Below are 115,343 nucleotides of genomic sequence, written 5' to 3'. Positions count from 1 at the left end.
GAGCATTTCAATCACGCCCTCATTGGCGCCCCCATGAAGCGGCCCCTTCAGCGTGCCGATGGCCGCGGTGATGGCGGAATACATGTCCGAAAGCGTGGCGATGCAGACGCGCGCCGCAAAGGTGGAGGCATTCATGCCGTGGTCTGCGTGCAGAATGTAGGCTACCTCCAGAATATGGGCTTCATACTGATCCGGTTCCTCACCCTTCAGCAACCACAGGAAATGTTCCGCCTCGCTCAGGTCCTCCCGAACGGGGGGAAGCTCCAGACCCTGGCACAAACGGTAGTAATACGCCACCATCACGGGAACCTTGGCTATGAGGCTGAGGCCTATTTCCTTCAACTGCCCGGCATCCTTCGTCCGGTCGTCATACATGCCGAGCATGGAAACAGCCGTCCGGAGGGCGGACATGGGCCGGGCGGACTTGGTGGCCGTTTTGAAGAAATCCAGAATGGGCTGGGGCAGGTCGCGGTCGGAACGGAGGCGTTTCTTGATGCCCTCCAATTCCTCACGGTTGGGAAGACGCTTGTTGAGAAGCAGATAAACCACTTCTTCAAAACAGCACATCTCCACCAGATCATCGATATCGTAGCCCAGATACAACAGACGCCCTTCCTCGCCGCGCACGTCACTCAAAGCGGATTCATTGGCGATGATTCCTTTTAAACCTTTGGGATATGCGAGGCGCTCGGAAAAAGTGTCATTGCTCATGTTAAAAAATGCTACTGGTGGTGAATATTACCGGTTAAAAGTCTAACAATCTTCCAAAAAGTCAAACCTTAATTACGCCTTCACGGCCCATGCGGGACGTTTGGCGCGGGTGATGTGCGGAGCCCTCACATACAGCGGTTCCGCCGGACTTTCCAGAAGTTCTTCTCTGCGGGCCTCCGCCAGGGACAGCCACGCGGCCCCGAGCGCCTCTGCAGAAGGATACACGGGGACAATCCCCGACATTTCCCGGGCGGCCAGATGTTCCGCCGTTTCCGTGGAAAAAACGGGCACGCCTTTTCCCATGCACTCCGCCACGCTGACGCGGGCCTGCTCTGCAGGAAGCACTGCCGGCACATCCGTCAGAACGCCGTTTTCCAGCCTCCCCCACGTCCAGCCGCCACGCCGGGCATCTGACATTACGCAGGCCTCACCATGATGCAGACCAAGTCCGTTCCAGGAGGAAAAAGCCGCCACGCGGGAACCGTGCACCAGGGAAAGGCCGTCCGCCACGGCCAGCGCTACGCGGATTCCGCCGTAAGCGCCCGGACCGGAACCTACCACGATTTCCTTCAAACGCCGCCCTTCCAAAGCATCCAGAACCTGCCGCACCGCCTTGAAAATAGCGGAGGAATGGTTGCGCTCCGCTCTCCATGCCGCCTGGCACAGCAGACTTTCCCCGCTCCAAGCCGCAACGGAAGACTGCACACAGGAAGTTTCCAGAACCAGCAGGACATCTTGCATGCGGCGGATTATACAGGAACAGCCGGCGTGGATAAAACATTTTTTCCTCCGGTTTCCGGAAGAGGCAAATTTGGTTCGCATTTCTCCTCAAGTCCCTTTATGCTGGTTCCAGACCTCACACCGCATGCCCAAGGCCCCCAGACACACACCGCCGCACCAGGACTGGCGCCGGTATGCAGAAACCGCCCGGAAACCAAGATCCGCGGCAAGCCTCGGCGACATGATGCGGCAATGCAACCGGGACGCCTGGGACAAAACTTACCGCGCCCAGGTATCCTCCGAATACTGGGAGGACGAATGCCAGGAATTTTCCTTCATGGATCTCCCGCGCAGAACCCGGTTCATCAGGCATGCCGTAGCCACCCTTATCCTGCTTCCGCTGGCCCTGATCACGGCCATGTCCCTGTGCGACCAGCTGACCCATGCCTCCGGCAGCCTCAATATCCTCTTCTCCATTCCCGTATGGTACGCCCTGATGGGCGCTGCCGTGTGGGTGGTGCTGGGCAGCAGCAGGCTGTTCACATCCTCCCTGCTGTACCTGTACGTATTGGGGCATGAACTGACGCACGCTCTGGCGGTCATTTGCAGCCGCGGTTCCATCCATGCTTTCAAAGCGGATCTGGACGGAGGTTACATCCAGACGGATAAAAACAACATCTTTATCTCCCTTTCCCCCTACTTCCTTCCTCTCTGGGCCATGCTGTGGGGATTGGTATGGGGCGTAACGTACCTCTTCTGGCCTACAGTCACCTGCCAGGCCCTTCTTTACTCCGGCCTGGGCTTCTGGTGGTGCTTCCACCTGTTCTGGACGGCATGGATCATTCCCAAGGACCAGCCGGACCTGGCGGACAACGGCACCTTCTTCTCCCTGATTCTCGTATATTTTGCCAATCTTCTTCTCTTCCTGGCGCTCCTGCGCCTGTTCAACGCCGTAAGCCTTCACCGCTTTCTGGCGGATTGCATCCACAATGCGGAAAAATTGTGGGACGTTCTCAGGGACCTCGCCATGCTGGCTGCCGGGCTGTTCCTGTAAAAAATATTCTTTTCCTTACACGGAATGATGAACGGCAGAAGGGGAAAAGGAATCCAACCTTTCAACAGAAAGGAGTTTCCATGCGCACCACACACTTGATCATTCTGACAATGGCCGCAGTTTCCCTGATGGGCTGCAATCCCAAGGAAACTGTAAACGCCCTCACTTCCGACCAGAACGTTACCCAGAAGATGGCCGTAAGATTCGCGGAAAATATGGTTGGCCTGCCACGCGCTCTGGTCGTTTCAGATGCCAGAAAAGCGGCTCCGGGCGACAAAGTCACCGTCAAGGGAGCGGTGATCGGAGATGACCCCGTCTTTTCAAAAAACATTGCTTCCTTCACCATCGGAGACCCGGCTCAGCTCCTGGTCAATATGAAGGAGAAGGGAGTCTGGGCCGCCGGTACGGTACCGGTAGAAATACGGAAAAATAACACGATGACCGTCCAGTTCGTGGATGAACAGGGGCAGCCCATCAAGCACTCCGCCAAAGGTGTGAACGGGCTGAAAGAACAAGACGCCGTCATCATTACCGGAACCATTGATCCCCACTCCACTCCGGAACATCCGGTGCTGAACATTGAAAGCATCGTGATTGAGTAACCCCTTCTGTGCCAAACCCTGATTCATGTCAAACGGTTCAGGCGTTTTGCGCCTGAACCGTTTTTCATATCAGAATGCGCGCATGGGATTTGATCCAGCATCATTGGGAATGATAACACTGGCCGCTACTTCAGCGGCAGCAGGTGCGGCATCCGCGTCTGCACAGAAAAAAAGCGCGGAAGCCACCAGACAGGCGGCGGACGCAAATGCCGCCACCCTCAGAAACGAGGCAGACCTCCAAAAACAGACAGGGATGGAAAATGCCAAACGCATGCAGCAGGACGCTGCGCGCCAAATGGGAGAAGCCCGACTGGACGCCGCCCAATCCTCCCTGCTCCGGGAAGGCTCCGTTCCACTCAGGGAACAGGCTTTGGCGACGCGTCTGCAAACCAGGATTCAGGATGAAGCGGCGGAAGCCATGAGGAACGCCCAATCCCTGTACAACCGCGCCAACACGGAGCAATACATGGGCCGCTCCAATGCGAGAGCCCAGAAAACCTCAGCAATGGGCACCCTGCTCTCCGGATTCGCCCAGGGAGGAAATACCCTCCTCAAATGGTGAAGTGCCTCACAAGGCACCTCCATTCAAACGAAGACAGCCGGAAATTCAGCCGCAACCGCGGAAGCTTCTTAACGCCCCCCCTGCCGGGCTGCCCCGGAAGAGCAGCCTCCCAAAACAGCCTTACCTGACACGTCCTTGCCTGTCTTCCTCACATCACGGGTCATAAGGCCAGCACACTTCCGCTTACCCGCGCCTCCAGGGCAAGCAATTCCCGTTTCGCATCAAGCCCCCCGCCATAACCTGTCAGTTTCTGATTGCTGCCAATAACGCGGTGGCAGGGCACGAAAATGGAGATGGGGTTGGTGGCATTAGCGGACGCTACAGCCCGGACAGCCCTCGGATGATGAATGCGGCGCGCCAGCTCTGCATAAGAAATGGTGGAACCGTAAGGAACTTTCATCAGTTCATGCCAGACTGAGTTTTGAAATTCCGATCCGGTAAATACAATGGGTATATCAAAGTCTCTGCGTTCCCCCTGGAAATATTCACGGAGCTGGCTTACCGCCTGTTCAATAACCTCGGAAGTTCCTTCTTCATATTCAGCGTTGAGATGCCGGCAAATGCGGCGGTCTATCGTGCCGCGGCGTTTTTCCTTTGCCCAGTCGCAAATGCAAAGATTGCCGCCATATGAGCCAATCATCATTTCTCCAACGGGCGACAGATAACGGATTATTTTAATTGCCTCCATCTTCTTGTCCTTGTTATTGCATAACGCTCTTTCATCCATCCCCTGTACGGCTGGGAAACATTGCTCCATGCCTGCCTGTTCATGTCCCGAAGCACAATGTTCCGCCCCAAAGGCTCTTCTCCGGCAGCCTTTAGCACATTTCCTTGCTATCTGCAATCTTTCTTCCGCATTTGCTTTTTGTTTCCAATCGGACATGAATCCCAAGTTATTCGCCCTCTCCGGCCGGACACCGATAATCCGGATACCTGCTTTTCCCTTGAATCATTCCCCATTCAATCAACCATGACGATACCTCGCACAAGAGAGGCAAAATCCCTGCGTTTTTAATGCTGATGCAAGGCCCTGAATAATATTGGGTGGCGTCCCCGGCAGGAATCGAACCTGCATCTAGTCTTTAGGAGAGACCCGTTCTATCCATTGAACTACGGGGACCGGACATGGCCCGTGCATGACAATAAACGGGAAGGCCTCCGCGCTCAAGCAAAAAGCAGGAGGAGTATGCCATGCATCGTGATTTTGAACAGTATTCACCAGGATAATTTTTACGGATTTCTGAAACTTCCCGTTTCCCCGCCTTTCTCCGCGCATCCCTGGCCGAATACGGCCATTGTTCCGATTACCTGCCGGAAGCGGCCCAGAATAATGAAATAACCGTCTTCCGCTGGCCCCTCGGGGCCGGAAGGCGCCGCCACTCCCGCAGAGAGTCATTTCCGCTGAATCTTGTCGCCAAAAAACAACGGAAAGAAAACAATCCTCCAGAAAGCTCCGTCCAGATGAGCCAATGATGAAAAAACAGAGAAGAACAGAACCCCTGCATGAGAGAATATCCTCCGGAACAGCATCCCCCCCTGGAAAGGGGAACAGGCCATACAAAAATCTTGAGAAGGGGGCGGAAGGGCCGTAGCGTTGCCGTATCATTCCCGCCATGCTCAATTTCGTTTACGATAACAAAACCACTCTTATTTTCGGAAAAGGCACCCACCATGAAACGGGAACCCTTCTCAAGCCGTTAGGCAAAAAAATCCTGCTTCATTACGGTAGCGGCAGCATCAGACGTTCCGGTCTTTACGATGCCGTCACGGCGTCCTTAAAAGCCGCCGGCGTGGAGTATGAAGAACTGGGAGGCGTCCAGGCAAACCCTACGCTGCCCCTGGTGTATGAAGGCATCCGCCTCTGCCGGGAACACGGCCTGGGCCTCGTGCTGGCCGTGGGAGGAGGCAGCGTGATTGACTCCGCCAAAGCGATTGCGCTGGGCGTTCCCCATGAAGGGGACGTATGGGAACTATACCTTTCCAAAAAACAGCCTCAGTCCGACCCTCTGCCCGTCGCAACCGTGCTGACCATTCCCGCCGCGGGCAGCGAGAGCAGCCCGAATACGGTCATCACCAATGAAGAGACCAGAAGAAAACTGGGGTACGGTTCCCCCAAACTGCGCCCCGTATTCAGCATTATCAACCCGGAATTGTTCTTTACGCTCCCGCACCGCCAGATGGCCAATGGCGTCAGCGACATGATGAGCCACATTTTTGAGCGCTATTTCACCAGAACCCTGCATACGGACCTTTCCGACAGCCTTTGTGAGGCCACCCTGCGCACCATCATGAAAAACGCCCGCATCCTGAACGGGAACCTGAATGATTACAACGCCTGGGCGGAAATCGCGTTTTCCGGCAACATCGCCCACAACAACCTGTTGGGGGTAGGCCGCGAACAGGACTGGGGCTGCCACGCCATGGAACACGAATTGAGCGCACTGTACCATGTGGACCACGGCGCAGGCCTGGCCGTCGTCACCCCGGCCTGGATGAAGTATGTTTCCCCCAAACACCAGGAAATATTCGTGCAGTTCGCCGTCAATGTGATGGGAGTGGAAGGTTCCTTCCGGGAACCGTCAGCCATCATCCGGGAAGGTATTTCCCGCCTGGAACGTTTTTACCGGGAATTAGGGCTTCCGACGACTATGGAAGAACTGAACATCCTTCCCGGGGATTTCCCCCTGATGGCGGAACAGGCCGTCAGTGTGCGCGGCCCCGTCGGCGGACTGGAAAAGCTGGATGTCCGGGACATCCAGGCCATCTACCGACTGGGTTGCAGTAATCTGCAGCACGCATGACGAAAGGGGAAAAACGTCTGATCATGGAATACCCCTTCCCTCACTCCCGGCCTTGTTGACAGCGTTAAGACAATCTCCCTTTTCCCGCAGCCTACTTGCAACTTGCCAAAGATTTTACCTGGGAGTAGCATGGCAGAATGAACAGATTCTTTTCCGCTCTTTTTCTGGCGGCAGGATTGCTGGCCTCCGGAATGCCGTCCCCGGCGGACGCATCCACCCCTCCGCAACAACATGCCCTTGCGGAGGGTAAAAATTCCCCTGTTTCCCCGCAGCAAAGGAAGCAAGCTGTTGAAAACCTTGAAAAGCTTCTGGGCAAAAGGCTGTTCAAGAAAGCGGCGGAACAAGCCCTGAAACAACTCCATGAATATGACGACCAATACAGCGGGACAGATCTGCTTCTTTATTACCAGGCTCTTACCCGTCTCAATGCCCTGGATGATTCCATCAATCTGGATTCCATTCTGCAGGAACAGATGAAGCGCCACGGCGCCAATCCCCATTTCCTGAGGGACGCCGCACTCCTGTACCAGAGTGCCTGCCATACGTTCAAACTGGTGGACGGCGCCTATATCCGCGGCGCCGGGCCATGGGATGGAGAATATTCCGGAGAAGCAAGGGACCGTGTGGAAGCCCTGCGGTGCCTTGTCAAAGCCATGCAGCTTGCGGAGAAGGGCAACAACATGAAACTTCTGGGACAACTGCGCTTCATCACGGCACAGGCGTTGCCGGTTAAAGGAAACCGCTACGCTCCCCTTTCCGCCTTCCAGTCTTACGCAGCCCTGGGGAACCTGACCAACCTGAAGGAATTGCCGGATTACGTCTCCAGAGAGGAAGCATCCCCTTTTCGAAACGTCGCCACCGTTCCCGTCATGGTCAATGCCGGAACAGGAAAGCCGGAAGTTATTTTTTACCATGCTTCTTCCTCCTGGGAAACAGCTAAAAACGACGGGGAACGCATGCGCTGGCTGCTGGACGCCGCCATTCAGGCGAATCCGGAACTGGCCAACCAGGTCAATTATTTCACCGCCTCCTGGTGCCGCCGGCTGTTTTCTTATGCCAATACGGCGCCGGACCAGGAATTCGTGTACGGCCCCGGCAACGCGGGCATGGTGGCGGGCATCAACCCGGCGGAATTAAAAACGGACCAGACCATCGTTAAAACCGACCGGACGGGCAACGGTAAATTCCTGCTCACCAACCTTCCCCCGGATTATAATTTCATCCGGATTGCTTCCGCCGTCCGAATAACGCCGGAGCCGGATTACTACGTTAACGCCGCCAATCTGGCAGCGGACGAGTTCCTGGCCCGCAACCAAAGGCCCGCTGCCGCGCAGTTTTTAGGAAAAATCCTTCAAACCTGGAACGCACAATCCTGGAACAAAAAGGACAAGGAGGAATTTCTGGACGTGGCGGACAATCTGAAAAAACGCATCGCCTCCATCACGGAACCCAACGGAACATTTGATACGGATAAAAGAACGCTGCTGGCGGGAGAACCGGTGACTGTTTCCTTCTCCTACCGCAACGCTTCCCGGGCCTGCGTAGCGGTCCGCCCCGTGGATATGAAACGGTGGCAGGAAGAACGCATGGACAAGGTCCAAACCTCCAAAACGCTGGGAAAAGCTTACAAAGACAGGTATTCCAACCTGGGGAACCTGCTTTTCAGCCTGTTGCATGACTCATCCTATGCCCGCTATCTGGGGGAGGAAATCAAGGGGGATGAGATAACCCTGACTCCCGGGAACCGGCACCTGAACCACATCGCTCACATTCCCGTACCCACCCGCAAACCCGGCTGGTACCTGCTCACCGTCACACTGGAAAACGGCTACCGGTTCCATCGCTTTCTCACTCTGTCAGACATGGTGCTGGTACGCCGTTCCGTTCCGGAAGGCAATCTCTGGTTCCTGGCGGACGCCAGAACGGGAATGCCCGTGGAAGGAGGCAGCCTGCGGCTCCTCCGCTACCGGCAGGATAAAACGCTCCAAAAACGCCAGGTAAAGGGAATCACGGACAAGGACGGAGCCATGATAGAAACAATCCCTCACCGCCATTCCAGCGCCCCTCCCTACAACATGTTCCTGGGCATCGTTTCCAAGGGGGACAGTTATGTGCTGGCGGGAATATCTGACTACGGCTGGGAATCCGGCAATTACCTCATGGATACGGCCAACAAGGCCTCCGACTCCTATTCCTGCTTTTTCCTGGAAAGCCAGCCCGTGTACCGCCCCGGACAGACGGCCCGTTTCAAAGGCGTCCTCTTCCGCCCGGACATCGCGAATCCCGGAACAAAAGACTGCGCCGGGAAAAAACTGACGCTGACCATTGCCTCTCCAACAGGGGATGAGAGCATTTTCCCTCCAAAGACCGTCACGACGGATTCCACAGGCAGCTTTGAACTGGAACTGCTCATTCCCGCGGACGCCCCGCTGGGCCAGTATGGGGCCAAGCTGAAACTGCATGACTCCGCAGATCCGGATTTCCGGCTGTATGCCCCCCTTTTCCGGATGGAAGAGTATAAAAAGCCGGAATTCTCCGTCAGAATGGATGCCCCCGCCAAACCTATCCGGCTGGGACAACCCATTCCCGTCGCCATTCAGGCGGATTATTACGCGGGCGGCCCCGTAAACGGGGGGAAGGCAACCATCACCATCACCCGGACGCTGGGGGCGAACATCTGGACGCCTTACTGGAAATGGAGCTGGCTGTACGACAGGTCTTTCAGCCCGTACTACATTCCCTTTTTCCCGGATGCGCCTCTGACCGTCCTGGAAAAGACGGTGCCGCTGGACAAGGACGGAAAAGCATCCGTAGAATTACCCACGGCGCAGGATGCCCGGGATTTCCCCTCCAGCAACGTCACCTACCGCGTTTCCGTCAGCGTGACGGACGCCTCCCTGCGGGAAGTTTCCGCTTCCGGACAAGTCATTGCCACTTTCCGTCCGTTTAATATCTTCACCACCCTGAACCGCGGCTATGCCCCCGCCGGAACGCCGGTCCAGGCATCCATTACCGCAGCCACGGCGGATGGCGCCAAAATTGCCCATGCCAGGGGAACCTGCGTCCTGCAGCATATCCGTGCGGACGGCAGACGGGAAACGCTGGAAACCTGGGATATCGCCACCAGGAAAGATGGGGAAGCCTCCCTGTCCTTCCAGACCGGGGAATCCGGCCTGTATGCCCTTTCCACAACCCTGGAGGACGGGCACGGCAACAAGGTGGAAGAATCCTTCCAGTTTCTTTCCTACGGCAAGGGCAAACAGAATCCTTTTAAAATCAATCCTCTTTCCATCCATCCGGACAAAAAGGAATACGCTCCGGGAGATACGGCCAGGCTGCTCGTCACCTCTGACTATCCGGACGCCCGCGTCTGGACCTTCCTGCGCAACTCCTGGAAAAACGAATCCCGCCGTCTGGTTTCCCTGGACCGGCAGACAGCCCTTGTGGAATGCCGCCTGACCCGGGAAGATATGCCCAATATGGGAGTCAACGCCTTCACCGTCAGAAACGGAGAACTTCATGAGGCTTCCGCCGAACTTCTGATTCCGCCCGCCGGACAGCTTCTGGCTCCTTCCGTAGTGCCGGGCAAATCCCAATACCGGCCCGGTGAACAAGGCAACGTCACCATTCAGGTCAAGGGGCCTGACGGCAAACCCGTCAGTAACGGCATCGTCGCCCTGGCCGTTTATGACAAGGCTCTGGAATACATCGCACGCCCCAATATTACGGACATCTCCAAAACCGTATGGGGCAGACTGAACGAAACTGGCTTCCTCAGCCTGAAAAAAATGACGGCTTCCGGCACGCAGCAGGATCGCGGTCCGGGACAGCCCTCTTTCCAATCCCTGCTCTACAGAAATTACGGACCTATGGCGAGAAAGGCCAAAGGGACCGTTAACGGCTTTGCGGAGGCAGTGTTCGATTCCGGTGCTGATGCTGCCGCAAGCCGCGCATTGGCTACAGGAGCGGCCGCCCCCGCCGCCGTTCCGGTCATGGCCATGGCCGCGGACAAAGAAAGTGCAGAAAGCGAGTCCCTTGCAAACGGACAGGGAAATGCGGACGCGCAGGAAAACGGTTCCCCGCACATTCAACTGCGCACCAATTTTGCGGACTGCATCAAGTGGTGCGGCACGCTCAAAACGGATGAAGAAGGAAACGTTGCCGTACCCGTGGAAATGCCGGACAACCTGACCACATGGAAGGCCTCAGCCTGGGTCATCACCCCCGGATTGCAGGTTGGGCAGGCTTCCGCGGAATTCCTGACCACGAAGGACTTCATGGTCAGCATGCAGGCCCCGCGCTTCTTTGTGGAAAAAGACATCGTGATGCTCAGCGCCCTGGTCCGCAACCGGACGGGAAAGGCTGTCCGCGCCCGCGTTTCCATTTCCCTGAAAGACGGGTGCCTGGAACTTCTCCCGGCTGACGATCCGGCCGTGAAGGGGCTTTCCGCAGATACGGATAATTCCGCCGTGCGGGAAGTGGACGTTCCTGCCCAGGGGCAGGCAGTCGTCAACTGGTGGGCTGCCGCCGTCAGGGAGGGAACCGCCGCCGTCGCCATGGAAGCATCGGCTGGCTCTACCGGAGACGCCATGCAGATGAACTTCCCCGTACTGGTGCACGGCATGAAGCAGCTCCATGCGGAAAGCGCCGCAGTGCTCTCCGGAGAACAGGAAAAGACACTTTCCATTTCCCTGCCGCAGCAGCGGCGCAGGGAGGAAAGCGAACTGGTCGTCAAGGTCTCCCCCAGCATCGCCCTCAGCATGGTGGAGGCCCTGCCCTATCTGGCGGAATACCCCTATGGCTGCGTGGAACAGACGCTCAACCGCTTCCTCCCCGCCCTCGTCGTGACGGACACGCTCAAGCAGCTCGGCCTGAATCCCGGAGCGGCGCTGAAAAGCCATCGCAGCCTGAATCCCCGGGACATCAGGAACAAGGCCTTCCATGACAGCGTCATGAAAAAACTGGAACGCAACCCCGTTTATGATGAAGCCGCGCTGAAAAAGATGGCTGCTAGGGGAATCTCCTCCCTCCGGGAAAAACAGCTCTCCAACGGCTCCTGGGGATGGTTCGGAGGGGCGGAAGAGGGAGATCCCGTCATGACGGCCCACGTGGCTCACGGCCTGAAAATTGCTTCAAACACGGTCAACGTGCCGGAAGGCATGCTTTCCGGCGCTGTCCGCTGGCTGAAAAACTATCAGGAACGCCAGACAGCTCTTCTTGAACAAGGAGACAAATTCCGGAAACTGGAACAACTGCCGGACGGACCTGAAAAGAAGGAAGCCCTCCGCAAACTGGGGAATTACCGCCTGACGGCCTCCGCGACGGATACCCTGGTCTACTCCGTCCTGGCGGAATGCGGCGTGAAAAACCTGCCTATGGAACGCTACCTGTTCCGTGACAGGCTGGAACTTCCCGTCATCAGCCAGATTCAACTGGCGGAAATCCTGCTGGACGCCCACCGCATGGACGACTTCAACAAGGTAATGCCTGTCATCTCCCAATTCCTCCAGCAGGACGATTCCCTGCAAACCGCCTGGCTACGCCTTCCCAATGCAGGATACTGGTGGCGCTGGTACGGCAGCAGCGCAGCCACGCAGGCGGCCTACCTGAAACTGATGTCCAAGAGCGCCCCCGGCAATCCCGTCACGGCGCGCCTGGCAAAATGGCTGCTCGACAACCGCGCCAACGGTTCCTACTGGGACTCCACCAAGGATACGGCGGATTGCCTGGAAGCCCTGTCCGCCTACCTCCTTCAGACCAGGGAAGGCATGGAGGACATGGAAGCGGAAATCCTTTATGACGGCGTTCCGGTTAAAACGGTTTCCTGCACGAAGGAAACCCTGTTCACCTTTGACAATGCTTTCCGCATGAGCGGGAAAGCCCTGGCGGACGGCAGCCACGTCATCACCATCCGCAGGAAAAAAGGCAGCGGGAACATCTATGCCAATTCCACGCTCAGCTACTTCTCCCTGGAAGACCCCATTCCCGCCGCTGGCAATGCCGTCACCGTGGAACGCTCCTATTACCGCATCCGGAAGGAAACGGTGAAAAACGGCTCCGTGAAGGACACCCAGACGGATGCAGGAGAGCTCGTCTCCCAGGGCAGAGACCTGACACGGCGCACGCTGTTGAAAAACGGGGACGTCATCGCCAGCGGCGACATCATTGAAGTGGTGATGACCGTGAAAACGAAGAACGACGTGGAATACCTCATGCTCCAGGATCCCAAGCCCGCAGGCTGCGAATCCCGGGAAACCGCCAGTGGCTACGCCCGGCTGGGAACCGTCTTCGGCTACAGGGAAATAGGGGATGAAGAAATATGCCTCTTCCTTTCCTCCCTGCCCATGGGCCAATACCAGATCAGCCACCGCCTGCGCGCGGAACGTCCGGGACGCTTCAGCGCCCTTCCGGCCGTCATTGAGGCCATGTACGCCCCGGAACTCCGCGGCAACAGCAGGGAACATAAAATCGGCATTTCCATGCCTGTTGAACAGAATAATGACCAGCCGCAGTAGCACTGGGCAAAAACGCCACGATCAACACGTATCCGAAAAAAGGCAGATATTATATAGTTAATATTCTTGTCGAACAAATAAGAAAAGAAAAACAAAAAGGAAATCATCGGTAGAAGTGATGATCATAAAATTGAATCTTGCAACTACGAATAGCAAAATCAACTGTCGCAAAATTTCCCATACTAATTATATTTTTCTTTGTCTTTAATAAAGAAGTCTCAATTCTTCAGTTCCGCTTTCCTCAATTGCAGAAACGATCAATAACCTTTGCAATCTCTTTATTATTTACATCTGATACCTCATATTCGGATAAAAAATAACAATAATTTTACATAATTACAAAATATCATAATTTAATTTTTGTTATTAAAAAATCATTAGTTAAATTATGTTATAGAAGATAATTTCGTATCTTTACAGCCAAAATTCTGAACTATGGACTTATTTTTCAATAATAATGTGACTGAAGGCTACAAAAACCATAGCCAAATAGCAAGAAGACTAACCGAAGATTGGGTAGAACGCAATATGTTTTGCCCTATTTGTGGACACTCTGTATTGAATCATTACCAAAACAACAAACCTGTTGCCGACTTCTATTGTTGTTGCTGCCATTCGGACTTTGAACTAAAAAGTCTTAAAAGTTCCAATAAAATATTAAGCAAAAAGATAAATGATGGAGCCTATGACACGATGATTAGCCGGATAAAATCATATAACAATCCAAACTTCTTTTTTATGAACTATGCAGATGGAGCGGTAAACAACCTTTGGCTAATTCCTAACCATTTCTTTATTCCTGCTATTATTGAAAAACGTCCTCCTCTCTCAGCAAATGCAAAAAGAGCGGGATGGACAGGCTGCAATATCCTTTTGAGTGAAATACCAGAAAGTGGAAAAATACAAATCATCAAAAACTCTATTGTAATTGAGAAAGAAGAAATTCTTGCAAAATACAAACGTACAAAATCACTCTTAACAAAAAACCTTGATAGTCGAGGATGGCTTATGGATGTTCTTGCCTGCGTTGAAAGACTCCCCAACAAAGACTTTACACTTAATGAAATGTATTTATTTACTGAAGAACTTCAAGCAAAACATCCTGTAAATACTTTCATTCAACCTAAGATACGTCAACAACTACAGCGTTTACGCGACAAAGGGTATATAGAATTCTTAGATAGAGGACACTATCGAAAATTGTAAGCATAATTAACCTTTTCGTAGAACAAATAAGAAACGCCTTGAGTCACTCAAAAACAGAGTAAAGAGAGTCAGAATAACGAGTTCTTCCAAATGCTCCGGATAGACACGTTTCCCCTGTATTCCAGCTCCTTCCCGCACTAAAAACTCTTGCAATCCGCTTGCGGAAGCGGAGAATGTGCGACCCGCCGCGCAGCGGGCCGCACCATGCCATCAGAAGCGCTGAAAGGACATATCGCGATGGGAGCGGCGGCCGTCATCTGGGGCCTCATGTCTCCCGTCAGTAAACTGGTCATGCAGCAGGGAGAAGTAAGTTCCGCCTCTCTCGCCACATTCCGCCTGCTGGGAGCGGCCCTCCTGTTCTGGCTGGCCTCCGCTTTCGTGCCAAGGGAACCCATAAAGAGGAAGCATCGGCTGCCTCTGTTTTACGCCTCCCTGTTCGGAATCATTTTCAACCAGATGGCCTTCACGGTGGGCGTAGGGTTCACTTCCCCGGCGGATGCGGCCATCATCACCACCATTACACCGGTATTGACCATGATTCTGGCGGCGTTCGTCCTCCGGGAAATGGTCACGGGGAAAAAAATCATCGGGGTCTGCGCCAGCGCCATCGGAGCCATGCTGCTGGTTTCCGGCAGCGGCGCGCATGCGGCGGCCCTACCGGGAGACAACAACCTGCTGGGGGACATTCTCTGCCTGGCTTCCCAGTGCAGCGTAGCCGTTTACTTTGTTTTTTTTAAGAACCTGATTGGCAGATACTCTCCCGTCACCCTGCTGAAATGGATGTTTACGTATGCCGCAGCCGCCTGCCTCCCCTTCACCTTCCGGGAAGTGGGTTCCATCCATTATTCCGCTCTGCCCGTACAAACATGGCTGGGCATTGCCTATGTGGTGGCTCTGGCTACTTTTGTCAGCTATATCTGCCTGTCTTTCGCCCAGCAGAGGCTGAAACCCACCGCCGTCAGCATGTACAATTACTGCCAGCCGGTGATCGCATCATCCGTAGCGGTGATGTGGGGCATGGACCACTTCGGATGGATGAAAGTCCTCTCCGTCCTGCTGGTATTCACAGGTGTGCTTCTGGTCACCGGAACCAGGGGAAAACGGGCCGTCCAGGAACAATAAACATGCCATTCCTCCGAATTTCCGCCTCCACGCCCTGCCGGAAAGGCAAAATAATTCCTCTCTTCGCCGTCAACATGCGGCCCAATGCCGGCTCACCTCACGGCATGCCATGCGCCGCCCCGGCAATAATGAAAAAAATAGATGGGAAATCCCGCCATCCTGATGTAGCATTCCCAGGTAATTTTCCGCTTTCCCCCTTTCCGGGGAATCCTGCTTCCCTGCCATGAACCGATTCTTTCTATCCTGGGACAAACCGGCCTGCCGTGCTGTAGCGGAACGCCTGCTTTCCCTGGGAAATGGCTTCCACCGGCATCTGGTGCTGGTTCCCACACGGGAATCCGGAAGGCAGCTGAGGGAATACCTTGCCTCCATTTCCCGTACACAGGCCATCTTTGCTCCCCAAGTCATTCCGGCAGACCAGTTCCCCCGGATGGAAGAAAAGGAAGAAACGGCGTCCGCTCCGGAAGAACTGGCCGGGTGGCTCCTGGCCCTGGGGAAAACGCCTCACCGCCTTTATCCCCGCCTGTTTCCACGCACCATGCCGGAGGATTTTTCCAGCATGCTGGAAATGGCCGGCAGCCTGCAAAACCTGAGGCACGCCATGGCGAACCAGGGCGTCTCCTGCATCATGGCCCACCATGCCTGTGCGGGCAGAGACGAACGCTGGAAGGACATGGAAAGGCTGGAGGGACAATGCACGCAACAACTGGAAAGCTGGAAGCTTGAAGACAGGACCGCCATGAAGGCGGAAGCCCCGCCCCGGCTGCTGAATTCCCTGAGGGAAACAGGTGGAAACATTATTCTGGCCTGCACAGCGGAGGTGCCGCCCCCCCTGCGCCATGCCCTCCAGCATGCGGAAAGAAATGGCGTACCCGTCCAGATATGGATACATGCGCCGGAAGAAGAAGCCGCCTCCTTTGATTCCTGGGGATGCCCTCTGCCGGAAGAGTGGTCCCGGCGCCCCATCCCAATCCGCGACGGTCAAATCAGAATTGCGGCCAACCCGGCGCGGCTGGCTGAAGAAACGTGCCGCATCATCGCCCGCACAGCGGAAGGAGGAACGCCGGACATCGCCCTGGGCGTTTGCGATCCTGACATGAACGTCGCCCTGGACGCAGCTCTGCGCCAATACGGCTGGGGCCTCCACAATCCGGAAGGGAAGCCTTTTGCCGGAAGCGGCGTCATGGACCTGCTCCGCAACCTTCGGCGGGCGCTGGAAGAAAAGGGGACGGCGCGCCCCGTCTATTCCCTGGCGCGCTCCTCCCTGCTCTGCGCCTCCCTGGGAATAAAAGGCCAGCAGGGTTGCTGCGCCGCGCTGGACAAAATCCAGCAGAAATTCCTTCCGGAAACGGAAGAATACCTGCTTTCCAGGCTGAAAGAGGCTTATCCCGGCGCCTTTCCTTCCATCCAGGCCATTCTGGAATGGCGGAACCGGATGGCGGAACCGGGAATGCTGGGGGAACGGCTGATGGAATGGTTCCCGGCTTTGGCAACCATCTATGGCCCGGAGACGGAAGCCATGGAAATGTTCCATTCCTGCCTTTCCGGGCTCATGCGTCTGCAACAGCGCTCCACCGCGTTTTCCAGCCCGGAGACGGCTCTCCTGCTCCTGATGAAATGCCTCCAGCCGCTGCGTGTCAGAAACAGGAGAAAAGCTCATGCGGCGCTGGATTCCCTGGGCTGGATGGAAGTTCACTTCCGCCCGGAAAGAAACCTCATTCTCACGGGACTAAACGAAGGGACCGTACCGGAAGGAGGCGTTTCCGACCAGTTTATGCCGGAGGAACTGCGGGAAACCCTGGGCATTGATTCCTTTAACCGGAAAAAAGCCCGGGACAGTTTTCTGCTGACCGCCCTGCTCCATTCCCGCGAACGGGAAGGCAGTCTCACCATCCTTCTCTCCCGGACCAGCAGCAGGAACGATCCTCTGACCCCTTCCTCCCTGCTCATGCGCTGCCCGGAGGCGGAGCTGCCGCACCGCGTAGAACGGCTTTTCCAGGAAATCAGCGATGTGCCCGCTCCCCTGCCCTACCAGCGCGGAAACTGGCATCTTCAACCCGCGGAAGGCTGGAAGACCGCTGCGGACATCGGCGCGATGGCGCCCGGCTACAAAAACCCGTGGAAGGAAAAAGGGCTGGCCTTCTCCCCCTCCGTCCTCAAAAGGTTCCTGGCCTGCCCCATGCGCTTCTGGATGCGGGAGGCGCTGCACATGAATGAGGAAGAATTCCTGCCGGACAAAGAGGACATGGCCGTCAACGAGCTGGGCACCATGCTGCACGACGTGCTGGAATGTTTCTGCCGGGAACACGCCGTCCTGAAAGACGGCATGAACGCAGCCTCCTTTCAGAACGCTATCACGGAAATACTGGAACAAACCTTCCGGAAACAATACGGCCCCTCCCCCCTCATGCCCCTGCTGCTGCAAAAACGCTCCATGGAACAGAGGCTTTCCGTTTACGCCGTTCAGCATTTGCAGGCCCTTCAGGAAGGATGGTCCTGCATTGCCTTTGAGCACCAGGTAGAAAACTGGATACTGGGCGGCTTCCCCATGAAATTCCGCATTGACCGCATTGACCGCCATGCGGACGGGCACATACGGGTCATTGACTACAAAACGGGAGCGGCCTCCTCCTGTGAAAAAAAGCATCTGGACCCGCTCGGACGGCCGGACGCCCTGCCCCTGCTTTCCCCAGCCCTGCATCCCTACACCAAACGCCTGAAAAACGGGAAACTGGCGCACGCGCGCTGGAAAGACCTGCAGCTACCCGTTTATGTGCTGTGGGCCTCGGAAACCTACGGGGGCCATCCCTCTGCGGCTTATTACGCCCTTCCCGCCAATCCCATGGACATCGGAATCTCCTCCTGGGACACCCTCCACGACACCATGCCCGGGTATGAGGAATGCGCGCTGGACAGCGCCTGTTCCTGGACGGTGGAGCTGATGAAACTTCTTCATGAAGGACGCGGTCTCATCACTGCGGAGGAACTGGGCTGGACACCGCCCTCTTATGACGTATTCAAGGACCTGATGACTTCCCGGAGGGAAAGCCTGCAGGATCTGCTGGGCCTCCGCCTCACCCCCCACCTTCCTTTTTAAGATGCCGCCCCTGACCAACATGCTGATCTCCGCTTCCGCCGGAACGGGAAAAACCTACCAGCTCTCCCTGCGTTTCCTGGGGTTGCTGGCGCTGAACAGCGGCAACCACCCCGAACGCCTCATCGCCATTACGTTCACCCGAAAAGCGGCGGGAGAATTCAAGGACCGCATTCTGACAGACCTGGCCGCGGGGGCCACGGATGAGGCAGGCGCGGCGCGGCTGAAAGAACGGCTCTGGGCGGTTATCAAGGGAACGGACGGGGAGCCCGGTCTCTGGCCCGGCGCTCCGGAGGCATGGAAGGAGGAAAATCTGCATCGGGAACGCTTCCTCCATTTACTGCACATCCTGGTACAGAATTTGGCGCGACTCAACCTCTGCACCATTGACAGCCTGTTTGCCCAAATTGCCTCCGCCAGCACCTTTGAGCTGGGAGTCAGCGGCTTCAGTATGATTGACCCCACGGCGGAGAAACTGGCGCGCCGTGAAGCCCTGCTCTCCCTGTACCGGGAATGCTCCGTAAACAAAGAGCGAAGGAAGGATTTTGAAGACGCTTTCCTTTCCGGGGCGGATTCTGACGCGGAAGCCGCAGACGCGGAGAAATCCATGATGCGCCGCCTGGGCACCTATCACGAACTTTTTCTGGATGTGCCGGATGCCGGGATGTGGGGAAACCCCGTCACGCTGGGCTTCACACCGGAGGAGCTGGCGCCTCCCGTCTCTCTGGAACAATTTGATTCCGTCCTTCATTCCCTGATTTTCCAGGTTCAGCAAACTCCTGCGTCGGAAGGGAAAAACGGCGTAAAAAACAAAGAACTGTTCCTGCGCTTCCTGAACGGATTTTCCCAATACGCCAGGCTGGGCCGCGTGCGATTCCGTACAGAGGGTGGTTCCGCCTGGGCTATTACCGTGGAAGAGGCGCGGGAAAAATTCCGGGATTTCTGGACGCCTGCTCTGGAAGAACTCATCCAAAGCTGGCTTCGCATGGAAACCCTGCACACGCTGCGCCGAACCCGCGCCACGCACGGGCTGATGCTCCTGTTTGAGAACAAATATTCCTCCCTGGTCCGCAACAGGGGGAGATTCCTGTTCCACGACGTTACGCGCATGCTGGGAGGGGGCACCATGACGCCGGAACTCAAACGGGACCTGCAATACCGCATGTACTGCCGTTATGACCATTGGATGCTGGATGAATTCCAGGATACGTCCCAGCCCCAATGGCACGTCATCAAGCCTTTTCTGGATGATCTGGCGGAATCCAAGACTGGAAATGAAGGCAGCATTTTCGTGGTGGGGGACATCAAGCAGAGCGTGTACCAATGGCGCGGCGGAGACCCGGAGCTTTTCCGCTCCGTTTCTTCACAGCTTCAACTGGAACAACGCGGCATGTCCACTTCCTACCGTTCTGTCCAGCCAGTGCTGGACCTGGTCAACGATATTTGCGACTATGCCCGGACAGCGCCCGGGTGCGAACCCGCCGCCCTGGAACAGTGGGGAGAATATCCGGCGCACCGGTGCGCCCCTCATCTGGAAGACCGTCCCGGCACCTCCCAAATCTGGCAGGCGCCCAAGGCGGAAAACGTCTCCGCCAACGACCAGGTATGCCAGGCGGCGGCCGATATTCTGGAGCGTACAGGGGCCCTGCGCCGCGGCCTGGAAACAGCGATACTGGTCAGTACGAAAAACCAGGCTCTTGTCATCAAGGGCTGGCTGACGGACCACGGCATCCCCGCAGAAGTATGTGACGACGTTCCAGTAGGTGTGGACTCTCCGCTGGGAAAAAACCTGCTGTACTTCTTCCGCTGGCTGCTGATGCCGGGAGACCCCTTTGTCGTCGGCCTGCTCACCCACTCCCCTCTCCGGCCCCTCATCACGCAGGGAGGCCCGGAAAGCATGGGGTGGAAGGAATGGCGCCTCCTGCTGGAACGGGACGGTTACGCCGCCGTCATGGAGGAACTGGAACAGCGCCTGCTCCGGGGAGGGACGGAACTGACGGACTTCCACCGCGACCGCCTGGCCGTCTGGCAGAATGAGGCGGAACAGGTGGACGAACAGGGCGTTTCCCTGGATGAATGGATCAGGCGCATGGAAGACCTGACCCGCCGGGAAGACCCCGCCGCGGGAATTGTCCGAATCATGACCATCCACAAATCCAAAGGGCTGGGATTTGACATCGTCATCCTGCCCCAGATCGGCAGGGATACACCTTTTGCGGACGGAAGGCATCTGACCCATTTTATCAAAAAAAACGGGGAGGGCGGTGTGGAAGGCATTGTCCTGGCCCCCTCCCGGCATGTCTATATGAATATCCCGCAATTCCGGGAACTTTACGGGGAATGGCGCGCCCGGCAGCAATTCGACGGATTCTGCAAGCTGTATGTGGCGCTTACCCGGGCCAAGCGGGCTACCTACGTTATCCTCCCGTACCGGGAAGACAAGGAAGAAACGGAGGCAGATTCCATGTGGAAAGTAGTCCGTTCCTCTATCCGGCCCCTCAACCGGGGAACGGAAGACATACTTCCGGAATCCGGAGCGTCATGCCTGTACTCCCGCGGTCTTGACGGGTGGTATGAGGAATTCCCGGAAAGCATACAAAAACGCGCGGAGAAAAACGCGCTGGAATGGCCTCCGCAAAAACCGTTGGCCAGAGAACGGATATCCCCTTCCGGCCTGTCGGAGGAAGCCTCCCCGCTCCAGGGAGAAAAACACGCGGGCGCAGGGAAAGCCGCCGCGCTTGGTTCCGCCGTCCACGCCGTGTTTGAACGGATTACCCGCTGGGATGATGAAAACAAACCGGCGTGGGCTCTCCACCCTGCCACGGAGGCGGAACGCATCGTAGCGGAGTGCATGGAAATCCCATCCATCCGCGAACTTTTCACGCCTCCGGAAACGGCGCGCATCATGAAGGAACAGCGTATTGAAGCCATTGACGGGAATAACTGGATTTCCGGCATCATTGACAGGCTGATTCTTGATGGAGACGGCGCCCGCATCGTGGACTTCAAGACGGACCATGCCGATACCCCTGAGCAACTGCGCGAGCACCATGCAAACCAATTGAACGCTTACGCCCGCATCGTATCCAGAATCACCGGAATACCGCTGGAGCGCATTACGCGCACTATCGTCTCCACCTGCTTGAAGGAAACCGTCCCCATTCAATAACCCCCTCTTCCCGGACAAGTCCGTTTTCCCGCTTTTTCCCGCGCCTCATTCCAATTCCGGCTTTTCTCCGGAATGGGGCAGGCAGTGTTCCGGCCAACAGGTCGGGATAGAAACGACCTGCTGTATAGACAGGGAAAGGAAAAACGCCAAATAAAAAAACCGCTCCGCGTGAATTACGGAGCGGCGTTGATAACAAAGGTCTGTTCTTTCCGGTCAGTCCCTGCGGCGGCGCAGGAACAGGGCAGCAGCGCCCAGCAGGCTCAATGCTGCCGTAGCGGGTTCCGGCACCTGCGTCAGGGAAAGGTAATTAAGGGCTGTAAGGCCGTACCCCTTGCTCCCATCCCCCTGAATCGTAAGGGTAAGCGTCCCGTCTTCCCCTACCACGACATTCTCTACCGTAGCATAAAGCCCTTTATTAGCAGTAGCGCTGGAAGTGGAAGCGTTCGCCGGAGTAAGGACTCCGGAATTATCGCCCGTCACGGAAGAAATTTCGGCCCAGTTCCCGCTGGCGTCTGTGCCGAAGCTTGTCCAGACGGCATTGGAAGCATCGGCGTTTCCGATCGTCCAGGTTTGACCGGCAAATGCATCCTTGCCTGTGAAACCTCCAAAGATGGACAAGGAATACTCCCCGGCGGCAAGACCGCTGAACGTTACAGTGAAAGAGCCGGACCCGTCGGCCGTCTGCGTTAAAAGACCGTCACGAAAAGTGTCCCCCAAGCTGAAAGGCATGCTGCCGTTGAAAGGATTTTTCCAATCGGCTTCTTCCTCAACTGTCTTGGTGGTGGTATGGCCATTATCCCCTACAGGCCATTCTGCCGTACTCCATGCCAAAGAAACGCTTCCCGGCATGCTGCCCAAAGCGGCGGAGGCACTATCATAATTCATATTGAGCACGCCGTCCGTCGTGGCGTCACTGCGTCCGAAATCAATTTGCACCGTTGCCGCCTCTACGGCAAGCAAGGTACTTGAGATTAAAGCTAAAGACAACAAGGATTTCTTCATGGCAAAACGAAGTAAACCGAATTAACAATCCGGTGTCAATGGCAAATCATGAAAATTTAATCATGTATTACGTTTATTTTTTTGGGATAAATCATCTTCCATCAATATGATAGAAATATATAACATATTTAATATGAATAAAATATGTTTTTATTAAGACAACTTGGCATTCATCGGATTGTTAATCCGCGGACATTTGCCCGCATTCAAATAAAAAACGGAAAGGATTTGTAAAACGGCCAGAATAAAGCAGTCACGGTTCCGGAACAGCCACCCGGATGCTTTCAATCCCCAAATACCGGGCTACGGAACGATTGATAAATTCATCCGGATCCCCGCTGCTCATACGCCACATAACGGAAACATAAGGGGCCAAAGGAACGGAATCATAAGGAGGAACCGTAATGTTTTTCTTGCCTTGTTCCAATTCATGGCGGATGAACATTTTCCGTTCCTCGCACTGGCGGTGGATACGGGGAAAAGCATCCAGATATCCGGAGCATACCCACAGGGCCGGACCAGCCGCCGCCAGCAGCACGCAGAATGGGAGCCACCGCCTTCGCACGGCATCCATCCATACCCCGTACAATCCCAGAATTCCCGTCATCATCAATACCGTGGCGGAAAACATGGCGTGCCATGCCGGAATCACGCGTACAAAAAAGCTGATTGCCATGGCATGAGCCACCAGAATAAACAGCAGGGAGACGCACATACGCCGCCCGGCCTTCCCCCGCCAGACGTTTATCCCCGCTTCCACAGTCAGCAGGATCAGAGCGGCAGCGGCAACGGCCAGCAAAATTTTAGGAATCGGCATGAATTCATAAAAGGCGTTTACCAATTCCGGAATGGCGCTGAAACGCTCCCCCCAGGAATGGAGAACGGCTGCGCCGCCCGCCGTCTCCGAATGAAGGCGGGCCGCATTGCCCGGAGCCAGCAGAAGAAAGGCCCCTCCCAGCGCATGGAATCCCCAGCCAATGAAAAACCAGCAAGGGAGAACCATTCCCCGGCAGCGGGCGTAAAACCAGTACACGAACAGCATGCCCAGGGAAGCGGGAATCTGGTTCTCATTCGTCATGCCGGCGGCAAAAGCCATGCCGCCTATCCAGAGCCAGGAAAAAGGAGTGTCCCTAATCCGGGAAGTTCCAGCCCATAAGGAGCGATACAGGCACAGGAAACCCAGCCAGATGGCGGCCGACCAGGCGTAATTGGTCCCTCCGGACAGCCAGAACATCGTGATCCCCGGCCTGGATGAAGACGTAAGCAAAAGAAGCGCTCCCACGGTAAACAGCAGCACATCCCGCCAGTTTCCGGAATTGACCCTTCTTCCCCGCGCCAGAAAAAACATCATCAACGCCAGGGAAAGGAGCACGCAGGGATTGAGGGCCAGAAAAAGCCATTTTCCCGCCGTAGCTGTAAAAATAGCGAGGAACTCTCCCAGCCGGGGATTCCAGTGCATGTATGACCACCAGCACCGCTCCAGCACGGGCTGAAAAGCAAGGCGGTGGTCCGCCCCGAACACGGAATGCATGAAGCTGTCCCCAGTGAAAGGAGTCCACCAGGTAAGCAGCATGGCATACACAAGAAACGCCAGCACCACCGCCCGGAACAGGAAACGCGCCGCCAGTGACTGCTTCATGGAACAGACCGGGATAAAAAACGCCGTCCGCAACTAATCCGCGACGGCCTTGAATACCGGGGTGGGCAGCTTGTCCGGCTTCTTGCCAAAGAAATCCCCCACATCCTTGAATGTCACAAACAGGAAGAACCCCATCAGCAGGAACACAAAGCCGAACTGGACGAATTCCAGAACTTTTACATTCAGGGGACGCCGGAAAACCAATTCAATGGCATTCATGACCACATGGCCGCCATCCACTACCGGAAGAGGCAGAATATTCAGAACCGCCAGGTTCACGTTCAACACCACGGAAAACCACAGGGCCAGCTTCCACCCTTCCTCCAGAGAGAACATCTTGTAAAACTGATTGGCAATTCCCACAGGTCCGGAAAGATGCTCCACGCCCACGCTGCTGCCGGGAGCCACCACCTTCGCCAGGGTATCCCCCATCCATTTCAGACTCTGCTTGATCTGCGCCCACGGAGAAGGATGGACGGTAACGTCTCGGCCCACGGAACTCAGGTCCCAGCTCACGCCCAGAATAGGCTGGGCCCCCTTGAGCAGGGAACCGTCCGCACCATTGTGCCAATTCTCCGGAAGCTTCCCCTGGATATTCACCTGCCTTGCAACCCCGGCCCTGTCCGTCACATCCAGCAAGAGCGGTTCATTCTTCTTCAGCAGAACATCCAGTGCGGCAGGGTTCCAGAGGCGTTCTCCATTGGCACCCACAACCTTATCGCCCGGGTTCAATCCGGCCAGTGCGGCAGGAGAATTGGGAATCACTTCCCCAATCACGCAGGGCATGGCCTGCATCAACCCCACCTGACGCATGCCGGAGCGCTGCCACCAGGACGTTTCCGGAATCCGGAATCCGCAGGAAATTTCCATCTCTCCTTCATGTCCAGGTCTCTGCACCGTAAAAACCACCCGGTCATGCTCGCCCAGCATGATCAATTCCCGCACGCCTTCCATATTGCCCGCCCACTTGTCCACAGGATGGCCGTCCACTTTCACAATCTTGTCGCCGGGAAGAATGCCGGCCTGAGCCGCAGGGCTGTCCGGAGCAACAAAACCGACCGTAGTCACGCCCATCTCCACATCCGGCTTGCCCACCATCCAGACGGCCACGGCAAACAACACAGCCAGCAGAAAAGAAGCGGCAGGCCCAGCGGCGGCCACGATAATCTTGTCCAAGGGAGTAACCGGCTTCAAATCCTTGGGAAGCTCCGCACGTCCTTCAATGGCCTCCATAGGAGCCATCTGCGGCAGGGATACAAAACCTCCGGCCGGAATCCACCCCAGCCCCCACTGCACGCCGTTAACCGTTTTTTTCCAGATGGGACGGCCAAACCAGATTTGAAATCTGTCCACATACAGACCACGCCAGCGGGCAGCGAAAAAATGACCAAGTTCATGAATAAAAATCATGAAGTTAAACAACATCACCACGCCGAAAATAATGGCGATAGTGGCAAGGACGGAAAGAATGCTATCCATGGTAGTTTTTGCCGTCCAAGTTACCACGGGACTCTCCGGTGAACAAGCTTCAAAGATGTCCTAATGACAAAGTGGATGCTGATATTCCAAATGGATTTCAAAAGGTGCCTGACAGCCCAGAAAACAGCCTTTACCTTCCGGGAATTCTGAAGCCGCAAGTAAAAGACCGCGTCCCCTTTTTTCGAGCGGCGCCTCTGGGAGAGGCGGCATCATCCCGGCCCGGAACCTGGACGAATAAAAGCGCCTTTTTTACCAGGAGAAAAACCGGCGGGGCATCAAACGCCGCAGCCCGCTTTTCTGTCCGAATCCCCTGAACAGCCTTTGCAATAAATGCCTCCGGAATTGGAAGCAATGATTAAAGAGCCATTGTGTTCTTAACAAAAATGCGCACTGGCGGAAACAGGATTTTTCCCAGTCGGCATGGGAAAACCGACGCTGCAATAAGAGAAACTGGCTGGCACACTAAATGATGAACGTGCGAACACCTGCTCCATAAGTCATTTACAGGAAAATGCCAACGGCCGAAACTGCCATGTCCGGACATGAAAACAGCCTCCGGAAAATTATTTCCGGAGGCTGTCGGTTAACGTTTACTGAACAGATGGAAACTCCCGCACATTCAGGCGCGGAGAGCGGCGCCATCCTTGGCTTCAATGGCCTTCTTCGCTTGAGCGAAGATAACGTCAAAAGCCTTTTCGTCAGAGACGGCCAAATCGGCAAGAACCTTGCGGTCCAAATCAATATTGGCGGCTTTCAAGCCTTCCATAAAGCGGGAATAGGTCAGACCGCGGTCGCGGACGGCAGCGGAAATACGGGCGATCCAAAGACGGCGGAATTGTCCCTTCCGACGCTTGCGGTCGCGGTATTCATACTGCCAAGCCTTGTAAACAGCATCCTTGGCGTAGCGGAAGAGTTTGCTGCGGAAACCGCGGAAACCCTTGGCACGCAAGAGAATGCGCTTACGACGCTTGCGAGAGGCCGGTCCATTAGTGGCACGTGGCATAGCTTATTTCTATTTCTATCTTGAACAGACTGTTCTTCCTCACCTCCCTGCAGTCTCGCCTGTTCTTATCTTCCCATCGGAAGAAGGCTGCATGAAGGCCCCCCGTTCAGCGGGGGGAAAGCTCGGCATTAGTCGAGCGTTTCCGCGGTTTAGGCGAAAGGCAGGTTCTGCTTGACTGCCCAGACTTGCGTCTCGTCCACCAGAGCCACCTTGCCAAGCTGGCGCTTGCGCTTGCTGGACTTCTTCTGGAGGATGTGGCGCTTGCCCTGTTTACGGCGCAGTACCTTGCCCGTGCCGGTTACCTTGAAACGCTTGGCGACTGCCTTGCGGGTTTTATTGATACCACCTTTGCGGGTCATGGTGGAAGGAGATTACAGGCTTTTTCCAAATACGCAAGTATTTTTTATGCAAATCTTTTCTTCAGACGATGGCAAATGGGCCCCTCCTGACCATCATTGCCCGGCGCCTTTGACGCAGCCGGCTGCATCAAGAAATAAAATGGGGAACATAACCGGCAAAGGATGATCAGACAGCTACTGCTGCCAGCCTGGGAATCCTCTGTCATCCGCCATACCCTTTGCCACTTCGGCAAGTGCTTATCATGAGAAATTTTTATATATAAGAAAAGACTGGAACAAAGAACTCTTCATATACTCCCCCATCGGCGTAAGGCCTTCTTAGAATATTTCACGTTGACAGCAGACTCCGGTCCGGAACACTGACGTCACATCAGCAGAATTCTTTAAGCAATTAACTGTTAAACCCAATATCCAAATCACCGTCAAATGACGGCCAAGAATAAGATGGACAAATATCACGAAAAAACAGCATGCCATCCTACCAGAAAGCTCATCCCCAATTCATCACGCCGGATATTATCCCCTGCCTTTTCCATATTCTCCGCGCATCTGCCTGATTTCATCCCGAATCAAGGCGGCGCGTTCAAATTCCAAATGGGAAGCAGCCTCCTTCATTTCCGTCTCCAGCCTGGCAATGCGCTCTTCCAGACCATACCCGGCTTCATCCTCCGCTACGCGGAAGGACTCTTCATCATCCTCTGCGTACAACTTCAACTGCCCCTGTTCGGAACGGCTCACCGTCTGGGGGACAATACCGTGTTCCCGGTTGTATTTTTCCTGAATACCCCGACGGTAATCCGTCAGCTCAACCAGCCGTTTGATGGAATCCGTCATCACATCCGCAAACAAGACGCACTCTCCATTCAAATGCCGCGCGGCGCGGCCCGCCGTCTGCACCAGGGATGTCTCATTGCGCAAAAACCCCTCCTTGTCCGCATCCAGAATGCACACCAGGGAAACCTCCGGCAAATCCAGCCCTTCCCTAAGCAGGTTAATGCCTACCAGAACGTCTATCTTCCTGGCTCTCAAAGCACGTAAAATCTCCACACGCTCAATCGCATCCACATCCGCGTGAATGTAGGACACCTTCAATCCTACCCCTTTCAGGTACTCCGTCAAATCTTCCGCCGTCTTCTTGGTCAGCGTCGTGACCAGCACGCGTTCATTTTTGGCAACGCGTTCATTGCACATGGCGATCGTCTCGTCAATCTGCCCTTTCAATGGACGGATGGTAATCTTCGGCTCCAGCAGCCCGGTAGGCCGGATAATCTGCTCTACAATCAGGGGTGTAGAACGCCTGGTTGGGTCAAATTTTTCTACCGGTTCCGTGGATGGGCTGGGAGCAACGCGAATGTCCTTGGGAGAGGTAAACAAAATTCCTTTGAACCCTTCCGGAGCCTTTTCTCCGGATCTGGCGGCACGGCGCACGGGAATATACGTCTTATTATCCGCACGGCAATTTACCAGTTCAAATGGCCCCGGAGTAGCGGAAGCATACACAATCTGGTTCTGCCTTTCCATAAACTCATGGAATTTCAAAGGCCTGTTATCCAGAGCGCTGGGCAGGCGGAACCCATGCTCCACCAGAATATTTTTGCGGCTTCGGTCCCCCTCGTACATGCCTCCCAGCTGCGGCACCGCCACATGACTTTCATCAATCAGGGTCAATGAATCCTTGGGAAAGAAATCCAGCAGGGTGGATGGGGCGCTTCCGGGCAGGCGGCCGGACAAATGGCGGGAATAATTTTCAATCCCCTTGCAGAAACCCAGCTCTTCAATCAGTTCCAAATCATAATCCGTGCGCAATTTAAGCCGCTGCGCTTCCAGCAGGCGCCCATGCTTCTCAAACCAGCCTACGCGGTCCTCCAGCTCTTCCCGGATAGCCTTTAACGCCGCCGCCCGTTTCTCCGGAGCGGCCACATACTGCTTGGCCGGGAAAAAAGTGTAGCTCCCAAGCCGTTCCCTCACACGCCCGGTGGCGGAGTCAATCAAAGAAACCCGTTCCACCTCGTCGCCGAAAAACTCTACGCGGATTGCTTCACCTTCCGAATAAGCGGGAAACACCTCCACCACCTCACCGCGCACGCGGAACGTGCCGCGGGTAAAATCAAAATCCTGCCGCTCGAACAGGCGTTCCACCAGATGCTTCAAAAACACGTCCCGGTCCATGACATCCCCCTCGCGCATGCGCAGCGTCAGGTTCCTGTAATCCTCCGGAGTGGACAGGCCGTAAATGCAGGAAACGGATGCCACCACAATCACATCCCTCCGTGTCATCAGGGAATTCATGGCATTCAGGCTCAGGCGGTCCAACTCGTCATTAATGGCGGAATCCTTTTCAATGTAGGTGTCGGAACTGGCGATATACGCCTCCGGCTGGTAATAATCGAAATAGGAAACGTAGTAATCCACCGCGTTATTCGGGAAAAAACTCTTCAGCTCCGAATGAAGCTGTGCGGCAAGCGTCTTGTTGTGGGAAATCACCAGCGTGGGCCTGTTCATCCGGGCAATCAAATTCGCCATGGTGAATGTCTTGCCGCTCCCGGTCACTCCCAGGAGCCCCTGGTGCTTGTTACCCGCCTCCAGAGACTTGAGCAGTTTGCCGATGGCCTGCTCCTGGTCTCCGGAAGGCTTGAAGGAGGAATTCAACTCAAAAGACGACATACGCAATGCCGTCAGTATATTGCTCCCGCCCCGCCGGGCTAGGACAATGTTTGACAATTTTCCCCTCCTGACCCAGTATATGCGGCATGTACATTCCCACACAGGAAGAACGGTATGCAAAAAAAGGGGTTGTTTCCCTCATCCTGTGCGTTGTAGTCCCTTCCTGCCTGTATGTCTCTCTTCTGTCCAAGCAGCTGATGATGGTACGCGGGCATGAATGGGAAGCTGTCATGAAACTCTTTCTGGCATTCACCTACCCGCTGGCGGCCCTCTTCGCCATGACGGGCATTCCGTTCTTCTGGTGGTCTGTGGGCATCTCTCTGGCGGTTCATGCCGGCATCGTCGCCTGGCTGAAAACAACGCCTCTCCTGTCCCCTAAAAAAGCCGTCTGCATCGCCCTGTGCCTGGGGATGCTGGACTTTCTGTTCGTGAAACTATTTCCTTTTCCGGCACAAATCATGGGATAAGCCTGCCCGGGAAAATATTTGGGATATTCCATCCTCCGGTTCAGGACTGCTTTAACTGGCTCGAGAATTTTCTTAATTTCACGCCTCGTTGTTTGGCATCAGTATCGCCCTCCTCATACGCGAAACACTGCGCCCCGTAACCATCACCGGCGGCCAACACCGGCTTGGGATAAAACTTTCCTTTCTCCAGAACCTCCTTCACAGAATCAGCTACCAAGGATTTTCCATCCTTTACCGGCAGACAAACCAGGACGTATTCAATGCCCCCCCCTTCTAATCCGGAGTAAATGTGCCTTTGGGGAACCAGACATCCGCCCATGAATGGAAAATGCCGCCAGAAAGCAGACACCCAACAGGTCAGCTAACTTTCCTATGGGTTTCTCACCACAGGTGCTTCCCACAAGCGCGTCAAAGGTAAAAACTCCTGTTTAATCTTGAACGCCAGAGCCTGGTATGGCAGAGTGCGTCCGCCCGTTCGTTGCGCCTGTGGCGAAATTGGTAGACGCGCCAGACTTAGGATCTGGTGCCGAAAGGCGTACAGGTTCGAGTCCTGCCAGGCGCACCATTTCACAATATAGGCATATCATTAACAGTGATTACCTATATTTCTTGAGGAAAGGGGCAATGAATGCCGTCCCCAGTCCAACCAGGGCAATCAGGGAGAAAGACCACCGGAGGGAGGAAGCATGGGCAATATGACCAATGACCGGCGGCCCCATCAGGAACCCCAGAAAGCCGATGGTAGAAACGGAAGCCAGCGCCATGCTGGGAATCATTTTCCGGGATTTCCCGGCCATGCTGTAGCAGAGCGGGACAATGGAAGAGGTGCCAAAACCCACCAGCAGAAAGCCCAGCGTGGCGGACCACAGCATCGGGAACAGGACGGAGACGAGCAATCCGGAGGCAATAAGGATGCCGCTGGCGCGCAGAACCCGCACAGGCCCGAAGCGCATCACCAGGCGGTCTGCCGTAAAACGCCCCAGGGCCATGGTGCTCATGAATGCCACGTATCCCATCTGCACCAGCCCCGGACCGGGTTTTACCACGCTTTCAAAGTACACGCCGCTCCAGTCAAACATGGTTCCTTCGCTCACCATGCTTCCGAAGGCGATCAGCCCGATGACCAGTACATAAGCATCCATGCTCCGGAACATGCCGCCTCCCTGGGAGGAGGAACGCCGGGCATCCCTCGGCAGAAGAGAGGGGGAAAAAACGGCCAGAATAATCATGCATATCAGGAAAATGGCGATGAAATGCGTTTCCGCAGAAATATGCCAGTCCACCATGGCAGCTCCCAGCAAAGCTCCGAAAAAACCCGCCAGGCTCCATAAACCGTGGAACCGGGCCATGATGCTGCACTGGTACAGCCGTTCCACTCCCACTCCCTGCGTATTGACGGATATATTCGTCAGATTTGCGGCTACCCCAAAGAAAAATAACCCGGCCGCCAGTTCCCAGAAAGACCCCGCCATACCCAGGCATACAAGCACGGCAGGATAAAAGACGGATGCCGCCATCAGTATTTTCCGGCTGCCGCAACGGCCAACCAGGTAACCGGATAGCGCCATGGCGGACATCTGCCCCACCGGGACGGCAAAGAGAACGGACCCCAAGTCGGCATCGTTCAACCCCAATGCACTTTTGATGTCCGGGATGCGGGATGCCCAACTGGCGAACACCAAACCCTGAAGAAAATAAAAGGTACTGACCGACAGACGATAAACACCTTGCGTCGTTTTAGGAAGAGGCATATTCATGATGAATTTCCTGATCGCGCAAACGCTATCCCTATTCCACTCTTCTGGCAAGAGAAATCATCTTTTGTACAATATGATTTTACATGCAAACAGGCATCCGGAAAAAGGACAGGATTTACGGATATTTCTCCCCCGCCATTTTCCAAGGCAATTTTTCTTTCACATAAAAAACGCCGTATTCCTCATGGAACACGGCGTTGGTAAAAGGGAACAAAAACGGTCAACGGGGATCGTGGTGCCAGTTCAGGGCACCCTTGCCCAGCGCATACAGGTAGGCCACCAGCAAAATGCCAATGAAAATGCACATGGCCGTGAACGATTCCGGATTCATCATAATATAGTCCCGGAAATTGACGGCCCAAGGATAGAGGAATACCACTTCCAAGTCAAAAATGACAAAGAGCATGGCCACCATATAGAATTTTACAGAGAACATGGGGGCGCCTTCCCCCATGGGAATCATCCCGCATTCGTAGGGAATGTCCGCCGGTTTACGCACGGAAGAACGCTTGCCCATCAAGATACTGAGCAACAAGATCATGCCGGCCAGCCCCAAGGCGGCCGCCACCTGCACGAGCACTGAAAAAAATTCCTGATTCATGACGTCTGGCACGGGTGTACCACAGACATTGCGGAAAAGCAAAACTAAAAAGGGCAACAGCTTTCATGCTGACGGGAGGGACGGTAAAATTCCGTCTCCCGCCCTGTCAAATAGTACAAAGGCAACAGTCCCTTCCATGGGGACGCCCGGCATTTCATATCCCTGGGACTTCCTTTCTGCGGGGCTCTGTCTTCCAGGGCATCTTACGGCAAACGTCTGTTTATCACAAAACTCCGCTATCCGGTTTTAACACGCAGAATCCAGGCAGGATGCAGCCTTCCACTTCAGCATTCGGCAATGAACCGGCAACAACAGCAGCCGGCAATGGCCCAGCCATCAGAAAGCTCTCCCCTCACGGAAAGCGTACAGGAATCCCCTTCATTGCCGGGAATAACGGACTCACGCCCCCATCAAATGGGAAATCCACCTTCCGGCCGCTTCCATCAGAATAATACACCCCGCCAATATTCCGAAAAAAATTCCCGCCAATTTAAGCAGCAGAAAGCCCATTCCCAGAAAAACACCGCCAATGCAAGCGAACACGGCCATCGCCAGCATATTAAAAAAATCTGACAATAACATCAACATAACCCTGATTTTATTCCATTACCCGGCAATTAGAGACGGGGTTTCCTGCAATTCCCGGCCCTTCCCTGCGGAGAATGGGCGTCCAACATCTTTCCAAGCACCTGCATCACTCCGTTTTCCTCATTGGACGGCGCCTCAAATGCGGCCATGGAACGGATTTCCGGCACGGCATTCGCCATGGCATAACTGAAACGCGCCTGCCGCATCATTGGAGCGTCATTCATCTGATCCCCGAAAACCATCGTTTCCTCCGAAGAAATTCCCAGTTTCCTCTGAATCAATTCCAGAGCGGCCCCCTTATTGGCCCCTTTCCGGCTGATATCCATCCATTTCTCTCCGGAGACAGCCACCTGGAAGCCATGTTCCAAATGCTTCAGCCGGGGATAACTGTTTTCCCCGGCTCCCAGGAAGTCATATACTGCTATTTTCAAAAGTTTGTCTCCCCGCACGTCCAGCAGGTCCCCCACTTCTTGACAGCGTGTGTAATATTTGCGGGCCTCCCGGACGAATTCCGGCTGTTTGTCCTCAATATATGCGGAATCCCGCCCTGCGAGGACGATGCAGGTTCCTTCAATGCACCTGATCCCGGCAATCAAACCGGCTACCGTTTCATGATCCATGTCCAGAAGCAGCCATTCTTTTCTACCCGCCGCCGCATAAGCGCCATTCTCGGCAATAAACAGCATCCGGTCCGCCACGGGGGCAAAGGTCCGGAGCAATCCGTCATACTGGCGGCCGCTTGCTGCCGCAAAACGAATGCCGCGAAGCTCAAGTTCCCTAAACAAGGGAAAAAACGCAGGGTCCAATTCACCTTTTCCATTAAGCAGCGTCCCATCCATATCGGACGCAATAAGTTTGACGGAATCCATAACGCTGCCAGAATCATCGTTTATCCTTACTTCCAGGGCAAGAGCGGCTTCAGACAGCATGGAGCGGACAGCGAAAGGAAAGACCAGGAGGCCAGCAGCAAGGATACAGTTCTCTCCATCATTTTACGGGAGAATCTCCATTTCTTCCATAAGTTTCAGCTTCCTTCATTCTACCGTGAGTGCAGCAGCGGCAAATGCAAATAATTTGAAACCATCCGCACATCCGCAATATTTAGCGTATCACACCGAATTGCAAATTCGGATACAATTCAAATAATTGGAGTTAAATGATCCACGCCATAAACTCCATAATTTTTGTGAAGTCCGGCCCATGACACCATATTTTCCGTTTCCTTCGTAATTCTCTTTATCCACGAGCTTTTTTCCCAGATGAAGAGGAAAAAATTCTCCTCCGAATTTGCAATCCGCCACCCGAATTCCCACATGGTTTGCCCCGGGCATTCTTTGCTCATACTATTTTTTCATTGCCCGGAGTTATGGATTCCTGCATCATGGCCTTTCGCAGTACCCCTGCTTATGATACACATGACTTTAAGAAAGAAAACTCTCTGGTTTCTTGGAGCTTTGAGCTTTTTTGCCTCTCTTGCCGCGGCTTTCGCTGTTTTCTGGCTGAACAGGAATGATTCTTCTCCCGCGGAATGGAATTTCAACCCTATCTGGACAAAAGCGGAAAAAGAACAAATTCTGACCGCAGCGAATTTCACAGCCCATCGAAGCCCGGAACGTTTCATTTACCGCGGGCTTTCCCTCAATTCACGCCATATTGACTGGCACATGTTTTCCGAGGTTTCCATGCGCCAATATATGAAGGACGAAATCAGGGAACGGCTTCAGATGATACGGGACACGGCGGAAAGCGCAGACGGACGCTGCATCACTCCATCCCATGAAACCCTGCTGCATCTCGCCGCCGGGCTCGGAGAAGTGCAGTTGCTGAACCGCCTTTTACAGCGCCATGCGGACCCGAACGTTCAGATCATCCTGCCGCAACAGGCCTTTCCCTCCATTCCGGACTCCGAACAGGGAAATACCCCCCTGACTTACGCCTGCCAGCCAGGCATGGACGACTCCACGCCCCTGCCGGTGCATAACAGGCTCTCCTGCCTTAATCTCCTGATTCAGTACGGTGCGGATGTGAATAAACCGGGGCCGCTGGGCTGGCCGCCCCTCGTCATCACCTGTGTGGCCGGTATTGGAGGAGCACCCTATGAGGAAGCGGCCCTGTTTCTTCTGAAATGCGGTGCGGATATTTCCCTCCAGCCTGAATTGAAAGGTAAAAAAACAAGTCTGCTCACATGGGCCACGGCCGCCGGATACCCCCTGCTGGTCCGCAAGCTTTGCGAAGCCGGGTACGATCCCAATTTCCGCGGGGAAATGGCCCCGCCCCTTCTTTCCCTGAACCTGAACACTCCGAACGCCGCACTGCAAATTGCACATATTCTGCTGGAATACGGAGCGGACGTGAATGCGGCCATGCCCGCGTCCACCACCCTGCCGGAAACCGCGGGAGACACGGCCCTGCTGAACCTGTGCCGCCAGCTGGCTTTCATTGATGTGTCCTGCCTCCCTCAAATCAGGGATCTGGTCAATCTCTTCATCAAAGAGGGAGCTGACGTCAACCATCAAAACGCCGCCGGAGAAACTCCCCTCATGGCATGCTGCCGAGGCATGCTGCTGGGAGACGATTCCCTGGACCGGCTGAAACTGGGTATTGCGCGTCTTCTGCTGGACCACCACGCAAACCCATCCCTGAAAGACAAATACGGACGCACAGCCCTCCAGAGGATAGGCAACCGGTCAAACGAACATCTCCAGATGGTGCTGAAATACCTGCCGGAATTAAGCGCTCCGCCGCTTCCGAAGAAGGAAAACCATTGAATCCCGCCGCTCCTTACTTCACCCGGGCATTCACCGTATCCAGCAGAATGCCGGCATCCGGTTGGGACCCGGTGCTGATGAAATGGATATAACTGGCTCCATTGGGGGACTTATTAGCCATTTTCAACGTTCCGGCCTTCTTTCCGTCCAGAGACACCACGGCCTGCCCACCCTGCCAAAGAAGGGAAATTTCATGCCACGCGCCGGGCGTGAAAGGCACTTTTTTCATCCCCAGCAACAGATGGGGCGCAGGTTTCAGCCTGATCGGGAAGGTAAACAGGGCATAATCCTTCGTAGTGGAATCACAGGCATTAAACAGCCGGTCCGTCAGAGAGACCTGAAGGCCGGAATCATCCGCCTGCTCCCCGTCCACTACACGGAAGCGGAATTTGACCAGCCCCGTGGTCCCGTTCGGAAAGTTCCAGGTAGCTCCGCCGTTCCGGTAATCCACATTGGATTTTTCATTGACCAGTTCGGGATCATCCAGACGCTTGATTTGCAACACCTTCTTCGTGCCCCCGGACGGATCCTGAACCAACTCGGCGGAAGGCTTGCGGTTATAACTGCAATGGCCTTTTTTCTGGGGGATATAAGTGTGAATGGTCCACTGGGAATCCAAATCTTTCCCCGTCTGCGTGGCACGCGTCTTGGCCCCTACCCAGCGGCGGTCCACAATAACCAGGCGGCGGTGGTTTTTATGCTGCCCCAGGGAAATAAGGATGCGGTTTTTGTCCAGCTGCACCATTTCGCTCTGATGTTTGCCGCGGTCTTCCGGACCATCCAGCGTAGCATAGCCGGGATGGTTGCGGTGTTCGTCCAGGATAATCTCCCGGAACCCGTACCAGGTTTTGCCCTCGTCCCCGGACATAGCAATGTGGTGGGAATCACGGTTGGTGAATACATCCTCCCACGTTCCGTTGCCAGCTGTGGCGTTTTCAGGCAGAGCCATTGTATTCGTCCACAGGGAAACGATAGTTCCGTCATCCAGGCGTCCCAACGTGTTCATGGTCAGGGTGCCGAAAAAGCGGGAAGGCTCCGGTTTGCTCCACGTTTCCCCGTAATCCTTGGAAAAAGCCTGCCACGCCTGGTCCTGGGAGGTGCGGGCAAGCGCCCACAACGTACCGTCTTTCATTTCCAAAACCGTGGCTTCCACGGCATTGTTGAACCATCTGACGCCCTGGTGGGGGGGCCTGGCTTCATGTCTGGGGGAAGTAACACCGTTCCTGGATACATGCCAGGTCAGCCCCCCGTCATCGGAAATATGGAACTTGGTGCCGCCGCCCATGTTGTGGAACGGCACGATCACCCTGCGGCCCTTGTTCACAAAAACGGGGGTTCGCATGATGCCGCCCAGTTTTTTCAGGTTTTTCCTCTTTTCCGGGTCTTTCCAGTCTTCTTCCAGTTTGCCGTCATTCGTGACGGCAAGCCACTTGCCGTCCAGCCCACCCCTGGAAAGAAATACAAAGCCCCCGATAGGCTGCACACGAATGAATTCCCTGGTCAGAGGGTTGCGCACAATAGCTGGAGATTCTTTGGGAATGCCACCGTAGTTGGGAGGGTAGCCAGCCGGAGCGGCCTTCATTTCCCATGTTTTTCCGTTATCCCTGCTGACCAGGTAATCCGGTTCCTTGCGGGTACCGGAATAATGGCGTATTTCACGGGAGTCCACACGGATAAGGCCGCGCCCCGCATCAGCCGGCGGAGTGGCGACAACTTCAGGTTCCGGAACGGGTGCGGCCTTCTGTTGGGCATAACAGCAACAAAAGGAACCGGTCAACAATGCAAACAACAGGTTTTTCATAAACTAAATATCAAAGGCCGTATATTTTCCTCAACCGGGGCTTTCCCTTCAAGCAAAATCCTACCTTCCATCAGAAGACGATCATCAGGAATGCTTTCCCGCCTGCTTCCCTCCCCGGTATTTTGCATCAATCTTTTTCAGGAGTACGGCCAGTTCCTTTTCCAAAACCTCGTACCCCCTGGCATTGGGATGCACCACATCCTTCATGAATTCATTCTGCGGAGAAGCACCATCTGCGGAAAGAAGCGCCTTTCCCGGATCGGCAAAGAAAATGTCCTTTCCGTTATGCAGTTCCACCAACAGTCTGTTCGTCTGCTTCACCGGTTCCGCCAGGTTTTTCTCCTTCCGTGGGAGAACGCCCAGCAACAGGATTTTGGAAGAGGGGCACTTCCGGCGCACTAGGCGGACAAATGCCCTGATATTGTCCGCACATGCCTGCGGCGTATCCTTGCGGTGCCCCAGATTATTGGTCCCCAGCAACACAATGATGACCCGCGGAGAAATGCCGTCCAGCTCCCCGTTTTGGACACGGTAATAGGCATTATCCACATAATCAAATCCAAAGCCCATATTCGTCGCTGCATGCGGACCGAATAATTTCTCCCAGGACCCCGATCCCGTATTTTTTCCGTCCCCGGAAGGCTCCCCTCCCCAATGGTGGGTAATGCTGTCCCCTATCATCACGTATTCAGGCTTGACGGCCCGGTTTCTTTTTTTAACGGCTTCATGCCGGGCATTCCAATCATACGGGTCCCGCTGATGGGGCTCCGGCTTCAGGGTAGCGGGCAACGCGGAGGCCGGAATGGAAGGCGCAGAAAATGCCAGACTGGAACTCCCCAGCAATATGGCGAGCATGTAGGAGAGGAAATTCATAATCAAAAAGTAAAACCGGTTTTCAGTTTAAGCAAATTCTGCCGTGCATCAAGATCGCAGGCGTCACTTCCTCCGGCAGAGTAAAAAAGACCACTGCCCGTCCGGCAAATCCTGCCGCAACCACGGCCAGGCGAGCACCGTGTCCGGCCTCTTCCAAGGCGCGCTCCATTTCATCCATCCCCCGGCCTCTCCCGGAACAGGAACGCCCTCCCCCGTATTCATCTACCGGGGAGCGGGCAGCTTGCCGTACTTGTCGTCCATTTTCTTCAGCAATACGCTCAACGACTTCCCCAGTATGTCGTACCCCCTGGCACTGGGATGCAGCCCATCCTCCAGCAGCCCGGGTTTTGGGGACACTCCGTCCTCCCCCAGGAATTCCTCGCCGGGATTGGCGAAAAACACGCTGTTTCCGTCAGCCAGGCCGGATATCATTTTATTGGTTTCCCTAATCAGGGGAGCCAGCTTTTTTTCCTCCCTGGGGAGAATGCCCAGCAACAGGATTTTGGAAGAGGGGCACTTCCGGCGCGCCAGGCTCACAAAAGCCTTGAGATTGTCTGCGCAGGCCCGGGGAGCATCCTTCCGCCCGCCAAGATTATTGGTTCCCAGCAGCACGATGATGACCCGCGGAGAAATGCCGTCCAGCTCTCCCAGCTGCAAGCGGTAATAGGCATTATCCACGTAATCGGAACCAAACCCCATATTGGTTACCGCATGGGAAGAAAACAGGCTATGCCAGGCGGTTTTTCCTGTTCCGAGAGCCCTGTTGTCCCCGGAAGGCTCGCCGCCCCAGCGGTGGGTAATGCTGTCACCAAAGACGACATATTCCGGTTTGACGGTCCGGTTCCGCTCCATCACTGCTTCATGACGTTTTTTCCAGTCATACACGGCCCGCGGGTTCACCTGGGGCTTCAGCGTGGGCGGCAATTCATCAGCACAGGCCCCGGAGAAAAAAGCAACGCAAAAAACTCCCGCCAGCAATAAACAAAGGCATGCATAAGATTTCATAACGGTAAGCGTTGAGATACTGCAATAGAGATTAGGAAAGTAAAGAGAAATAATCTTCCGTCACTTTTCCGCAATCGCATGTTCCCCTCATTTTCCGCTCCGCAACGGACAGACAGGTGAAACATGCCAAAGCCAGCGCACCCGCGTTCTCTTCGCAAAGAATTAGCCTTGTTGTCCCCCGGAATTCACGATATAATTACGCGGCGCGGAGTTTTGCCGTTTCCAGCCTTTCAGGGGCTGCGGAACGTTTTTCTCCAGTCTTCTTCACTACATTCTATTTATGATCAGCATAGTAAAAGACTTGAAGGAGTCCACCGCCCTTCCGCAGGAATGGCAGGGATTCAAGCCGGGAACATGGACGGAGTCCATTGACGTACGGGATTTCATCCAGCATAACTACACGCCCTATTCCGGCAATGAAGAGTTTCTTTCCGGCCCCTCCCAGCGCACGCTTCGTTTATGGGACGAGCTGAAAGTCCTGCTGAAACGGGAAATAGACAACGGCGGCGTGCTGGATGCTGATGAAAAAGTGGTATCCTCCATCACATCCCACAAGCCCGGCTACATTGACAAGGAACTGGAAGTGGTCGTAGGCCTCCAGACGGACGCCCCCCTGAAAAGGGCCCTGATGCCCTTTGGCGGCTTGCGCATGGCCCAACAGGCCCTGGAATCCTACGGGTTCAAGATGTGCGAGAAAACCGCGGACATTTTCAAAAAGATACGCAAGACGCACAATGAAGGCGTTTTCGACGCCTACACTTCCGATATCCGGGCGGCCCGTTCCGCCGGGATTATTACCGGCCTTCCGGACGCCTATGGCCGCGGCCGCATCATCGGGGACTACCGCCGGGTGGCCCTGTACGGCACGGATAAGCTGATTGCCGAACGCCGCAAGGACCTCAAAAACCGTGAACATTCCCCCCTTACGGATGAACTGATCCGTCTGCGCGAAGAAATGAGCGAACAAATACGCGCCCTGGAAGAACTCGCCCAGCTGGGCGCCTCCTACGGCTGCGACCTCACTCGCCCCGCCGCAAACGCCCGCGAAGCCGTGCAATGGACGTACCTGGGCTACCTGGCTGCCGTGAAAGAACAGAATGGAGCGGCCATGTCCCTGGGCCGCGTTTCCACTTTCTTCGACATTTATTTCACCCGCGACCTGGAACAGGGGCTCATCACGGAAGAGGAAGTTCAGGAAATCATCGACCAGTTCGTGATGAAGCTGCGCATCGTCCGTTTCATCCGCACGCCTGATTACAATAACCTGTTCTCCGGAGACCCCACCTGGGTGACGGAATCCATCGGCGGCATGGGAGAGGACGGGCGCACCCTCGTCACCCGCAGTTCTTTCCGCATGCTGCAGACCCTGTACAACCTGGGGCCGGCTCCGGAACCGAACCTGACCGTTCTGTGGTCCCGGAACCTGCCGGAAGCCTTCAAAAGCTTCTGCGCCAAGGTTTCCATTGAAACATCCTCCGTTCAATACGAGAACGATGACCTGATGCGCCCACATTGGGGCGACGACTACGGCATCGCATGCTGCGTGTCCGCCATGCGCATCGGCAAGCAGATGCAGTTCTTCGGAGCGCGCGCCAACCTCGCCAAGTGCCTTCTCTACGCCCTGAACGGCGGCGTGGATGAACTCAAGGGCAAGCAGGTGGCCCCGCCCTCCCCCCGCTACACGGAGGAAATTCTCAACTATGATGAAGTGATGACCCTGTACGACAAGATGCAGGACTGGCTCGCCAAAACTTACATTGACGCGCTGAACATCATCCACTACATGCACGACAAATACTGCTATGAACGCATTGAAATGGCGCTGCATGATCCGGAAATTCTGCGCACGATGGCTACGGGAATCGCCGGGCTTTCCGTGGCGGCGGACTCCCTGTCCGCCATCAAGTATGCCACCGTAAAAGCCATCCGCAATGAAGAAGGGCTGATTGTGGACTTCAAGACGGAAGGGGAATTCCCCTGTTACGGGAACAATGACCCGCGCGTGGACGACATAGCATGCAGCCTGGTCAGCAATTTCATGGAAAAACTGCGCAGGCTCCACACTTACCGCAATTCCCTGCCCACCCAGTCCATCCTGACGATCACCTCCAACGTGGTGTACGGCAAAAAGACGGGCAACACGCCGGACGGCCGCCGAGCCGGGGAACCGTTCGCCCCCGGAGCCAACCCCATGCACGGAAGGGACAGGAACGGAGCCGTGGCCTCCATGCTCTCCGTAGCCAAGCTGTCCTATGACGACTCCCTGGACGGCATCTCCTACACCTTCTCCATCGTTCCTCAGGCCCTGGGCAAGGAGGAACGTGAACGTCGCGTCAAGCTCGTCTCCCTGCTGGACGCCTACTTTGCCGCTACAGGTCACCACATTAATGTGAACGTACTGGAACGGGAAACGCTTCTCGACGCCATGGATCACCCGGAAAAATACCCGCAGCTTACCATCCGCGTTTCCGGCTATGCCGTGAATTTCATCAAGCTGACCCGGGAACAGCAGCAGGAGGTCATCAACCGCACTTTCCACACCCGTTAACCCGGACTGCAAGCGGATGCCGCAGGTTTTTCCACAAAACCATGATCCGGACGGAGAAAGCTCCGTCACCGGTTTGGTTCATTCCGTGGAATCCTGCGGCACCGTGGACGGCCCCGGCATCCGCTTCGTCCTTTTCCTGTCCGGCTGCAGCCTGCGCTGCCGCTACTGCCACAATCCGGATACCTCTTACGTGCGGCGGGGACGGACCAGGAGCGCAGATGATGTCCTCAAGGAAATAGCCCGTTACCGGGATTTTTTGCAGGCGGCGGGCGGCGGCGTCACCCTCTCCGGCGGGGATCCCCTCTTCCAGCCGGATTTTGCCGGTGCCGTGCTGAAAGGCTGCCGGAAACTGGGCCTGCACACCTGCCTGGATACCTCCGGCCATCTGGGCGTGAATGCGGGCGAAGAAATGCTGGCGGATACGGACCTGGTCCTGCTGGATATCAAGGCATGGAATCCGAAACGGTATCGCGCCCTGACAGGCGGGGAACTGCGCCCTACACTGGAGTTTGCGGAACGCCTGGCCTCCCTCCGCAAGCCCGTGTGGCTGAGGTATGTGCTGGTACCTGGCGTTACGGACAATCTGGAAGAAATTGAGGAACTCTCCCGCCATGCGGCGCTTCTGGGCAACGTGGAACGCGTGGACGTGCTCCCTTTCCACCAGCTGGGGAGATTCAAATGGGATGAATTGAAGCTGGACTATACTTTGAAGGACGTCCCGGAAGCGTCCGCAGAACTGGCGGAACAGGTCCGCGGCATTTTCCGGCGGGGCGGCTTTCCGGATTGCGTGCATTAACCGGATTTTCGCGCTTTGGCGCCACCAACCGCAGCAAACCGGACGCAGGCATCCCCCTCTTCCGGATGAGGGGCCCTCTTCCCTCCACTACAGAACCCATGCAAAAAGGAAGACGCATTTCTGGAATTGCTCCGGAATACGGCATTTCCGCAATTCCTTTCGTTATTCCATCATTCTTTACGGCAACGGCAGCATTCCCGCCGTTTTTCCGCCAACGCCGGGGGGCGGCATTCCGTCCCTTCCCAGATTATTCTTTCCCGGAAATTTCCCGCAAGGCTTCCAGTACTTCCCGCACGGCAATGTGGCGGTTGCAGGGAACATCCCGGTCACATTCCTTCCGGAAGCAGGGAGAACAGCACTGGTGGCTGTAAAGGGAACGGTTGAATGTGCCCATAGGGCGGTAAACATCCGGAAGCCGGGTGGAAAACAGAGTCACCACCGGAAGCCCCCGGAAAGAACAGAGGGACGGAAAGTCGCCATCCACGGCTACTGCCGCCGCAGCGCCGTCCATGACGGGAAAGAGAGCCTCCGGCGCACCCACCGCCAGCTCCACATTCAAATGTTCCGCCAGGGAGGCGGCACGCTCCCGGTCTTCTTCCAGAGCCGCCAGCACCGTCCGTCCCGGCAAAAGGGAAACCAGCTCCCTCCACTGCTCCCTGCTCCATTCACTGGCGCTCCCCAGGCGGGAAAACGGAGCGATTAAAATGAGGGCGTCTTCCGCCGGGGCCGCTTTTTTCACAGGGAACAAAGACGGGGTGGCGACGTCCAGCCCATGCAGCCCCCCCAATTGCAGATAAAGCTGCACCCGGTGCGCCGGGGGGGCGGCGCGCAGGACGGGGGCCTTTACCCGGAATTTGTACTTCCGGGCGCCGGGATGCGTGTCCAGCCCGGAAAACATCATGGGGCCATACGGTTCCAGCGCTTTCAGGGTTTCCATATCTCCATCCAGCATGACACCCAGATCCAGCGGTCCGTCATTGTAAAATTCATCTGCTGCCAAAGCTTCCCGAAGCTGCTTCAGGGAGTCGTGCGGCAACACATGGGTAACTTCCGGCACCGTCTTCCATATCCCCAGCTGGGCAGACGGGCAGACGATGTTCACCTGCATGTCGCACCGGACGGTTTTCAAAGCACGAATCAGGGGAACAGTCGCCAGGGCTTCATCCAGCGCCCTGGGAACGGCTACCAGAATGCGGTACGGCTTCAGCTCCATATTTTCCAGAAGCGCAGCCGTTTTTTTATCCTGCGGGGCAAAGCGGTCAACGGATTTCCAGCGGTGGTGCATCCAGAACACATCCAGCACGGATTCCCGGATCAACGTTTCCAGCCCCCTGTTCACTTCAATCGTGTCCCCTGCCAGAGAGCCGTCCGACCTGGAAAAATCCACCACATTCCCCATATCCGCTATCCAGTGGCCAGGAGCATCCGTGCGCACCGCTATGGCCACCATGTCCGCGCCAGCCCTTTTTCTCAGCAGAGCGGGCAACGGAGTCGTGCCGGTCACCTTGCCGAAAAAGGGGACATACACCCCCTCCCATACGAACTGGTCGCTCAGCACGCCCAGGGCCCCCCCTTCCTTGAGCATTTTCATGGGAGCCTTGATGCCTCCCTCCTTGGAGAACATCTGAGTTCCACGTTCCGTGCGCCGCTGGTACACGTATTCCTCCATCAGCGGATTGTCAAACTGGCGGTACATGGACCCGTAACGCTCCACCTCTGGGTAAAATGCGCGTATTCTCGCCAGCGCCTCCCAGTTGCCGGAGTGGGCTATGGCGCAAACCTGCCCGCGCCCTTCCAGCACAGGCGCGGCAAACTGTTCGTGCCCTCCGACCGTCACGCAATGCTTCAACTGCTCATCCGTCAGGGTGGCCGTCTTCGCGGAACACAGGAAATTGGCAATGGTCCTTTTGAAATTTTCCCGGCTTAATTTCTGCAGTTCCTTTCCGCGCAGGGCCGGATCCAAAACGATGCGCAGATTCCTTTCCACAATGTTCCGGCGCTGGGGAAGCAGATGCCACGCCACGGCCCCTGCCGCGCGCCCCAGCCGGTACAGCGTTTTCATGCCCACGAGCTTCAACAGCCCTTCCATGAGCAGAAACCCTTTCATTCCCAAATGATGGGCAAACGTATTCCGGGAAGCCGGGGAGGAATCAGGAGAGGAAGAATCAGTCATAAGGAAAACCGGAAAAGATGTTATACGAATCCCCTCCGGTCCACAAACCCTTTATTCCCCCGGCAGAGGTCCCTTCCCGCATTTTATTTTCCCGGCTAAATGACGTCTTCCCTAAATTTTTCCGCCGGCGCGGAATCCAAAGCCATCCCATGCTTTACTGCATCTTCCTCATAAAAGCATCTCTGCGGAGACGGCATCTTACTTTTGGCAAAGAAATGACTTTACAATTCTTAACTAAACGGTATATTCCGTCTCCCGAACCGAACACCAAACCGGAGTTATACACCATGAAAGTTCTTTCTTCCTTAGCCTCTATGAAGCGCCGCCACGCAGACTGCCAAATCGTGAAGCGCAAGGGCACGCTGTATGTGATCTGCAAGAGCAATCCCAAGTTCAAGGCCCGCCAGGGCGCTACGGCAGGCACGCGCCTTTCCAAAAAGGGCGTCAAGTAATCCCTGGCCCAGCACAGATTTCAAGAAGACCGCCGCCCGCCGGGTGCCGGTCTTTTTTTGCTGACCAAACCCCTTTCCGTACATCCATGCAGCTTCCTGCCGTCCAAACCAAATTCCTGGATCTTCCCAACTCCTTCTCCCTGAGAAATGGAGCTACGCTGGACAAGGTTCGCGTCGCCTACGAACAATACGGAACCCTGACGCCGAATAAAGACAACGCCATCCTGCTGTTCCATGCTCTTTCCGGCAGCCAGCACGCCTACGGTTACAATCCGGAAGTCCCGGGCATCGATTCCCTCTGGAAACCGGAAAACCACGAGGGCTGGTGGAACAGCATCATCGGCCCCGGCAAGCCGCTGGACACAAACTGCTTCTGCATCATCTGCGCCAATTACCTGGGAGGCTGCTACGGCACCACAGGCCCCGCTACCCCCTGCCCTGCGGACGGCCAGCCCTACGGCTCCCGTTTCCCGCATGTGGAGGCCGCAGACCAGGCACGTCTCCAGGCCCTTCTGCTGGACAGCCTGGGCATAGAACGCGTTCATCTTATGGGCCCCTCCGTGGGCGGACTGATCGCCCTCAGCTTCGCGTGCCAGTTCCCGGAACGGGTCCGGAGCTTCATCTCCATCGGCTCCGGTTACCGGGCTTCCATTGAACACCGCCTGTCCCTGTTTGAACAAATCCTGGCCATTGAGCTTGACCCGGATTTCCAAGGCGGGGATTACTACCGGGGACCGGCGCCAAAAAAAGGGCTGGCGTTCGCCCGTATCATCGGCCACAAATCATTTGTTTACCAGGAGGGGCTGGAACAGCGCGCCAGAAAAGAGGTGGGAGGCAACTACGGCCTGCTCACGTGGATGACCCCCACCCGCAGCACGCAAAGCTACATGCTTCACCAGGGAACCAAGTTCGCGGAGCGCTTTGACGCCAACGCCTATATCCGTATTGCGGATATGTGGGCGGAGTTCGACATCCGCGACCACACCCCGGACGGAACATTTCAAACCGCCCTGGAAGGCTTCCGCCGCGCAGGGATTCCCGCGCTTATCTTTTCCATTGATACAGACTGCTGTTTCCGCCCGGCGGAACAGCAGGATTTCGCGGCGCAGCTTGAAGCCGCCCATATTCCCACGGAGTTCCATACCATCGCTTCCACCAAGGGACACGATTCCTTCCTGCTGGAGCCGGAGCTTTATGCGGAACCCATCCGGCGCATTCTGGCGGCAAGGAAGCCGAAGGGGACGGCGTAAGCTTTTTCCCGCCGCAAGAAGACACGGCGGAGCAACGCTTAAAAAGAAGTAATGCAGGGAACCGGAAGCAAGAGGAAAAAATCAACCATGTCATGAAGGAACGGCCAGGTTCCCTGCAAAGCGGAACTTCACGGCTCTTCAACGTGAAAATAACCTGAACCGGATGAACCCGAACAGGGTTTTCGCTGTCACACCTTCATGACTGATCATTATTACACCTCCGAAACGGAGAACGTCGGACAATTCCGCTGCGAAACCACCTTTATTCCTTCCAACGTCACGTTTTCCACGGACCTGCCCGCTTCTTTTGAAGGCCGCGCAGAATTCCCCTCCCCCGGAGTTTTGCTCGGTTCCACGCTCGCCTCCTGCATGATGAGCCTGGTTTCCGTGGTCGCGGCCAGAAAAGGAGTGGATTTGAAAGGCATGCGCGTTCTGGCGCGTGCGGCGGAATCATCCAAGGGAATTGAAAAAATTGAACTGAAGGTAATCATGCCCCTGGAAGGCAGCCACCCTCTCCGCGCCATGCTGGAAAAAACCGCCTTGTCCTGCCCTGTGCGCCAGGCGCTGCGGCCCGATCTGGAAACGCCCATTGAATGGGAATGGAAGTAAGCAGCCATCAGGAACGTCAACCCAAGCTTGAAGTTATCCTTAAAGAAATCCCGCCCATTCATGAAAAAAGCCGCTGCGGAATCATCCGCAACGGCTTTCCAATTGGCCGACGTTTTTTCCTTTAGAAGTTGTAGCGGTAGCCGATACTCCCGTTGATGGAGCTGGAACCGCTGCGGATATCCGCATTGCCGTCCACAAAAATGACGCCCTGGGTGCCCACGGGAACGCTCAGCCCCGCGCCAATCTGGAAGGCCGTGCTTCCGACCTTGGCGCCATACACCGGACGCGTATAGGAGGGATCTGCCAGGAAGCCCACATTAGCCTGCCCGCGGCGGTCTCCCATATCCTGGGAAACGTTCACCCGTACTTCTCCCAGCGCTTCACGCCCGAAGATGTTGGACCCCATGAGTCCGGAGAGCCGGGCACCCACAGCGACAGCAGCCGTAGTCAGTTCCTGGTCTTCCACCTTCAGTCCGGCATTTCCGGCAGAACCGCTTTCCCGATAGCCGTCCATGCGGGTCGTCACGATGGAAGCGTTAAACAAAGGCTGGAGAATCACGCTCCTGTCTTCATTGAGAGCGATGTCATACGCCAACTCGTACATGGCGCCGAAACCGGCTCCCGTCGTATTGCCGCGGGCCTGGTAAGACCCCGTACCGTAATTCACCGTGCGCGTCAGCGAGGCATCATTCCAGCCACCCGTCAGAATCAGCAGATGGGACCATTTACGGTACTGGTAGCGGGCGAACAGATTGACATAGTAACTGTCCAGGTCTCCGTCCGCCGTATCCGCCGCGCTGGCCGTCAGGCTTCCGTAATTGGCAGTAAACGCAGCTCCCGCAGTGAGGCGGTCGTTGATATCCACGTCCATGCCTACCGTGCCTCCCCAGGTGGTGAGTTCGTAGCCGCTTTCATCCCCCCTGGTGTCCAGCTTGGCATAAGACCCGGTTCCCTGCATCCACATATGGAAGTAGGGCATGTCTTCATGGACATATGCAGGGTTAACGCCCATCTGCGCCACGCGGTTGCGTATCCAGCCCATCTGGTCGCGCAGGGAGTCGCGCTGGGCGATGCCCAGGCTGGTAACCGTGCTGCCGGCGGCGGCGGCCAGTTTGCGGGCGGCGCCGGAATAGTCGCCTGAATTCTGGGAGAGAAGAACAGAGGTATAGAAATCGCGCAAGGCAGAGCCTTCCTCCATGTGATAGCGGGAATTCCAAAGGATGTCCGCTCCAGTAGCGGCATTCCGCGTCAGGGAAGAGTCACGGAAAATGTTTTCCGTGCGCGCCGTACCGGTGAGGATGATGGCCGTCATGCTGTCATTGGTGGTCAGCTCCAGGTTTTCATACATGGAACCAAGAATCATGTCCTGGAGGGTGACATTGTCACCCAGGGACACCAGCGCGCCGTCCGTTGTCTTGAACAATTCCATATTCAGCGTTTCCGAACTCCCGGAAACCAGGGTATCCAGATTGTTCATGACCAGCGTGACTTCCCCCGTCCCGTCTCCCAGCGTAATATTTCCGCTGGAGGTGACAAAGGGATTGCCCAGGCCGTCCACCGTTGTGGAGGAAGTGGTAATGGCTACTGTGCTGTCCCCTGTCACGCTCAAGCCGTCCGAGCCAAGCGTCAGCTGGGTTTTGGGATCGTCTGCGCTGCCGATATTGAGCGTGCCGCCGTTCACGGTAATCCCCTGATAAGAAGCCTGGGCGGGATTGCCGCCCTCCCCTGCCGCTCCGGCCAGGGTCAGCACGCCGCCGTCACTCACATTCAGGTGATAACCTGCATTGCCCGCACCCTTGATAGTCTGGACGCTTCCGTTGCCGGATTTGACGTTGAGCGTTCCGGATGCCCCGTCCAGAGTACCGGTAAAGGTATGGGAATCGGAAGAGCTGATCGTCATTTCCGCACCGCTCAGCTTCAGAGCTCCGCCGCCCTCCAGTCCGGAAACGGTATTCACGGAACCGGTTGCAGCGGACAGGGCAGACCCTTCACGGATATCCAGCAGGACACCGTTCAGGGAAGAGCCGTTGCCCAGTGTCAGGGAGGAGTCTGTTCCCGTACCACCCAAGGTCAGCGTACCGTCCCCGGAGATAGTCACTTCCGTGACATGGCTGCCGGCCTGCTGGCCGGTAAGAACCATCTGGGCTCCGTTACCCAAATTCAGGGTTCCCCCTCCCGCGCCGGCAGCCAGCGTCTCCACCGTGGTTACACGGGAGGCGCCGTCATTCCGTCCGCCCAGCGTTATGTCTCCGCCCGCGAGTTCCAGCGTAGTAAGGCTATTGCCTGCACCGTTCAGGATGATATTTCCCTCCGAGGAACTGAGACTGGAGTCATTCCCGGTGAAGTTTCCTTCTACGGTGAGGGTTTCCGCACCTTTCTTGACAAAATCCACATGGTCCCCGCTGATGGTTCCGCCGTAGCTGTTGCCGCCGGCGTCAACATCCTGAACCAGATCCACCACGGCGTGGTTGGAAGCCGCATCATCCGCCGTATTCGTCACGGTCAGCGCACCGTCGCTGCCAACCAGGTTGCTGACTTTCAGACCGTCCCCATTCCGGGAGGCTTCCGGAGCCCCGTTCAGGCTCACATGAAGCGTGGTGCCATTAATGCCGACAGCCTTGTAGGGATCCAGCGCGGCGTAATCGCTGATATTGGGGTTGTCTGAATTGGGGGTGGCGTCCACCAGATAGACAAGGTCCGTATTGCCGCTGACCATCAGCGTCCCGTCCGCACCCAGGACTTCCGTCACGGTATAGCCGAGGGAAGCCAGGAGAGGAGAGAATCCGATTTGCTTGAAATTATCCACAGCCAGGGTTCCCGTTGTCAGTACAAGCCCTACGCCGTCAGTGGAATCCCGGTTGGCGGCAAGCAGGTCCAGAACACCCTGGTTGCTGAGGTTGATGGTTGTTGTGGCGGCGGAAAGCGTCAGGCTGTCCGCATCAATAACGCCCTGTCCGGTAGTTCCGCCCGCTGTAAGGCTGCCGGAATCCAGTTTCAGCGTCACCGTCTTGCCCGTCATGTCCAGAGCACCGGAAACGCCTGTAAGCCGGGAGTAATCCTCCATGACGATGGAGCCGACCATGGAGCCGGACAGGCCGCCCAGATTGATGGTATTCAGGGCTCCCTGCGTTCCGGCGGAAGCGGCCACTTCCACGTTTCCGGCGGTTTTGGCTTCCGCGTTTGCCAGGCTTCCCTTCGTAATCAAAATAACGTTGGCCGCATCCAGAGAGGACAAATTGAGAACGCCGTTATTGACGGTGACCCGTCCGGACCCCAGGGAGTCGGCCCCCGCCAAGGTGACGGTGCCCGTTCCGGAGAGCGTCGTGGAACCGGTGAACCCGGTGTTGCCGGCCGCCAGCGTTATCTCTCCGGTAGTGTCAATAACCAGGGAACCGGCTCCGGAGAGGGACCCGGCCCAGGCACTTCCGTCACCCAGCCGCGCCGTAGCGCCGCCCGCAATGGAGAGTGCGCCCAGGAAGGTGTTCGCTCCGGTGAGTTCCAGCGTTCCGGCGTTTACGGATACCGTGCTGCCGGCCGTACCGCTGATGACGCCTCCGTAGGAGAAATCGCGGGCAAAGGCCAGCGTGGAATTGTTCTGGATGTCAATGCTGTCCCCCAGCTTGGCCACATCGGCGGAATTCACGGTAACCGTGCCGCGGTGCACCTTGAGCTGACCGTCCAGGTTGACGCCGCCCGCCAGGGTAATATTGCCCGCTCCCTGGGTGGAGAACGCCGTTCCGCTCAAATCGCCGCTGAAGGTGAAATCCTTGGTGGCAAAGACCTGGTTGCCCGTAAAGACAACGTCATTGGCAAACGTTCCTCCGGCTGTTCCGTTCCATTCCGTACGGACGTTGGAATCCGCCAGTTTCAAGATGCCGTCCGCCCCCATCGTTACGTTATTCAATTGGAAATAGCCGGATGTCACGGACAGGCTCCCCTGGAATTCCGTGCTCATATTCAGGACATTGGCCCCATAGCTGGTTCCCAGTCCCACGGAAACGGTACCGGAACCGGAGGCATTCAGGTTCAGAGCCGAGTTATCATTAGCCCCGCTGACCGTCAGTACGGAACCGTCCGCCAATTCCACGGCTTTTCCATTGGCCAGAGCCTTGGCGACGGTGGCGGCCACTTCCTCGCCCAGCGTCATGGAACCGCCCGTCCACGTCATGTTGTCTGCGGTAAACGCCGTGGCAAAAGATCCGGAAGCCAGATTGAGGCGGCCGCCCTGCAGGTTGATCATGCCCATTCCCAGTTGAACGTCCGCCGTAGCCAGAGTGAGCACGCCGTCCGTAACGGTAATGGCTCCGGATCCCAGGGAATTGGCGACCTGGGCTACCAGTTCGCCCTGCTGGACGGAAATATCCCCGTTCCAGCCCGTGTTGTCCAAATTAAGGACCAGCTTCCCTTCGCCGCGCTTGGTCAACGTTCCCTGGGCGATTTTCCCGGTGCCGTCGGAAACGAAGACATAATCGCTTCCGGCAGCATTGTTGACTGTGATGGAAGCAGGATTCACCGCTCCGGACAGAGTGACGGTTCCCGCCCCGGTACTGTTGAAGATCAGATTCTTCCCGGCAGCCGTATCCGTGGAACCTTCAATGCCCCACATGGCGCCCGTGTTCGTATCGCTCCAGGTCACTCCTTCCGCTCCCTGCCAGATCCATACGTCCCCGGCGGAAGTCACTACCAGCTTGAGGGATGTTCCCGTCTGCTCCAGTTCATAAATCAGCGTTTCGTCCCCAGTATATCCGGCCCAGTTAAAGACGGCGCTGGCGGCATCAAGACCGCTGGCGGCGGAAATCAGGGTATATTCCCCGGCATCCGTAATGCCTTCAAGCCCGTTCAGCGTAAGATTGAACGTTCCGGCCCCGAAAGCGCCGCCCACTTCGAGGGCGGAGCTGATATCCAGTGTCAGCGTAGAGTTGGCCGCCAGGTTCAGAGCGCCCGCAGTCGTCATCCGCGTATTGGCCGCCATCGTGATATTCCCCAGGGACGTAGCCCCGGAAGCAGTAAGAGCGAGCGTTCCCCCCTGAATATCCGTCAGCCCCGTGTAGCTGACCGTCCCGCCCAGCGTCAGCGTTTCCTCGCCGACCTTGGTCAGAGACAGGACGCCGGATTCGTCATACGAAATGGAAGTGGCTCCGTACCCAAGAGCAACACCACGGTCTGTGAGCGTGCCGTTGTACGTGCCGGCCCCCACCGTCAGCGTGCGCGCGCCGCCTACGGCTCCCACCTGGGAATTCTCCGTTCCGTCCAGAGAGGCAATTTCAACATCCCCCAGCACGCGCATGAAAGCGAATCCGGTCGTGTCCGTTCCGGATGTCAGGGTGACGCCACCCTGAGAGATGGAAGTGCGCAGATCCAGCCCGGCGCTATAGCCGTTGGAAGCATTCATGGTGATCATTCCGGTAAATCCGGAAGCGTCTCCGCTGATGATGAGCTTTCCGTTGGAATTGTACCTGCCGTCGCCCGCTCCGCGGCTGTAAGTCAGAGAGCCGGCTCCGGTGAGCGTTCCGGTGAAGCCCATTTCCTTGGCCCAGTTGTCCCTGCCCACCAGGGAGACCGCCCCGTTGACGGTAACGGTTCCGGTGAAGCTATGCTGATAGTCCGCGGCGCTTGCCTGGGAGGCGTCCACCCATTTCAGGGAAACGGCGTCGGACGCGCTTGTTCCCAAAATCAAATCGGAATTGATGGTATGGTGGGAGGTTCCCGAACTGTTGCCGGCAATAATCAGCGACGTGCCGTTTTCCAGGGTGACGGAAGAACCCGCGCTTCCCCAGCGGATGGATGAGGTTCCGTTCCCTATCTGGAGGTTGCCCTCCTGCACCACGATGTGGCCGGAGTTGCTCCCCGTCAGTTTCAGCAAGCCCGTGCCGGTTTTCCGGACAGTTCCTTCCCCAGTAATGGCATTGCCGAAAACGATGTCGGACGGAGTCGCCAGAGTAATGAAAGAGCTGGCATCCGGAGAAAGGGAGAATACCGGGTTAGTGACGGTTCCCAAATCCACCGTCACCGTCGCTCCATTGGCCGCACCCAAAAAGGAACCGGTATTCCAGGTTACCCCCGTGACGGGAAGGGCCGTATCATAACCGAATGCCAGAACACCCTGCGACACAGCCACAGTAGTACCCGTGCCAAGTATGGAAGAGGTGCCGAGGACCAACGTTCCCGTGCCTTCCTTGGCGACGGCCGTATTGGTAATTTCTCCCGTCCCCGTCAGTTCATAACGGGTGGTGGAGTTGCGGACAAGCATAGAACTTGGAGAAACCTCAGTATCCAACTGTACGACAGAGTTAGCGACTCCGGCCTGGTCCGCAAAGGAAACCGCCATGCCATCCGCATATGTGGCGGGCGCGCCGCCGTCCGTCCAGACATGTTCCGCGCTCCAGACGCCGTTTTCACCCCCCTCCCACAAAAGGAGGGTTCCCGCCGTATAGACAAGGTCTTTGCCGTTGTCGGAAATGGTGATGGACCCGGCCACGCCGTCAGCAAAGGAAGCCCTGATGGAAGATATATTGGACAGGCCCGTAGTTGAAAGGACGGACATGCCGTCTGTCAGGGTGCCGAATTCGGAAAGATCCAGATTCAGCTCTCCTTCAGCGGAAAGAGAGAACGAGCCGTCCAGATTGATTCCCGTTCCTGCCCCTCCCGCCAGCGCCAGCACGCTGGATCCGGTCATGTTCAGATTCCCCGTAAAGAAAGAATCCTGGAACATGGTCACGATGTCGAAACCGGCCACAGCCGTATTGGAGAAGGAAATGGCGTGATCCGCCGTATTGCCGTAACCTCCCAGCAGCAAGGAAGAGGTGCCGCCTATCGTGCCTCCCGACGCATTCAGCGAGCTGCCCGTCCGGAATACTGCTTTCTTAACGGTAAGGGTAGCGTCCCCGTTTACGGAAGACCCTGTTCCTCCGCCGCCCGCGTAAAGAGCACCCGTGTACGCACCGCCATCCAGCGTCAGGCTGGAATTGCCGCTGACGGCGGATGTTCCCGATGAGCTGAACCCGCCGCCGTAAATAGCCCCGGTAAAGACGGCGTCACTGGCGGCGGTAATGCTGACGCTGGAATCGCCTCCAACCGTATATGCCCCGGAACCTCCCGAATAGGAACCGCCCACGATGCTCTTGACAAAGCTGCCGGAGGCCGTTCCCAAATCAATCGTCACATTGGTGCTTCCGGTAATGGCGGCACGGGACGAGGAATTGGCTTCATAAGTGCTGCCGCCGATGATGAAGCCCCGGACAACGGAGTTGAGCGAAATGGTTTCGTCCGTGACGCTTTGCATGCTGCGCACGACGACGTACGTGCTGCCGTCAAGGTTGTTTACGGAGTTATGACATCCCGTGCCGCCGCCTATCAAACTGCCCTTGATGACGGCATTCCCGTCCACGGATACGTAAACGTTTCCCGTGATGCCTGCCGCCTGGCCGTCCTTGTAGTTGCCTCCCACAACCCAGTTGACGGCAGTATCCCCCTGAATCTGGGTATGGACGTCTCCCGTAACGTTCCACTTGCCGGAGCCGCTCCAGTTATTGGCATAGCTGCCGCCGATAATCAGATTGTAATTGCCCCCCAGCACATCCGTCCAGATGCCGGTGGTGATTTCCGTAGCCGTGGCATTGGACGCAGTATTGTAGTAGCCGCCGGCCAGGGTCACTCCTGTCAGGTCTCCCGTTCCGGTGACGGCATTCACGGAACCGAACCCCTCCTGCATGGAAGAAGCCCGGATGCCGTACAGGGACAAAGACTGCTGGTTTACCAGCGTACCTGTTGCGGAAGAGGGAGCCTCTTCCAGCCCCCAGGCAGGGTCCCAGACGGTCTCATGGGCGCCGGAAGCCGTAAACGTGATGACTGTTTTTCCGTCCACGGTGCTGATTGTGTACAGGGACTCGTCAACATCCGCCAGAGTAAAGCCGTTCCCCAAATCAACGCCCAGGTTATAGGAGGTGTTCACCAGGGCTTCAGAACCGAACAAGTCCTGGAATTCCTGAAAACCGGAGAAATCAATGAGGCCGGAAGTCAGCGTCACGTTCTGCAGCACGCTGCCGACATTGTCCATGGAAGTATAATACAGACGGCCTCCATCCACCGTCACATTGCCCGTGATCGTCCCGGAACCGTTGGCGAGGATGCCCATCGTTTCCCCTACCGTGAAGGCGTTCTGGAAATTCATGGTTCCCGCAGAGGCGGAGATGGTGCCGTTTCCCGACAGCTCCGTCACGGTCATGGTTCCGGCGCCCGCATCCAGTCGGCCTCCGGCAAGCGCGGCGTTAATGGAACCGGCCCTGGAGAGGACGGCGCCGGAATTGACGGTATAGGTTCCCGTAAGCGCCACGTTCTCGGAAAGATGCACCCAGCCCGACTGGGCGACGAAGTTGCCTGCCCCGGTGATGGAATTGTCAATGACATCCGCCGCATCCCCCGCAGTGCCGTAATAGGTCAGGTACTGGGAGTTGACCGAAGTAGTAACGGCGGCAGTCCCAAGGGAGCCGGAAGCACTGATGCCCAGAGAGGCAGAGTTGCGCGTAATGGCGATCGTCCCCCCAATTTCATTGGCGGTGTTGAGCAGGTTGTAATAGGTATATTCATTCGCGCCGCCGCTGATGGAAAAACCGCTTGCCGCCGTGAGAACACCGGAAAACTTCACATTCTTGCCCCAGCTGGATGTCAGGTTGACGCCGCTGCCGAAAACCGCTGCTCCGGAAAAATTAAAACCGCCGTTATTGATGGAAGCGGCATTATAGGAGGAGTACCCCGTCACGGAAGGACCGTCCTGGACATTCAGCGTGGTGCCGTCACCCATGACCAGTTTCTGGGACCAGGTGACATTTCCGGAGAACAGGGAAAGAGTGCCTCTGCTGATTTTCAGGGTAGCGTTCGGAGATGCCGCGGGAGAGAGCGCCGTATTCTTGTCGGAATTGCCCAGGGTGAAGGTGCCTCCCCCCGTATAGTCCACCGTTACGGTGCCGCCGAAACTGCCGCCGTAAGAGGAAGAATCCCCCGTAATGGTCAGCGTGGTTCCCTCCCCGGTAATCAAAGCCGCGGCATTGTTGTGCTCCAGCTTGCTGATGGAAGTGTTCACGCCGGCTTTCAGGACGGAAGCGCCCGTCGTATAACCGTAACCGCCCAGTTTGATCGTGGCGTATTGGGCGGCCTGCGCGTGGTTGAGGTTCAGGATGTTGTTCTGAGATCCCCCCGTCGTGTTGGAATAAAGGGAAATGATTCCGTTGAAAGTGCCTGCCCCGTTCAATGTCAGGGTGGAAAGGCTGGCGCCCCCGTTGGCCACCCGGTTTACCGTCAGGATGGCTTCCGGAGCCGTCCCGTTCAAATTGGTGATGGCGGCCGTACCGGCTCCGGCAAAATTCAAGGTAGTAGAAGCCGTAACAGTACCGACATCATAGGAGGCCGAGCCTCCCGCCGCCACATTCACCTGGGTTCCGTCAAAGGCGACATCCGCCGCATAAGACTGTGATGCTGTCACCAAAAGACCAGAAACTCCTGCCAGCGTGGCGGTGCCAAGCGTTACTCCGGAAAAGGAGGTCATCAGGGCAGCCAATAAATTCAAAGGGAGGTGTAATTTCATGAAACGTTTGATAATTAGGTATTTAATGAACAAATAAGAACCTTTCCCACAACACGGCAAGGGAAATATGATTGTGAATATAAATAAGGAATTCGCAATCCGCTGTCAAAGGAAAAGAATCAGTTACAACGGTTTTCCGGAATACCCGGAACGTTTTCTCCGTCAAAAAAATCCGGGATTCCCGCCAGCAAATTATGTTAAAGATATGTAACATATTCATTATCAATATAATAATTCTGTCAAAAATTGAATAATATGTGAATAAAAGTGAAGCGGATTGCGAATCCGTATTTTCTCCGTTCATTACCAGATAAAATAAAAAGAGCCTGCACAATAAGTTGTGCAGGCCCATCCTTAAAAACCAGAGAGAAACGTCCAGTTCAACCTCTGGTCCATTTTTCCAAAAATTCCCCGGCGTCCTTCCCTTCTCCAATGTGCCTGAGCAGAGCGCTCCCAAGCACGGCGGCATCCGGCCGGGCATCTTCAGGCAGCGTCTCCAGCTGGTCCGGCGTCTGAAGCCCGAAGCCCAGCGCCAGCGGCACATCAAAAACGGACCGGGCACGGCGCATGGTTTCCGTAACGCTCCGCTCCAGGTTGGCTTTCCCACCGGTGGTTCCCAGCACGGAGACCACATAAACGAAGCCGGAAGTATAAGGCTTGTATTCCCGCATGCGTTCCACGGAAGTATTGGGAGCCACCAGAGTGACGAGCGTCAGGCCATGGGGGCTGAAAGCCTCCCGGAACATTCCGGATTCCTCCAGCGGCATATCCGGTACGATGAAACCGCTGACGCCCGCCTCCTCCGCATCCAGGGCAAGCTGTTCCAGGCCATACTGGTAAAAGGGATTTACGTATCCCATCAGCACCAGTTCGGCTGAAAAACCGCCCTTGCGGGCTTTCAGACCGTCCAGAATCCATTTCAGGCTGACGCCGCGGGCCAGGGCATCCCGGGATGCCTGTTCAATAACCGGGCCGTCCGCTACGGGATCCGAGAAGGGAACTCCTATCTCAATAATATCCGCCCCGGCTTCGTCAATACGGGACAAGTGCGTCCAGAAGGATTCCTTGTCCGGGAATCCGGCGGTAATGAAAGGGATAACGGCACGCCTGCCGAGGGCATGGGCCCTCTCCACGGCTTTCTGCAACGGTGATTTCTGCATATTATTCATGGAAGAATGCGGCTTAAAGATTCAAATATTTTTTAACGATTCCCAGGTCCTTGTCTCCGCGGCCGGAGAGATTGACCAGGACGTCCCCCCCCTGCGGCAGTTCCTCCGCATGGTCCAGCACCCAGGCCACGGCATGGGAGGATTCCAGCGCAGGAATGATTCCTTCCTCTCTGGTGAGCGTCCGGAAAGCGTTTAAAGCAGAGGCGTCGCAAATCACACCGTAATGGACACGGCCCGTTTCCGCCAGATAGGCATGTTCCGGGCCTACCCCGGGATAGTCCAGCCCGGCGGAAATGGAATGGGACGGCTGTATTTGCCCGTTCTCATCCTGTAACAGCATGGTCACATGACCGTGCAGCACGCCGGGGCTGCCCAGATTGATGGGGGCGGAGTTATAACAGCCGGGCTCACCGGTGCCTCCCGCCTCAACCCCTACCAGACGGACGCCTTCATCCTCCACAAAGGGGTGAAGCATGCCGATGGCATTGGAGCCGCCGCCCACGCATGCCACCACCACATCCGGCAGCCTGCCTGCACGCTCCAGCATCTGGGCGCGGGCCTCCCGCCCAATGACGGATTGAAGCTGCCTGACCAATGTGGGGAACGGATGGGGGCCCGCCGCCGTACCGAAACAATACAGAGTATCCGCCTGATGGGAAATCCAGTAGCGGAGAGCCTCGTTAATGGCATCCTTCAACGTGCGGGAACCGCTCTCAATCGGAAAAACCGTCGCTCCCAGCAATTTCATGCGCATAACGTTCATGGACTGGCGTTCTACATCCTCTGCGCCCATAAAGATGGTGCAGTCCATTTTAAGCCGGGCGGCCGCCGTAGCCGTAGCCACGCCGTGCTGCCCCGCCCCGGTTTCCGCAATAAGATGCGTTTTCCCCATCATTTTGGCCAGAAGGGCCTGGCCGAGGGCGTTATTGATTTTGTGGGCTCCGGTGTGCAGCAGGTCCTCCCGTTTCAGCCACAGGCGGAAGCCCAGTTTTTCCGAAAGGTGGGGACAGAACGTGAGGGGAGTTTCACGGCCCGCGTAATTGACCAGCAGATCCTGAAGCGCATCCCGGTACTCGCTGGACGGCATGATGGAGTCCATGGCTTCCTCCAGCTCCATGAGCGGGGGGCGCAGCGCTTCCGGTACGAAGCGGCCGCCGAAATTGCCGAAATATCCTTCTTTCTTCATGCGATGTGGTAAGGAGTGTAAGGGGTGAGTGGTTTGAGGGCCGCCAGCAGTTTTTGCGGGCTTTTCTGGCCGGGGATGGCTTCCACGCCGGAGTTCAGGTCTATGCCGTCCGGAGAGCATTGTTCCAGAGCCCTGTTCAGTGAGGCGGAGGAAAGGCCGCCCGCCAGGAACCAGGGCCGGGGGGAACTCAGAGACGCCAGGGAGGTCCAGTCAAGGGAAACGCCGTGGCCGCCGCCCTGGCTGCCGGCATCCAGCAGAAACCAGGCGCAGCTGTCCGCCCATAGCTCCATTTCCCTTTGCAGGGCATCTACGGATTCATACCGGTCCGGCCACAATACGCGGATCACTTTTTCCGGACCGATGCGGCGCGCGCAGTCCAGAGAATGGGCGCCATGAAGCTGGGCGAATTCCAGACGGGCCGTTTTCATGATATCCATGATTTCCTCCGCGTTCTGGTTCACGAAAACGCCCACGCGGCGGATCAGGGCGGAGTCCAGGGCCGCCGCGCGCGACGGCGCAATATAACGCGGACTTCCGGGATGAAAGATGAAGCCGCAGAAATGGGCCCCCATCCCCATGGCGGTTGATAAATCGCTCTGGCGGGTAATTCCGCACACCTTGATTGCAAATGAATGCTTCTTCATATCGTTTCTTCTAAAATTGCCGCCAGTTTTTCACCCGGCCTTCCTCCGTCCATCAGGGCTGTTCCCATCAGTACGGCCTGAAACCCCGCTTCCGCGGCTTCCCTGAGATGAGCCCCTGCGCTCATGGCGCTGGCGGCGATCCACACCTCCCCCTCACGGCGGAATTTCGCCATGTCCAGGCAGGCCTGCCTGTCCGTTTTCAATGTGTCCAGGTCACGGGCGTTTACCTGGATGATGCGCGCGCCGGAGTCCCTGGCAATTTCCAGATCCGCAGCGTCGAACACTTCCACAACGGCGTGCATGCCGTAAGCCTCCGCCTGCTCCCTGAGAACACGGAGCGTCCGTGCATCCGGCGTCAGACGGACAATGAGCAGCAAAGCGGAAGCCGGCGTAGAAGCCGTCTCCATCACCTGAAGCTGATGAAAAATGAAATCCTTGCGGAGAAGCGGAAGCCCGGCGCGGCTCATGCGTTCCAAATATCCGATGCGGCCGCCGAAAAACTGTTCTTCCGTCAACACGGAGATGCAGGAGGCGCCTGCCGCAGCGTATTGTTCAGCCACTTCCTCCGGTTTCAGCCCGGTGGCGATGACACCGCGCGACGGAGAGGACTGCTTGAACTCCGCAATGACCGCCACGGGCTGCCCGTCCGGCGGTTCCGCAATGGCTTTCAGGAAATCCGGCCGGCGCCCCTTCCACGGGCGCGGCAGTTCCCGGCGGGAGGCCATGTCCGTGAGCAGGGCTATTTCCTCCGCCTTTGCTTCCCGGAACCGGTCAAGCAGCATGAAGCGTTCTCCTTCCTATGCCGGCGCAGACGGCTTCCCGTGCTTTCGCCATGCAGACGGACAGGTCCATGTGCTCCTCCAGCAGGAACATGGCTACCCCCACATTCAGAATCACCATGTCCATCATGGCACGCGGGCCTTTCCCCGCCAGGATGTTTTTCAGCACGTCCACGGCTTCCGACTTGGAATGAACGGCCAGTTCCTCCGGATTGCAGGGCTGGATGCCGTAATCCAGGGGATCCAGGGACATGGGCGTCAGCCTGCCGTTGTGGATGATCATCATCTTGGTGGGCCCCAGCGGCGTCACCTCGTCATAGCCCCCGGCGCCATATACTACGGCAGCCTTGCGGATGTGGGACTGGCGGAGCGTCTCCGCCAGCAGCTCGACGAGTTCCGGACGGGCCACGCCCAGCAGGATGTGCGTGGGACGCGCCGGGTTGATGAGGGGGCCCAGCAGATTGAACAGGGTGCGGATGCCCAGCTCCCGGCGGATGGGGCCTACATTGCGGAAGGAAGGATGAAAATTAGGCGCGAACAGGAAAGCGAAGTTCCGCTCGTCCAACAGGCGCCGGACATCTTCCGGAGCTACGTCCAGCGGGAATCCCAGGCCTTCCAGAGCGTCCGCAGAACCGCAGGAGGAGGACACGGCGCGGTTGCCGTGCTTCACCACCCTGTATCCCATTCCGGCCAGCGTCAGAGCCGTGGCTGTGGAGCAATTGAAAGAGTTGCGGCCGTCCCCCCCCGTGCCTACCACGTCAATGCAGTCGCCTTCCAAACCTTCCACCCGGTTGGCGCGGCCCAGGGCAATGCCCACGGCGTGGGCCATTTCCAGCGGGGTTTCCCCTTTCATGCGGAGCCCCATCAAAAAGCAGCCCGCCTGGGCCGGAGTCATGCGGCCATCCATGATGTCCGCAAAGCCTGCGGCAGCCATATCCGCCGTCAGGTCCTGTCCGGCGGCCAGGGCGTCCAGAATGCGGCTGATGCGCTTTTCCTTCTGCCCCGAAGGCACGACGTTATCCGGGAAATTGCCCAGAAGCTGAAGCCCGTTCGGCGTCAGGATGGATTCCGGATGAAACTGGATGCCCACCCACGGACGGTCATTGTAGCGCAGGGCCATGACTTCCCCTTCCGGCCCGCGGGAAGTAACGGTAAAGCGGGGATTCGGCTCGTCCTCCTTGGACTGGACCACCAGGGAATGGTAGCGGCCCACGGTCATGGGATTGGGAAGCCCGGAAAACAGCCCAGCGCCGTCATGGATGATGTCGGAACTCTTGCCGTGCATGACATACGGAGCGCGGGAAACCTCCGCCCCGGCGAAGTAGCCCAGAAGCTGGTGCCCCAGGCACACGCCCAGCACGGGAACGGAAGCGGGGAGGCGTTTCAGGAACTCCAGGCACAGCCCGGCGTTGCGCGGATGGCTGGGGCCGGGGGAAATGCACACGGCTTCCAGCTCCGGGCTGGTCGCCAGTTCCAGAATACGAGAATCGTCATTCGCATGCACCACGGGCTTGCGTCCCAGGGCATAAAACGCCTGCACCAGATTCCACGAAAACGAATCGTAATTATCAATGAACAGAAACATGGTCTTCTCCTTTCAAAATAACGTCAATAATCTTACCCTTGTTCATGCATTCCTGCCATTCCGCGGCCGGATCGGAATCATATACGATGCCGGCTCCCGTCTGCCAGTGGATGCGCCCATCCTTCACCCACATGCTGCGGATGGTGATGCCGGAATCCATGTGGACGCCGTTTTTGTCCAATCCCAGCCATCCGATGCATCCGGCGTACGGTCCGCGCGGCAGAGGCTCTTCCTCCGCCAGGATTTCCATGGCGCGCACCTTGGGGGCTCCGCTAACCGTCCCGGCCGGGAAGGCAGCGCCAAGAATGTCCAAGACGTCCAACCCGTCGTTCACCTGGGCGGTCACGCGGGAAGTCATATGCATCACATGGGAAAAACGTTCAATCTCCATCAGGCGTTCCAGTTTCACGGAACCGGGCTTGGCGACACGGCCCAGGTCGTTGCGGCCCAGATCCACCAGCATGACATGTTCCGAACATTCCTTCGGATCTTTCAGGAGATCGGCAGCCAGAGCTGCATCCTCCTCGTCATCCCTGCCGCGCCTGCGCGTTCCGGCAATGGGGGAAAGCTGAAGCTTGCCGTCTGTGCAGCGCACCATCAGTTCCGGAGAAGATCCGAACAGCGTCACCTCCGGCAGGCGCATGAAAAACATGTATGGGGAAGGATTAATGCTGCGCATGCGGCGGTACAGCATGAAAGCGTCTCCGTGGAACTCCGCGGAAGCCTGGGAGGAAAGCACCACCTGGATGGCTTCCCCGTCATGCAGCAGCTCCTTGATATGCTCTACCCCCTTCATGTAGGCTGCCTGGTCCGGTGTGCGGCAAACTTCCCCGACGGAAGGTTCCTCCGCCCCATGGAGCGGGGCATGGGACAAATCCCGGTGTTCACCCAGGCTGAGTTGGGTAAGGCGATTGTACAAATGGTCAAAAACAATCACGGTGCCGGCCAGCACCAGGCAGGACTCTGCGGAAGAAGCCGGAATGGCCTGCGCCAGCCTGGGCTGGAACAGGGCGGCGGTTTCATACCCGAAATAGCCGTACAAAGCCCGCGTAATGGGAGCCTGCCTCATATCGTCCCCCACCAGCTCCAGACGTTGCATCAGAGAGCGCAGTCCATCCAGGTAAGGCATGCCTTCCAGCTCCTTCAGGGAAGCCAGACGGTCGTCTTTGATGGAAAGGGAAAGCCTGGCGTCCACACAGGAAACGGTCATCAGATAATCGCAGGCGATGATGCTGTAGCGCCCCCATCTGCCGTCCACTTCCGCGCTTTCCAGTAGAAGTCCGGGAATTTTGTTCTGAGTCAGGCTCAGAAACAGGCTGATAGGGGTCTCCAGATCGGCGCTCAGGCGGCGGCTGCGCTGTTGGAGAGTGATCATGGATGGTGTTTGCATGGATGATGATGTAAGTTGAAAATAAAAAAACTGCTTTGACTCTCGGAGGAATCAAAGCAGTTCTTGAAAAATGGTCATAGCTGAATGCTATTACTGCACCTCGGGATTCCCCCGTCCGGACATGGGTACGCGCCACCAATAGCCGTTGCCATAATAACGGTTCTTGCTAAAAAAGGGCTGTACAGTGCTGAAATGCATCTGCGCGTTTATTACTCCTCTGCCCCTTCTTTGTCAAAAAAACTTTCCGTCAATGGCGAAAAAACCGTATTGGCTTCTCAATCTGCCCAGAGAAAACACGACGCCTCTCCGGCGCTTCCAAACTTCCAAAGGAACCGCCCGCCCCACTCCCACCGGCGGAACGGAGCTGCCAACTGGCGCAGCACGTTTCTCTTTTCCTTTTTTACGAATCCAGAATTCCCTTTCCAGAAACCGGTTATTGCAAGCCTTGCCATCGGACTCGAGCCTTCTTCACTCCCCCCGGTTTCCGACATATCTCTTCACAAAAAGAAAAGGGAGAAAGAACGTCTTAAACATTCGGGGCTGGACACCATCACTTCTTTTTCCTGTAGAGCTTGTCATGTTTCTGACGATGTTTCCCTTTATAAAGGAAATCCGTCTTTTCGTCCCTGCCCACGGTGCGGTCAATCAAACCGGGGATGTCTTCTTTTGAATATCCGGCTTCCAGAATAAAATTCTCAACCTTGCCGTATTGACCGGGGAATTCGGAAACAAGCAGTTTCATCAAGGCTTTTTCAAGATGCTTGACTTCGTCTCCAAATACTTCATTTCTCGTCTCGATAAAAGAACGGTGGCTTGAACCTTCACGCATCAGTTTGAGGACTTCCTGAACGGGGAGACGTTTGATTCTTTCTATCTCACGCTTCCGGAATTCCTTTTCCTTGTCGGAAAGGGGAGGGACGGGATTTCCCTGGGCATCCCTCTGGTAGGGATTGGGCTCCTGCGCGTTTTTGTACTGTTTCAGGATGCGCGCGTAATAGGGAAGAAACAGGCGCCGGATGATCTGATTTTTAACGGGTTCCTTGATTTTGTTCGTCTTCCGGACCAGGCCGATATATTTTTCCATGAGGAGGCAGGCTTCGGACTTGCGGTGAATATCAGCCCTATCATCGCCCATATCAACATCCGGCTCGATTTCCCGATACGTTTTGTAGGTAAAAAGGGGAGCCGAGGCTACCAGATAATAATTCCATATTTTCTCTTTCAGCTCGGTATCAATGTTATCCCGAGTCGCCAAACTAAAGGTGAGCGTATGTTTCCTGGCCCCGTTATAGAAGGATTTGAGCCGCATGTCCTTCAGCAAACCGGAGAGTTCCCGAATGGTTGCGGACGGCTGTTTGTACTGGTCGATGCACGCCGGGTTCTCCAGGGGAGAATCGGAATAGGCCTGATTGCCCTTCCCGATTACTAGGCAGACGGCACATGCGCATAAAGGAGGTAACAGGGTCATTGTTTTTTAATCCTCATTGCTGTTTCTTTTAAACGTGAACCCGAATTTTTCAACGACCGTTTTTGTCGTACGCTGGTCCAAAGCTTCAATAGAATATTTTTGATTAGTTGTTCCTAAAAAGATGGAATCCTGTTGCTCGCTGCCTTTCCCTCCCTTTCCCCAATGAATATGGAAGTTGCATACAAACCAAAATTGTTGAGGATTATGTTTGGACCGGCGAATCGTTTCAAGAACTTCCTCAATATTGCGATTATCCCCTACCATATCATAAAAATTATTTTTATCCTGAATGGGAGCGGCCATGTTGCAGGTTACATGCTCGGCTGCCAGTTCCGGTTGAGGCCGCGGGGGAGTCCCGTTCTTTCCTTCCCACATGAGTCCTCCATCCCGCTCAATCACCTTGACTCCCTTAAAACTGACGTCAGTAGGAAAAAGCGTCACTTTAATAAATCCCCAGACACCGTGTTCCCCCTTGGATATTTTAAAATCAGCCGTATTGACGAAAAAGCCATCTCCCAAATCCATGTGTCCCTCATATTTTTCCTTCGTTATCTTCTTGGGAATCCTGATATTGACGGTGATTTTAGCTTCTTTGTCTTCACCGGTTTTGGCTGTAATGGTGACACGGGCATCTTTGGTTAAATCCTTTTTGGCAGTCAGGGTAATTTGTTGTGAACCTTTGAATGGATTAGTATCTGTCTGCTGGAAGCCTTCTCCTTTAATATCCCAGGTAATTTCTTCAATATTTCCCTTGGATTTGCCGATTAGAAGCAAGGTGATGTTCTCCCCGATGCCTATATCCTTCCTCTTTCTGTCTTCTTCCTTGTCCTGTTCACTTCTTCCCTTGATATAATAATCCGCAGAGCACAACTCTGTCTGAGATTTAATCTGGAGGGGGCCACAGGCTTCCTCTTCCGTCTCCTTCATGTCATCATCCGGGCCATCCGAAGCCCACAAGGGAACAACTCCGGAAAAAACTGCCAGACAGCAGAATAAAAACCGGAAGGAAGAAAAAGGTAGCTGGCCTATTCTGTCAGTCATTTTGTTATTTTTTATACTAACAAAAATAAAATCTGATACAAATAAAAATATGATTTAAAAAATCATACTTACCCCCTCCCCCCCCTATTAGGAACAGTCTTTCAGAGAGCCTTTGAAAGAAGCGGAAATTAAAAAACCGCTCACCAGTGGACGGTTCCCTTCAGCCAGAAAAAAAAGGGAGTCCGCCAATCTTGCGGACTCCCTCCGTTTTCCGTGAAAGAATCTTTCTGTTTAGAACAGGGTCACGGCTATATTCACGCCGGCGGTGACGATAGCCACCATGCTCATGAGCTTGATCAGGATGTTCAGGGACGGGCCGGACGTATCCTTGAAGGGGTCGCCCACCGTATCGCCGATAACGGCTGCCTTATGGCTTTCCGAGCCTTTGCCGCCCACATGGCCCTGCTCAATATATTTCTTGGCATTGTCCCACGCTCCGCCGGAATTAGCCATGAATACGGCCAACACAAAGCCGGAAGCCAGGCCGCCGGCCAGCAGGCCGAACACGCCGGGAACACCGAAAACGATACCCATGCAGATGGGGGTGATGACCGCCAGTACGGACGGCCAGATCATCTCATGCTGCGCTCCCGCCGTGGAAATTTCCACGCAGCGCACGTAATCCGGTTCTGCCTCTCCGGTCAGGATTCCCTTGATTTCCTTAAACTGGCGGCGCACTTCCTTAACCATTTTTTCCGCGGCGCGGCCGACGGCATTCATGGTCAGCCCGCAAAACATGAAGGACATCATGGCCCCCACGAAGAGCCCCATGAGCACCTTCGGGTTCATCAGGGTTACCTGGAAATAGCCCATGAAATCAGACAGGGAAGCAGTGGAGATTTTGGAAACCTCCACACTCACGGCATCATTAATTTTGTAAATGGTATTGCCCGTGGCCTCACTCCAGTGAAGGATGGAAATCTTCAATTCTTCAATATAGGAGGCCAGAAGCGCCAATGCCGTCAGAGCGGCGGAACCGATGGCAAATCCCTTGCCCGTGGCGGCGGTCGTGTTGCCCAGGGCATCCAGGGCATCCGTGCGGCGGCGCACTTCCGGGTCCAGCTTGCTCATCTCCGCATTACCCCCGGCGTTGTCGGAAATGGGGCCGTAAGCGTCCGTCGCCAATGTCAGGCCCAGCGTGGAAAGCATGCCGACGGCGGCAATGCCGATGCCATACAGCCCCTTGCTCATTTCCGCCCCGGTGAAATGCCAGTCTCCGGAAGCCAGGCCGTAAGCCAGCACAGTGCCAACGACGACAGTAATTACGGGAATGCAGGTGGAAATCATGCCGATGCCGATGCCGGAAATAATGACGGTGGCCGGCCCCGTCTTCGCGCTGTGGGCGATTTTACGGCAGGGATAGGAATCATGGGAAGTGTAATGCTCCGTGCTCTTGCCGATGACGATGCCCACCGCCAGGCCGGTGACGATGGCCCCCCAGATGCCGGCCCAGTTATCCAGGCCGATGAGCTGGAGCAGGAATGCGGAAGCAATGGCAATCAGAAAGGAACTCAAGTTGATGCCGCGGTTCAGGGCTGCCATCAGCTCCGTTTGGGAAGCGCCGCGCTTCACGCGCACCGCGTACACGCCCAACAGGGAAAGAATGGTGCCGAGGGCGGCGATCAGCATGGGCGTAAGGACGGCCTTGATCGCCATTTCAGGAACGGCCATGTAAGCTGCCGCACCCAAAGCGGCGGAAGCAAGAATGGAACCGCAGTAAGATTCGTAAAGGTCCGCCCCCATGCCGGCCACATCCCCCACGTTATCGCCCACGTTATCCGCAATGGTGGCTGGGTTGCGGGGGTCGTCCTCCGGAATGCCGGCCTCCACCTTCCCCACCAGGTCGGCCCCTACATCCGCCGCCTTGGTAAAAATGCCGCCGCCCACACGGGCAAACAGCGCCTGGAGGGAAGCCCCCATGCCGAACGTCAGCATGGTGGTAGTAATGACGACCAGGCGCATGGAAAGCTCCATGTCCCCGTAAAACCAATCCAGAACCCAGTACCAGGCACCGATATCAAGCATGGCAAGGCCCACGACGGTCAGGCCTAGCACGGCGCCCGAGCGGAAAGCTATTTGCAGCCCGGCATCCAGGGAATGGCGGCAGGCATTCGCCACGCGGCCGGAAGCATACGTAGCCGTCTTCATTCCGATGTAGCCGGCCAGACCGGAGAAAAAGCCGCCTGAAATGAAAGCGAAGGGAACCCAGGGGTTCTGAATGTGGAGGCAGTAGGCCAGAAAAGCGAAGACAACAGTAATGAGCACAAAGAAAATGGCGACAATCTTATACTGCTGCCGCAGGTAGGCCATGGCGCCGCTGCGGACATGCCGGGCGATCATTTTCATGACCTCGTTCCCCTCATCCTGCGCTTTCATGCGGTAAAAAAAGATGCCCGCAAAAATGAGGGCCAGCACGGAAGCCGATGGGATGAGCCAAAATAAATCCTGGATGGTTATCATTGTCAGTACACTTTAAATTAAAGTAGTAAAAACATAACACCAGCTCTACTTTACTCCAAGAAAAAACCTGTGTCCGGAACAGGAAATGCCCCTTCCAGCAGAAAGACCAGCACCACGGGAAAAACAGCGCCTATCTATCCGCATCTGCGTCAATCAGAGAGAGCTCCTCCGGCGTAAACGGCGCACTATCCAGTGCTTTCAGGCAATCCCTGATTTGCGAGGGGCGGCTGGCTCCAATCAGGGCCGTGGTCACTACGGGATCTTTCAGCACCCAGGCCAGAGCCATCTGGGCAAGGCTCTGGCCCCGGCTCCGGGCCAGGGCGGCCAGGCGGCGAATTTTATCCCCATGCTGAAGAACCCGCTCCTTTGTTAAAAAGACGGAGGAACCCGCCGCGCGGGAATCTTCGGGAATGCCTTCCAGATAACGGTCCGTCAACATCCCCTGGGCCAGGGGAGAGAAAGCGGCGCACCCGGTACCCGTTTCCCGAACAGCCTGAAAAACGGATTTCTCCGGTTCCCGATTAAACATATTGTACCGGATCTGATGCACCAGGCACGGAACGCCGGCCTCCCCAAGCATGGAGCACATCTGCCTGGCCTGTTCCGCCGGGAACTTGGAAATACCGGCATACAGGGCCTTTCCGGAGCGAACCGCCGTAACAAGGGCTCCCGCCGTTTCTTCAAGGGGAGTTTCCGGATCATGCCGGTGCGCGTAGAAAATATCCACATAATCCAGCTTCATGCGGGAAAGGGACTGGTCCAGGCTGGCAAGCATGTGTTTGCGGGATCCCCAATCCCCATACGGGCCGGGCCACATCAGATGCCCCGCCTTGGTTGCAATAACAAGTTCATCACGGAAACGGGACAAATCCTGCATGAAAATACGGCCAAAGCATTCTTCCGCCGAACCGGGAGGAGGTCCGTAATTATTCGCCAGGTCAAAATACGTGATACCGGCATCAAACGCGCCGTGAATAAGCCGACGGGCGTTCTCAAAATCATCCGCAGCGCCAAAATTATGCCAAAGCCCCAAGGAAACGGGAGGAAGCAGCAGCCCGCTGCGCCCGCAGCGGCGGTAGGCTGCGTGGCTATAGCGGCCGGGATCTGGAAGATAATTCATCGGAAAGAAAAAAGGGGGGGGAATTACCGTGGCTGAGACGGACGCCCATGCCGTACGCCGGAACGCCATGCTTCCGTACGGTATTTGGAAGCCAGCAGTTCCTCCACGCGGGCATTCATGCCGGGGAACAATTCCGCGTCCACGCACAGGGAATGCTTTTCCGCCAGGCGGGCGGCCAGCAATTCATCCCATCCGGAAGGGAGAAGACAATTCTGGATGCTCCCCTGGTGAAGAACGCCTCCGCGGACTCTTCTCTGGCCGCCGCCAGCCAGTTTTTCCCCGCCGGGAAGGACAAGATCACTCGTTACGGGGCTGGAAAAACAGGCCCGCCCTCCGTCCGGGGCATCCCCGTCCAGCATCACGCACTCCACGTCGCAATCCCTCAGGACGCGGGCCAGCGCCCCATGAATCCAACGGTACAAAACCGCGCTGGAAGGACGCTCTTTTTCTCCCTTGCGGTGCATGGCCAGCGTAAAGGGAATATCCTGCCGATGGTCTACAATCCCCCCCCCTGTCCAGCGGCGGACAAAATGAAGCTCCTCACCCGGGAAAATGGCGCGCGCCGTGGCCTCCTCATCAAAATAACCGTAAGTCACGGTCGGTTCCGCCCAGCGGTACGCCCTCAGCACAGGCTTCCTGCCCCATTCCAGCAGAGCTTCGTCCACGGCCATGGCTTCCTCCCCGCTTCTGGCGACAGGATCGCGCCACAGCACTAATTCCGGCAGAGGGGATAAATTGCCGACGATATTTGTGAAACCCAACATATGGCAACTACAGAACAATTAATGGCAGGAACGCTCCAGGCAAAAAGCAACAGCGGACGTTCCGCCCTCCCCGGTTTCCCGGATACAGGCCTAACGGTTCATCGGCAATGCAATCCTCTGGGTGAAAGACCGGGTATAACGTTCGAAAAATTCTTCAGGAGAAGGAGCGGGACGCTTTTTCTGCCGGATCTGGTCCACAAGAGCCATGCCTTCATCCGTCACCACCGTCATGGAAATTGTCACGGCAGTAACGCGGCCGGATTTCAAATCATCAATATTCACGCTGCTGCCTATGATGTCCAGGCGATTGCCATACACATCCATCTGGGTGCAGGAGCCGAGACGGTTGGCGCCCGTAGTCATGACCGGAACCAGCACGGATGCTCTTTGCGAGGCATCCTTGTCCGATTTGTTGCTGCCGGAATTGCCGATCTTCTTCTGGTAATCCACTTCAAAAATCAGCGTCATTTCCACAATATTCTCCACCAGGAAGTTGGAAGGGACGGTTTCATCCTGCTGGTACCGTGCATAAGCGGACCATAGATCCTGCTGGCCCAGAAGGTTACGCACGGTATCCTCCGCGCTGATTAAGTTGCGGTACAGGGAATAAACGGGAAAACCGTCAGACTCCGCCGTAGCGTCCTGGTCCAGAATCTGGTCACGGTAAAGAAGCTTGTACCCCACGCAATTCACATCGCCGATGATGCGGTCATTCCTCATGTCCATACTGGACTTGGCCGGATTGCGGTCCGTAGCCGTGGTAAAGAAAACCAATTGGGAGGCATTCGTGATTTTGGCGCCTTCCGGCCCCATGGTCATCAGGTTCACGCGGGCTTCATTCAGGGAGGAGGAGCGGCCCTTTTTCCTGGAAACCTTGGTCTTTCCCGCACGGGAAACCAAATCGCTGTCCCGCTGCACCAGCATCCACTCAAAGGGATTCCCGGAACGGAACTGCATGCTTTCAAAATCCTTGGTCATGGTATCCATGGCCGTGCGGGCAAGCGTCGTGGTCCGCACATCCTGCAGCACCCATCTCCAGATATCCACCCCGCGGGAAGTCAGGGCCACAATTACCAGAACCAGCACGGTAGTGATGGTCATGGCTGCCAGGAGCTCAATCAGGGTGAACGCGCCGGATTTGATTTTGGCAAATGTCTTCATGTTTTTTCAGAGGTCTTCAGATAATGCCCGCTAACGGCGGAAAGCGAGATTGCGCGTAAACACGGGAGTCTTTAAATTTTCCCACGTCAGATGTTGTAAACGCTCGGGGTCCGTATTCAACAGCTGGAAGAACTCCGCCTGGTACAGGACTTCCGCCCCCCACGGCAAATTCAGGCCGCCGCCTTTCTCCGGCGTATAAACATACAGGGAAGGTTCCTTAATCACCTTGCCGCGGTTGTAAGGATTATAAATCGTCCCGTACTTGGGAGCCAGCTTGTACCCGTAGGAGCTTGAATCCATGCGCTCCACTACCAGCTGGGTCATGCGCACGGCGAAGACGGGACCGACAAGGGCCTTGAAATCATCCCAACGCTCTTTGTTGTTCGCCAGGCAGACCCCTGTCACCACCGCAGTATTTTTGCCGGGAATGCTTCCGCCATCCTCCAGCCAGGGCTGGGGAGTTCCGTCTTTGCGGGCCCCCTTGGTCAAATCCGCCCTGTAATTGTAAACAAGAATGGTCGTAGCGGGCCTGGACGTGAACTGCATCCAGTAAAACGCCTTGTCAAAAGCGGAAACATATCTGGAGGAGGAAGACTTTCTGGCGTTGGACGCGGCACGCTCGGAATTGCGGAGTTCTCCAAGTTCCGCCGTCAGGGCGTGGACGATGCGGTCCGCTTCACGAATAGTCAGGGCGGACTGAACCGTCCTTCTGGCAGGAATAAACATGGCCATGAACACTACAATCAGCACGGCCACCACGCCGATCGCAAGCACCACTTCCGTCAGGGTGAACCCCTTGGCACGAGACTGTTTCATACACTTGGTCAACATAAAATGGGAAATCCGGTATTATATCACAGAAACTAATTGGGAATCACCTGCTCCGTCGTCCTCAGACGGCTGATATTGCCTTTGGGATAAATCACAATGCCGCCTGCCAGGCCCGGTTTGCCGTCCACCATCGGGGTCGGCCTCTCCTCCTTGCCGTTTCCGGCGGAACCGGCAACCACCACCAGGCGGGTGGGGGCGTTCGGCTGGGACATGCGGCCTTCCTCGTCAAATTCAATGAAGTAAATATCCGTCATTCTGTTGCCGGGAAGGTTGACGGTATCCTGCCCGTCACGGCTGGCAAAACCGCGGGCCGTGGATTTCTCGCCTCTGGCTTTCTTCGAGCCTTCCAGAAGGGTGCTGTAGGCCGGACTGACGTAAAAACCGGCGGGGAGAGTCTGCAAACGGTTCACCAGATGCCATTTCCCGGTGCGGGTATTTTTGGACATCACGCCCAAAGTGCGCATATTGCGGGCTTCGTCATCGGGAGTGCTCACAATAATCAGGCGGCTCCACGTTCCTTTGCCCATGGCATCCAGCCGCGCCTCCTGCACCATGCCGTCCACCATTTCAACGGCGGCCTGAAGCCCCTGCCCCCTGCCCCCGCCCCTCAACATGCTGGCGGCCAAGGCCATCATGGCAACCATAATGGTGATAACGACAATCAATTCCACCAGGGTAAACCCCTTGCTCCCCGGCGAGGAACAGCGCGGAGCCATTCCGGAATGCTTGGAAAAATATCTCATACAGATGATGCAGGATTGAACAACGATTTTTGGCATGCTACCCGTTTCAGACGGACACGGCAATCATTTTTTGAGGAACTGGAATGCCTGATATGTTCCTGGCCAAATAAAACTCATTGCCATCCGGTAATCCTCTCCCAGGCCATTCGTCCGTAAGAGAAAACATCCGGCTGACCCAATGGGTACACCTCAAGCAAGATAGGGTCAAACCGGCCTGGGATAAAATCCGGCTCATAAAAAAGAGTCCCAAAAACAAAGTTAAAAAGGTTCTTTTTTACCCCGCGTTCATCTCATCAATCAAATCCTGATAGGTAGCCACTTTGTGATACTTCACATTTGCCGTTGAGATAGAGTTGAACAACTTCTCCGCACATGCGATTTTTGCCTTTTCGATGGCACTCAAATCCATTGATGACATGGAGCCTTTGGTCTCGGCAATGAAAAAGATGTGTTTCACTCCGTCTTTCGTCATAGCGATAGCCCAGTCGGGGGCATAGTTGCCTACCGGAGTGGGTATTTGGAAAGTACGGGGCAGTTTGGCATAGACCACCACTTCATGGGCCTCGTCAAGGTCATGGGCGAATTGGCGTTCCCCCTTGCTGTCGCTGAACACATAATCGGTGATATGCTTCTTCGCCTCGTATGCCCGGTCAAAATCCATTCTGCTCTTCACGGTGAAGATGCTGCTGTCGTATTTGCCTTCCGTCATGTTGTAGCGGATGGCCTCCACAATCATCGTGGCCTTCTGCTCCTTGATGATGCTTACAGCCTTGCGGATAAACTCCTCGGGGTTGTTCTTGAACAGGTAAAGCTTGCTCGTCTGGATGCCTTGCAGTATCTTCACCACTGTGCGGCGGGTGAGATTGGCGCCTTTGGCTATGTCGCCCACAAGGTCGTAGCGGACGGTGGAAGTGCAGACATCGGTCAGTTGCCTGGATTGGGAACGGGTGTCTCCGAAGTCAGTTACCTGCTCCTCATCCTGCGTTCCCTCCACCATCACATAGCGGAGCCGCTTTACCTCCAGTTCGGAATTGATGTGCAGGATGGCTTTTTCTATCAGCTCGTTGCTGTCGTAGCTTACCGTATAAACATACTGGTGGTTTATCTCGTTCCACAAAGCTTGGAATTCGGCTTTTTGGAAGTTTTCGTTAAGTTTGTTGTCCGGCGTGGTTGTCTTCTCCTCCACCACCATGTCGTCGAGTGCCTTCGGGTCGAAGATGGAGTTTATCAGACGGACTACCCCCTCAGCTATCGGTTGCAGCCTGGGCGGCAATGGAGCCACCGTGCCGTTTGCCACGGCCTCACGGTAATCCGGCGTGATGTGCTTGTCCTCGTCAATATAGCCGTTGTCTTCCAGATAGATGATGATGCGGCTGGCTTCCGTTTCGGTAATGGTATGTATTTCCTCCCCAATCTTAATCTGCCTGTCTTGAAAATAGGCGACCGTTGCCTTGGCTGCGCGCTCACGCAACACTTCCCGTGTCTCCTTTTGCAGGGCTGTGGTAAAATCCGCATAGCTCTCGTTGGCTATCACGGTCAGTTTGTTCACCTCATGCACGTCTTCCCCCAGCAGTTCCTTGTCCATGCGCACGCCGTTCCTGTCCACGCAGATACGCAAACCGCGCCCTACCTCCTGACGTTTGGCGGTGGAGGAGTTGGAATGGCGCAGCGTGCAAATCTGAAATACATTGGGATTGTCCCACCCCTCACGCAGTGCCGAGTGCGAGAAGATGAAGCGTGTCGGCTCCTCAAAGCTCAGCAGGCGTTCCTTGTTCTTCAGGATAAGGTCGTAAGCGGAAATGTCGTCTGACAGTCCCGTCTTCTTTTCCACCTTGCCGTCAATCACCCGGTTAGTCTTTTTGTCTATGGAGAAATAACCCCGATGCACGTCCTGGGGCAGGAAACGGCGGAGGTATTCGTTGTAGTCCTCATCCCAGATGTAGAACTCCTCATTCACCAACCTCGCATATTCCTCCTCGAACATTTTCTGGAACACGCCTTTCACTTCCTCCCCGTTCTCATCGTAGCTCTTGTACTTCGCCACCTCGTCGATGAAAAAGAGGGACAGGCACTTGATGCCCCGCTTGAAAAGCTGGCGTTCTTTCTCCAAGTGCGACATGATGGTCTCCCGGATTTGCACCCGCTGCATGTCCAGCTCATCCGGGTCGCCTATCACCTCGCCCCTGCGTATGGTCACGCCGTTGAGAAAGGTCACATAGCCGTTCATGTTGATTTCCGACACCACAAAGTTGTCGTACTCGGCCAGCCCGGACTCTTCGCGCAGGTTGTCGCCCACGCCGAATGTTTTTATCTTCCTGACGATGCTGCCTGAAGCATTCTTCACCTCCAGCTCAATGCGCGCTTCCGGCGGACGTTTGGGCGACAACACGATGTTGTCGAGATAGAGATACCCGCTCGTTCCCCGGAGGTTCTTCACTTCAAAACCTTTCACATGAATGCGCTTCACCAGCTTCTGCCGGTAAGCGTCCAAAGCATCCAGCGCATAGATGGTATCGTGCCTGGTCGTGTGCGTAGCCGAATAGTTCAGCACGAACAGTGGGTTGAAGCGTTTGATGCCCGCCTGCGTGGCATCGCCCTCCATCTTCTGCGGTTCGTCCATGATAATGATGGGACGGTTGGCGGCAATCACGTCTATGGGACGGCGGCTGCCGAACTCATCACGCTCGGAGTAAATAATCCTGCTCTCCTTGCTTCTGCCGCCCTCCTTCATCGAGGAGGCGAAAGCCTGCGTGTTGATAATCATCACGCTCAACCCGGAATCAGATGAAAAACTGTCGAGTTGTTGCAGGTTGCCGCTGTTGTAAATGAACCACCGCGCTTTCTTGCCGTAGTGTTCCATGAAGTGCTCCTCCAACATGCGGAAACTCTTTGCCACGCCCTCACGGATGGCGATGCTCGGCACCACCACGATGAATTTGCTCCAGCCGTACTGTTTATTCAGCTCAAACATCGTCTTGATATAGACGTATGTCTTTCCCGTTCCGGTCTCCATCTCTATGTCGAGATTCACCGCACCGATACCCTTTGAAAGGGAAGAAGACGGCGTGATGTCATACAGATTCTGAATGGTATTGATGTTTTTCAACAGGGCTTTCCCATCCAGTTCCACGCAGTGGTTCCTGTATCCTGTTTCATCATCGAAATCCAACTGTCGTTGTGCCTGCCGTCCGCGGTCGAGGCGATATCCCTCTATGGCGTACGAGGGCTGCCCCGTGAAGACAGCCACGGTATTCTCCACCGCCTCCGTCTGATATTGTTGTATCTTAAACTTGAATTTCATGACTACAGTATTCTGCAATTCGTGTCGGGCGAGTAGTGGCGGAATATCTGCTCGAAATTGTCTATCACGTTGTCGTTGGCTGCCGAAGCGTCGCGCATCACGAAATATACCGGCTTCAGTCTGGCGATTTCCGTAATGGCGGATTCATTCACGTCCTTGTCGAAACAGGCTATCAGATAGTTCCCGTCCACAAAATGCACGTTCTTTCCTGCCATTTGCCGCGTCTCAATCTTTGCCGAGAGTTCAATGCCGAGGTCGAGCATCACTTGGAACAGCAAATCTTCGCTGCTGCGGTCGGGCTTCACATTCTCATTGAACAAGGATTGCTCGTCAAACTCTTGCGGAGTGTAATAGACATTTTCCATATTGCTGCTGTCGAGTTTCAGCACGCGGAAACCGGTGTCGAGCTTATCGATGCCTTCCTTGTCGGCATTCTCTTCCTTGATTTTTTTTCCGGCACGGCGGATGCGTTCTTTGCCTATCTCACAGATATTCTTATATCCGGCTTTATAGGCTTCGCTCTTCTCATCGGTCAATTCGGGAAGCTGCACCATGATGAATTTGCGATTGCCGCCGTCCTCGGCATTGAGTTTCATCACAGCATGGGCGGTCGATGAACTACCGCTAAAGAAGTCTATAATAGTAAAATCTGTAGTTCCGCCATTTATATTTAGACTTAATAAAAATTTTATTAAATCAGAAGGCTTTGGAAAATCAAAGATACGTTTATCCCCCATAAGCTCTGCAAATTCTTTTGTACCCTCTTGATTGAAGACAGATGCAATTAGAGATAACGGTGTACCTTTACGCATTTTTCCGTTTTTATCTCTAAGATATTGTTTGAAACGTACACTATATCCACTTGAATTTTTTGAAATCACGATTTCATTATTTGCATAAGCAGCGTCAAATTTATCTTTACTCCAAATCCATCTACCTCCCTTTGGAGGCTTGATTATATTGCCTTCATGTAAAATATCGTACATTAAATTTACTCTTGCACCCTTACTTGTGCTTGCCAAAGGTTGCGTAACGTACCCTCCTCTGGTACTATACTTTTCATCAGTTTTATTATAGCTTGATATTAAGTCTTCTGATAAGTCTGAACTTATACTCACTATTGGAGTTTTTGAATATGCTAATATATATTCGTGAACATAAGCCACAGAATTTGTGCCCCCTCCTGCTCCATACTTGTTTTTCCAAACAAATTGACATATGCAATTAGATTCGCTGAAGATCTCGTCGCATATTTTTCGGAGGTTTTCGATTTCATTATTATCAATGGAAATGAAAATCACGCCGTCTTCAGAGAGCAAGTCGCGGGCCACCTTCAGCCTCGGATATATCATATTCAGCCAATCCGTATGAAAACGCCCGTTGCTTTCCGTATTCCGCAACATCGGGTCAATCGTCTGATTCCCCTCTTCATCGAACAAGCCGCTGTTTTGCTCAAACTCCGACTTGCCTTGTGCAAACTCGTCATTGTACACAAAGTCGTTGCCCGTGTTGTAAGGCGGGTCAATATAAATCATCTTCACTTTGCCGAGGTATGTCTCACGCAACACCTTCAGCACATCAAGGTTGTCACCCTCGATATAAAGATTCTGCGTGTTGTCAAAATCCACCGATTCCTCCCGACACGGGCGGAGCGTCATTGTCGTGGGAGTGTTCGCCAAACGGTTTGCCGCCCGCTTGTCCGGCCAAGTGAACTGATAGCGTTCCTCCCCTTCTGCAAGAATATCGTTGGATAACTCCGCTTCCAATTTTTCAAAGTCGATAGCCAGTTCCGGCTTGCCGTTCTTACCTAACCGTTCCGTAACGCAGTTCGGGAACAATCGCGCTATCTTATTTATGTTGGAGCTTGTCACATCGTGGCTCTGCATTTTCAATTTGTCCATTTATAGGTTTGATTTTAGTTTTTTGATTATTTCAAAATACTCCCGTTTGCGCCGAGGCTGTTTCTCACTTGCCATCTTCCGCACCAAAGCAGCAATCTGAGCAAGGGTTTTCGCTCGTTGTTCATTGGTTTGTATCTGCTGTGTAAGAGTCTTGCCCTGTTCCATCTCAATGCCGCCGATGCTCTTCACGATATTCTCCCAAACGGCATCCAGATTCAATCCCGAAAACGCAATCTTCGCTTCCCCTGTCGGCATCCATGCGGAACGGATAAGCCTGTCGGCATGATAAACGGCGAATTGCGTGTCCGCCTCAAACTGCAAGGCAAACAGGATATTCTGCGGAATGAGCCGGGATAACAGGGCGATGCTCTTGCTATCGTAATCCTTCCGCTTCAGCTGCACGGCAAGCATATAGATGTCCTTGATGTTTTCTCCCGCCGCAATGGCCGGCAATGTTGCCGGAGACAAGACCGCCACAATATCCATGCGGCTCACATCGGCATCGAAGCCGTCGCGCTGCGAGGGCTTCAGGTCGAACTTCGCATATACGGCCTTTTTCGGCAATTGCTTCTTGCGTTCCGTAGTGATGGGCAGTCCGTACATACTCACTTGATGACGAGAAAACAGATTAATTCAAAGTCGTCCAGCCCGCGTATCTCTTCCGTGAAGAGCAAACCTTGCACGCCGCTCAGGAAACTGTCGATGTCGCTCTCTTCCTTCACATGGATGATGGAGGAGATAGCATCGCCCAACAGTCCGGAATACCGCCGCATGTTCTTCCCGTCGGAAGTGGCCTTGTTGAACTCCCGGCATAGCTCCATGTCCGGTGCGGTCTTGCCTTTGCACAGGAAGCGCAGGCGATCGAGCATCTCCTTGGGTGAAAGATGATTGACCACCACTTCCCTGCTCTCCGAGATATAGACCATATAGAAAGGATGCAGGCGGTTCCTGTGGTCAATATTCACGCCGTTGTTACGGTTTTTCAATACGAACACCGCTCCGGCAGGCGCACCGTCACTTGCGGGTACCACGGCATGAAGACCGAAAGGCATATGCTCCAGGCCGGGAGCGTCTTTCAGGCAGGCAAGCAGGTCAAGACGGAACTCGTTCAGCCCCAAATCCATGATGGAAACGCCCGTGTTCATCTCCTCCATGTCCACCACCTCGCTCTGCAGGCGTTTCAGTTGCTCGCGCCGGTATTCAAGGTCGCCTTTCTCTTCAGGCGATATGGGATTGTCATCGCCCGTACTTGTCAGCACCGACACCTTCATGCGGGCTTCCACCCGTCCTTTCAGGTCGATGTATTCGTCAAGGGTCACGTCCGGCCAGTAGTTCACAAGCTGAATCACCTCGTTGCGCGAGCCAATGCGGTCGATACGCCCGAAACGCTGAATGATGCGCACGGGATTCCAATGGATGTCGTAATTGATGAGACAGTCACAATCCTGCAAGTTCTGTCCCTCGCTGATGCAGTCGGTAGCGATAAGCACGTCTATCTCCTCCCGGATGTGCGGATAAATGGCAGACTTCTCCTTTGAAATTGGAGAGAAGAGCGTAAGCACCTTATTGAAGTCGAGCTTCTCGCGTTGTGGAAGGCGCAATGTACTGCGTGCTTCCACGTCTCCGGTGACGAGTGCCGTATGCAGCCCATACTTTTCCAGAATGGGAGCAGCCAGACAACCGTACAGGTATTCGGCGGTATCGGAGAACGCCGTGAAGATAATCACCTTCCTGTTGCCTGCATTGATGGGGCAGGCAAACTTGCCGCGCAAGTCGGCAATCAACTGTTGCAGCTTGCGGTCGTGTTCCGGAGTGATGGAGCCAATCATGAGCAGCAGAAGATCAAGGTTCTCCAAATCCTTTTTGAGGTAGCCGCGCCATGTGATGTGGTCAAGATCCTGCAGGGCAATTCTTGTCTTCTTGCCACCGATGAACATATCCGCCTCTCGATCATCGGCATCGAGATTCCGCGAAATATCCTCCCATTCAATGGAAAAGCTGTCGCCCTGATTCAACTCATCAAGCTGTCCGATGGTTGACGCTATCAACTTCCTGATTCTTTCAAGGGTGAGGCGGAAAGAATTGACCGAGCTTTCCAGACGTTTAAGCAGGTTGATGCTCATCAGGCGGCGTATTCCCTTCTCGCGTCCGGCTCTGCCGCGACCGTGGAAGTCGTTATCCTCGTCCATGTATTTTTTCCTCCGGCTTGGCAGAATGAAATCGGAAGGGGTATAAATGGCAAGGTTGAGGCGGCTGACAATTTCGTAAATCCCGTTATAGTTGATAGCCGTGTCGAGGTCAGTCAGGTTGGGACGGCGTGACAGCGGAGCCAGCCGCATGGGGAACTTGCCGATGTCCGCCGTATTGTAATACTGCTCTATATGCTTGCGGCTGCGGGCAATAGTAACGCTGTCGAGTACTTCAAAGAAGTCGAAGCTCAACCGGCTGAGCAGTTCTTTCGTAGTGCGCTCCTTCGGCGGGAGCTTCGTCCATATGTTGTATTCCTTCTGAGCCTGACGGAAAATGTCGTCAATGCCGGAAGACGTGTTCAACAGGGCATCCATCCTGCCGCACTCACCTTCGTAGGCAAGCTGTATCTGATTCTTCAAATCGTTGAAACGGTTGTTCACGGGCGTGGCCGAGAGCATCAGCACTTTTGTCTTGACCCCCGCCCGGATAACCTTGTTCAGCAGTTGCAGGTAGCGGTTCTCGCGCGGGTTGTCGTCATTCCCATCCGTTGTCACCTTGCCGCCGTTTCGGAAATTATGGCTCTCGTCTATGACCACAAGGTCGTAGTTGCCCCAGTTGATATGGTCCAAGTCCTGCCCGTTGGTCTTTCCACCCCGGCGTGACAGGTCAGAATGGAAGAACACGTCATAGCGCAGGCGGTCACGGGCGATGGGGTTGTTCAGATAGTTGCTCTTGTAGGTTATCCAGTTGTCGTTAAGTTTCTTCGGGCAAAGCACAAGCACTGACTTGTTGCGGTTCTCGTAATACTTGATGACCGAGAGGGCGGTAAACGTCTTGCCCAATCCCACGCTGTCGGCAAGGATGCAGCCGTTGTACTTTTCCAACTTGTTGATGATGGCAAGGCAGGCATCCTTCTGGAAATTATATAGTTTGTTCCATATCTGGCTTTCCTTGAATCCGGTTGCCTCGTTGGGCAGGTCGTCTTCGGAGAGGTTGTCAAGGAATTCACGGAAGATATTGTACAAGGTGACGAAATAGATGAAGTCGGGGGCGTTCTCCTTATAGACATTGCTGATGTTGTCGAGTATCTTGTCCGTGACTACCTGCATCTTCGCGCTGTCATTCCAAAGCTGATCGAAAAGGAAAAGGTATTGCTGCGAGAAAGGAGCCTCGAACTTGTTTATCACCGTGTAGGCGTTGTCGCCCCGCTCGCATCCCAATTCCACCGTGGTAAATCCGGTGACGGGCATATACGCCTTGTCGTCAACGGTGGCGAAGCCCATCATGTTCTCTCCCGTATAGTTGGACTTGAAGCAGGCTTTCCGCCTGATCCATTCGGCGCACTCTTTGGCAATGGCTTTTTGCGAAAGCTCGTTGCGCAATTTTATCTCAAACTCAGAGCCATAGAGATTGCCCTCCCTGTTCAACCGTGGAATATAGAACTCCCGTTTTTGCTTGTTGGCTTTCTCGGTGACGAAAGTCGGGGAGGTAAAGATAAAGCGCAACTCCTCAATGTCTTTAAGCTGCGCTTTCAGCTCCTCAAAGGCGTAAATGGAAAAGCACGAAGCGGCAATGGCAACTTTGCTGCCGTCGTGCAACTCCCTGGTCAAATCCCCTTTCAGGGTCTTGTTTATGTTATCTATAAGCTCCATTCTACTATTATCCCTAATTAAGAGATTGAGTTCCATTCAAAGTTAAAATGCAACCTTTTACATTTTTACAAAACCCTAATTTTTAGAAGCAATATTTAAGATCAGACAACAAATATTTGTAATCTATAAGTGTATCTGGATATTTCATATATAACTATGGTAAAAATGATTTGCCAATTCAACAAAAGAACCCCAATAAGAAACATTAAGTGAAAGCAGTCCATATTTTTTTACGGGATTAAGCAGAATAGTCTTACTGTAAAATTTCAACATCATTCAAATACCAACATCTGGCAATATATCCAGCGAAAGGCAGAGAAGGTGACCGAAACAAAATTAAATTAAACAATTCAGTTTTTATATTTTAAATTTAAATCCTCTAATTGTATGAATGAGATATATCATTAGAATTAATTAGAAAATCCATAATAAATAGTTATCAGTTATGCGAGAAGGTAATGCTGAGGGATAGCTCTACAAATTTTATTCTCGTTAGCAATATTATTTTTTAGGTTTTTACAAGTGCATTTTTACATCACAAAAATATCAATTCGATCAAATAAAAAAATCTAACAGATATTTATTACATATTCCATTTATAGTAAATCATTTTTATCTACCTTAATTCCACCCACACGCCGCGGTGGTCGCTGGCCTGGAGCGAGGGGGGAGAGTCAAGGATGCCCATGGGAGGCTTGCGGCCGAGGCGCTTTTTCAGAGTATTGTTCAGGAAAAGATGGTCGAAGGAATGGTAGGTGTCACCGTCTTCGTAGTAAATGGTCCAGGTCTCACCACGAGAATCCCTGGGCTTCAAACGGTTCAGGCGGTATTCCGTTTTGGCCGGCCCCTGGATGACCTGCACGGCGCTGTCTGACGGGCCGTCATTAAAATCTCCGTACAGAAGCAGAGGCATGCCGTCCTGAGAGGCAAGAGCTTCATTCAGGTAGTCCCGCAGGGCGTAGGCTTCCCTTCTCCGTGTGTCTTCTGCGGAACCGTCACGGCTGAGGCGTGATTTCAGATGAATGCCCACCAGGCGGAACAGCCGTCCGTCCGGCATGCTGACCGTGGCGTCCAGAATGCCCCGCAGCATCGTCTTTTTCCGTTTCGCCTCTCCGGATACAGGCATGTCCGTTACGGAACGGTCATCCGCGATGCGGTATTTGGAAAGAAGGGCCAAACCACGGTCCTCCCCGTCCCGCATGACAAGAACTTTGTACGGCAAATGAACTCCTTTTCTTTTCAGCCGCATTTGCAAGTCACGAACGGCAGCCTCCCCGCCCATTTCACACAGCCCCACGATTTCCGCCCCCGATTGGCGAACCAGCTCCGCCACGGCTTCACGGGCTTCCACAGGCTTGTATTTTACCTGAAAATTGCTTCTCCTCGGGTCTTCCGGCACAAAGTAGTTTCCGGCGTTCATGGTCAGCAAACGAACGGGCTCCCCCTTGTCGGGGATTTCCACCTTCTCCCGAACCGTCTGCCGCTCTTCCCTCTGGCGGGAGGGAACCGCCTGCGGTTCATTATCCAGCGGCGCCCACTCCGTCAAACCGTACCCCACCACCGCGCACAACGCAATCAGGGCCGCAATGACGGAGGTTCCCCTGCGTTTTGACGTTTTCCTGATCATGTCCGTTTCCCTGAAAGATTTTTTCCACGACGGACGTAGTGAATGAACAGGCTGGACCGTGCAGAATTTTCCGGCCTATTACTCGGCTTTCGCTTCACTTCCATCCGTAGTTCATGATAAACCATGAATGTGCCCCCATTGCAACCCCATAACGAGTCCCAGCCTGACGAGCAGACACTTTCCCAATACGCGGAACATACCAGGAAAAGCCTGATCGCGCGTTTGGAAAACTGGGAAGACCAGCGTACCTGGGATGAATTTTACCGGACATATTGGCGGCTTATTTATTCCGTCGCCCTCAAGGCCGGATTAAGGGAAGACGAGGCCTGGGACGTGGTACAGGAAACCATTCTTTCCATCGCCAAGCAGAGCAGGAAAAATATTTACAAACCGGAACAGGGTTCCTTCAAACTCTGGCTATGGAACATGACCCGCTGGCGCATCAATGACCAGTTCCGCAAGCGGAAAAAGGACACGGCCATGCTGATGAACCCTGATGCCACGGATACCCTGGAACACCCCATCGACAAAATCCCGGATGAAGGGAAGAATAATTTTGACCAGGTATGGGAACGGGAATGGCAGAATAACCTTCTTCAGGCGGCTCTGGAACGCGTCAAAGCAAAAGTGTCGCCCAAGCAGTTCCAGATTTTTGACTATTATGTCCTGCGGGAGTGGGACGCGGCCAAGGTCCGCCGGCAGCTCGGCGTCACGATTGCCCAGGTCTATCTGGCAAAGCACCGCGTAGGAAGCGCTTTGAAGAAAGAACTGCAATTTCTTCAATCCCAGGAAAAGGAAAAAGAAAAATAGGAGTCCATCTTAAAAACCAGCCGGTGTCCTTCATACGCGTTCCCCCGGCCAGGCCTCCTTTCAGAAAGGATTCCTTTATTTTGCCTCTTGCCAAGACAGCGGTTTTATCGTTAGATTAAGGGCAACTGCAATGCCGCCCTCACGCAACAGACATTCCGCCCAGAGAGTTTTTACCTGGGACAAAATCAAAATGGCCCTGGCGGCGGCGGAAGAAGGATTTTATATCTGGAATATTAAAACGGGCGTCATTCATTACACGGACCGCTGCCTGACCATGATGGGGGCCAGCCGCAAGGAGAAAGCCCCCAATATCTTCACCCAGCCGGAGCTTACCATACACGAGGAAGACCAGGCTTTTTTTTCCCAGGAAGTGCGCCGTTATCTGGACGGCCACTCCCATGTGCCCATGCGCATTGAAATCCGGATGAAGAAGCTGAACTCCAAAAGCTGGAGCTGGGTCCGCGTCAACGGACTCGCCCGCAGGGACAAGCAGCGCCGGCCCGTTATGCTGGTGGGCGTATGGGTCAATATTACCCGGCGGAAAACAGCGGAACTGCGTGCTGCGGAGGACAGGGACCTGTTTCATACCCTGATTGAACACATTCCCGACAGTATCTATTTCAAGAACCGGGAATCACGTTTCGTCCTGGCGAATACCGCCACAGCCAATAAGCTGGGCGTACCGACGCCGGCAGACCTGACCGGACGCACGGACGATTACTTTTTTGACCAAACGATGTCCGATATTTCCCGCAAGGAGGAAATGGACATCATGGTTACCGGACGCCCCATCCGCGCCCGCCTTCATCATGAGACATGGCTCCACAAGGATGATTCCTGGAGCCAGATCAGCAAGTTCCCGTGGTACGGACGCAACGGAGAGCTAAAGGGAATTGTAGGTATTTCCAGTGATGTCACCAAACTGGTGAAGACTGAAATCAAGGCCACGGAAACGGCCCGCATCCTGGAGGAACGCAACAGAACTCTGGAAAAGGAAATAGATTTGGCCAGGGAAATCCAGTTCGCCCTGCTTCCCTACGAAATTCCCTCCCGCTCCCATACGGAACACGGCCTGACCCGCCATGCGGATTTTCACCATATTTTCACTCCTTCGGAGGGGGTTGCAGGAGACTGGTTCGATGCTTTTCCCGTAGGCAGTTCCGGCGTCGGCGCCATTGTCTGCGACGTGATGGGCCACGGCATCCGCGCCGCCCTGATCGCCTCCATGCTCCGCGGCCTGATGGAACAGTTGTCCCACCTGGCGGATAACCCGGCGGCTTTCCTTACTTCCCTCAACCACCAGCTCGCCAAAATCCTGCAACGGGCGAACACCACCATGTTTGCCTCTGCCGTTTATATTTACCTGGATCTGGAAACCGGGGTCATGACGGCTTCTACAGCCGGGCATCCGCATCCCATCATTATGGGACCGGACGGAGTCGCCCGCAAAATGCCGCTGCCCAAAGGAATCGCCCTGGGGCTGCTGGATGACGCTACGTACCATAATGCCCAGTTTTCGCTCCTGGCGGGGTCCCGCATCCTGATGTACACGGACGGCCTGACGGAAGCAGCCAACCAGGACGGGGAAGAAATGGGCGTGGAAAGGCTGATTGACTATTTCAATAATTCCTCCCCCCACAGCACCAAGGATTTTGTCCATCAGGCCCTTACCTGCGTAGCCAAATTTACCGGCTGCACCAATCAGGCCGACGATATCTGCATGCTGGGCATCAGCTATTCCGAACACGAGGCAGAAACGGACGGCTAACAGCCGGTTCCTGCTCCTGACGTTTCCCAAACCTGCTTCCTCTTCCCTGGCCGGCTGCATCCCGGAATTATCCGCGGGGGGGAAACCCTACATGCACCCCTTTTCCCCGCAGCATGAGGACCGACAGCCTTCCCCTGCCGCAAATGGAAGGGAAGGCGCTATGTCGTCTCCGGACAATCATCCGGAGAAAATTTGAAATGACGCCAAAATGGAACGCCCAGCATCCAAATGGAAAACAAGGCTTCCAGCCCCCCCGCCACGACAATCGTCATCTGGACACCCCAGGCATCCACCACAGCTCCCCACCCCATGGCCGCCAGCGGCTGCACACCGATGGTGACAATGCTGAACAGCCCCAGAATGGCCGACTTGCGTTCCGGGGGCGACAGAAGCTGCACGGCGGATGAAGAAGTAACAAAGAGGGAAGAAGTGGCCAAACCGGCAAAAAAGAAACAGAGGGCCTGCACTTCCACCACCGGGATGGCGCCTGCCACGCACAGTGCGCATCCCATCCACAGGGTGCCTGAGGAAAGCTTGGCTCCCACCCTGTCGCTTTTGCGTGCAAACGGCAGGACAAAGAGGATGCTCACCATGGCTCCGGCTCCGACCGCACCCAGAATGAGGCCGGTATTCCTGGGATTTCCGTGCATCAATGCCGGAACAATCTGATAGAGAGATTGCCCGCAGATATTCTGAATCAGAGCGCTGATCATGATGAAAAGCAGGCTGCGCGTGGCAAGCACCGCCTTGAGGCCGGATGCTTTCCTTCCTGCGCCGCGCTGTTTTCTGGGAGCGGAGGTATCCGCAACGCGTCCCTTTAAGGCAACCAGGCAGCCAACCAGCGGAAGGCTTGCCGCCACATTGCCGCCAAAGGCGGTTCCGGCGCCCCATTCCGCAATAATGTAGCCGGCAAGCGCCGGCCCTATAGCCCGGCACGTATTAAATACCAGAGAATACATGCCCACGGCCTCCTGTAATTGCCGGCGCGGTATCAGGTCTCCCACAAAAGCCTGCTGTGTGGGAAAACCCACCGTCTGATTGACGCCCATCACCAGCCCGGCGGCGTATAAGTGCCACAGCTGGAGCATATCCAGCACAGTCAGCAGAAACAGGGCTACAGCCACCAGCCACTGGACGCACTGCACGGCTATGAGGAGTTTCCTCCGGTCAAAACGGTCCCCCAGCCCGGCAAGCAGCATGCCGCCCAGAAAGAAAGGAAGAGCGTTCAAGGCAGCCAACACCCCCACTGCCGTGGCGGAGCCTCCGGAAATATCGTACACAAGAATACCCATGGCCGTCACCTGCAACCACATTCCAATCAGGGCCGAAGCCTGCCCTGACCAGAATATTTGCAGGTTCCGCACCTGAAGGGGCTTGAAAAAGCCCAGCCAGTCATTCAGCCATTTCACAGCTCCGCCATCCTAGCCCCAGCCGGCGGAACCGTCCAGAAGCGAGTGCGGCAACGCCTCCTCCCCCCCCTGTTCCAGAACCTTCTTATTCCTCTGCGGTATAACAGGCCGGATAATCCTTGGAAGGAAGCCAGGCGGGAAGGTCTTTCATTCTGCCCGTAGCGCGTTCGGAAACCGGCGTACGCCAAATCTTAAAGAAAGGCCCCATGTTCTTTCCCGTGACCTTGGAAAAAGCGTTCATGACCCATTCCCATTTCTTTTCATCACTCAGTTCGCCGTTGTCATAAGGCTTGTCATGGAATTGAAGAGCCACCTGGCGGAAGGCGTCAAACCCCAGATAGTACATCAGCTCCACCCAGAAGAAGAGCTGCACCTTGTTGGGAGCCTCATTGTAAGTCTGGGTGCCTGAAAAATATTTTTTCATTTCCGCGCTCATGCCGTACGGCCCCATGCCGCCGCCCCAGCAGGATTCAAAGTCTTTTCCAGTCCCCATCACTTCACACACCATGGAGAATATGTTGACGGATACCTCCGTCTGGCCTTCCATCGTAAAGGGAGGGGATTGGTGGTTATGCCCCAGTTCATGCCACAAACCCCAGCTTCCGGAATGGATGATGGAACCGGTGGCAATGGAATTCGTCCAGTCCTTCGTGGCCATGGCGGGATAACCGGAATGCCCGGCCCCGGCGGATATCTGCCTGTCCACGACAAAGCGCATCGGATGATGCAGGCGGTCCGGCTTGGTATCCCATCCCATAATCCAGTCCTGAAGAGCCATGTTTTTTTGCAGAAATTCCGCCGTCTTCTGAACATCCGGACATTGTTTCAGCTGTTCCACGGGCATCGTGACAATAAGCCGGGGCATGCGGATTTCCCCCCACGGGGCCTTGGTATTTTCCAATTGTTCGGCCCATTGTTCCGGAGTGGTCTTCCCCATTACGAACAGAGGTGAAGGCACGGCTCCGGAAATCTGAACCTTGAAGACCTTTCCCCGTCTGGGACGCTGGCCTACATTCACATAAACAAGGCCGCCCATCGGATTCACCATTTTCACGCGCCCACGGCCAGCCGGAACCTGCATGGTTATTTCCGGCACTCTTTTCCATTCATCCAGCTTATGAAGGCTGTCCGTATGGCATCCTATGCGGACGCTGATCGAACCGTCTTTGGGAGCGCCGGACAGGGAACACGAAATTTCCGCCCCGGGCGGCGCATACAGTCCCGTACTATGCCAGCCTCCAATATTGGAATCTATCTCCACCGTCCGCCTGACCGTCTGGGCCCCATTCTCCGGAACGCCGGGAAAATCCTTCGCCGCCGGGCACGCCTTCAGCGAGGCAAGTTTGGCATCCTTCCATTCCCGGCATTTTTCCAGAAGCGCCTGCATGCGTCCGGCGTCTTTCCCTTTTTTCCACGGAGAGGAACCCGTGGGGAATTCCTCCATACCCTCCATTTTTTCCGCCTTGTCCCAGGACCATGTTTCCAGCAGCTTGTCTTTTTCCGTCTGGATATCATCCCTGCAAGGAATAGAATAAACGGAAAGCTCCGGCATCCGGTTTTTCACGGGTTGGGGAAAACGCCCTTCCGGTTCAGGCTCTTCCTCCACAGGAGTATCTTCCTCCTGCCTGCGGGCCTCTTCCTCACGTTCGCGCCGTTCCAGCTCCTCCCTTCTCCTTTTTTCCCGTTCTTCGCGTTCGGCCTGCTCCTGAAGCTTACGGGCCGCTTCCGCCGCCTGCCGCGCCTTCTCTTCCTGCGCTTCCTCATAAGCCTTCTGGGCCGCCAGCCGTTCCTTTTCCTTCTTCTCCCTGATTTCCCGTTCCCGTTTTATTCGCTGTTTCTCCGCAGCTTCCCTGGCCTTCTTCTCCTTCAATTTACGTTCGGCGGTCAATTCCTGGGCCGCTTTTCTTTTTGCCAGGTTATCCTGGTAAAGATAATATCCGGCTCCGGCACCGCAAACCAGCAGCAACACTAAAAACCAGCCCACGGCGGAACCTCTGGAAACGCTACGGGAAAAAGAGGGAATGTTCATGTAATCGGGATTGGGAAAGAATCTTTCCCATTTCTGCATTGCAGGCATTCCTTGTCAATACGATTCTTCCCCTTCCGGGAGCGCCTTGATGAAAGAAACATGTTGAAAGCCGATCTCCCGTCAGCATCCGAAAGCTCCGTTTTCAAATATCCTCCTTCAAAACCTCCGCCTTCATCCCGAAATAAGGGAACACTCCATGTGCCAGGCCGTCCAGAACGCCCCGGGTGCGCGGTTCCGGGCTAATGTATCCATGGCCGCGGGCAACCATGTCTTTCACTTCCTGCGCCGCATTGGAAGGGCAGCACCGGAATGCCTCCGGCAAGTGCCGCATGGCGTCCAGATCATTGTGCCCGTCGCCGAAAATGGCGACATGGGAAGACGGAATGCCGAACCGGGAGGCAACAAAGGAAAGGGATGTTCCCTTATTGTAATCACGGTGGCTGAAACGCAGGTAGGGACCTGCCCTTTGCGTGACAATTTCCTCATACGGACCAACCGTATCCTGAATGACGCAGGAAACTTCATCCAGGCCGCAGGCATCATCCACCACCAGGGAAAAAGCGTCATTGTCCTGCCTGCGAAGTCCCAGCCCGGAAAACCGGCTTTCCAGCTGGCCCATCAATGATTCCAGCATGCCGCCGTAACGGGTGAACAAGCTGTCATGGGCAACAGCGCAGTCATCGTTCCACGCGGCGCCGGGCATCAGCCTGCCCTCCGCATCCGCCAGATGAACATTCCGTTCCATCGTCACCGTAAAATCCGGGGCAAACGCTTCCGCATCATCCCGGAACATATCCGCCAGACCTTCCCTCAGGTAGACAGGGTCGCGCCCCGTATTAACGCCCCAGAGAACACCATACTGCGACCGGAGCATGCGCATGGTTCTGAAAAAAATGCTCCTTTCTTCCGCAGGGCCTCCAAGAGTGAACAGAGTATCGTCAAAATCAAAGGAGAAAAGATACCGGAGCCGTTCGGGTTTCGGCAGCGCCCGAACCGGAAGGACACGCATCAATTCCATCTCAATCCGGCACCTCCCTTCACTACGGCGCGGCTCCCCGCACACACGACGGGTTCAGCCAGCGGGATGTCATCCTCTACCGGCTCTGCCGAAGGGATGCGTTCCTCCACAGGCTCTGCCGAAGGAATCGTTTCCGGAATGGGTTCCGCCTCAGGAATTACTTCCTGACGCAGCGCAGGATTTTCCCGGCGTTCCGGGGAGGCAGAAGATGAACGCCCTGCGGGGGGCGCTTTCCTTTCTGCCGCGGAGGAGGGAATTCCGGCGCGGGCGCCCACTCCGGCACGCACCTGGCGGGCGACAGGGGTGCTCATATCCACCGCATACGTAAGGGGCAGGCTCCCGGCGGGTATTTCCTCTCCCGGCTTGCGCATGTGGATTTCCACCCTCCGGTTGGCGGCCTGGGCATCCCGGTCTCCCCTGATGGAAACGACGGGACGGGAAGAGCCGCAAGCGCGTATGTACAATCTGCATTCCCCATTCGGGCGCGTCAGAGCTATGCCGTTATCCTTCAGCCACTGGCGGACGGCATTAGCACGCATCAGGGAAAGCACGGCATTATATTCCTCGGAACCAAAGCTGTCCGTATGACCTTCCACAATGAAAATCGTATCCGGATTTTTCATCATCAGTCCCGCAAGCTGAAGCATGCTCAGCCTGGCGGAATTTTTCATCACCGCCTTGTTGTATTCAAAAAGAAGATCCGCTCCCAGCCTGCTGTACCCGCTGTCCTTGCCCAAGGAGGACTGGGCCATGAGCTGGGAAAGAGATTTGCTCCCATCCGGCAAATGGGAATCATCCTGACCGCCCGCCCCTTTGAGCTTATTGTTATACCATTCATCCGGATTCACCATATCCGGTTCAGCCGTCTTGATTGTAACCGGACTGGCGGAAGATTTCAGCATCTCAGGCGGAGAGGGTTCGGGCAACCCCTTCGCGACGGCATTCATGTCCACCTGCGGCATTTTCGGGGAAAGGGATTCCGGGGGGGAAGGACTTACCGGATCTGCGGAAAAGCTGGTTTCCCCCGGAGCAATCACTACCTGCTCCGGAAGCATATCCTCTAAATCCGGCAATTCCGGGGGAATCTCTTCAAGTTGCTCAATATCCGGTTTTTCAACGGCTTCCGCTACATCCGGAGCAGGACGGTCGTCCGCCTTCAGAACTATTTTTTCAGGCAGAGGCTTTCTGTCCTCCTGGACAGTGGGGGCTTTGTGCACATGAATGCCCAGATCAAACCAGCTCAGAACGATAAACCCCAGGTAATGCACCAGCACGGCGGCAAGGAGAGCCCCTGCCGCCACAGCTGCCAGATGGCGAGGCGCGGGCAGAATAAAACGGCTGCGCCTGCGGCGGTTTTCGCGGAGTTCTCGGTTGTTGTCCTGATTCGCACTCACGGGATCATCAGCAAAAGGAAAGGAACAATTCATGAACCGGAAGGAGCGGTACCCGTAACGGGCGCACTGTAAGACTCATGAGGCAACACCCTGGGCATGGGCATACGCGTATTCTCATGAATCCATTCCGCAATGCCAGCCTGCAGCTCGTCATCCCCCGCATAGACGTTGACCTTATAAATTTTTTCAAATTTTTCCCCCTTCTTTCCTTCAATGGAATGCAGGAAAGTCCGTTCCCGGGTGCCATACGGTTCCCCTTCCCGGATGGATTCATAAAGCTGTTTTTTCTCATTTTTCAGGGAATCGTAAATGCTCAGGCAATCTTCCAGCGTGGAGAAAAAATATTGGTTCGTACAAACCACCATGACCGGATAATCCAATTTCAGGGCATCATCCACGGGAGCCACGTCAAACGTACTGAACCCCGCACGCCAATCCACCCCGGCATCCAGCAGCCAATAAGCGGCATAGCACAGAGGCTTGCCCCAATCCTGCTCCATCTCCCGGACAGCCACGGTTTTCAGGGAAGGAAAGCAGTCCATGCTGACCATGCAGCGGATGCGGGGATCTTCAGACGCGGCTTTCAACAGCACGGCCGCACCAAATCCCTGCCCCACGGCAGCCACGGGAGGCAATCCGCCCTGCTTCCGGGATACGGCGTCCAAAAGCGCCGTTACATCCGCATATTCCCTTAATCCGTACGTGCAGAATTGACGGGTATTGTTCTTCCCGCGCGGATTCCATATCAGGCTCGTGTAACCGGCTCCTGCCAGCCCTTCCGCCAGAGGGAGGGAACTTTCCACTCCCTCATTCCAAGAAGCGGCTATCACAACCAGCTCCGGTTTTGCCTCCAAATGCGGCATTTTCCCGCGCAATTTCAGAGTATCCCGCACGCGGCTCTGGCGCGGAGACAAAGCCTCCGGACGCCCCGGGCTCACCAGATAACCTTCAATAGCCGTGCCATCGGATGAAACGGCTTCCACGGGTTCCATCACCAGGGAACCCGCAACGGGAGAAGAGGCGGGTTCCTCCCCTCCCACGGGAATGAGCAGGGGAGTGGAGACGTACCAAGCAAACCACGCCAGAACACCCGCAGCAGCCAGAAAAAACAGAAGAAACAATTGAACAAGACGTTTGAACATGGAAAGGCTGTTGCCGGGAAACAGTTGTCAGGAAGATTTTATCTCATCCAGTTTACGTTGACAACAGCCAACTTCTATCAGGCGGAACATCTCCAGCAGCCACTTCCTCCCTTTAAGGAGCGGAACCGCACTGAGGTTCACGAAGCAAGCACATACATGCGGTTCAGGCAGCCTTTTATCCCTGTCCGGCGGCCAAATAACGCTTTATTTCCCGCTCCCGATCTGGCATTCTTGCCCCACCCTCTTTTTTCATGGCAATCCAGGCCCGACATTTCCGCCAATGGTCCGCATTTCTCCTCCTGCTTGCGCTGGGAGGAGCGGCAGCCTGGTTTCTGATGCCCCGGGAATGGTCCCAGATGCAATGGGAAATTCCCGGTACGCCGTCCGAATATCCCCTTTCCCAGCTCCTGCGGCCCTGGCTCATCCTTCTGGGCTGCTTTCTCCCCGCGCTGGGAATGTTCCTGTACAACCGTTCGAGCATCCTGGACAAGTATGTGGCGCGCACCTGGTTCACGGCCTTCATCATGTGTACGGCCATCCTGACGCTGATTTACATTATCGGAGATTTTGCGGACAATGTGGGAGACCTGATGAACCTGGACGCACCCCTCATGGGCACGTTCCGCTTTTACCTGAGCCAGCTGCCCATGATCCTGAACCTGATTCTGCCTTATACCCTTCTCCTGGGAACACTCTGGGCGCTTACCAAACTTTCCTCATCCTCAGAAATCACCGGCATGCTGCAGTCCGGACGGTCCCTGCTCCGAATCAACACCCCCATCATCATCGGTGCCGTCTTTGCCTCCATCTACTTCGGCATCTTCGGGTTCCACTGGGCACCCAACTCCGCCCTGTACAGGAAACTGATGTTCTCCTCCCTGAGCCAGAACAAAAATAACCATGCTTCCCAGAGCACCATCTACAAAAATGATGCGGAATCCCGCATCTGGTATCTGGGCAATCCTCCCGGAATTGATTCCCCCGGCAATCCTTTCCGGCAGGTGCGGGTGGAACAGTTCAGCGCCCCCGGAAAGATGAAATACGAGCTGTTTGCCGATGAAGCCACCTGGGATCCGGCCTCCAGGACATGGACCTTCCGGCAGGCCATCAAAAGAAATTATTCCCAGGAGGAACCCCGCCAGCTCCATGATGTTCCCGTTTTTGCCGGACAGGAATACCAAACGCTGAAAGAGCATTATCCCGAAACACCCTGGCAACTGATTTCACCCAACGTCCGCGTGGATACACAGGGAACCCCGGCTCTCCAGGAACTCATCAAGTCCGGCACGACAAATGCCAGGTACCTCAGAAGCCTGCAGACGGAATGGCACGTCAGGATCGCCCGCATATTTTCCTGCATTATCCTGACATTTATTGCCATCCCCTCCGCCATCACGTTCCAGAGGCGCTCCGCCATGTCCGGCATCGGCATTGCGTTGTTCCTAGCGGCAGCCATGCTGTTCCTGTATGAGTTTTTCCCCACCCTGGCCTCCGCAGGCTACCTCCCCACCTGGCTGGGAGCATGGATGCCCAACATTATCTACACCATCATCGCCATCCGCCTTTTTCAAACCAAGCTGGCTCACAGAAGCTTCTCGGAATTATTGAGAGGCTTGAAAAAGACTCCCGTCCATGACCATTCCTGATCACTTTGCCGATTCCCGGGAAGCCGTTCTGAAAGCGCGTGAACTGCTCCGGCGGGCACACGCCGTCATTTTTGATTTTGACGGATTGCTGGTGGATACGGAATATGCCATTTATTCCTCCTGGGAACGGGTTTTCGCGTCCTGCGGCCACCCTCTTCCCCTGGATTTGTTCAACCAATGCCTGGGCAGCGGTTACACCCACTGGAATCCCGGAGAACATCTGGAGAAATTGACGGGGCGCACTTTCGACTGGGAAACCGTCAACAGCCGCCGCCAGGAGGAAATCGTCCGGGATCTGGAACATGCCGGCCTCCTGCCCGGCGCCGGAGAACTCATCCGGAACCTGGGGGAAGCCGGAACCCCTATGGGAGTGGCCTCCAGTTCTTCCCACCGCTGGGTGGACGGCTGGCTGAACAGATTGGGCATCATGCCCTATTTTCAAACCGTCGTCTGCCGCGACGACGGCCTCCCCGTCAAACCGGATCCGGCCCTGTTCCTGAAAGCCGCGGAAAACCTGGGTAAATCTCCGTCTGGATGCCTGGTGCTGGAAGACTCCCAGAACGGCACTACAGCCGCACACCGCGCAGGAATGCCAGTCATCTCGGTTCCAAACAGGGTAACGGAGCAGGCGGATTTTTCCCTGGCGACCAGTATCATCCGCTCTCTGACGGAACTTCTTTAGAAATCAGGAATTTCTATTCCATAACGCCTGTTTCCTGACGGAATTCCTTTCATGCCTGATGCAGGGGGCTGCGCCGCCAGGAACGCCTGGCGCGGCTCAGAGCCTCGGCTTTCATGCTCTCCTGCCGGCCTCCTAAAAGCGGCCTCCTGTTTTACCTCATTGCCCTGATTCTTCTGACCTGAGGAGCGGCGCATTCCATCATGCCCGCACTTTTCCTTATATGGAAACCGCTGTTCGTGCCCGCCATCGCTTTTTTCATGGGAACGATGCTGATGTTCATGCATCTTCCCACCGGCGGCATGAGGAAAATGCCCGCGCAGGAGCAGGGCCGCTGGCACGGAGGCAGGCATTTCCCCTGTTCCATGGGATATTGCCTATTTGACAGAACCCCGCCATGAACACGCCAACAAAAAACCGCCGGCTCCCCAACGGGCCGGCGGCTTACCCCCTTTTATTCAGGGAAATTATTTGTTCAGCTCCGCAACGGCGGCTTCCAGGCTGGGCACGTCTTCAATGGAGATGACCGTAGCTTCCTTGCAGATGCGAGCCATCATGCCGGCCAGTGTCTTGCCCGGCCCCAGTTCAATGAAAAGGCGGTGGCCCTGATCCACCAGCTTCTGCATGGAAGCCGTCCAGCGCACGGATCCGCATACCTGGTGTTCCAGCATGCTGCGGATGTCGTCCGGACCTTCCACTACCCGGGCTTCATAATTGCAATAAACAGGCATGGACGGCGTACCGAAGGAAATATTCTTGAGTTCTTCCGCCAGCTTTACCATAGCGCTGTACATCAGACGGGAATGGTAGGCGCCCGCCACATTGAGCTTCTTGGCAATCTTGCAGCCGGCGGCCTTCGCCCCTGCTACAGCCTTGGCCACACCTTCCTCCGTACCGGAAACGACTGTCTGGCCGGGGCAATTGAAATTGGCAACATCCACGTCACATTCCTGCGCCAGCTTAATGACGTTTTCATCCGTGCCGCCGATCATGGCGGCCATAGTGCCTTTCGTGGCGTTGCATGCTTCCTCCATAAACGCGCCGCGCTTCTGGACAAGGCGGAGGCCTTCTTCAAAAGAATAGGTCCCGGCAGCGGCATGAGCCGTGAATTCCCCCAGGGAAAGGCCGGCGGCAGCCACAGGATTCAGGGAGGGAACGAGCTCCTTCAAGACGGCCAGGCAGGCAAGGCCATGTACGTAGAGGGCGGGCTGACAGTTGCAGGTACGCGTCAGTTCTTCGCCGGGGCCTTCAAACATGACGGCAGAAAGGGATTCTCCAAGCGCCTTGTCCGCCTGTTCAATCAGGGCTTTGGCGACGGGATACTGGTCATACAAATCTTTGCCCATGCCTACTTTTTGGGCACCTTGTCCGGAAAACAATAATACTGCGTCCATAGTTAAAGCTGGATTATAACGTTCCGGCAGGAAAGAAGCAAGAGCGATATTATCGCCATAACTTCCTTATTGCCAATAAAAAATCCGCTCCGGCCTCACAAAAGGCCGGAGCGGGGTATTAACAGGATGTTCCAGAGGTGCGTCTTAGGCGGTGGCTTCCGTGGTGGCGGGAGCTTCTTCCTTTTCGGCAGCCTCACGGGGCAGATCGATAATTTCGATCATGGCCACAAGGGCGGAATCAGTCAGACGCTGGCCCAGCTTGACGATGCGGGTATAGCCGCCCTTGCGTTCCGCGCAAAGAGGAGCGATTTCATCAAACAGCCGCTTAACGGCGGTCGTATTATGAATGGTAGCGGTAGCCAGGCGGCGGGAATGCACGTCACCGCGCTTGGCAAGCGTAATCAGCTTTTCCACATAGGGGCGCAGGGCCTTGGCCTTGGCCAGGGTGGTGGTGATGCGTCCATTGAGGATGAGGCTGCATGCCTGGTTGGCGAGCAGAGCCCTGCGGTGAGAAGCATTGCGCTGAAGCTTGGAGGTTTTTACACCGTGTCTCATGATGATATTTTTCTATGTGTGTTGGTTTTGTGAGATTTAGTCGTCGTCGTCTTCGATGTTGGCGGCAATCAGGTCTGCCAGGCCCACGGGGCTTTCCTCTTCCAGACCCAGGCGCGGCTTGGCCTGCGGCACGGGACCGGTAAGCAGGGATGGATCCACCTGAACGCCCAGGGAAAGACCCAGTTCCAGCAATTTGTCCTTGATTTCGTTGAGGGATTTTTTGCCGAAATTGCGGTACTTGAGCATTTCGCTTTCGCTCTTCATGGCAAGCTGGCCAACGGTCGTGATATTGGCATTGTTGAGGCAGTTGGCGGCACGCACGGAAAGCTCGATTTCGTTGACGCTCATGTTGAGCAACTTGCGCAGGCGGGCCGTTTCCTCGTCCTGGACGGCGGAAGGAGCTTCCTCAAAGTTGACCTGCTTGTCGTCATAGTTGACGAATACGTCCAGGTGATGGCGCAGAATGGCGGAAGCCTGGAGCATGGCGTCTGCGGGGGCGATGCGGCCGTCCGTCCAGACTTCAAGGATCAGCTTGTCGTAGTCAGTCATCTGCCCCACACGGGTATTCTGCACAGAATACTTCACGCGGGTAACCGGAGAGAAAATGGAGTCGATCGGAATCACGCCGATGGGCATATCCGGCACCTTGTTTTCATCGCCGGTGGCAAAACCGCGGCCCACGCGAACCTGGAATTCGCATTCGAACATGGTGTCCTGATCCAGAGTGCAAATGATTTGATCGGGATTGACCACCTGGTAAACGGTGTCGTCGGCAATATCGGCAGCAGTCACAACGCCCTGCTTATGCACGCGCAGAGAGAGCAGGCGCGGTTCCTTGCCGTTATGCTTGAATTTGACCTTTTTCAGGTTCAGCACGATTTCCGTCACATCTTCCACCACACCGGGCAGGGAGGAAAATTCATGCTGCGCACCGGCGATGCGGACGGAGGTAATGGCGGCGCCTTCAAGAGAACCCAGAAGAACGCGGCGCAGGGAGTTGCCAAGCGTATGGCCGTAACCGTTTTCAAACGGTTCCGCCACAAAGGTCAAATGATTCGCATCATTCGGATCTTCAATTTTTTCCAGACGGCTGGGAACCTCAAAACGGGCCAGCGTGGTAACGGCGGTTTCTTCTGCAGTAGTGGTTTCGTTTTCCGACATAATCGTATGTAATGTACCGGGTTTCCCCTCAACACGGACATGGCGGCCAATGCGCCTGAAGGACCAACGGCATGTTGTGGGAACGCCCGTGCGGGGAGCAATGTAACGATCTGTTTTCAACAATCAACTCTTTTCATGCCCGCCGGTAAATTTTCTGTGACTTAATGTACGTCATCTGGCATAGTAGGGCAAACCTATCATACCAACTCATGAAGCATCCTGATTTTTTGGACAACAGGGATTTTACAGGTGAAGACAAGAAACGCCCCTCCACCATGTCCATGGATTCCAGCTACCAGACTCTGGAAGGCGCCGTTAAAAAGCTTTCCGAAATAGCCTCCACCAGGCACGATCCCCGCTACCTCCAAGAGTATATCAAAACGGGAATCAACATGGCCCAGTCCGCCGCCTCGGACCATGATTTTACCGTCCTGATCCGCTCCGGGCGGGAGATGTACCGCGCCAACTGCGTTTTCGCCCCGTACCGCCACATCCGCAAGATTTCCGTCTTCGGCTCCGCCCGCATCAGGAATGACGAACCGGCGTATGAAACGGCGAGGGAATTCGCCAGGGAAGCCAGCGAACACGGCTACATGGTCATTACCGGAGGCGGACCGGGCATCATGCAGGCAGCCAATGAAGGGGCGGGAGAGCAACGCTCCTTCGGCCTGAACATCACCCTGCCGTATGAACAGACCTCCAACCATGTGGTGGCCCACAGCGACAAACTCATCAATTTTTATTACTTTTTCGTCAGAAAACTGAACTTCGTGGCGGAAAGCGACGCCATGGTGGCATTCCCCGGAGGCTTCGGAACCATGGATGAAGTGTTTGAAACACTCACTCTGATCCAGACGGGAAAAGCGACCATTTACCCGATCGTCCTTCTGGATTCCCCCGGCAAAACCTTCTGGCTGAACTGGCTGGCCTTCATTCGCGTGGAACTGGTGGATTCCGGACTGATTTCCGCAGACGATCTTCATCTCATCCATGTCACTAAAAATCCGGCGGAAGCCATGGAACACATCGACCGTTTTTACCGGATTTTCCACTCCTACCGTTTTGTCGGAGATTCCATCGTCATCCGGCTGAATGCGCAGCTTCCCGCCCAGTGGGTGGAACATCTGGAACGGGACTTTTCAGACCTGATTCTGCCTGGGGGGAAAATGATCCAGAGCGGCCCCCTGCCGGATGAAGCGGACGAACCACACCTGGACCGCCTGCCCCGGCTCGTCTTCCCCATCAAACGCGGCAACTACGGCAGGCTGAGGTTGCTGATTGACCGCATCAACCAGACGCCCAGCCGAACCTATTCCCCGCCCACCCATGCCTGACGCCTTTCCCGCATGGGTGATTCCCGTGGTTTTCGGCCTGATGGGGGCCTGCATAGGCTCCTTCCTGAACGTGGTTATCTACCGCATGCCGCGGGGCGTCTCCGTCAACGATCCGGCGCGTTCCTTCTGCCCGGAATGCGGAAAACCCATTCCCTGGTTCCTGAATATTCCGGTTCTGAGCTGGCTGGCTCTCCGGGGTAAATCCGCCTGCTGCGGAACGCGCATCAGCTTCCGATATTGCTTTGTGGAGCTGCTCACGGCCCTGCTCTTCGTGGCCATTGGCTGGAAATACGCGGACGCTTCCACAGGAGCAGCCGTCCTGCTCTGCCTGTGGACTGCCATGGCCATTGTCATCATGTTCATTGACGCGGAACATCTGATTGTCTTCCGCTCTCAGGCATTTATCGGCGCCTTGGCCGGAACGGGGGCCTGCGCCCTTTACCCTTTCCTCCTGCCGGACAGCCATGTCATGACCTGGACGGACGCCTTCACGGCATCCGTGCTGGGAGGAGCGGCAGGGTATGCGGTCATCAGGCTGGTGATTGAATTGGGGAAGCTTCTGTTCGGCACCTGGAAACAGCATTTTGACGTTCCCGCCCCGTGGAGTTTGAGGGAACCGGAATCCGAGCGGGAGGAACTTCAGCTCATCGTCAACGGCCAGCCTCACGACTGGTCCATGCTTTTCCACCGGTCTACGGACAAGGCCGTCCTTTCCGGAGGTTCCGTCACCATTGACGGCAAAACGCACCCTGCCTGCTCCGTCACGCTGCGGTACGACAGGATAGAGATGGAAAACGGGGACGTTTTTCTTCTGGAAAGACTGGAAAGCGTGGAGGGAAATCTGACGGATATCCATGCCAGCAGGGAAGCCATGGGATCAGGCGACGCCTGGATTCTGATGATGGCCGGATGCGCGTGCGGCTGGCAGGGCGCCCTGTTCAGCCTTTTCCTCGGCTCCCTGCTGGGGATTGTACAGGCTGCCGCCTCACGCATGGGGTTCGGCAGAAACCTCCCCTTTGGCCCCGCTCTTCTCAGCGCCGCTCTGATCTGGCTGCTGGGCGGCAGCCAGTGGTGGCAGGCCTACATTCGCTTTATTTCCGGCGAATAATTTTTTCCGCTATGACACGGGCGGCACGCACTCGCACCCGATTGCTGTATTCCCTCACTGATTTCCTTCATATTCAATGGGTTCACCCTTCTTTACCCCGGAAGAAAACAGGTGTCATAAAAACAGCGGCGCACCCCCTCTCCGACGCATTTGCCTTTTTATTTTGCAACCGGAATGAATTCCAGGGGTTCCTTTTAGCAAAGGGAGACGTTTCCGCCTGTTTGAAACACCGCAGCGCACGCTCCTTTCCGAAACGCATCAAACCTCACCATTCAAAGATATGACCAAGCAAATGATTATCGCCGCGGCTTTTGCCGCATGTTCCGCGTTCGCTCAGGACGCTCCGCCGCCTCCCGCTCCGGAGGCTCCTTCCGATGCTCCTGAAATGCAGCCCCCCCCTGAAAGAAGGGGAGGTCATCGCCACCATGCCGGAGGCAGAGACCGCCAGGGGCCAAAACGAGTTCAGATGAAGAGAATCGATCCCGGTATCATGATTGTCGGAGAAGAACTGGTATTGGCCAAATACGATACCGACAAGGACGGAAAGCTTTCCGACGAGGAAATAGCCGTTCTGCAAGCCGACGTCAAGAAGGCCCAGGAAGCCAAGAAAGCCGCCATCCTGAAGAAATTTGACAAGGATGGGGACGGCAAGCTTTCCAAGGAGGAAAGAAAGGCTATGCAGGAAGAATGGCTTAAGGACCATCCGGAAGCTGCCAAACGCATGGAAGAAATGAAAGCCCGCCAGGAAGCCAGGAAAGCCGAAATTCTTAAGAAGTACGATAAGGATGGCGATGGCAAGCTTTCCGACGAGGAAAAGAAAGCCATGCGGGAAGATTGGGCAAAAAACCATCCGGAAGCTGCCAAGCGCATGGAAGAAATGAAAGCCCGCCAGGAAGCCCACGCCGCCGCCATGATCAAAAAATTTGACAAAGACGGCGACGGGAAGCTCTCCCCGGAAGAATTGCAGTCCATTCCCCCTCATCACGGCCAGCCCGGCCCGCACCATGCCGTTCCCGGTGGCCCCAAAGGACCGAGAATGCCCAACATGGACGGTCCGAGGCGTCCGGGAGGCCCCAGAGCTGAAGGCCCCCGCGCTCCCAGAGGACCGGAAGGCCGCAGAGGCGGTGAAGGACGCCGTGAAGACGGTAACCGGGGCCCCCACGGCAACCGCCCTAACGGTCCCCGTCCCCAGCTTGACCCCAACCGCGCCCCGATCATGGCTGCCGGATGGATCCTGATTGAAGAAAAGTATGACGCCGACAAGGACGGAAAATTGAATGAGGCTGAAATGGCCCAGCTCAACGCTGACGCTTCCAAGGCTCTTGAAGCGCGCAGGGAAGCCAGAAAGGCAGCCCGCGGCAACAACGACATGCCTCCCCCTCCCGCCCCGGCACAGGAGGAAGGGGATGATGAATAATCTCACCCGCAGAAATACATAGCAGGAAACCAGAGATACGGCCCCGTCTGCCTAACGGCAGGCGGGGTTTTCTTATGCCTGAAATAAAAGAGGGAGGAATGCGAGACAGAAGAGCCATGCGGAAGCCGTAGCCGCATATGGTGGAAACAGGAAAAGCGAAAGAGGCGGACGGGGAAAGAACACGGAGGTTATTCCATACAGAGCCTTTCCCTCTCTTTCCAAGAAACAGACCGGGGAAGGCATTCAGCCTTCCCCGGTCAGAGATTTAACGGCTCAACGCCAAACCTCAGGCTCCGGCCTTCATGGCCTGTCTGACTTCTTCATGCAACCCATGCTTCCGGGAGAAGAAAAGAGCCGCCGGAGAAGCGATGAAGATGGAGGAGTACGTACCAATCAAAATGCCTGCGGAAATCGTCCAGGCGAAGTCTTCCATGGAAGGACCTCCAAAGAAGTACAGGCACACCAGCACGGCCAGCGTGGAAAGAGAGGTCAAAATAGTACGGGAAAGCGTCTGGTTAATGGCTTCGTTCATGATTTGTGAAGCGCTTTCATTCGGGTCGGAGAAGCGGAGGAATTCGCGGATGCGGTCAAATACGATAATTTTGTCATTGATGGAGTACCCCGCCACCGTCAACAACGCGCCAATATGAATAACATTCAGCTCCGTTCCGCTGACAATCACCAGGCCAAGCACCAGCAGGACGTCATGCGTCAGGGCGATGACCGCACCAATGGCGAAGGTCCATTCAAACCGCACCGTCAGGTAAACCATGATTCCCAGAATGCCGAAGAAAAGGGCCCATGCGGAAGTAATGAGCGTATCGTACCCCATGGACTGCCCGATGGTTTCTTCACTGAACGGAGCGTTGTCCAGAACCGGAAACGCCTTGTCCAATGCCGTGGTGATAGCCTCCTTGTCCTGGGCATGGTCGGAGAAATTAATCAGAATATTCACTTTGCTGCTGTCCGTGGACTCCGCCACCTCCTGCACCGTAGCCTTCTGGGTCAGGGACAGCTTGTTGACCACGCCTTCCACTTCCCGGAAGGAGATGTCACCCTTGTTCACCAGATAGGAAATGGAAGAACCGCCCGTAAAGTCCATGCCCAGGCAATCCTTGCCCTTTACGGCGCCAAATACAATGCATATCATCAGCAGAATGGCGGAAAGAGAGCAGGACCAGATTTTCTGGCTCATGAAGTCGATGTTCGTCTTTTTCTTGAAGAGGTTGAGGAATTTAAGATCCTTCATCATGCCGACGGTATCCGCCCAGTAGAACAGGACGCGGGTAACGAGAATCGCCCCAATCATGGAAGTGATGACGCCTACTGTCAACGTGACGGCAAACCCCTTGATGGTGCCGGTTGCCATCCAGTACAGGATGACGGCGGTAATGAGCGAGGTGATATTGGAGTCAAAGATGGCGGAGAACGCCTTGTCAAAGGAGTTGCGGATAGCCACGCGGAAGGGGCGCCCCATTTCCTTTTCTTCCCGCAGGCGTTCATAAATCAACACGTTCGAGTCCACCGCCACGCCCAGAGTCAGCACAATACCGGCAATACCCGGCAGCGTCAGCTCAAACCCGAAGATAGACATGGCTCCCAGAAGAAGCAGGGCATTGATCGTCAGACCCATGATAGCCACCAAACCGGCAAAGCGGTAGTAGATGATCATCATGATGAAGCAGAGGATCAATCCCGTAATGCCAGCGTATTCCCCCTGAAGGAGGGCCGTATGCCCCAAAGAGGCGGAAATTTCACTGGCGGACTCAAAATTGAGCTTGTTGGTAAGGGGGTTGGAAAGCACCTTCGTCAGGGCTTCAGCCTCTCCGGGAGCATCCAGCCCGCTGATTTCAAAACTTTTCGACAGAATGGCCTGGACCGTTGGGGCGCTCTTGACCACATCATCCAGCACAATGGCCATGCGGTCGTGGCCCAGCTGCATGCGGGAAGTCAGGTTATACATCTTGTCCGCCCCTTCGTTGCTCAGGGTGACGTTGACGTGGCCGGGACGGGCCAGATCCACTCCGGCGCGCACGATATCCCTGCCTGTCAGCGATTCACGCTTTTCCAGGAATATTTTTTCCGTGACGTCCTCACCCTTGCCGTTTTTGAAGGTATATTCATACATCCTGTAGCCGGGAACGCGAATGCGACCCTCCGCCACCAGTTCGTTGTTACGCGGGTGGACAGGAAGAATCTGAAGCTTGGCTACTTTGGTCAGGATGGCCTTGGTTTCCTCGCGCTTGGCAGGATCCGCAGCGGGGATTTGAACTTCTATAAGATTCAGGTTGTCTTTTTTCTTCGGGCGGATAATGACGTCATTGGCCCCGGTACTGTTAAGGCGGTCCGTCAGGATCACGCATGCCTGTTCCATGGCCTGGTCCGTCAGGGGAATGGGCTTGCCGTCGTCTCCGATATTCGGTTCCACGCTCAACGTGAAGGAGACGCCCCCGGCAATGTCAATGCCGTATTTCAACCCCTGCTGGAAGAGGGAGAACAGGGAAAAAGACGCAATGCCGATAATGAAAATCGTTCCGGCATTGCGCTTGACCTTGTCCTGGTCGGAACCCAGGTACCAGAAAAACACACCCAGCAACACCAGACCGCCAATGAAGATGAAAAGAGGGTTATTGAAGAGATCGTAGATGAAGGCGAGAGGAGCGGACATTCCGCCAGGCGCGGGTAGAGTATCGGCAGATGCCAGGAGATTCATAGACATTTCAATCCGGATTGGGTGTGAATAATACGGCAAAAGATTGTGGAGAAATTCACCAGCAGGTCAAGCCTTCTGTGCGTGTGCCCGTTAAGGGGAAAGCCTCCTTTCCGGGGCGGTGGGAAAAATGCTCCGGAAAGGCAATGAATAACCCGGTTTCCGCAGAGAAACCGGGTTGAAAGGAAAAGGAAAAACACCGGGGATTACATGCCGGCCACCGTCTCCGCCGGAGCGGGAACAGGCTCCGCGGGAGCCACAATCGCAGGAACGGCAAGGGGAGAAGAATCCGGAACAGCAGGAGCCGCGGGCATGGAAGGAGCATGGCCGGCGGCGGCACGTCCTCTCCTGATAAGTTCGGAAACGGTCACCAGTTCATAGCCGCGGTTTTTCAATCCCTTCACAATGGCGTCCACCGCCGCCACCGTAGAAGCGTGAATGTCATGCACCAGAATGATGGAGCCGGGTTTGGCGCCGTTCACGGCGCGGGCGGCCACCACGGAGGAGCCGGGCTTGCGCCAGTCATTCGTGTCCACATCCCACATGACCGTGGTGAAGCCGAAGCGCTGGCGGGCCCAGGACGCCACGCCTGCATTCGTATAGCCGCCGGGGGGGCGCATGACCACGGGGACAACGCCGCAGGCGTTGCGGATGGCTTCATTAGTGCTCTGGAGCTGGGATTCCGCTTTTTCGCGGGGCACTTTGCTCAGATAAACGTGATTCCATGTATGGTTGCCTACTTCATGGCCCTCATTGACCATGCGGCGCACTACCTGGGGATGGGCCTTCACATTGCAGCCCTGCATGAAGAAAGTACCCTTGACGTTATTGTCGCGCAGGATGTCCAGCACCCTGGGGGTCAGCGTTCCATGGGGACCGTCATCAAAGGTGAGGGCCACCACCTTGTCCGGCACAGCCACACGGTTGACCGTTACCCCCGGAATGCGCGGGGAAAGAGGAGTATTATTATAGGACGGGCTTACGGAAGGCACCGGAACGGACTTGGGAGGCAATTTCACGGCCGGCCGGTCCGGCTTTTTCCCAGGAGCAGTCACGGGAGAAATGGTCGTTTTCACCGGAGAACCGGACTCCGCCGGCTGCTCCTGGTGCTGGGAACAGGCGGACAGGCCGAACGCCAGGGCACATGCAAGGAATAAATGTTTCTTCATAACAGGTTTTTGGAGGATTTACGCCCATCCCGCCTTCTTGTCACGTCCTAAATCATCCATCTGTGCGGCATGAAAAGGAATCCGCCCCCATGCCCCGGAAAGAATAATCCGAAAGCTCCGCGGGGAATGGAACGGGAACCGGAAGGCTATTCTGGGCTGTCCATATCTATGTAGCTGACGGAGACCGTTCTGCGCGGATTGGAAGGATCCCGGACCTCCACCTTCATCCGTTTGAAAAACCAGGATCCGTCCTTCAATTTCATCACGGAATCAATCATGAACCTTTTAGCCAGCTCCCCGCGGCGGTCAATGCCATCCACCTGCCACATGGCGCCGTTCTCCTTATCAATCCAGACGCGCACCCAGGCATATTGCCCCACCCCGGAATTAGGATTCGGTATCTGGACAATCCAGCAATCCCGCCCCTTGACGGTGCTCGCCGCATCATCCCGGACAATTTTTGCCTGGGGCCAGTACAGGTAGCGCATGGAAAGATCTTCGTACGTTACGTCCGTCCCCGCAATGGGCACCGCATACTGGGCAACCGGCAAAACACCGGCTTTCCCGTCCTTCCAGGAAAGGATCTCCTGGCCGCGGTCCTTGAATTTCAGGTCGAACCTGTTCCAGACATTATTGAGCTGGTACTGGAAGGCTATCAGATTGCCGCGCAGACTCATGGAAAAGGGAATTTTGACGCTGCGTTTGCGTATTTGCCCCTTAATGTCCTTGTTTTCCTGAAGAGTTGCCCCCTGGCGCACCCTTTTCAGCAGCTGCCCGGCATCCGGAGAAGCCTCCTGGGCCAAGGAGGCAGCAAAGGAAAAAAACACGGCGGCCATTCCCGCAAAAAAAGTGGAAAGTAAAGAATACCTGCGCAGCATGAATTGCTCATATCACTCCGGAAAGGCGGAAAAAAACCTTTTCTCAGTCACCGGGCGGCGTCCGTGACATTTTACACCAAATTTTGCTCGACTAGGTAATACAAAACGACAAGATGTCCCCAACGACATTTATTGATCCATCAATTATGGAAACGCCAGCATTCTTGAAGCCTATCCAGTCCTATCCCGGAGAAATCGTCCAATTCATTGAGAGAATTCCGGGAGTAGACGTCGCCGGAGACCGCGAAACCGTGCTGGAACGGCTGGAACCGTACCATAAGGCGGAAGTGGAAGCCCTGGGCTGGCGGTGGAAAGACCTGCGCCGCGCCGAACAGGTGCACGGCACGAAAGTTGCCCTGGTGGGGGACATCGGCTCCAATTATCCTGTGGAAGGCGTGGACGGCCTGATTTGCTCCGGAGTTTCCGACTGCGTGCTTGCCATTTACGTGGCGGACTGCGCCGCCGTGTGGTTGTACGACAAGGAAAACTGCCACCGTTCCCTGATTCATTCAGGCAAGGCGGGAACCGCCGGCAACATCGTTTCCAACACCATCAAGTCCATGAAAAAATGCCTTGGGGTGGAACCGTCCAACCTGATTGCCGTCATTTCCCCCTGTATCCGCCCGCCTCATTATGAGGAAGACATTCCTACGGCCATTAAGGCACAGCTCATTGAAGCGGGGGTACCGGAAGAACAGATTCATGATTCCGGGCTGGACACGGCGGAGGATACCAAACGTTTTTACTCCTACCGCATGGAAAAAGGGCAAACGGGCCGCATGCTGGCCCTTTTCGGCCCGGATCACGCTACGCGGACGCACGCAATTATTCTTTAACAGCGGGAAAGCGGAGCCTTTCATTCCTTTTACAGCACATCACGATTCTGCCGTGGTGCGCTTTTCTGCCTTGTAGTCCATACACGTTAGCGCTGGATGGGACCGGCCCGCAATCCCGCAGGGGACATAGCCGCATCCCGCTTGCGGCAGGACCGCTCCGGTTATTCCGGACCCGATAATCCAAATTGCCGTTCCTGCATTCAAACTATCATTATATTTGCAATCATGGCAGTAACTATCAGCGATAATTATCAGGTAAAATACACCAGAAAATGGGGCTCCCTGCTCCAGCAGCACGCCTCCCGGCTGGACAAGTATGTCAGCGTCATGCGCGACTTGAGCGGCAAGGTAGTATTTCTGGATCAATTCGGCATTCTGGACTTCACGGAAAAAACCACACGGGTGGGGCAGACCGTTTTGAACGAGGCTCCCACCACACGCCGGTCCATGCGGCCGCGCACGTTCACCAAAGCCATTGGCTACGATGAATTTGACGCCACCCGCCTGGGAGACATGGACCTTCCCGTCAGCAAGACGATTGAAGGTCTCCAGGCCGCAGCAGGCCGCCGCATGGACGACGTGATGATCTCCGGCTTCCTGGATACGAACTACGTGGGAGAAGACGGCATGACCGCCGTTCCATTCAAGGAAAGCCAGCAAATAGCCGTGGATCACGTAGACAGCGGCACCAAATCCGCCAGCAACCTTACCGTGGCCAAGCTGCGCGCAGCCCTCCAGCTTTTTGAGGAAAACGAAGCCTGGAACCAGGATGCCCCGCAGTTCGGAGACCAGCTCGTCATTGCGGTAACCAGTTCCCAGATCATGAACCTGCTGCGGGAAACGGAGGTCAGCAGTTATGACTTCAACAATGTAAAAGCCCTGGTGGAAGGGAAAATAGACACCTTCATGGGATTCAAATTCATCCGCACCCAGAGGCTTCCCAAAACAGAAGAGGGAGTCCGTTCCTGCCTGGCCTGGGTAAAGAGCAAGGCCCAGTTTGGCATATGGAATGATTTCAAAGTGAAGCTTTCCGTGCGCGACGATATGGAGGAAGCCCTGCAAATCCGGGCCAAGTTCGCCTGCGGCGCCACCCGCCTCCAGGAGGAAGGCTTTGTCAAGATCCTGTGCGACGAAGGAGCCAGCTAACCCCTCTAATATCACGGCATCCTCCCTCCGGAAAAAGGGAGCCGCCCCGGACCGCCTGCGGTCCGGGGTTTTGCTTTTGAGATGACGGGCGCACGGAACACCTTATTTCAAGCTCTGCCGTAAGGCGGCAGCCCCAGCCATGCAGGCGTTCATCCCCCGCAAACGGTAATCCGGCGAAGCCGGAGCAAAACGCATCCCGGGGTTCTCACCCAAGCCTTTTTCTGCCGGAAAAAATGTTCACGTTTTTCAGCCAGCGCCATGAATTGACCGCCGGATTCACCAGATAAGACAGATCCGTATATTTGGTGCGTGCATTATTGAAATGGCCCAGGGATTTGCAGAGGGAGGGCATGGGAGCGCCCTCTCCGCAGGAAACGAACGCAGGGGAAAGAGCATATAAATCACCATAACGTCCCAGATACCGGGCAAACCATTCCTCCAGAGAACCATAATACCTCAGCCATGGCCAGACCCGCTGATCTGACGGAAGAGATAAAAGAATGCGTTCACATAAGGAAAGGTCCATCACATACGCAGCTGATGCCGCCATATCCGTCACGCGCAGCAGGATGGATTTTTCTCCTTTCGCCACGGAGCAGGCCGTATGGGGAGACAAACGCGGCTCACTTAAAAACAGAGCAGTTCTTTCCCGGCAGCCTTTCAGCAGCTGCCCAAGCATCCGCGCCGTGGAACCTATTACCGGCAGCCTGAAACGGCACTCTTCCTCCACAATCATGAAACGGGAGAAATGGAGGGAAGAAGCCAGCGTTAAAGCGGCCTGGTGACCCAACACCCGGGCAGCTTTCCGTCTTTCCTTACGAAACCGCTCCTTATCCCAATCCCCTTCCGGAAGAGGAACGGGCACCGGAGGCAATTCATGAACCGGAACGCCATGAGGGACATACGCCTTCCAGGACCATTCCGGATGCCCGGACGAATCTTTTTCCGTCCTTACCACCAGCACGGCATCCAAAGCCGCCCAAAAGGGATTCCTCCCCATCCGCAATAACCTTGACCAAAGCATATTCATGGCCTTCACCTAGCTCCCTCCGAACTCCCTTTTCAAGCCGGACCTCCATTCTCAACATGTTTTTAACGTGCAGAGGCAGGAAAATAACGCCCTCCGCCACAACAAGGAAACGGACCATACGAAACAGCCCTGCCGGCATCTTGAACGGCAGCCGGCGCCAACATCCGTCAATCCGTCTGCCGGGAAACCGGCCAACAGGGCTGGCACAGGAAGAAAAACACAGTTCCAAAAGGGGAAAAGGCAGGCGAACTGACATACTCGGCCCCAAAATGAAGTGGAACTCATCAATAGAAGATTGACCTTCCTTCCTTTGCTGGGATAGTAGGATGTATGCAGCAGATTGTACGTGAACATCAGGCCTATCCGCCGAAAATCGTTGCGTCCGTTACCTCGTGGGAGCTATGGAAAACGCTGAAAGGAAAAGATTTAACAGACCAGTGCGATCTAGTAGAACTGCGCGTGGATGCCCTTCCCCCGGAACTCACGACTGAACAGGTTATGGAGTTCCGGCCGGAGATGCCCCTGCTGGTCACCGTGCGCTGCCATGAGGAAGGAGGGCTGCGCCGCATCCCGGAAGAAGAGCGCTTTGCCCTGCTCCGGGCCTATATGCCGTATGCCGCCGCCATGGACATTGAAATCAAGGCCATGCGCCACGCCAGGGAACTGGTTATGGAAGCGCGGGAGCGGGACGTCATCATCATCGGCTCCACCCATGATTTCCAAATCACTCCGGGTGTGGATTACCTGCGCGAACAGGAAAAAAAGGCGCGCTCCTACAAGGCGGATATCGTCAAATTTGCATTCACGCCCTGCCTGGCCTCGGACATCCAGACAGGAGTACAGCTTTTCACCAAGCCCAAGGGGCCGATCGCCGTCATGGGAATGGGGCCCATGGGACCCGTCTCCCGCCTGCTTTACTCTCAACTGGGTTCCTGCCTGGTATATGGCTACCTGGGAGAAGAGGAAACGGCCCCCGGGCAATGGCACGTCTCACTCATTAAGGAAACCCTCCGCCGCCTCGGCCCCATCCTCCGCTGATTACGGAGCCTTCCCTCACATGAATATCATTACTTCCGCCTTTCTGGCGGCACGCCCCAAGACGCTCACCGCCTCCCTGATTCCGGTATGGGCAGGCTGCATGGTGGTGCAGAAACTGACCGGCAGCTGGAATGCGTCCCTGGCCCTCCTGACACTGACTTCCTGCCTGTGCCTCCAGATTGCCTGCAATTTTTTCAATGACGCCATTGACCATGCCAAGCACGCCGATACGGAACGGCGAACCGGGCCCGTGCGCATGACGGCCAGCGGAGCCCTCTCCCACAGAACAGTCATGCTCATCGGCCTCTTCTTCCTGCTGGGAGCGTGCCTTCTGGCCTTTCCCCTTATCGAACTGCGCGGCTGGCCCATCCTCGCCATCGGCATCCCGTCCCTCTACTTCACCTATGGCTATACGGGAGGGCCGTGGCCGCTGGCCTACAAGGGCCTGGGGGAAATATTCGTCATCCTCTTCTTCGGACTGGTTGCCGTACTGGGAACCATTCTGGTGCAGATAGGCACGGCGCCCGTCGTACCCGGCACGCTGGTGGAATCGCTTGCGGTGTACAATGCCGGCATCGTAACAGGCATTCAATGCGGCCTCCTGTGCGCCGTCATGATATCCGTCAACAATATCCGCGACAGAAAGGAAGACCTCACTACGGGCAAGCGCACGCTGGCCGTGCGGCTGGGGGAAGGAAAGGCGCGCGCCATGGCCCAGTCTTTCATCCTGGCTGCCTACATCACGCTGCCCACATCCAGCCGGGCCCTTCACCTGAACCTGTCCCATACGTGGTGGATGTGGATACCCTCCATCCTCTTCGGCGGGTATCTGATGCTCCTAATCCGCAAAACGCCCGCGGACAGCCGCATGAACAGGGTACTGGCACTCTCCTCCCTCCATTTGCTCCTGTATCTGGCTACCTACACAATTCTTCCCACACGCTGAAAAACGCTTAACCCCGCCAGCGTAGTTAACTACGTTCATCATGAATCCGCTTCCATTCATTCCCGCTTTTCTTATTCTCCCTGTCCTTTTCTCCTGCACCCAAAAAAGCAATCTGGAAATCGCCACCGGCAAAGTGACGACCATCAAGCTGGGCAACGTGGTCCGCATCAAGGAAATCAACGTCCTTACCTCCACGGACGATGGCACCTTTGCCAACATGGCCGGAACGGCGGCGGAGGCCATGACTCCCGGCATCATCGGCATGGGGACCTCAAAACTGGCTTCCGCCACAGGCTCCATCGTGGACGGCAGGGTGGAAGCCGTCAAAATGATCCGCGTGCGCGTCAAGCTCAAGGATACGAACGAACTTGTGGAAGTACAGCAGGAAGTAACGCCAAACTTCACCCTGAAAATAGGCCAGGAAGTCGTCATTACCCAGGGAAGCACGCCCGGCAATGTCTGGCCCGATTAACGGATATATGAACCACGCCGCGGCACCAGCCCCGCCGCCCCGGGGCCTCCTGATTAAGAGCACGGGCCTCCTGACGGCCGTCTCCCCCCTCTGCACATGGCTCCTTTGGGACACCCTCCCTGCCGCCGCATTGCTGGTCCCCCTGTTTCTCGTTTCCATATTCGCAGGAACGGCACGGGCCATGAAAAAAAACATCCATGAAACATTCCTGCCAGTACTTCCGGCGGTATGGCTCACCCTGGCCGCGGGGCTGGCCTTCACAGCCGTCAGCCTGTTTTCCCAGGCGGCTTTCATCTGGCTTCCCCAGATACTGGCAGGAACGGCAGCCATGCCGCACGCATGGCTCATCCCGCTGGGGCATCTGAATCTGCTGGCCATCCTGAGCTCCCTTCTCCTGCTGACCCTGGCGGCGGCTTATGCATGCCTGCTCTGCATCGGAAAGAAAATCACCCGACCGGCTGCTGGAAAAACGCAAGCCACAGCCTGACCCCTGCCTTTCCCGGCGTAACAACGCACCCCCGCCTATAAGGGAATGAAAATCCCTCAGCTCTCCCGCATCAGCCGGAACACGTCTTCCGGCCGCATCCCGGCGGCACGCATTTCCTGAAGGCTCAGGCTCCTGTCCCTCTTGGCAAGCCGCTTGCCGGAAGCATCCTTCACCAGCCGGTGATGATACCACTGCGGAACAGGAAGCTCCAACAGGGCCTGGAGCGTCCGGTGGATGCCCGTCACAGGGAATAAATCCTCACCACGGCTTACATGGGTAACTCCCTGGGCAGCGTCGTCCACAACCACGGCAATATGGTAGCTGGCGGCGCAGTCCTTGCGGCCCAGAATCACATCCCCCAGTTCTTCTGGACGGCAAACCTGATCTCCGAACCGCATGTCCCTCCATAGCAGGGGACCGGTAATCCGCGCCGCAGCACGGCAATCCAGCCGCCAGGAAAAAGGTTTGCCGGATTTGAGAAGCTCTTTCCTGCGCCCCTTGTCAAGCAGCCGGCAAGTTCCCGGATATACGTCCACGCAGCCCCCCTGCGGCGCCCCACCCATGGCGGCCACCTCCTCCGCAATCTCCCGGCGCGTACAGAAACAGGGGTACAGCACGCCCCGGTCCTTCAGCGTCTGAAGAGCGTGTTCATAAGCGCTGAAGCGTGAAGACTGAACCATCATGGGACCGTCAAAGCGGATGCCCAGCCACTCCAGATCTTTCAATATGCCCTGAACAAACTCCGGACGGCACCGCGTCTGGTCGATATCTTCCATCCTCAGCACGCACTTCCCGGAAAAACGGTTCGCCAGGGAACGGGCTTCCCACGCAGCCAGGGCGTGCCCCAGATGGAGATTGCCTGTAGGGCTGGGAGCAAACCTTGTTATTATGGGGGAATCCATGCGGCGCACCAACAATAAAAAAGCGCAGGAACCTTTTCAAACCCTTTCCGGAAAATTATTGCGGCTTGACAGATAGAAGCCGGGAAAGTAGGAGAGTTGGACCCTTTCCCCACACCTTCAACTTTCAAACCATGCTTCCTCTTCTCAACATCAACTCCGCCTCCGTCATAGGCTGGCTGGAATCAGCGGCCGCCCAGCAATGGATTGTAGGCATTCTGCTGGTCCTGTTATTCATCAGCTTCATCAAGGAATGGATGCCCGTGGAAATCACAGCCCTGACAGGCACCGCCGTCCTCATGCTCACGGGAATTCTGAGCACGCGTGATGTGCTGTCCAGCTTTGCCAACAGCGGACCGCTGACAGTGGTGTGCATGTTCATTCTGAGTGCTTCCCTGGAAAGAACGGGATTAATAGGAGACCTTTCCAAACTGTTCAACAAGGTAGCCAAGGGGAGGGAACTGACCGCCCTGCTGGTCATTACACTGGGAGCGTTCATGGTTTCCCCCTTCGTCAACAACACCCCGGTGGTCGTCATCCTGATGCCCATCGTGCTGGCCTTCTGCAGGGATCATAACATCGCGGCCTCCAAGCTGCTCATCCCCCTCTCCTACGCCACCATTCTGGGAGGCACCTGCTCCGTGGTCGGAACATCCACCAACGTAGTTGTGCTCGGCCAGGTGCAGAAACTGGGTTATGACGGCATCCAGATGTTCACGGTAACGCCCATGGGCCTGATTTATGCGGCGGCGGGCCTGCTCTACCTCTGGACATTAGGCCGCAAATGGCTTCCATCCCGCCCCACTTTGTCCACCATGCTTCCGGGCGGCATCCAGCGCGATTTCCTGCTCCAGGTCAGAATTCCCGCGGATTCCCCCCACATCGG

Annotated in this window: 79 protein-coding genes and 2 tRNA genes (2 of these 81 cut by a window edge); 31 read left to right on the top strand and 50 right to left on the bottom strand. The window is 55.6% G+C overall.

Translation table 11 applies throughout. The annotated features are described in order from the left end of the window. Together AMUC_RS08415 and tsaB are read right to left on the bottom strand one after the other, a co-directional pair. Positions 1–711, bottom strand: the 5' portion of a protein-coding gene (locus AMUC_RS08415) for a citrate/2-methylcitrate synthase (protein WP_012420608.1). It extends 432 nt beyond the left edge of the window; only the first 711 of its 1,143 coding nucleotides appear in the window; it begins with the start codon at positions 709–711; the stop codon falls past the left edge of the window. Between the two features lie 72 nt (positions 712–783). Then, positions 784–1,452, bottom strand: coding sequence for a tRNA (adenosine(37)-N6)-threonylcarbamoyltransferase complex dimerization subunit type 1 TsaB (gene tsaB / locus AMUC_RS08410; RefSeq protein WP_012420607.1), 669 nt, complete (start codon positions 1,450–1,452; stop codon positions 784–786). A gap of 124 nt (positions 1,453–1,576) precedes the next feature. On the opposite strand from tsaB, the gene AMUC_RS08405 reads away from it, so the two are divergent. The 3 genes from AMUC_RS08405 (at position 1,577) to AMUC_RS08395 (ending at position 3,649) form a co-directional block, all read left to right on the top strand. Then, complete coding sequence (locus AMUC_RS08405; RefSeq protein WP_012420606.1) at positions 1,577–2,485, top strand: hypothetical protein; 909 nt, start codon at positions 1,577–1,579, stop codon at positions 2,483–2,485. Positions 2,486–2,565: 80 nt separating this feature from the next. After that, complete coding sequence (locus AMUC_RS08400) at positions 2,566–3,087, top strand: hypothetical protein (protein WP_012420605.1); 522 nt, start codon at positions 2,566–2,568, stop codon at positions 3,085–3,087. Between the two features lie 109 nt (positions 3,088–3,196). Then, positions 3,197–3,649, top strand: a complete 453-nt coding sequence (locus tag AMUC_RS08395) for a hypothetical protein (RefSeq protein WP_012420604.1) — start codon at positions 3,197–3,199, stop codon at positions 3,647–3,649. Between the two features lie 160 nt (positions 3,650–3,809). Here the strand turns inward: AMUC_RS08395 and AMUC_RS13070 are convergent, their stop codons facing one another. Further along, a complete protein-coding gene (locus AMUC_RS13070) occupies positions 3,810–4,337 on the bottom strand; it encodes a methylated-DNA--[protein]-cysteine S-methyltransferase (protein ID WP_012420603.1) in 528 nt (175 codons plus the stop codon). Positions 4,338–4,694: 357 nt separating this feature from the next. Continuing rightward, positions 4,695–4,769: transfer RNA gene (locus tag AMUC_RS08385), tRNA-Arg, on the bottom strand. A 493-nt stretch (positions 4,770–5,262) separates the two neighbouring features. Here AMUC_RS08385 and AMUC_RS08380 point away from each other — a divergent pair. The 6 genes from AMUC_RS08380 to AMUC_RS08350 all read left to right on the top strand — a co-directional run bounded on the left by AMUC_RS08380 (position 5,263) and on the right by AMUC_RS08350 (position 21,556). Further along, complete coding sequence (locus tag AMUC_RS08380) at positions 5,263–6,450, top strand: iron-containing alcohol dehydrogenase (RefSeq protein WP_012420602.1); 1,188 nt, start codon at positions 5,263–5,265, stop codon at positions 6,448–6,450. A 137-nt stretch (positions 6,451–6,587) separates the two neighbouring features. Further along, positions 6,588–12,965, top strand: coding sequence for an alpha-2-macroglobulin family protein (locus AMUC_RS08375; RefSeq protein ID WP_012420601.1), 6,378 nt, complete (start codon positions 6,588–6,590; stop codon positions 12,963–12,965). Between the two features lie 435 nt (positions 12,966–13,400). Then, positions 13,401–14,171, top strand: a complete 771-nt coding sequence (locus tag AMUC_RS08370) for a DpnI domain-containing protein (RefSeq protein ID WP_012420600.1) — start codon at positions 13,401–13,403, stop codon at positions 14,169–14,171. 204 nt (positions 14,172–14,375) lie between these two features. Beyond that, complete coding sequence (locus AMUC_RS08365) at positions 14,376–15,293, top strand: DMT family transporter (protein ID WP_012420599.1); 918 nt, start codon at positions 14,376–14,378, stop codon at positions 15,291–15,293. Positions 15,294–15,516: 223 nt separating this feature from the next. Further along, positions 15,517–18,390 (top strand): PD-(D/E)XK nuclease family protein, encoded by a 2,874-nt coding sequence (locus AMUC_RS08355; protein ID WP_012420598.1) that lies wholly within the window; start codon positions 15,517–15,519, stop codon positions 18,388–18,390. A gap of 19 nt (positions 18,391–18,409) precedes the next feature. Beyond that, complete coding sequence (locus AMUC_RS08350) at positions 18,410–21,556, top strand: UvrD-helicase domain-containing protein (protein ID WP_167525144.1); 3,147 nt, start codon at positions 18,410–18,412, stop codon at positions 21,554–21,556. Positions 21,557–21,769: 213 nt separating this feature from the next. On the opposite strand, the gene AMUC_RS08345 is transcribed toward AMUC_RS08350, so the two are convergent. The 6 genes from AMUC_RS08345 to AMUC_RS08320 form a co-directional block, all read right to left on the bottom strand. Further along, a complete protein-coding gene (locus tag AMUC_RS08345; protein WP_012420596.1) occupies positions 21,770–22,558 on the bottom strand; it encodes a PEP-CTERM sorting domain-containing protein in 789 nt (262 codons plus the stop codon). Between the two features lie 253 nt (positions 22,559–22,811). Next, positions 22,812–24,197, bottom strand: coding sequence for a DUF6056 family protein (locus tag AMUC_RS08340; protein WP_012420595.1), 1,386 nt, complete (start codon positions 24,195–24,197; stop codon positions 22,812–22,814). A 33-nt stretch (positions 24,198–24,230) separates the two neighbouring features. After that, positions 24,231–25,676 carry an RIP metalloprotease RseP gene (gene rseP / locus AMUC_RS08335; RefSeq protein WP_012420594.1) on the bottom strand — a complete coding sequence of 482 codons (1,446 nt, stop codon included), beginning with the start codon at positions 25,674–25,676 and terminating at the stop codon, positions 24,231–24,233. Between the two features lie 619 nt (positions 25,677–26,295). Then, positions 26,296–26,679 carry a 50S ribosomal protein L20 gene (gene rplT / locus AMUC_RS08330; protein ID WP_012420593.1) on the bottom strand — a complete coding sequence of 128 codons (384 nt, stop codon included), beginning with the start codon at positions 26,677–26,679 and terminating at the stop codon, positions 26,296–26,298. A gap of 149 nt (positions 26,680–26,828) precedes the next feature. Further along, entirely contained in the window at positions 26,829–27,038 is a 210-nt protein-coding gene (gene rpmI / locus AMUC_RS08325; RefSeq protein WP_012420592.1) for a 50S ribosomal protein L35, read from the bottom strand. 516 nt (positions 27,039–27,554) lie between these two features. Then, entirely contained in the window at positions 27,555–29,702 is a 2,148-nt protein-coding gene (locus AMUC_RS08320) for an excinuclease ABC subunit UvrB (RefSeq protein WP_012420591.1), read from the bottom strand. 86 nt (positions 29,703–29,788) lie between these two features. On the opposite strand from AMUC_RS08320, the gene AMUC_RS08315 reads away from it, so the two are divergent. Together AMUC_RS08315 and AMUC_RS08305 are read left to right on the top strand one after the other, a co-directional pair. Then, positions 29,789–30,169 carry a hypothetical protein gene (locus tag AMUC_RS08315; RefSeq protein WP_012420590.1) on the top strand — a complete coding sequence of 127 codons (381 nt, stop codon included), beginning with the start codon at positions 29,789–29,791 and terminating at the stop codon, positions 30,167–30,169. A gap of 480 nt (positions 30,170–30,649) precedes the next feature. Then, positions 30,650–30,734 (top strand) — tRNA-Leu (locus AMUC_RS08305). A gap of 31 nt (positions 30,735–30,765) precedes the next feature. Here AMUC_RS08305 and AMUC_RS08300 read toward each other — a convergent pair. The 3 genes from AMUC_RS08300 to AMUC_RS08285 all read right to left on the bottom strand — a co-directional run bounded on the left by AMUC_RS08300 (position 30,766) and on the right by AMUC_RS08285 (position 33,984). Further along, entirely contained in the window at positions 30,766–31,920 is a 1,155-nt protein-coding gene (locus AMUC_RS08300; RefSeq protein WP_205596313.1) for an MFS transporter, read from the bottom strand. 226 nt (positions 31,921–32,146) lie between these two features. Then, positions 32,147–32,527, bottom strand: a complete 381-nt coding sequence (locus AMUC_RS08295; RefSeq protein ID WP_012420587.1) for an NADH-quinone oxidoreductase subunit A — start codon at positions 32,525–32,527, stop codon at positions 32,147–32,149. Positions 32,528–33,144: 617 nt separating this feature from the next. Then, on the bottom strand, positions 33,145–33,984 hold the full coding sequence (locus tag AMUC_RS08285) for a Cof-type HAD-IIB family hydrolase (protein WP_012420585.1): 840 nt from the start codon (positions 33,982–33,984) through the stop codon (positions 33,145–33,147). Positions 33,985–34,530: 546 nt separating this feature from the next. Between AMUC_RS08285 and AMUC_RS08275 the strand changes: the two genes are divergently transcribed. Further along, positions 34,531–35,883, top strand: a complete 1,353-nt coding sequence (locus AMUC_RS08275; protein ID WP_094137876.1) for an ankyrin repeat domain-containing protein — start codon at positions 34,531–34,533, stop codon at positions 35,881–35,883. A 13-nt stretch (positions 35,884–35,896) separates the two neighbouring features. Here AMUC_RS08275 and AMUC_RS08270 read toward each other — a convergent pair whose 3' ends face one another. From AMUC_RS08270 to AMUC_RS08260, 3 genes are all read right to left on the bottom strand, one after another. Then, positions 35,897–37,684 (bottom strand): sialidase family protein, encoded by a 1,788-nt coding sequence (locus tag AMUC_RS08270; protein WP_012420583.1) that lies wholly within the window; start codon positions 37,682–37,684, stop codon positions 35,897–35,899. A gap of 84 nt (positions 37,685–37,768) precedes the next feature. After that, positions 37,769–38,557 carry a GDSL-type esterase/lipase family protein gene (locus AMUC_RS08265; protein WP_012420582.1) on the bottom strand — a complete coding sequence of 263 codons (789 nt, stop codon included), beginning with the start codon at positions 38,555–38,557 and terminating at the stop codon, positions 37,769–37,771. A gap of 222 nt (positions 38,558–38,779) precedes the next feature. Beyond that, positions 38,780–39,562, bottom strand: coding sequence for a GDSL-type esterase/lipase family protein (locus tag AMUC_RS08260; RefSeq protein ID WP_012420580.1), 783 nt, complete (start codon positions 39,560–39,562; stop codon positions 38,780–38,782). 280 nt (positions 39,563–39,842) lie between these two features. Between AMUC_RS08260 and pflB the strand changes: the two genes are divergently transcribed. Next, complete coding sequence (gene pflB / locus AMUC_RS08255; protein WP_012420579.1) at positions 39,843–42,110, top strand: formate C-acetyltransferase; 2,268 nt, start codon at positions 39,843–39,845, stop codon at positions 42,108–42,110. A 16-nt stretch (positions 42,111–42,126) separates the two neighbouring features. Continuing rightward, on the top strand, positions 42,127–42,906 hold the full coding sequence (gene pflA / locus AMUC_RS08250) for a pyruvate formate-lyase-activating protein (RefSeq protein WP_012420578.1): 780 nt from the start codon (positions 42,127–42,129) through the stop codon (positions 42,904–42,906). 247 nt (positions 42,907–43,153) lie between these two features. On the opposite strand, the gene AMUC_RS08245 is transcribed toward pflA, so the two are convergent. Beyond that, positions 43,154–45,079: an LpxL/LpxP family acyltransferase gene (locus AMUC_RS08245; protein WP_042448154.1), complete on the bottom strand. Its 1,926-nt coding sequence runs from the start codon at positions 45,077–45,079 to the stop codon at positions 43,154–43,156. Positions 45,080–45,366: 287 nt separating this feature from the next. Between AMUC_RS08245 and ykgO the strand changes: the two genes are divergently transcribed. The 3 genes from ykgO to AMUC_RS08230 all read left to right on the top strand — a co-directional run bounded on the left by ykgO (position 45,367) and on the right by AMUC_RS08230 (position 47,390). Continuing rightward, positions 45,367–45,531, top strand: a complete 165-nt coding sequence (gene ykgO, locus AMUC_RS12420) for a type B 50S ribosomal protein L36 (protein WP_065529996.1) — start codon at positions 45,367–45,369, stop codon at positions 45,529–45,531. An 86-nt stretch (positions 45,532–45,617) separates the two neighbouring features. Next, entirely contained in the window at positions 45,618–46,781 is a 1,164-nt protein-coding gene (locus AMUC_RS08235) for a homoserine O-acetyltransferase family protein (RefSeq protein WP_012420575.1), read from the top strand. A gap of 198 nt (positions 46,782–46,979) precedes the next feature. Beyond that, positions 46,980–47,390: an OsmC family protein gene (locus tag AMUC_RS08230; RefSeq protein ID WP_012420574.1), complete on the top strand. Its 411-nt coding sequence runs from the start codon at positions 46,980–46,982 to the stop codon at positions 47,388–47,390. 121 nt (positions 47,391–47,511) lie between these two features. Here AMUC_RS08230 and AMUC_RS08225 read toward each other — a convergent pair whose 3' ends face one another. From AMUC_RS08225 to AMUC_RS08125, 20 genes are all read right to left on the bottom strand, one after another. Continuing rightward, positions 47,512–56,970, bottom strand: a complete 9,459-nt coding sequence (locus tag AMUC_RS08225; protein WP_012420573.1) for an autotransporter-associated beta strand repeat-containing protein — start codon at positions 56,968–56,970, stop codon at positions 47,512–47,514. A 380-nt stretch (positions 56,971–57,350) separates the two neighbouring features. After that, on the bottom strand, positions 57,351–58,130 hold the full coding sequence (gene trpA, locus AMUC_RS08215; RefSeq protein WP_031931079.1) for a tryptophan synthase subunit alpha: 780 nt from the start codon (positions 58,128–58,130) through the stop codon (positions 57,351–57,353). A gap of 22 nt (positions 58,131–58,152) precedes the next feature. Continuing rightward, complete coding sequence (gene trpB / locus AMUC_RS08210; RefSeq protein ID WP_012420571.1) at positions 58,153–59,325, bottom strand: tryptophan synthase subunit beta; 1,173 nt, start codon at positions 59,323–59,325, stop codon at positions 58,153–58,155. Continuing rightward, positions 59,322–59,969, bottom strand: a complete 648-nt coding sequence (locus AMUC_RS08205) for a phosphoribosylanthranilate isomerase (RefSeq protein WP_012420570.1) — start codon at positions 59,967–59,969, stop codon at positions 59,322–59,324. The genes trpB and AMUC_RS08205 overlap by 4 nt, the downstream gene beginning before the upstream one ends. After that, the gene (locus AMUC_RS08200) at positions 59,966–60,751 is read right to left on the bottom strand and encodes an indole-3-glycerol phosphate synthase TrpC (RefSeq protein ID WP_012420569.1); all 786 of its coding nucleotides are present in this window, start codon (positions 60,749–60,751) and stop codon (positions 59,966–59,968) included. The genes AMUC_RS08205 and AMUC_RS08200 overlap by 4 nt, the downstream gene beginning before the upstream one ends. After that, the gene (gene trpD, locus AMUC_RS08195; protein WP_012420568.1) at positions 60,741–62,333 is read right to left on the bottom strand and encodes an anthranilate phosphoribosyltransferase; all 1,593 of its coding nucleotides are present in this window, start codon (positions 62,331–62,333) and stop codon (positions 60,741–60,743) included. Before trpD ends, AMUC_RS08200 begins: the two co-directional genes overlap by 11 nt. Beyond that, entirely contained in the window at positions 62,317–63,708 is a 1,392-nt protein-coding gene (locus AMUC_RS08190; protein WP_012420567.1) for an anthranilate synthase component I family protein, read from the bottom strand. The genes trpD and AMUC_RS08190 overlap by 17 nt, the downstream gene beginning before the upstream one ends. A gap of 565 nt (positions 63,709–64,273) precedes the next feature. After that, positions 64,274–65,191: a hypothetical protein gene (locus tag AMUC_RS08180; protein WP_012420566.1), complete on the bottom strand. Its 918-nt coding sequence runs from the start codon at positions 65,189–65,191 to the stop codon at positions 64,274–64,276. 6 nt (positions 65,192–65,197) lie between these two features. Continuing rightward, a complete protein-coding gene (locus AMUC_RS08175) occupies positions 65,198–66,118 on the bottom strand; it encodes a hypothetical protein (RefSeq protein ID WP_012420565.1) in 921 nt (306 codons plus the stop codon). Between the two features lie 345 nt (positions 66,119–66,463). Beyond that, positions 66,464–68,692 carry a sodium-translocating pyrophosphatase gene (locus AMUC_RS08170; protein ID WP_012420564.1) on the bottom strand — a complete coding sequence of 743 codons (2,229 nt, stop codon included), beginning with the start codon at positions 68,690–68,692 and terminating at the stop codon, positions 66,464–66,466. Between the two features lie 130 nt (positions 68,693–68,822). Beyond that, on the bottom strand, positions 68,823–69,812 hold the full coding sequence (locus AMUC_RS08165) for an aldo/keto reductase (protein WP_012420563.1): 990 nt from the start codon (positions 69,810–69,812) through the stop codon (positions 68,823–68,825). Between the two features lie 23 nt (positions 69,813–69,835). Further along, entirely contained in the window at positions 69,836–70,576 is a 741-nt protein-coding gene (locus AMUC_RS08160) for a lipoyl protein ligase domain-containing protein (protein ID WP_012420562.1), read from the bottom strand. Between the two features lie 90 nt (positions 70,577–70,666). Then, positions 70,667–71,737 (bottom strand): PulJ/GspJ family protein, encoded by a 1,071-nt coding sequence (locus tag AMUC_RS08155; protein WP_012420561.1) that lies wholly within the window; start codon positions 71,735–71,737, stop codon positions 70,667–70,669. A 30-nt stretch (positions 71,738–71,767) separates the two neighbouring features. Then, complete coding sequence (locus tag AMUC_RS08150) at positions 71,768–72,553, bottom strand: type IV pilus modification PilV family protein (protein ID WP_042448138.1); 786 nt, start codon at positions 72,551–72,553, stop codon at positions 71,768–71,770. Positions 72,554–72,600: 47 nt separating this feature from the next. Further along, positions 72,601–73,311 (bottom strand): prepilin-type N-terminal cleavage/methylation domain-containing protein, encoded by a 711-nt coding sequence (locus AMUC_RS12085; RefSeq protein ID WP_157738268.1) that lies wholly within the window; start codon positions 73,309–73,311, stop codon positions 72,601–72,603. A gap of 274 nt (positions 73,312–73,585) precedes the next feature. Then, positions 73,586–76,612 carry a type III restriction-modification system endonuclease gene (locus tag AMUC_RS08145; RefSeq protein ID WP_012420558.1) on the bottom strand — a complete coding sequence of 1,009 codons (3,027 nt, stop codon included), beginning with the start codon at positions 76,610–76,612 and terminating at the stop codon, positions 73,586–73,588. A 2-nt stretch (positions 76,613–76,614) separates the two neighbouring features. Then, entirely contained in the window at positions 76,615–78,513 is a 1,899-nt protein-coding gene (locus AMUC_RS08140; protein WP_012420557.1) for a site-specific DNA-methyltransferase, read from the bottom strand. Continuing rightward, complete coding sequence (locus AMUC_RS08135) at positions 78,514–79,116, bottom strand: DUF4391 domain-containing protein (RefSeq protein ID WP_012420556.1); 603 nt, start codon at positions 79,114–79,116, stop codon at positions 78,514–78,516. 2 nt (positions 79,117–79,118) lie between these two features. Further along, positions 79,119–82,355 carry a helicase-related protein gene (locus AMUC_RS08130; RefSeq protein WP_012420555.1) on the bottom strand — a complete coding sequence of 1,079 codons (3,237 nt, stop codon included), beginning with the start codon at positions 82,353–82,355 and terminating at the stop codon, positions 79,119–79,121. A gap of 616 nt (positions 82,356–82,971) precedes the next feature. Beyond that, complete coding sequence (locus AMUC_RS08125; protein WP_012420554.1) at positions 82,972–83,982, bottom strand: endonuclease/exonuclease/phosphatase family protein; 1,011 nt, start codon at positions 83,980–83,982, stop codon at positions 82,972–82,974. 123 nt (positions 83,983–84,105) lie between these two features. On the opposite strand from AMUC_RS08125, the gene AMUC_RS08120 reads away from it, so the two are divergent. Then, complete coding sequence (locus AMUC_RS08120; RefSeq protein ID WP_012420553.1) at positions 84,106–84,792, top strand: RNA polymerase sigma factor; 687 nt, start codon at positions 84,106–84,108, stop codon at positions 84,790–84,792. Positions 84,793–84,922: 130 nt separating this feature from the next. Next, positions 84,923–86,560, top strand: a complete 1,638-nt coding sequence (locus AMUC_RS08115; RefSeq protein ID WP_012420552.1) for a SpoIIE family protein phosphatase — start codon at positions 84,923–84,925, stop codon at positions 86,558–86,560. A 158-nt stretch (positions 86,561–86,718) separates the two neighbouring features. Here the strand turns inward: AMUC_RS08115 and AMUC_RS08110 are convergent, their stop codons facing one another. From AMUC_RS08110 to AMUC_RS08090, 5 genes are all read right to left on the bottom strand, one after another. Next, positions 86,719–87,969 (bottom strand): MFS transporter, encoded by a 1,251-nt coding sequence (locus tag AMUC_RS08110; protein WP_012420551.1) that lies wholly within the window; start codon positions 87,967–87,969, stop codon positions 86,719–86,721. A gap of 85 nt (positions 87,970–88,054) precedes the next feature. After that, complete coding sequence (locus AMUC_RS08105; RefSeq protein WP_157738267.1) at positions 88,055–89,998, bottom strand: M60 family metallopeptidase; 1,944 nt, start codon at positions 89,996–89,998, stop codon at positions 88,055–88,057. 142 nt (positions 89,999–90,140) lie between these two features. Then, positions 90,141–91,007 (bottom strand): HAD family hydrolase, encoded by an 867-nt coding sequence (locus tag AMUC_RS08100; protein ID WP_012420549.1) that lies wholly within the window; start codon positions 91,005–91,007, stop codon positions 90,141–90,143. Then, complete coding sequence (locus AMUC_RS08095) at positions 91,007–92,410, bottom strand: OmpA family protein (RefSeq protein WP_157738266.1); 1,404 nt, start codon at positions 92,408–92,410, stop codon at positions 91,007–91,009. The genes AMUC_RS08100 and AMUC_RS08095 overlap by 1 nt, the downstream gene beginning before the upstream one ends. 29 nt (positions 92,411–92,439) lie before the next feature. Next, positions 92,440–93,552, bottom strand: coding sequence for an alpha/beta hydrolase family protein (locus AMUC_RS08090; RefSeq protein ID WP_012420547.1), 1,113 nt, complete (start codon positions 93,550–93,552; stop codon positions 92,440–92,442). A 251-nt stretch (positions 93,553–93,803) separates the two neighbouring features. On the opposite strand from AMUC_RS08090, the gene AMUC_RS08085 reads away from it, so the two are divergent. Then, complete coding sequence (locus AMUC_RS08085) at positions 93,804–95,198, top strand: LptF/LptG family permease (protein WP_042448133.1); 1,395 nt, start codon at positions 93,804–93,806, stop codon at positions 95,196–95,198. Continuing rightward, entirely contained in the window at positions 95,185–95,880 is a 696-nt protein-coding gene (locus tag AMUC_RS08080) for an HAD family hydrolase (protein WP_012420545.1), read from the top strand. The genes AMUC_RS08085 and AMUC_RS08080 overlap by 14 nt, the downstream gene beginning before the upstream one ends. A 464-nt stretch (positions 95,881–96,344) precedes the next feature. Here the strand turns inward: AMUC_RS08080 and fabD are convergent, their stop codons facing one another. The 3 genes from fabD to AMUC_RS08060 all read right to left on the bottom strand — a co-directional run bounded on the left by fabD (position 96,345) and on the right by AMUC_RS08060 (position 98,987). Then, positions 96,345–97,271: an ACP S-malonyltransferase gene (fabD, locus tag AMUC_RS08070; protein WP_012420543.1), complete on the bottom strand. Its 927-nt coding sequence runs from the start codon at positions 97,269–97,271 to the stop codon at positions 96,345–96,347. Between the two features lie 144 nt (positions 97,272–97,415). Further along, entirely contained in the window at positions 97,416–97,826 is a 411-nt protein-coding gene (rplQ, locus tag AMUC_RS08065) for a 50S ribosomal protein L17 (RefSeq protein ID WP_012420542.1), read from the bottom strand. Positions 97,827–97,862: 36 nt separating this feature from the next. After that, a complete protein-coding gene (locus AMUC_RS08060) occupies positions 97,863–98,987 on the bottom strand; it encodes a DNA-directed RNA polymerase subunit alpha (protein WP_012420541.1) in 1,125 nt (374 codons plus the stop codon). Between the two features lie 209 nt (positions 98,988–99,196). On the opposite strand from AMUC_RS08060, the gene AMUC_RS08055 reads away from it, so the two are divergent. From AMUC_RS08055 to AMUC_RS08045, 3 genes are all read left to right on the top strand, one after another. Continuing rightward, positions 99,197–100,321 carry an LOG family protein gene (locus AMUC_RS08055; protein WP_022197506.1) on the top strand — a complete coding sequence of 375 codons (1,125 nt, stop codon included), beginning with the start codon at positions 99,197–99,199 and terminating at the stop codon, positions 100,319–100,321. Next, positions 100,314–101,429, top strand: a complete 1,116-nt coding sequence (locus tag AMUC_RS12080; protein ID WP_012420539.1) for a prepilin peptidase — start codon at positions 100,314–100,316, stop codon at positions 101,427–101,429. The genes AMUC_RS08055 and AMUC_RS12080 overlap by 8 nt, the downstream gene beginning before the upstream one ends. Before the next feature lie 280 nt (positions 101,430–101,709). Next, on the top strand, positions 101,710–102,846 hold the full coding sequence (locus tag AMUC_RS08045) for an EF-hand domain-containing protein (protein WP_022197508.1): 1,137 nt from the start codon (positions 101,710–101,712) through the stop codon (positions 102,844–102,846). Positions 102,847–103,132: 286 nt separating this feature from the next. Here AMUC_RS08045 and AMUC_RS08040 read toward each other — a convergent pair whose 3' ends face one another. The 3 genes from AMUC_RS08040 to AMUC_RS08030 form a co-directional block, all read right to left on the bottom strand. Beyond that, positions 103,133–105,514, bottom strand: coding sequence for a protein translocase subunit SecDF (locus tag AMUC_RS08040; RefSeq protein WP_012420538.1), 2,382 nt, complete (start codon positions 105,512–105,514; stop codon positions 103,133–103,135). Positions 105,515–105,762: 248 nt separating this feature from the next. Beyond that, the gene (locus AMUC_RS08035) at positions 105,763–106,725 is read right to left on the bottom strand and encodes a polysaccharide deacetylase family protein (protein WP_012420537.1); all 963 of its coding nucleotides are present in this window, start codon (positions 106,723–106,725) and stop codon (positions 105,763–105,765) included. A gap of 146 nt (positions 106,726–106,871) precedes the next feature. Next, a complete protein-coding gene (locus tag AMUC_RS08030) occupies positions 106,872–107,603 on the bottom strand; it encodes an outer membrane lipoprotein-sorting protein (RefSeq protein WP_012420536.1) in 732 nt (243 codons plus the stop codon). A gap of 146 nt (positions 107,604–107,749) precedes the next feature. Between AMUC_RS08030 and AMUC_RS08025 the strand changes: the two genes are divergently transcribed. Further along, entirely contained in the window at positions 107,750–108,439 is a 690-nt protein-coding gene (locus AMUC_RS08025) for a purine nucleoside phosphorylase YfiH/LACC1 family protein (protein ID WP_012420535.1), read from the top strand. 225 nt (positions 108,440–108,664) lie between these two features. Further along, complete coding sequence (locus tag AMUC_RS08020) at positions 108,665–109,585, top strand: phage capsid protein (RefSeq protein WP_022197512.1); 921 nt, start codon at positions 108,665–108,667, stop codon at positions 109,583–109,585. Positions 109,586–109,790: 205 nt separating this feature from the next. Here AMUC_RS08020 and AMUC_RS08015 read toward each other — a convergent pair whose 3' ends face one another. Beyond that, on the bottom strand, positions 109,791–110,615 hold the full coding sequence (locus tag AMUC_RS08015; RefSeq protein ID WP_128153887.1) for a hypothetical protein: 825 nt from the start codon (positions 110,613–110,615) through the stop codon (positions 109,791–109,793). A 330-nt stretch (positions 110,616–110,945) separates the two neighbouring features. On the opposite strand from AMUC_RS08015, the gene AMUC_RS08005 reads away from it, so the two are divergent. From AMUC_RS08005 to AMUC_RS07990, 4 genes are read left to right on the top strand one after another with little or no spacing between them, the layout of a single operon-like run. Beyond that, entirely contained in the window at positions 110,946–111,653 is a 708-nt protein-coding gene (locus AMUC_RS08005; protein ID WP_012420532.1) for a type I 3-dehydroquinate dehydratase, read from the top strand. 19 nt (positions 111,654–111,672) lie between these two features. Continuing rightward, positions 111,673–112,599: a 1,4-dihydroxy-2-naphthoate octaprenyltransferase gene (gene menA / locus AMUC_RS08000; protein ID WP_012420531.1), complete on the top strand. Its 927-nt coding sequence runs from the start codon at positions 111,673–111,675 to the stop codon at positions 112,597–112,599. A gap of 40 nt (positions 112,600–112,639) precedes the next feature. Then, the gene (locus AMUC_RS07995) at positions 112,640–113,071 is read left to right on the top strand and encodes a hypothetical protein (RefSeq protein WP_012420530.1); all 432 of its coding nucleotides are present in this window, start codon (positions 112,640–112,642) and stop codon (positions 113,069–113,071) included. A gap of 7 nt (positions 113,072–113,078) precedes the next feature. Continuing rightward, complete coding sequence (locus tag AMUC_RS07990; protein ID WP_012420529.1) at positions 113,079–113,558, top strand: hypothetical protein; 480 nt, start codon at positions 113,079–113,081, stop codon at positions 113,556–113,558. A 56-nt stretch (positions 113,559–113,614) separates the two neighbouring features. Here AMUC_RS07990 and gluQRS read toward each other — a convergent pair whose 3' ends face one another. After that, positions 113,615–114,460 carry a tRNA glutamyl-Q(34) synthetase GluQRS gene (gene gluQRS, locus AMUC_RS07985; protein ID WP_012420528.1) on the bottom strand — a complete coding sequence of 282 codons (846 nt, stop codon included), beginning with the start codon at positions 114,458–114,460 and terminating at the stop codon, positions 113,615–113,617. Positions 114,461–114,591: 131 nt separating this feature from the next. On the opposite strand from gluQRS, the gene AMUC_RS07980 reads away from it, so the two are divergent. Next, positions 114,592–115,343, top strand: the 5' end (the start) of a protein-coding gene (locus AMUC_RS07980; protein WP_012420527.1) for an SLC13 family permease. It continues 1,123 nt past the right edge of the window; only the first 752 of its 1,875 coding nucleotides appear in the window; it begins with the start codon at positions 114,592–114,594; the stop codon falls past the right edge of the window.

The organism is Akkermansia muciniphila ATCC BAA-835 (assembly GCF_000020225.1).
Classification (GTDB): domain Bacteria; phylum Verrucomicrobiota; class Verrucomicrobiia; order Verrucomicrobiales; family Akkermansiaceae; genus Akkermansia; species Akkermansia muciniphila.
The sequence above is the reverse complement of the archived record's forward strand: the minus strand, read 5'-3'. Positions and strand labels throughout refer to the sequence as shown.

What these genes read in the sequence shown, in the direction of transcription:
- tsaB (WP_012420607.1), bottom strand. Translation starts at nt 1,452, where the DNA reads ATGCAAGATGTCCTGCTGGTTCTGGAAACTTCCTGTGTGCAGTCTTCC.
- AMUC_RS08405 (WP_012420606.1), top strand. Translation starts at nt 1,577, where the DNA reads ATGCCCAAGGCCCCCAGACACACACCGCCGCACCAGGACTGGCGCCGG.
- AMUC_RS08400 (WP_012420605.1), top strand. Translation starts at nt 2,566, where the DNA reads ATGCGCACCACACACTTGATCATTCTGACAATGGCCGCAGTTTCCCTG.
- AMUC_RS08395 (WP_012420604.1), top strand. Translation starts at nt 3,197, where the DNA reads ATGATAACACTGGCCGCTACTTCAGCGGCAGCAGGTGCGGCATCCGCG.
- AMUC_RS13070 (WP_012420603.1), bottom strand. Translation starts at nt 4,337, where the DNA reads ATGGAGGCAATTAAAATAATCCGTTATCTGTCGCCCGTTGGAGAAATG.
- AMUC_RS08380 (WP_012420602.1), top strand. Translation starts at nt 5,263, where the DNA reads ATGCTCAATTTCGTTTACGATAACAAAACCACTCTTATTTTCGGAAAA.
- AMUC_RS08375 (WP_012420601.1), top strand. Translation starts at nt 6,588, where the DNA reads ATGAACAGATTCTTTTCCGCTCTTTTTCTGGCGGCAGGATTGCTGGCC.
- AMUC_RS08370 (WP_012420600.1), top strand. Translation starts at nt 13,401, where the DNA reads ATGGACTTATTTTTCAATAATAATGTGACTGAAGGCTACAAAAACCAT.
- AMUC_RS08365 (WP_012420599.1), top strand. Translation starts at nt 14,376, where the DNA reads ATGCCATCAGAAGCGCTGAAAGGACATATCGCGATGGGAGCGGCGGCC.
- AMUC_RS08355 (WP_012420598.1), top strand. Translation starts at nt 15,517, where the DNA reads ATGAACCGATTCTTTCTATCCTGGGACAAACCGGCCTGCCGTGCTGTA.
- AMUC_RS08350 (WP_167525144.1), top strand. Translation starts at nt 18,410, where the DNA reads ATGCTGATCTCCGCTTCCGCCGGAACGGGAAAAACCTACCAGCTCTCC.
- AMUC_RS08345 (WP_012420596.1), bottom strand. Translation starts at nt 22,558, where the DNA reads ATGAAGAAATCCTTGTTGTCTTTAGCTTTAATCTCAAGTACCTTGCTT.
- AMUC_RS08340 (WP_012420595.1), bottom strand. Translation starts at nt 24,197, where the DNA reads ATGAAGCAGTCACTGGCGGCGCGTTTCCTGTTCCGGGCGGTGGTGCTG.
- rseP (WP_012420594.1), bottom strand. Translation starts at nt 25,676, where the DNA reads ATGGATAGCATTCTTTCCGTCCTTGCCACTATCGCCATTATTTTCGGC.
- rplT (WP_012420593.1), bottom strand. Translation starts at nt 26,679, where the DNA reads ATGCCACGTGCCACTAATGGACCGGCCTCTCGCAAGCGTCGTAAGCGC.
- rpmI (WP_012420592.1), bottom strand. Translation starts at nt 27,038, where the DNA reads ATGACCCGCAAAGGTGGTATCAATAAAACCCGCAAGGCAGTCGCCAAG.
- AMUC_RS08320 (WP_012420591.1), bottom strand. Translation starts at nt 29,702, where the DNA reads ATGTCGTCTTTTGAGTTGAATTCCTCCTTCAAGCCTTCCGGAGACCAG.
- AMUC_RS08315 (WP_012420590.1), top strand. Translation starts at nt 29,789, where the DNA reads ATGTACATTCCCACACAGGAAGAACGGTATGCAAAAAAAGGGGTTGTT.
- AMUC_RS08300 (WP_205596313.1), bottom strand. Translation starts at nt 31,920, where the DNA reads ATGCCTCTTCCTAAAACGACGCAAGGTGTTTATCGTCTGTCGGTCAGT.
- AMUC_RS08295 (WP_012420587.1), bottom strand. Translation starts at nt 32,527, where the DNA reads ATGAATCAGGAATTTTTTTCAGTGCTCGTGCAGGTGGCGGCCGCCTTG.
- AMUC_RS08285 (WP_012420585.1), bottom strand. Translation starts at nt 33,984, where the DNA reads ATGGATTCCGTCAAACTTATTGCGTCCGATATGGATGGGACGCTGCTT.
- AMUC_RS08275 (WP_094137876.1), top strand. Translation starts at nt 34,531, where the DNA reads ATGACTTTAAGAAAGAAAACTCTCTGGTTTCTTGGAGCTTTGAGCTTT.
- AMUC_RS08270 (WP_012420583.1), bottom strand. Translation starts at nt 37,684, where the DNA reads ATGAAAAACCTGTTGTTTGCATTGTTGACCGGTTCCTTTTGTTGCTGT.
- AMUC_RS08265 (WP_012420582.1), bottom strand. Translation starts at nt 38,557, where the DNA reads ATGAATTTCCTCTCCTACATGCTCGCCATATTGCTGGGGAGTTCCAGT.
- AMUC_RS08260 (WP_012420580.1), bottom strand. Translation starts at nt 39,562, where the DNA reads ATGAAATCTTATGCATGCCTTTGTTTATTGCTGGCGGGAGTTTTTTGC.
- pflB (WP_012420579.1), top strand. Translation starts at nt 39,843, where the DNA reads ATGATCAGCATAGTAAAAGACTTGAAGGAGTCCACCGCCCTTCCGCAG.
- pflA (WP_012420578.1), top strand. Translation starts at nt 42,127, where the DNA reads ATGCCGCAGGTTTTTCCACAAAACCATGATCCGGACGGAGAAAGCTCC.
- AMUC_RS08245 (WP_042448154.1), bottom strand. Translation starts at nt 45,079, where the DNA reads ATGACTGATTCTTCCTCTCCTGATTCCTCCCCGGCTTCCCGGAATACG.
- ykgO (WP_065529996.1), top strand. Translation starts at nt 45,367, where the DNA reads ATGAAAGTTCTTTCTTCCTTAGCCTCTATGAAGCGCCGCCACGCAGAC.
- AMUC_RS08235 (WP_012420575.1), top strand. Translation starts at nt 45,618, where the DNA reads ATGCAGCTTCCTGCCGTCCAAACCAAATTCCTGGATCTTCCCAACTCC.
- AMUC_RS08230 (WP_012420574.1), top strand. Translation starts at nt 46,980, where the DNA reads ATGACTGATCATTATTACACCTCCGAAACGGAGAACGTCGGACAATTC.
- AMUC_RS08225 (WP_012420573.1), bottom strand. Translation starts at nt 56,970, where the DNA reads ATGAAATTACACCTCCCTTTGAATTTATTGGCTGCCCTGATGACCTCC.
- trpA (WP_031931079.1), bottom strand. Translation starts at nt 58,130, where the DNA reads ATGCAGAAATCACCGTTGCAGAAAGCCGTGGAGAGGGCCCATGCCCTC.
- trpB (WP_012420571.1), bottom strand. Translation starts at nt 59,325, where the DNA reads ATGAAGAAAGAAGGATATTTCGGCAATTTCGGCGGCCGCTTCGTACCG.
- AMUC_RS08205 (WP_012420570.1), bottom strand. Translation starts at nt 59,969, where the DNA reads ATGAAGAAGCATTCATTTGCAATCAAGGTGTGCGGAATTACCCGCCAG.
- AMUC_RS08200 (WP_012420569.1), bottom strand. Translation starts at nt 60,751, where the DNA reads ATGCTGCTTGACCGGTTCCGGGAAGCAAAGGCGGAGGAAATAGCCCTG.
- trpD (WP_012420568.1), bottom strand. Translation starts at nt 62,333, where the DNA reads ATGTTTCTGTTCATTGATAATTACGATTCGTTTTCGTGGAATCTGGTG.
- AMUC_RS08190 (WP_012420567.1), bottom strand. Translation starts at nt 63,708, where the DNA reads ATGATCACTCTCCAACAGCGCAGCCGCCGCCTGAGCGCCGATCTGGAG.
- AMUC_RS08180 (WP_012420566.1), bottom strand. Translation starts at nt 65,191, where the DNA reads ATGACCCTGTTACCTCCTTTATGCGCATGTGCCGTCTGCCTAGTAATC.
- AMUC_RS08175 (WP_012420565.1), bottom strand. Translation starts at nt 66,118, where the DNA reads ATGAAGGAGACGGAAGAGGAAGCCTGTGGCCCCCTCCAGATTAAATCT.
- AMUC_RS08170 (WP_012420564.1), bottom strand. Translation starts at nt 68,692, where the DNA reads ATGATAACCATCCAGGATTTATTTTGGCTCATCCCATCGGCTTCCGTG.
- AMUC_RS08165 (WP_012420563.1), bottom strand. Translation starts at nt 69,812, where the DNA reads ATGAATTATCTTCCAGATCCCGGCCGCTATAGCCACGCAGCCTACCGC.
- AMUC_RS08160 (WP_012420562.1), bottom strand. Translation starts at nt 70,576, where the DNA reads ATGTTGGGTTTCACAAATATCGTCGGCAATTTATCCCCTCTGCCGGAA.
- AMUC_RS08155 (WP_012420561.1), bottom strand. Translation starts at nt 71,737, where the DNA reads ATGAAGACATTTGCCAAAATCAAATCCGGCGCGTTCACCCTGATTGAG.
- AMUC_RS08150 (WP_042448138.1), bottom strand. Translation starts at nt 72,553, where the DNA reads ATGAAACAGTCTCGTGCCAAGGGGTTCACCCTGACGGAAGTGGTGCTT.
- AMUC_RS12085 (WP_157738268.1), bottom strand. Translation starts at nt 73,311, where the DNA reads ATGAGATATTTTTCCAAGCATTCCGGAATGGCTCCGCGCTGTTCCTCG.
- AMUC_RS08145 (WP_012420558.1), bottom strand. Translation starts at nt 76,612, where the DNA reads ATGAAATTCAAGTTTAAGATACAACAATATCAGACGGAGGCGGTGGAG.
- AMUC_RS08140 (WP_012420557.1), bottom strand. Translation starts at nt 78,513, where the DNA reads ATGGACAAATTGAAAATGCAGAGCCACGATGTGACAAGCTCCAACATA.
- AMUC_RS08135 (WP_012420556.1), bottom strand. Translation starts at nt 79,116, where the DNA reads ATGTACGGACTGCCCATCACTACGGAACGCAAGAAGCAATTGCCGAAA.
- AMUC_RS08130 (WP_012420555.1), bottom strand. Translation starts at nt 82,355, where the DNA reads ATGGAGCTTATAGATAACATAAACAAGACCCTGAAAGGGGATTTGACC.
- AMUC_RS08125 (WP_012420554.1), bottom strand. Translation starts at nt 83,982, where the DNA reads ATGATCAGGAAAACGTCAAAACGCAGGGGAACCTCCGTCATTGCGGCC.
- AMUC_RS08120 (WP_012420553.1), top strand. Translation starts at nt 84,106, where the DNA reads ATGAATGTGCCCCCATTGCAACCCCATAACGAGTCCCAGCCTGACGAG.
- AMUC_RS08115 (WP_012420552.1), top strand. Translation starts at nt 84,923, where the DNA reads ATGCCGCCCTCACGCAACAGACATTCCGCCCAGAGAGTTTTTACCTGG.
- AMUC_RS08105 (WP_157738267.1), bottom strand. Translation starts at nt 89,998, where the DNA reads ATGAACATTCCCTCTTTTTCCCGTAGCGTTTCCAGAGGTTCCGCCGTG.
- AMUC_RS08100 (WP_012420549.1), bottom strand. Translation starts at nt 91,007, where the DNA reads ATGCGTGTCCTTCCGGTTCGGGCGCTGCCGAAACCCGAACGGCTCCGG.
- AMUC_RS08090 (WP_012420547.1), bottom strand. Translation starts at nt 93,552, where the DNA reads ATGTTCAAACGTCTTGTTCAATTGTTTCTTCTGTTTTTTCTGGCTGCT.
- AMUC_RS08085 (WP_042448133.1), top strand. Translation starts at nt 93,804, where the DNA reads ATGGCAATCCAGGCCCGACATTTCCGCCAATGGTCCGCATTTCTCCTC.
- AMUC_RS08080 (WP_012420545.1), top strand. Translation starts at nt 95,185, where the DNA reads ATGACCATTCCTGATCACTTTGCCGATTCCCGGGAAGCCGTTCTGAAA.
- fabD (WP_012420543.1), bottom strand. Translation starts at nt 97,271, where the DNA reads ATGGACGCAGTATTATTGTTTTCCGGACAAGGTGCCCAAAAAGTAGGC.
- rplQ (WP_012420542.1), bottom strand. Translation starts at nt 97,826, where the DNA reads ATGAGACACGGTGTAAAAACCTCCAAGCTTCAGCGCAATGCTTCTCAC.
- AMUC_RS08060 (WP_012420541.1), bottom strand. Translation starts at nt 98,987, where the DNA reads ATGTCGGAAAACGAAACCACTACTGCAGAAGAAACCGCCGTTACCACG.
- AMUC_RS08055 (WP_022197506.1), top strand. Translation starts at nt 99,197, where the DNA reads ATGAAGCATCCTGATTTTTTGGACAACAGGGATTTTACAGGTGAAGAC.
- AMUC_RS12080 (WP_012420539.1), top strand. Translation starts at nt 100,314, where the DNA reads ATGCCTGACGCCTTTCCCGCATGGGTGATTCCCGTGGTTTTCGGCCTG.
- AMUC_RS08045 (WP_022197508.1), top strand. Translation starts at nt 101,710, where the DNA reads ATGACCAAGCAAATGATTATCGCCGCGGCTTTTGCCGCATGTTCCGCG.
- AMUC_RS08040 (WP_012420538.1), bottom strand. Translation starts at nt 105,514, where the DNA reads ATGTCCGCTCCTCTCGCCTTCATCTACGATCTCTTCAATAACCCTCTT.
- AMUC_RS08035 (WP_012420537.1), bottom strand. Translation starts at nt 106,725, where the DNA reads ATGAAGAAACATTTATTCCTTGCATGTGCCCTGGCGTTCGGCCTGTCC.
- AMUC_RS08030 (WP_012420536.1), bottom strand. Translation starts at nt 107,603, where the DNA reads ATGCTGCGCAGGTATTCTTTACTTTCCACTTTTTTTGCGGGAATGGCC.
- AMUC_RS08025 (WP_012420535.1), top strand. Translation starts at nt 107,750, where the DNA reads ATGGAAACGCCAGCATTCTTGAAGCCTATCCAGTCCTATCCCGGAGAA.
- AMUC_RS08020 (WP_022197512.1), top strand. Translation starts at nt 108,665, where the DNA reads ATGGCAGTAACTATCAGCGATAATTATCAGGTAAAATACACCAGAAAA.
- AMUC_RS08015 (WP_128153887.1), bottom strand. Translation starts at nt 110,615, where the DNA reads ATGAATATGCTTTGGTCAAGGTTATTGCGGATGGGGAGGAATCCCTTT.
- AMUC_RS08005 (WP_012420532.1), top strand. Translation starts at nt 110,946, where the DNA reads ATGCAGCAGATTGTACGTGAACATCAGGCCTATCCGCCGAAAATCGTT.
- menA (WP_012420531.1), top strand. Translation starts at nt 111,673, where the DNA reads ATGAATATCATTACTTCCGCCTTTCTGGCGGCACGCCCCAAGACGCTC.
- AMUC_RS07995 (WP_012420530.1), top strand. Translation starts at nt 112,640, where the DNA reads ATGAATCCGCTTCCATTCATTCCCGCTTTTCTTATTCTCCCTGTCCTT.
- AMUC_RS07990 (WP_012420529.1), top strand. Translation starts at nt 113,079, where the DNA reads ATGAACCACGCCGCGGCACCAGCCCCGCCGCCCCGGGGCCTCCTGATT.
- gluQRS (WP_012420528.1), bottom strand. Translation starts at nt 114,460, where the DNA reads ATGGATTCCCCCATAATAACAAGGTTTGCTCCCAGCCCTACAGGCAAT.